At 71.3% G+C, this 115,343-nt stretch carries 74 protein-coding genes and 1 pseudogene (1 of these 75 running past the window's edge); 39 read left to right on the forward strand and 36 right to left on the reverse strand.

Going from position 1 to position 115,343, the window contains the following annotated elements:
- Window positions 1-367 precede the first annotated feature (367 nt).
- A complete protein-coding gene (locus WME82_RS16170; protein ID WP_438043564.1) occupies window positions 368-964 on the reverse strand; it encodes an FxsA family protein in 597 nt (198 codons plus the stop codon).
- A gap of 222 nt (window positions 965-1,186) precedes the next feature.
- On the opposite strand from WME82_RS16170, the gene WME82_RS16175 reads away from it, so the two are divergent.
- Both WME82_RS16175 and WME82_RS16180 read left to right on the forward strand, forming a co-directional pair.
- Window positions 1,187-2,731, forward strand: a complete 1,545-nt coding sequence (locus tag WME82_RS16175) for a lysine 5,6-aminomutase subunit alpha (protein WP_438043565.1) — start codon at window positions 1,187-1,189, stop codon at window positions 2,729-2,731.
- 299 nt (window positions 2,732-3,030) lie between these two features.
- Window positions 3,031-3,765, forward strand: a complete 735-nt coding sequence (locus tag WME82_RS16180; RefSeq protein WP_437916295.1) for an OAM dimerization domain-containing protein — start codon at window positions 3,031-3,033, stop codon at window positions 3,763-3,765.
- 4 nt (window positions 3,766-3,769) lie between these two features.
- Here WME82_RS16180 and WME82_RS16185 read toward each other — a convergent pair whose 3' ends face one another.
- Complete coding sequence (locus WME82_RS16185; RefSeq protein ID WP_438043566.1) at window positions 3,770-4,540, reverse strand: J domain-containing protein; 771 nt, start codon at window positions 4,538-4,540, stop codon at window positions 3,770-3,772.
- A 253-nt stretch (window positions 4,541-4,793) separates the two neighbouring features.
- Between WME82_RS16185 and WME82_RS16190 the strand changes: the two genes are divergently transcribed.
- The 7 genes from WME82_RS16190 (at window position 4,794) to WME82_RS16220 (ending at window position 12,761) form a co-directional block, all read left to right on the forward strand.
- A complete protein-coding gene (locus tag WME82_RS16190; protein WP_437746377.1) occupies window positions 4,794-5,639 on the forward strand; it encodes an SDR family NAD(P)-dependent oxidoreductase in 846 nt (281 codons plus the stop codon).
- A 336-nt stretch (window positions 5,640-5,975) separates the two neighbouring features.
- On the forward strand, window positions 5,976-7,739 hold the full coding sequence (locus tag WME82_RS16195) for a hypothetical protein (protein WP_438043567.1): 1,764 nt from the start codon (window positions 5,976-5,978) through the stop codon (window positions 7,737-7,739).
- A gap of 44 nt (window positions 7,740-7,783) precedes the next feature.
- Window positions 7,784-8,287, forward strand: coding sequence for a T3SS (YopN, CesT) and YbjN peptide-binding chaperone 1 (locus WME82_RS16200; RefSeq protein WP_012235526.1), 504 nt, complete (start codon window positions 7,784-7,786; stop codon window positions 8,285-8,287).
- Window positions 8,288-8,306: 19 nt separating this feature from the next.
- A complete protein-coding gene (locus tag WME82_RS16205; protein ID WP_437746379.1) occupies window positions 8,307-9,524 on the forward strand; it encodes a hypothetical protein in 1,218 nt (405 codons plus the stop codon).
- A gap of 196 nt (window positions 9,525-9,720) precedes the next feature.
- Window positions 9,721-10,611 (forward strand): carboxypeptidase regulatory-like domain-containing protein, encoded by an 891-nt coding sequence (locus WME82_RS16210; protein WP_438043568.1) that lies wholly within the window; start codon window positions 9,721-9,723, stop codon window positions 10,609-10,611.
- A 364-nt stretch (window positions 10,612-10,975) separates the two neighbouring features.
- On the forward strand, window positions 10,976-11,974 hold the full coding sequence (gene cyoE / locus WME82_RS16215; protein ID WP_438044898.1) for a heme o synthase: 999 nt from the start codon (window positions 10,976-10,978) through the stop codon (window positions 11,972-11,974).
- 52 nt (window positions 11,975-12,026) lie between these two features.
- Window positions 12,027-12,761, forward strand: a complete 735-nt coding sequence (locus tag WME82_RS16220; RefSeq protein ID WP_438043569.1) for an SCO family protein — start codon at window positions 12,027-12,029, stop codon at window positions 12,759-12,761.
- A 16-nt stretch (window positions 12,762-12,777) separates the two neighbouring features.
- On the opposite strand, the gene WME82_RS16225 is transcribed toward WME82_RS16220, so the two are convergent.
- Both WME82_RS16225 and WME82_RS16230 read right to left on the reverse strand, forming a co-directional pair.
- Complete coding sequence (locus WME82_RS16225) at window positions 12,778-17,271, reverse strand: sigma 54-interacting transcriptional regulator (protein ID WP_438043570.1); 4,494 nt, start codon at window positions 17,269-17,271, stop codon at window positions 12,778-12,780.
- A 41-nt stretch (window positions 17,272-17,312) separates the two neighbouring features.
- Window positions 17,313-18,086, reverse strand: coding sequence for a DUF3105 domain-containing protein (locus WME82_RS16230; protein WP_438043571.1), 774 nt, complete (start codon window positions 18,084-18,086; stop codon window positions 17,313-17,315).
- 77 nt (window positions 18,087-18,163) lie between these two features.
- On the opposite strand from WME82_RS16230, the gene WME82_RS16235 reads away from it, so the two are divergent.
- Window positions 18,164-19,060 (forward strand): diguanylate cyclase, encoded by an 897-nt coding sequence (locus WME82_RS16235; RefSeq protein ID WP_438043572.1) that lies wholly within the window; start codon window positions 18,164-18,166, stop codon window positions 19,058-19,060.
- A 16-nt stretch (window positions 19,061-19,076) separates the two neighbouring features.
- Here WME82_RS16235 and WME82_RS16240 read toward each other — a convergent pair whose 3' ends face one another.
- From WME82_RS16240 to WME82_RS16280, 9 genes are all read right to left on the reverse strand, one after another.
- The gene (locus WME82_RS16240; protein WP_438043573.1) at window positions 19,077-20,198 is read right to left on the reverse strand and encodes a hypothetical protein; all 1,122 of its coding nucleotides are present in this window, start codon (window positions 20,196-20,198) and stop codon (window positions 19,077-19,079) included.
- A gap of 77 nt (window positions 20,199-20,275) precedes the next feature.
- The gene (locus WME82_RS16245) at window positions 20,276-20,530 is read right to left on the reverse strand and encodes a hypothetical protein (RefSeq protein WP_437746386.1); all 255 of its coding nucleotides are present in this window, start codon (window positions 20,528-20,530) and stop codon (window positions 20,276-20,278) included.
- A gap of 108 nt (window positions 20,531-20,638) precedes the next feature.
- Window positions 20,639-22,087 (reverse strand): cytochrome c3 family protein, encoded by a 1,449-nt coding sequence (locus WME82_RS16250; protein WP_438043574.1) that lies wholly within the window; start codon window positions 22,085-22,087, stop codon window positions 20,639-20,641.
- Window positions 22,088-22,098: 11 nt separating this feature from the next.
- Window positions 22,099-23,760, reverse strand: a complete 1,662-nt coding sequence (locus WME82_RS16255; protein ID WP_437746388.1) for a hypothetical protein — start codon at window positions 23,758-23,760, stop codon at window positions 22,099-22,101.
- 242 nt (window positions 23,761-24,002) lie between these two features.
- Entirely contained in the window at window positions 24,003-24,698 is a 696-nt protein-coding gene (locus tag WME82_RS16260) for a HEAT repeat domain-containing protein (protein ID WP_437909270.1), read from the reverse strand.
- Window positions 24,699-25,055: 357 nt separating this feature from the next.
- Window positions 25,056-25,934 (reverse strand): hypothetical protein, encoded by an 879-nt coding sequence (locus tag WME82_RS16265; protein ID WP_438043575.1) that lies wholly within the window; start codon window positions 25,932-25,934, stop codon window positions 25,056-25,058.
- A 73-nt stretch (window positions 25,935-26,007) separates the two neighbouring features.
- Window positions 26,008-26,919, reverse strand: coding sequence for an outer membrane beta-barrel domain-containing protein (locus WME82_RS16270; protein WP_438043576.1), 912 nt, complete (start codon window positions 26,917-26,919; stop codon window positions 26,008-26,010).
- Between the two features lie 439 nt (window positions 26,920-27,358).
- Window positions 27,359-28,717: a signal recognition particle-docking protein FtsY gene (gene ftsY / locus WME82_RS16275; protein WP_437872281.1), complete on the reverse strand. Its 1,359-nt coding sequence runs from the start codon at window positions 28,715-28,717 to the stop codon at window positions 27,359-27,361.
- 146 nt (window positions 28,718-28,863) lie between these two features.
- The gene (locus WME82_RS16280) at window positions 28,864-30,642 is read right to left on the reverse strand and encodes a carboxypeptidase regulatory-like domain-containing protein (RefSeq protein ID WP_438043577.1); all 1,779 of its coding nucleotides are present in this window, start codon (window positions 30,640-30,642) and stop codon (window positions 28,864-28,866) included.
- 471 nt (window positions 30,643-31,113) lie between these two features.
- Between WME82_RS16280 and WME82_RS16285 the strand changes: the two genes are divergently transcribed.
- Together WME82_RS16285 and WME82_RS16290 are read left to right on the forward strand one after the other, a co-directional pair.
- The gene (locus tag WME82_RS16285; RefSeq protein WP_438043578.1) at window positions 31,114-31,899 is read left to right on the forward strand and encodes a HEAT repeat domain-containing protein; all 786 of its coding nucleotides are present in this window, start codon (window positions 31,114-31,116) and stop codon (window positions 31,897-31,899) included.
- 76 nt (window positions 31,900-31,975) lie between these two features.
- On the forward strand, window positions 31,976-32,845 hold the full coding sequence (locus WME82_RS16290) for a HAMP domain-containing protein (protein ID WP_438043579.1): 870 nt from the start codon (window positions 31,976-31,978) through the stop codon (window positions 32,843-32,845).
- 132 nt (window positions 32,846-32,977) lie between these two features.
- Here WME82_RS16290 and WME82_RS16295 read toward each other — a convergent pair whose 3' ends face one another.
- The gene (locus WME82_RS16295) at window positions 32,978-33,301 is read right to left on the reverse strand and encodes a YraN family protein (protein ID WP_438043580.1); all 324 of its coding nucleotides are present in this window, start codon (window positions 33,299-33,301) and stop codon (window positions 32,978-32,980) included.
- A 241-nt stretch (window positions 33,302-33,542) separates the two neighbouring features.
- Window positions 33,543-34,394 carry a hypothetical protein gene (locus tag WME82_RS16300; protein WP_438043581.1) on the reverse strand — a complete coding sequence of 284 codons (852 nt, stop codon included), beginning with the start codon at window positions 34,392-34,394 and terminating at the stop codon, window positions 33,543-33,545.
- A gap of 677 nt (window positions 34,395-35,071) precedes the next feature.
- Between WME82_RS16300 and WME82_RS16305 the strand changes: the two genes are divergently transcribed.
- The 8 genes from WME82_RS16305 (at window position 35,072) to WME82_RS16340 (ending at window position 59,998) form a co-directional block, all read left to right on the forward strand.
- On the forward strand, window positions 35,072-36,733 hold the full coding sequence (locus WME82_RS16305) for a tetratricopeptide repeat protein (protein ID WP_438043582.1): 1,662 nt from the start codon (window positions 35,072-35,074) through the stop codon (window positions 36,731-36,733).
- A 91-nt stretch (window positions 36,734-36,824) separates the two neighbouring features.
- Window positions 36,825-40,688: a tetratricopeptide repeat protein gene (locus tag WME82_RS16310; protein WP_438043583.1), complete on the forward strand. Its 3,864-nt coding sequence runs from the start codon at window positions 36,825-36,827 to the stop codon at window positions 40,686-40,688.
- An 11-nt stretch (window positions 40,689-40,699) separates the two neighbouring features.
- Window positions 40,700-42,181, forward strand: coding sequence for a tetratricopeptide repeat protein (locus WME82_RS16315; protein ID WP_438043584.1), 1,482 nt, complete (start codon window positions 40,700-40,702; stop codon window positions 42,179-42,181).
- 526 nt (window positions 42,182-42,707) lie between these two features.
- Window positions 42,708-42,947 (forward strand): hypothetical protein, encoded by a 240-nt coding sequence (locus tag WME82_RS16320; RefSeq protein WP_157906686.1) that lies wholly within the window; start codon window positions 42,708-42,710, stop codon window positions 42,945-42,947.
- A gap of 90 nt (window positions 42,948-43,037) precedes the next feature.
- A complete protein-coding gene (locus WME82_RS16325; protein ID WP_437746399.1) occupies window positions 43,038-45,083 on the forward strand; it encodes an AgmX/PglI C-terminal domain-containing protein in 2,046 nt (681 codons plus the stop codon).
- Between the two features lie 559 nt (window positions 45,084-45,642).
- The gene (locus WME82_RS16330) at window positions 45,643-46,551 is read left to right on the forward strand and encodes a tetratricopeptide repeat protein (protein WP_437552778.1); all 909 of its coding nucleotides are present in this window, start codon (window positions 45,643-45,645) and stop codon (window positions 46,549-46,551) included.
- A gap of 76 nt (window positions 46,552-46,627) precedes the next feature.
- A complete protein-coding gene (locus tag WME82_RS16335; protein ID WP_438043585.1) occupies window positions 46,628-58,174 on the forward strand; it encodes a tetratricopeptide repeat protein in 11,547 nt (3,848 codons plus the stop codon).
- Window positions 58,175-58,441: 267 nt separating this feature from the next.
- Window positions 58,442-59,998, forward strand: coding sequence for a protein kinase domain-containing protein (locus WME82_RS16340; protein WP_438043586.1), 1,557 nt, complete (start codon window positions 58,442-58,444; stop codon window positions 59,996-59,998).
- 71 nt (window positions 59,999-60,069) lie between these two features.
- On the opposite strand, the gene WME82_RS16345 is transcribed toward WME82_RS16340, so the two are convergent.
- Window positions 60,070-63,960: a serine/threonine-protein kinase gene (locus WME82_RS16345; protein ID WP_438043587.1), complete on the reverse strand. Its 3,891-nt coding sequence runs from the start codon at window positions 63,958-63,960 to the stop codon at window positions 60,070-60,072.
- 327 nt (window positions 63,961-64,287) lie between these two features.
- Here WME82_RS16345 and WME82_RS16350 point away from each other — a divergent pair, with 327 nt between their 5' ends.
- The 3 genes from WME82_RS16350 to WME82_RS16360 all read left to right on the forward strand — a co-directional run bounded on the left by WME82_RS16350 (window position 64,288) and on the right by WME82_RS16360 (window position 68,525).
- Window positions 64,288-65,823 carry a hypothetical protein gene (locus WME82_RS16350; protein ID WP_438043588.1) on the forward strand — a complete coding sequence of 512 codons (1,536 nt, stop codon included), beginning with the start codon at window positions 64,288-64,290 and terminating at the stop codon, window positions 65,821-65,823.
- On the forward strand, window positions 65,820-66,728 hold the full coding sequence (locus tag WME82_RS16355) for a hypothetical protein (RefSeq protein WP_438043589.1): 909 nt from the start codon (window positions 65,820-65,822) through the stop codon (window positions 66,726-66,728). The genes WME82_RS16350 and WME82_RS16355 overlap by 4 nt, the downstream gene beginning before the upstream one ends.
- A gap of 198 nt (window positions 66,729-66,926) precedes the next feature.
- Complete coding sequence (locus WME82_RS16360) at window positions 66,927-68,525, forward strand: tetratricopeptide repeat protein (RefSeq protein ID WP_438043590.1); 1,599 nt, start codon at window positions 66,927-66,929, stop codon at window positions 68,523-68,525.
- A gap of 109 nt (window positions 68,526-68,634) precedes the next feature.
- On the opposite strand, the gene WME82_RS16365 is transcribed toward WME82_RS16360, so the two are convergent.
- The 4 genes and pseudogenes from WME82_RS16365 to WME82_RS16380 all read right to left on the reverse strand — a co-directional run.
- Window positions 68,635-69,912 (reverse strand): hypothetical protein, encoded by a 1,278-nt coding sequence (locus WME82_RS16365; RefSeq protein ID WP_438043591.1) that lies wholly within the window; start codon window positions 69,910-69,912, stop codon window positions 68,635-68,637.
- Entirely contained in the window at window positions 69,909-72,833 is a 2,925-nt protein-coding gene (locus WME82_RS16370; RefSeq protein ID WP_438043592.1) for an RHS repeat-associated core domain-containing protein, read from the reverse strand. Before WME82_RS16370 ends, WME82_RS16365 begins: the two co-directional genes overlap by 4 nt.
- Window positions 72,778-73,164: a hypothetical protein gene (locus tag WME82_RS16375; protein ID WP_438045044.1), complete on the reverse strand. Its 387-nt coding sequence runs from the start codon at window positions 73,162-73,164 to the stop codon at window positions 72,778-72,780. The genes WME82_RS16370 and WME82_RS16375 overlap by 56 nt, the downstream gene beginning before the upstream one ends.
- 103 nt (window positions 73,165-73,267) lie before the next feature.
- Window positions 73,268-73,906: pseudogene (locus tag WME82_RS16380) on the reverse strand (DUF6531 domain-containing protein); the annotation flags it as partial.
- 87 nt (window positions 73,907-73,993) lie between these two features.
- Between WME82_RS16380 and WME82_RS16385 the strand changes: the two are divergent.
- Window positions 73,994-75,556, forward strand: coding sequence for a tetratricopeptide repeat protein (locus WME82_RS16385; protein ID WP_438043593.1), 1,563 nt, complete (start codon window positions 73,994-73,996; stop codon window positions 75,554-75,556).
- A gap of 1 nt (window position 75,557) precedes the next feature.
- Here WME82_RS16385 and WME82_RS16390 read toward each other — a convergent pair whose 3' ends face one another.
- From WME82_RS16390 to WME82_RS16400, 3 genes are all read right to left on the reverse strand, one after another.
- Complete coding sequence (locus WME82_RS16390) at window positions 75,558-78,002, reverse strand: hypothetical protein (RefSeq protein ID WP_438043594.1); 2,445 nt, start codon at window positions 78,000-78,002, stop codon at window positions 75,558-75,560.
- Window positions 78,003-78,109: 107 nt separating this feature from the next.
- Window positions 78,110-78,703, reverse strand: a complete 594-nt coding sequence (locus WME82_RS16395) for a hypothetical protein (protein WP_438043595.1) — start codon at window positions 78,701-78,703, stop codon at window positions 78,110-78,112.
- A gap of 20 nt (window positions 78,704-78,723) precedes the next feature.
- Entirely contained in the window at window positions 78,724-80,103 is a 1,380-nt protein-coding gene (locus WME82_RS16400; protein ID WP_438043596.1) for a hypothetical protein, read from the reverse strand.
- Window positions 80,104-80,430: 327 nt separating this feature from the next.
- Here WME82_RS16400 and WME82_RS16405 point away from each other — a divergent pair, with 327 nt between their 5' ends.
- From WME82_RS16405 to WME82_RS16415, 3 genes are all read left to right on the forward strand, one after another.
- Window positions 80,431-82,137, forward strand: a complete 1,707-nt coding sequence (locus WME82_RS16405; protein ID WP_438043597.1) for a DUF1592 domain-containing protein — start codon at window positions 80,431-80,433, stop codon at window positions 82,135-82,137.
- The gene (locus tag WME82_RS16410; protein ID WP_437916311.1) at window positions 82,134-83,498 is read left to right on the forward strand and encodes a DUF1552 domain-containing protein; all 1,365 of its coding nucleotides are present in this window, start codon (window positions 82,134-82,136) and stop codon (window positions 83,496-83,498) included. Before WME82_RS16405 ends, WME82_RS16410 begins: the two co-directional genes overlap by 4 nt.
- Window positions 83,499-83,664: 166 nt before the next feature.
- The gene (locus WME82_RS16415; RefSeq protein ID WP_438043598.1) at window positions 83,665-85,569 is read left to right on the forward strand and encodes a L,D-transpeptidase; all 1,905 of its coding nucleotides are present in this window, start codon (window positions 83,665-83,667) and stop codon (window positions 85,567-85,569) included.
- A 49-nt stretch (window positions 85,570-85,618) separates the two neighbouring features.
- Here the strand turns inward: WME82_RS16415 and WME82_RS16420 are convergent, their stop codons facing one another.
- Window positions 85,619-86,335, reverse strand: coding sequence for a hypothetical protein (locus tag WME82_RS16420; RefSeq protein WP_438043599.1), 717 nt, complete (start codon window positions 86,333-86,335; stop codon window positions 85,619-85,621).
- A gap of 509 nt (window positions 86,336-86,844) precedes the next feature.
- Here WME82_RS16420 and WME82_RS16425 point away from each other — a divergent pair.
- The gene (locus WME82_RS16425) at window positions 86,845-90,432 is read left to right on the forward strand and encodes a protein kinase domain-containing protein (RefSeq protein WP_438043600.1); all 3,588 of its coding nucleotides are present in this window, start codon (window positions 86,845-86,847) and stop codon (window positions 90,430-90,432) included.
- An 11-nt stretch (window positions 90,433-90,443) separates the two neighbouring features.
- Here the strand turns inward: WME82_RS16425 and WME82_RS16430 are convergent, their stop codons facing one another.
- On the reverse strand, window positions 90,444-92,450 hold the full coding sequence (locus WME82_RS16430) for a PAS domain S-box protein (protein WP_438043601.1): 2,007 nt from the start codon (window positions 92,448-92,450) through the stop codon (window positions 90,444-90,446).
- Window positions 92,451-92,854: 404 nt separating this feature from the next.
- Here WME82_RS16430 and WME82_RS16435 point away from each other — a divergent pair, with 404 nt between their 5' ends.
- Window positions 92,855-93,547 (forward strand): hypothetical protein, encoded by a 693-nt coding sequence (locus WME82_RS16435; protein WP_437746417.1) that lies wholly within the window; start codon window positions 92,855-92,857, stop codon window positions 93,545-93,547.
- A gap of 233 nt (window positions 93,548-93,780) precedes the next feature.
- On the opposite strand, the gene WME82_RS16440 is transcribed toward WME82_RS16435, so the two are convergent.
- Window positions 93,781-97,326: a protein kinase domain-containing protein gene (locus WME82_RS16440; RefSeq protein WP_438043602.1), complete on the reverse strand. Its 3,546-nt coding sequence runs from the start codon at window positions 97,324-97,326 to the stop codon at window positions 93,781-93,783.
- A 195-nt stretch (window positions 97,327-97,521) separates the two neighbouring features.
- Here WME82_RS16440 and WME82_RS16445 point away from each other — a divergent pair, with 195 nt between their 5' ends.
- The 4 genes from WME82_RS16445 to WME82_RS16460 all read left to right on the forward strand — a co-directional run bounded on the left by WME82_RS16445 (window position 97,522) and on the right by WME82_RS16460 (window position 100,011).
- Entirely contained in the window at window positions 97,522-97,755 is a 234-nt protein-coding gene (locus tag WME82_RS16445) for a MoaD/ThiS family protein (RefSeq protein ID WP_272098160.1), read from the forward strand.
- Between the two features lie 25 nt (window positions 97,756-97,780).
- The gene (moaA, locus tag WME82_RS16450) at window positions 97,781-98,902 is read left to right on the forward strand and encodes a GTP 3',8-cyclase MoaA (RefSeq protein WP_438043603.1); all 1,122 of its coding nucleotides are present in this window, start codon (window positions 97,781-97,783) and stop codon (window positions 98,900-98,902) included.
- Window positions 98,903-98,980: 78 nt separating this feature from the next.
- Entirely contained in the window at window positions 98,981-99,496 is a 516-nt protein-coding gene (moaC, locus tag WME82_RS16455; protein ID WP_044964956.1) for a cyclic pyranopterin monophosphate synthase MoaC, read from the forward strand.
- Complete coding sequence (locus WME82_RS16460; RefSeq protein ID WP_438043604.1) at window positions 99,493-100,011, forward strand: molybdenum cofactor biosynthesis protein MoaE; 519 nt, start codon at window positions 99,493-99,495, stop codon at window positions 100,009-100,011. Before moaC ends, WME82_RS16460 begins: the two co-directional genes overlap by 4 nt.
- Before the next feature lie 29 nt (window positions 100,012-100,040).
- On the opposite strand, the gene phoU is transcribed toward WME82_RS16460, so the two are convergent.
- The 7 genes from phoU to WME82_RS16495 all read right to left on the reverse strand — a co-directional run bounded on the left by phoU (window position 100,041) and on the right by WME82_RS16495 (window position 107,037).
- Window positions 100,041-100,766 carry a phosphate signaling complex protein PhoU gene (phoU, locus tag WME82_RS16465; RefSeq protein ID WP_044964959.1) on the reverse strand — a complete coding sequence of 242 codons (726 nt, stop codon included), beginning with the start codon at window positions 100,764-100,766 and terminating at the stop codon, window positions 100,041-100,043.
- A gap of 20 nt (window positions 100,767-100,786) precedes the next feature.
- Entirely contained in the window at window positions 100,787-101,650 is an 864-nt protein-coding gene (pstB, locus tag WME82_RS16470) for a phosphate ABC transporter ATP-binding protein PstB (protein WP_437872308.1), read from the reverse strand.
- Between the two features lie 9 nt (window positions 101,651-101,659).
- Entirely contained in the window at window positions 101,660-102,571 is a 912-nt protein-coding gene (pstA, locus tag WME82_RS16475) for a phosphate ABC transporter permease PstA (RefSeq protein WP_438043605.1), read from the reverse strand.
- On the reverse strand, window positions 102,568-103,551 hold the full coding sequence (pstC, locus tag WME82_RS16480) for a phosphate ABC transporter permease subunit PstC (RefSeq protein ID WP_438043606.1): 984 nt from the start codon (window positions 103,549-103,551) through the stop codon (window positions 102,568-102,570). The genes pstA and pstC overlap by 4 nt, the downstream gene beginning before the upstream one ends.
- Window positions 103,552-103,631: 80 nt before the next feature.
- Window positions 103,632-104,741, reverse strand: a complete 1,110-nt coding sequence (gene pstS / locus WME82_RS16485) for a phosphate ABC transporter substrate-binding protein PstS (RefSeq protein WP_438043607.1) — start codon at window positions 104,739-104,741, stop codon at window positions 103,632-103,634.
- A 96-nt stretch (window positions 104,742-104,837) separates the two neighbouring features.
- On the reverse strand, window positions 104,838-106,334 hold the full coding sequence (locus tag WME82_RS16490) for an ATP-binding protein (protein ID WP_438043608.1): 1,497 nt from the start codon (window positions 106,332-106,334) through the stop codon (window positions 104,838-104,840).
- 7 nt (window positions 106,335-106,341) lie between these two features.
- Entirely contained in the window at window positions 106,342-107,037 is a 696-nt protein-coding gene (locus WME82_RS16495; RefSeq protein ID WP_012235579.1) for a response regulator, read from the reverse strand.
- A gap of 332 nt (window positions 107,038-107,369) precedes the next feature.
- Here WME82_RS16495 and ndk point away from each other — a divergent pair, with 332 nt between their 5' ends.
- Genes ndk through dapE form a run of 4 tightly spaced genes read left to right on the forward strand, consistent with a single transcriptional unit; the run spans window position 107,370 to window position 110,715 of the window.
- Window positions 107,370-107,804, forward strand: a complete 435-nt coding sequence (ndk, locus tag WME82_RS16500) for a nucleoside-diphosphate kinase (RefSeq protein WP_437746426.1) — start codon at window positions 107,370-107,372, stop codon at window positions 107,802-107,804.
- On the forward strand, window positions 107,804-108,697 hold the full coding sequence (locus WME82_RS16505; RefSeq protein WP_437872311.1) for a hypothetical protein: 894 nt from the start codon (window positions 107,804-107,806) through the stop codon (window positions 108,695-108,697). Before ndk ends, WME82_RS16505 begins: the two co-directional genes overlap by 1 nt.
- A gap of 42 nt (window positions 108,698-108,739) precedes the next feature.
- Window positions 108,740-109,615, forward strand: a complete 876-nt coding sequence (locus WME82_RS16510) for a 2,3,4,5-tetrahydropyridine-2,6-dicarboxylate N-succinyltransferase (RefSeq protein ID WP_438043609.1) — start codon at window positions 108,740-108,742, stop codon at window positions 109,613-109,615.
- Window positions 109,612-110,715 (forward strand): succinyl-diaminopimelate desuccinylase, encoded by a 1,104-nt coding sequence (gene dapE / locus WME82_RS16515; protein ID WP_438043610.1) that lies wholly within the window; start codon window positions 109,612-109,614, stop codon window positions 110,713-110,715. Before WME82_RS16510 ends, dapE begins: the two co-directional genes overlap by 4 nt.
- A 95-nt stretch (window positions 110,716-110,810) precedes the next feature.
- On the opposite strand, the gene WME82_RS16520 is transcribed toward dapE, so the two are convergent.
- From WME82_RS16520 to WME82_RS16530, 3 genes are all read right to left on the reverse strand, one after another.
- A complete protein-coding gene (locus tag WME82_RS16520; RefSeq protein ID WP_437746430.1) occupies window positions 110,811-111,803 on the reverse strand; it encodes a sensor histidine kinase in 993 nt (330 codons plus the stop codon).
- Window positions 111,804-112,014: 211 nt separating this feature from the next.
- Window positions 112,015-112,443, reverse strand: coding sequence for a response regulator (locus WME82_RS16525; RefSeq protein WP_012235585.1), 429 nt, complete (start codon window positions 112,441-112,443; stop codon window positions 112,015-112,017).
- 228 nt (window positions 112,444-112,671) lie between these two features.
- A complete protein-coding gene (locus tag WME82_RS16530; protein WP_012235586.1) occupies window positions 112,672-113,136 on the reverse strand; it encodes a response regulator in 465 nt (154 codons plus the stop codon).
- 302 nt (window positions 113,137-113,438) lie between these two features.
- On the opposite strand from WME82_RS16530, the gene WME82_RS16535 reads away from it, so the two are divergent.
- A complete protein-coding gene (locus WME82_RS16535) occupies window positions 113,439-114,302 on the forward strand; it encodes a sensor histidine kinase (RefSeq protein ID WP_438043611.1) in 864 nt (287 codons plus the stop codon).
- A gap of 118 nt (window positions 114,303-114,420) precedes the next feature.
- Window positions 114,421-115,343: the start of a hypothetical protein gene (locus WME82_RS16540; RefSeq protein ID WP_438043612.1), read on the forward strand. The gene runs 3,193 nt beyond the window's last position; the window shows 923 of its 4,116 coding nt (coding positions 1-923); its start codon is at window positions 114,421-114,423; its stop codon lies beyond the right edge, outside the window.

Genomic DNA, 115,343 nt, shown 5'->3' on the forward strand with positions numbered 1-115,343 from the left:
TTCTTCGCGCTGCTGCCGGGGCGGCGCGGCCTGGTCGATGGGATCGAGGTTCGAGTTGGATCTTTCATAGAGGTTGCTGCGTTGGTGTCGTTGTGCGTTGTTGCGTCATGTTGGACAGGTTCAGATCTTCATGTCGTTTCTCCTGGGATGTCGGGCTGCGCCGACGACGTTGATGAGCCTACAATGCGCTCTGTTTCTTTGTCGTTTCAGTCGTGCAGCTCGGACGTGAATCGTTGTCCTGCGTCGTCGCTCGCGTGTCTCGTCGAGCTCCTGACGCCGGTGTTCGGGGGTCGTGGGTGAGAGTCGCTGGTGCTCCGGGCAGCGCGAGCGCGCATGCGTTCGCCGGGGCATCGATGACATCGAGGTGTCAGCCGGGCAGCCGTCGCGTCGTCCGCGCTGGCCCGCCGGCCTCATCGTCGTCGGCGCCCTCGGTCACCTCCGCATCGACGTCGATGACCTGCCATGACGCCGGTTGCCCGCGGGACGCGCGAGCGCGCCCCTCGGCGCGCTCGCCGAACGGTCCGCCGCCCAGGTCGATGACCCTCATGCTGAAGAACGCGCCGTCGCCGGGGCCGCCAACACCGATGCCGGTGGCGCTCGCCGCGGCCACCCGCCGCTCGAACCGCTCCCGCACCACCGCCGCGATGCGGCGGCGCACCGGCGGGAGCAGGAGCAGGAGCCCTGCCACGTCGGTCAGCACCCCCGGCGTGACGAGCAGGGCCGCCCCGAGGAGCACGAGGAGCCCTCCCGTGAGCCCCTCGTCCGGGACGCGCCCCGCGGACATCGCGCCGCGCCACGAGGCGAGCACCTTGAGCCCCTCGCGCTTCGCGAGCGCTGCGCCGAGGACCGCCGTCCCGAGCGCGATCGCCACGGTAGGCCAGAAGCCGATGACGTCGCCGATCGACAGGAGGAGCCAGAGCTCCAGGATCGGGAGCGCCGTGAAGAGCAGGATGAGCTTGCCCATGACCCCCGTCGTCTAGCGCTGCCCGCCGCGCCGCGCACGCGTGGGGCCGCCCGCCGCCGGCGTCGCCGCCGAGCGCCGTCATCGCGCGCCGCGCCGCGCCGCGCCGTCATCGGCCGCCGCTGAGTCCCGCGAGGCCGGCTGTTCCATGCTCCGCCATGGTTCCTGCGCCGGAGTACCGGCCGCGGCGAGAGTGCGCTAAGAGCGCTTGCCCCGGAGAAATCCATGACGACTGTCCCCGTGGAGCAGGAAAAGGTGGAGGCGTGCCGCGCGTTTGCCGCCGACATCGCCGACGAGGTGCAGCGCTTCATCGACCGCCACACAACGGTCGGCGTCGAGCGCACCGTCGCCCGCGCCTACGGCGTGGTCGGCGCCGACGCCGAGGGGACGCCGCTCGTGAACGCGCTCGTCGATCGCATCCACAGGGCGGGGCAAGCCGGCCGCGGCGTCGCGTACCACCTCGGCCGGGCGCTCCACGAGGGCGCCGGCTCCGTGCAGGAGGCCGCGGAGATGCTGGCGTTCAGCGAGGCGGCCGACCTCGGCGCGGGGCCCTCCGCGGCCGAGGCGCGCGGCGCGCTCGAGGCCGCGACGCGGGAGGCGATCGCCCGGATCGACGGGGCCCGCGACGAGCGCGAGGCCAACAAGGCGGCGCACCGGGTCGGCGTGGCGCCGCTCAAGTACGTCATCGTCGCGACGGGCAACATCTACGACGACGCCGTGCAGGCCAAGGCCGCCGGGTTCGCTGGCGCCGACATCGTCGCCGTGATCCGCGCGACCGCCCAGTCGCTCCTCGACTACGTCCCGGAGGGGCCGACCACCGAGGGATACGGCGGCACGTACGCGACCCAGGAGAACTTCAGGATCATCCGCCGCGCCACCGACGAGGCGACCCGCGACACCGGCACCTACCTCGCGCAGACGAACTACTCGTCCGGCCTCTGCATGAGCGAGATCGCCTGGATGGCGGCGGTGGAGCGGCTCGACATGCTGCTCAACGACGCGATGTACGGGATCCTGTTCCGCGACATCAACATGCAGCGGACGTTCATCGATCAGTATTTCTCCCGCAGGATCATCGCGAGGAGCGGCATCGTCATCAACACGGGAGAGGACAACTACCTCACGACCGCCGACGCGGTCGAGAAGGCCCATACGGTGCTCGCGTCGCAGTTCATCAACGAGGCGTTCGCGCGGCGCGCGGGCCTCCGCGAGGAGCAGATGGGCCTCGGCCACGCCTTCGAGATCGACCCCTGGCTCGAGGACAGCCTCCTCTTCGAGCTCGCCCAGGCCCAGCTCGTCCGGCAGATCTTCGACCGGCACCCGATCAAGTGGATGCCGCCCACCAAGTTCAAGACAGGAGACATCTTCCACAGCCACGTCCACGACGCGATGTTCAACCTGGTCGGGATCACGACCGGCCAGTCGATCGAGCTGCTCGGGATGTTCAGCGAGGCGGTCCACACACCGCTCCTCATGGACCGGTATCTCTCGCTGAAGAGCGCCCGCTACATCTTCACCGCGGCGCGGCACCTCGGCGACGAGATCCAGTGGAAGCCGGGCGGCATCGTCGAGCGGCGCGCCCGCGAGGTCCTCGACAAGGCGCACGAGCTGCTGCGGGAGGTCGAGCAGGAGACCGTCTGGGACGCCATCGGGCGCGGCGCGTTCGGCGACGTCAAGCGCACGCGCACCGGGGGGAAGGGGTACTCGGGGGTCGTCGCGCGCCACCCGGAGTACCTGAACCCGATCCTCGAGGTCCTGGAGCGGTCGTAGCCCCGGCCTGCTGCGCCGTCCCGGTCGAGGGCCTTCGGGCTTCGGGCGCGCCGCGAAGGACGGGATTCCCAGGACAACCTCCGAGAGGGCCGGAGCGTCAGCGCGCCGGAAGACATTCTTCCTGACTTGGCATCTTCTGTGCGCCGAAGCATGGCTGAAGCGTGGAAGCGTGGAAGTATGGAAGTATGGAAGAAGCGCGCTCTCGCCCCCTCGATCGCGCTGGCCGCGCGGCGCCGCATGGCGATACTGTCAACGATGGATGGGCTCTTTCGGCCCCCTGGCTGTAGACAGAGGTGAGCATGACACTGCGAAACATCCTGCGTGCGTATGGCGACCGAGAGGGGGACGGGATGGTCCAGATGTCGTTCACGCTCCGCGTCCTGCCGGGCGACCGCGCGCGCGAGGCGGCGAAGCGCTTTGCCGAGTCGCACGGCCTGCGCGAGCCGCTGGTCACGGCGATGGAGCAGGCCAGCCGGGAGCACACGTATTTCGTCGTTTACGGGCACTCCCAGCACGGGGTCGACCTCTCGGACATCGAGGTCCAGGAGCTCGCCGCCCAGCCGCTCACGCGGGACGACATCGAGGCGCAGGCCAAGAAGCTCGGCCGGAAGATCGTGGTCGTCGGGGCGTGCACCGGCAGCGACGCGCACACGGTGGGCATCGACGCGATCCTGAACTACAAGGGGTTTGCCGGCGAGAAGGGGCTCGAGAGCTTCAAGTGCTTCGACGCCCACAACCTCGGCGCGCAGGTCGAGAACGCCGAGCTCTGCGAGAAGGCCAAGGCGCTCGGCGCGGACGCGATCCTGGTCTCGCAGGTGATCACCCAGCGGAACTGCCACAAGGAGAACGCGGCGGCGCTCGTCGACCTGGCGACGCGCCAGGGCTTCCGGGACAAGGTGATCCTGCTGCTCGGCGGCCCGCGCATCGATCACAACCTGGCCGTCGAGCTCGGCTTCGACGCTGGCTTCGGCCCGGGCACCAAGCCGATCACCGTGGCGTCGTTCCTGATCGAGCGCCTCGTGGGCCGGGTGTAGGCGGTCAGGCGACGAGCAGGTGGTAGGCGGCCGAGAGCTCGGCGAACCGCGCGGTGCGCTGGGCGCTGTCGCCGGCGTGCGCGGCGCGGTCGGGATGCAGGGACGCGGCCAGGCGGCGGAATGCGCGGCGGATCTCGGCCTCGGTCGCGCCCTCGCGCAGGCCCATCACGTCGAGCGCCCGGCGGCGCGGCTCGTCCGCCCGAGCGGCGCGCGGCGGCGCGCCCGCCGGCCCGCTGTGTGCGGCGCGCGCCGACGAGCCGGCGCGCCGCTGCCGATCCCGCGCGCGCGGGCGGCCGTGGAGGAAATCGCTCGGCGGGAGCGGGCCGGTCTGCCGCAGCGACCCGGCGAGGGGCCTCGCCGTGTGGAAGCAGATGGTCGCCTCCTCGATGCTGAAGAGCGCCTCGAGGCGCGCGCGGAGCTGGATCCGGAGCGCGCGGTCGACCGCGGTCGCCGGGATGAGCCCCGCCGCCACGAGCACCTCGCCGGTCCGGCGCCCCCGGTGCGCGGCGACGAGCGCGGCGAGCCGCTGGATCGACGGCTCGGGCGCGGAGCCCTCCTTCGCGAGGATCTCGCCGAGGCGGGGCACCCGGAGCGGCGTCTCGACGGCCGTGACGAGGCCGGAGAAGAGCTGGATCCGGTGCTGGCGGCCCGGCACCGTCGAGCCGCTCGGCGTCCGGAGCTCGCAGAGCTCCAGGAGCCCGGTGGTCTTCTCGCGGTGCAGCGCGCCGAGCAGGTCTCCCAGGGTCGACGTGGAAAGGCGGCTGGGCAGTTGCATCGAAGGCGGCGTTATCACTGCCGCGCTCGATCGGCCAAAGAAGCGGCGCGGGCGCTCGGGCGAGCGGCCGTCGCCCTGGCCGGACGGGCCCGCTCGCGCGCACCGTCGCTCGGCGCTCGCTCGGCCCTCGCTCGATTGCGTTGCGCGCGCCTGCGCGCACGAATGTGTGCCCGGGCCGAGGCCCGCCGTGCGAAGCTCCGCGCGAAAACGGCACGGCGCACCGCGCCGGCGCGCGGATCAGGAGGAATCTGCGATGGGCTTGCTCGACGGAAAGGTCGCGATCATCACGGGAGCCGGCGGCGGGATCGGCCGCGAGGAAGCGCTGCTGTTCGCCCGGGAGGGCGCGAAGGTCGTCGTCAACGACCTCGGCGGGACGCGCGACGGATCGGGCTCGAGCGACGCGATGGCGGCGCAGGTCGCGGAGGAGATCAAGGCCGCGGGCGGGCAGGCCGCGCCGAGCTTCGACAGCGTGGCGACCCCCGAGGGCGCGGCGAAGATCGTGAAGACCGCTGTCGATGCGTTCGGCCGGGTCGACATCCTGGTGAACAACGCGGGAATCGTCCGCGACAAGACGCTCCTCAAGATGGATGAGGGCATGTGGGACGCCGTCATCGCCGTTCACCTGAAGGGGACGTTCCTTTGCACGCAGGCCGCTGCGAAGCAGATGGTCGCGCAGGGCGGGGGAGGGCGGATCGTCAACACAACGAGCGTCTCTGGGATGCTCGGCAACTTCGGGCAGGCCAACTACGCGGCTGCCAAGGCCGGCATCTACGGCATCACACGCACCGCCGCGATCGAGCTGCAGAAGCAACGGATCACCGTCAACGCGATCGCGCCCATCGCCAAGACCCGGTTGACGGAGGATCTGCCCATGTTCCAATCGGCGGGTGACACGCTGACGCCGGCGCACGTGGCGCCTGCGGCGCTGTTCCTCGCGTCCGACCTGTGCGCCGACAAGACCGGCAACGTCCTCGCCGTCGCCGGTGCGCAGATGTACATTTACAAGGTCGTCCAGAGCCCCGGGAAGTTCAAGGACGAGGGCGGCGTCTGGACGGCGCAGGAGATCGCGGATCACTGGGACGCGATCATCAAGCTCTGATCGTGGCGCCGGCGCGACGGCGCAGGGCGCCTCGCCGAGGGCGGGCGCGGCCGGGGCGCCGGCGCGCCCGCCCTGGGCTGCTTCCCGCGGACCGCGCCGCACGCGCGGCGCGGCGCGGCGCGGACGATGCGGCTGCACGCGAGCCGACCGTTGCTGCGCTGATCCCTGGATGCTAGGTTCGAACCGCTTCCGGGGTACGTTTGGCGCATCGGCGCACTGTTCGAGCAGGTCGTTCACGCGGAGTCTGGAGGTGCCACCGGTGACCGTCTTTCGCTGCTGTTACGCCTGCGCCATGTCGCGCGGTGCGGCCTCTGCAGCGCGGAGGCGTTGAGCGCCGTGTCGCGTGACGCCCACATCCCGCTCGCCCTGTGGATCTGCGCGGCGATCGTGGCGCACATGGCGGGCGGCGGCGGCGCCGTCGAGGTGGCGCAGGTCATCGAGGATCGCGCCCAGCTCCGCCAGATGGTCCACGCGGTGAGGGATGGCCTCCGGCCGGGTGACACGACGTTCGAGATCCTGACCGACGGCGCGGCGCTCACGCCGCCCCCCGCCCCGCTCGCGCCGCCCGAGTTACCGTCGGACAGCGAGCCGGACAAGGACGCGACGCCCGATCCGCAGCAGCCGAAGCCCGAGCCGACCAAGGCGGCGACGATCCCGCCGCGGAAGCCGCCGAAGGCTGAGCCACCGCGCCAGGCGAAAACGCCTCCGCCCGCGCCGCCAAAGCCTGAGCCGCCCAAGGAAGAGGTGGCCAAGATCGTACCGGTCCAGCCGGCGCCGCCGCCGCCGCTGCCGCCGGCGGATCAACGGATCGCCGTCCGCCAGCACGTCCAGAAGGACCAGCAGGACAACCCCGAGGCGAACCGGATCGCGGACGACGCCAACAAGGTCGACGAGGAGACCATGGCGCAGATCCGCTCGAAGGATCAGGACGATCCCGAGCCGACGCCCGGGACGCCGTCGGGGCCGAAGGCGCCGACGGACAGGGTCGGCGACAGCGACCACGATCACAGCGGCCACAGCGAGGAGCGCGCCGGCAACGAGCAGCACGCGCCCGGCGAGGGGAACCCCGAGAGCGAGAGCGCGGAGCACCACAGCCCGGCGTCGCCGGCGCAGGCAGCGCAGGCCTCCCGGGCGGCGTCCCCCCCGAGCGTGCCGGGCGCGAGCGGCGGCGCTCGCGTCGCGCAGGCCTCTCCCGCGCTTCCGCCGCCGGAGAAGGGGGCCGCGGGCGGCTCCGGTCCGGCGTCGCCCGAGGTGATCGACGGCGCGCGCGGCGGCTATACCCTCAATCCGGCGAACCCGGGCGGCGACGGCAAGAGCCGCGTGGCCGGCAAGAAGGCGACGCCGCAGCCCTACCAGAGCCCGGTCCGTGTCGGCTCGATCGGCCTCGGCGCGCCGGGGCTCCCCGGCGGGGCCAACCTCAACCTGGACATGGCCGGCGTGCAGGCGGCCGTCGGCAACGAGAAGCTCAGGGCGGAGCGGGCCTCGGACGGCGCCTCCCGCAGGAGCGCGCACCGGGGCTCGTGGGAGACGACGGACAAGTGGAAGAAATGGCGTGCCGCGATCGAGAACTACGATCCCTCGGTCAAGCCCGGCAACCAGACCTCGCTCAACGCCGCGCGGGTGCCGTTCGCGACGTACATCAACATGATCCACAACCGGCTCCACCCGATCTTCGCGGAGGAGTTCCTGGCGTCGCTCGAGAGCTTGCCCTCCGGGCACGCGTTCAACCAGAACCGGGTCACGCACGTGGAGATCGTCCTGAACAAGGACAGCGGCAGCGTCGTGCGTCTCGGGGTCACGAGGCCGAGCGGGATGACGGCCTTCGACATCGTCGCGCTGAACTCGGTGCACCGCGCGTCGCCGTTCGGCAAGGCGCCGGACGCGATCGTCTCGCCGGACGGCAACGTGTACCTTCACTGGGAGTTCCACCGGGATCCGTACGACGCGTGCTCGACCCGCAACGCCCGCCCGTTCCTGCTGAAGGCGCCCTCCGGCGCCGCCCCGATCGAGCCGGCGCCTGTGCGCAAGGGGCCGCGCCCCGTCCCGGGCGACGAGGGGGCGCCTGCGCCGCCAGGTCCGCTGCTTCCGCTCAGGCGTTAGGTCCCGGCTCTGCACCGGGACCGCGGCGATGTATCCTCCGCGTCATGCCGAAGGATTCCGACGAGGCCGTTCGAGTGACCAACGCGCGCATCGAGGCGGCGCTCGCGGATTCCCCGGCGTTCACCCGAGTCGAGCCGCAGTTCTACGTCGTCCGCCAGGGGACCGCGTACGTCTACCTTCATGTCCTTCCCTGGGCGCCCGATCGCGCGCTCGTGCGGCTCGTCGCGCAGCTCGCCCGCGGCGTCGAGATGACGCCGGACCTCGCGATGAAGCTGCTCCGCCTGAACGCGCGCATCCGCTTCGGCGCCTTCGGTTACGTCGCGCAGGGCTCGTGTGTGGTCATCGTCCACACGCTCCTCGGCGGCGAGACGCTCGACGCCGACGAGATCCTGGTCGCCCTCCGGGATCTGTCCGTGCTCGCGGACGAGTACGACGATCGCATCGTCGAGGAGGCCGGCGGCCAGCGGATGCAGGACCTGATCGACGCCTCGGCGACCGCCGCGGTCTTCACGGATCTCGAAGCCCCCCGCGCCTGGGACAAGGGCTGAGCGACGGGCGCTGTTCTTCATGCTCCTCACCATCGATCTCCCACCCAAAGGCCCTCCTCCCTCCGCCGCGCCGGACACCGCTGCCTCGCCCCGTCGCGAGGAGGGCGGCGAGCCTCCGCCCGCAGAGCGCCGGTCCTCCGCCGCCGGGCGGCCTCCGCTCGCCGGCCTGCCTGTGCTCGCGCTCATCCGGCCGCTCGCCGTCCTCGCCCTGCTCGCGATGATCCTCGGCCGCATGGTCGCGCCGGCGATGGTCGGCCTGGCGGTGGGCATCGAGCGCGCTGTCCACACGATCGAGCTCGCCGGCGCCGGCGCCTCGCAGCTCTTCGCGATCGGCGCCATCGTGGTCGCGATGGCGCTGATCAGCGCGGTCGTGCGGAGCCGCGTCCCGTACGCGCTGCGGATCGGCGCGATCGTCGCGGGCAGCTTCGTCATCCTGGTCGTGCTGCACGCGACCGTGCAGCGCGTGCCCGATCTGTCCGCCGCGCTCATCGGCGTGAGCGCCGCGATCCTCGCGCTCGGCAGCGCGTGGGAGGCGCTCCGCGTCCCGTTCGTGCGGCCGGTCGCGGCCGCGCTCGGGCTCGTCGGCGCCTCCGCGCTCGTGCGGCTCGCCGGCGTCCTCCTGGCCGTCTGGGCGAACGACCGCGGCTCGAAGGCGCTCGCCGGCGCGACGAGCTCTGTCGCGACCGCCGCGTTCGCGCTCGATGCGCTGGCCGTCCTCGCGGCGACGGTCGCGCTCGGCGCGGGCCGCGAGGCGCGGCCGCGTGACGCCGAGCCGCCGCGGCCGCGCCTCGTGAGCCCGCTCTCGCTGGTGGCGCTCGCGTCGGCGCTGTTCGCCACGCGGGCGGCGCTCGCGGGCGCCGCCGACGACGCATCCATCGTCGAGGCGCTCTTCCGCCGCGCGCTCGACCGGCTGCTCACCCGCCCCGCTCCGGTCGTGCCGCTCTCGATGCAGCTCTTCGTCGCCGCCCTCTCGGTGGTGGTCGTCGCGCTCGCGATCGTCGCCCCGCCGCGGCTGCCGGCGCTGGGCGGCGCGCTCGCGTTGCTGCTCGTCGCGGGCAGCGCCCCGGAGGTGCCGCTCGGCGCGCTGTCGCTGGTGATCGCCGCCCTCTGCATCGCGCTCGTGGCCCGCGACGAGCGCGGCTTCTGGGCGGCCATGCTCGCGAACGAGCGCGAGCGCACCTCGAGCTCGCTCCCGGGCGCCGGGAAACCGGACATCACCGGCGGCGCGTCAGGTTGACGCGAGCGACGACACTCGTTAAGCACGCCCTCGCTGTGCGGAAGAACAGCGCGCGGCATGCCACCCGCTGCTCGCCAGAAGGACGCGGGGGGAGCCGCCGCCCGGTCCAGACGGTCCCTCCTTAAAGAGGCCAGGTCAGGCTCGGAGGGGCGCGAACCAGGCTCGCGTGGCGCGCCGCGGGCGCGGGAGAGTCCTCATGCATCGTCGCGATCTCGCCTCGCTCTCTGCTCTCGCGCTCACCGCGCTGGCGCTCGCAGGGTGCCCCGAGGAGCCCTCGAGGCCCAGCGGCGGCACGGCCGCGACCGCCACCACGGCGGCGCCCCCGGTGGCCTCGGTCGAGAAGCCCGCCGCGGCCCCGCAGGGGTCTGAAGCGCCGAAGGCCACGGCGCAGGAGGCCGCCCCGGCTGCCCCCGCGGGCAAGGGGATCATCAAGGGGGTCGTCAGGTTCACCGGCAAGCCGGTCGAGATGAAGGTCCCCACCGCGCGCAAGGACGCCCCGGTCTGCCAGGACAAAGATGTCCTGTACAACGCTGTTGTCGTCAACGATGGCAAGCTCAAGGACACCTTCGTCCGCATCGCGGTCGGAGGCGTGCCGGGCAGCTGGAAGGCGCCCGACGCGCACGCGGTGGTCGACCAGCAGGACTGCATGTATGTGCCGCGCATCCAGGGCGTGGTCTCCGAGCAGCAGGTCGATATCAAGAACAGCGACCGGACGCTGCACAACGTGCACACCTACAAGGGCTCTGAGACGCTGTTCAACCAGGCGCAGCCGGGGGGCGCCGCGCCGCTCACGAAGGCGTGGAAGGACGGCATCATCAAGCTCACCTGCGACGTCCACCCGTGGATGCGCGGCTTTGTCGTGGTGACGGATCACCCGTTCTTCGCCGTGAGCGGCGATGACGGCTCGTTCACGATCGAGAAGGTCCCTGCCGGCAAGTACAAGCTCGAGGCGTGGCACCCCCACCATGGCCTGAAGACGGCCGACGTCACGGTCGCGGACGACAAGCCCGCCCAGGTCGCGTTCACGTACGCCGGCACCGAGCCTGAGCCGGCGGAAAACAAGGACGAGCTCAAGGGCCTTTGGTGAGATCCATGGCAGCGCCTGCAGCAGGCGTCGACCCGCCCCGGACCGCCCGGCTGGCGGCGAGCTGCGCGGTGGAGCGACCTTTCCAGGCTCGCTCGACGCGCAAAGAACGGATGAGCACGCCACGACGGTTGCCGCAAGGCGACTCGTGCCCTAAAGGGAGGCGGGCGACAACTGACGAACTCGACTCCCCGAGCCGTGTTGTGCGCGCTAGTCTCCCGGCCCCGATGCTGTTTTCTCCCGCCTCCCGCGCTCCGGTGATGACGTCGTTTTTTAGTGTAGCTGTCCCGAGACCAGGGATCCTCGGGGATGTCGCGCGAGCGCGCGGCGCGGGCGCCGGGCACAGCAGCGAGGTGCGCGCGTGACCATGAGCGTCGAGCAGGCCGCCGAGCGCGCCCCGGTCCCTTACGTTCGCCAGGCCGAGCCGTCCGAGGGCGGCGGCTGTGCGGTCCCCACGAGCGCGCGCCCGCTGCTCAAGGGAGCGGCCGATCTCGTGAGCCTCACCAAGCCGCGCATCACGAGGATGGTGGTCGCGACGATGCTCGGCGGCATGTGGGTCGCGAGCCGTTATCTCCGCGCCGGACTGGCGGGAGAGGCAGCGATCGAGCGCGCGGCGGTGCCGCCGGCGCAGCTTGCGCTGGCGTTGCTGGGGACGGTGCTCGTCGTGTCCGGCGCCAACGCGCTCAACATGTACATCGAGCGCGACACCGATCTGCTGATGGAGCGGACGCGGAGCCGTCCCTTGCCGGCGCGGCGGCTTTCGCCGGAGCTGGCGCTCTGGTTCGGGATCGCGCTCTCGGCCGCCTCGATTCCGGTGCTGCTCATCGGGGTGAACGCGACCACGGGCGTGCTCGCCGCGGCGGCGCTGCTCAGCTACGTCCTCGTCTATACCCCGCTCAAGCGCAGGACGACGCTGTCGCTGCCGATCGGCGCGATCCCCGGCGCCATCCCGCCGCTGCTCGGGTGGACGAGCGTCACAGGGCAGATCGACGCGCCCGGCTTCCTGCTCTTCGCTGTCATGTTCCTCTGGCAGATCCCGCATTTCCTCGCGATATCGCTCTTCCGTCAGGACGAGTACCAGCGCGCGGGGCTCAAGGTGCTGCCGCTCGAGAAGGGCGATCTCACGACACGGCGCCACATCGTCGGCTACCTCGCGCTGCTCGTGCTGTCCTCGGTGCTGTTCGTCCCGTTCGGCGTGGCGGGCCCTGTCTACCTCGGCGCCGCGGTCCTCCTCGGCGGCGCGTTCTTCGGGCTCGGCGTCTACGGTCTCCGCGCGGGCACCGGCGCTCGCTGGGCGCGTCAGGTCTTCTTCGCCTCCATGGTTTACCTGGTGCTCCTCTTCGCTGCGCTGATGATCGGCGCCTGAGCGGCGCCTCGTCGCCTTGACTCGCTGGCGACAGGCCCTTAAGCGTCACCGGATGGTCTCAACGGAGCCCACGCGCCACGCGAGCGGCGCTCTGCCGCCTGCGGAGCCGACCGGCCAATCATTTCCGTCCGACCGCGGCGACATGGGGAGGCCCCGGCGCGGCGGGCTCGTGGGCACGCCGGTGTTCTGGGCCGCGCTCCTCGCGCTGGTCGGGCTCGTGGTGCTCGTCACCATCGGGATCGCCGGGCGCGCGCTCCACGGCCAGGCCGCGGAGACGCCCGCGATCCGCATCCCTCTGCCCGCCTTCGAGCTCACGGATCAGCGGGGCGCGCGGTTCGGGCTGGAGCAGCTCCGGGGCCGCGTGTGGATCGCGGACTTCATCTTCACGACCTGCCCGACCGTCTGTCCCAAGCTCACGCAGCGCATGAGCGAGATCGAGCGCCGAGGCCGCGATCTCGGTGACGCGCTCCATCTCGTGACATTCACCGTCGATCCGGAGAACGACACCCCGGCGGTGCTCGCGGCCTACGCGGCGTCGCAGCGGCTCCCGCTCGAGCGCTGGACGTTCCTGACAGGCCCCCTCGATCAGATAGAATCGACGGTCCTCGACGGCTTCAAGATCGCCATGGGCAAGAAGGAGTCGAGCCCTGGCCTCTTCAGCATCTTCCATGGCGAGCGCCTCGTGCTGGTCGACCAGCAGGGCGTGATCCGCGGCTACTACGAGGCGAACGACGACGGGATCGACGCGGTCCTGCGCGACGCGGGCGCCCTCGTGAAGTCGAGGTGACCCGCTCGGGCCCTCCTCACGCCTCGATGGAGAGCCGCTTGATCATCTTCTGAAGGCCGAACCTGGACAGGCCCAGCAGCTTGGCGGCCTGCGTCTGGTTCCCGCGCGTGCGCTCGAGCGCGTCGCGCACGAGCTCCATCTCCAGCGCGTCGATCCTCGCTCGGACGTTGAGGCCGAGCTCGCGGGGCGTCGCGGTGCCGCCGTGCGCGATCTCCGGTGAGAGGTGCTCCCGATCGATGGTCCCGTCACAGAGCACGATCGCCCGCCGGATCTCGTTCTCCAGCTGGCGCACGTTGCCCGGCCACGCGCAGGCCGAGAGCCGCTCCATCGCCCCGCGCGTGACCCGGACCGGGCCGCGGCTGTGCTTCTCGACGAAGTGCTGGACGATGAGCGGCACGTCCGTCGCGCGCTCGCGCAGCGGCGGCACCCGGATCGTGATGATGTTCAGCCTGTAGAGCAGATCCTCCCGGAATGCGCGGGCCCGGACGAGCGCCTCCAGATCCCGGTGGGTCGCGGCGATGACGCGCACGTCGACCTTGCGCGTCCGCTCCGAGCCGATCGGCCTCACGAGGCCGTCCTCGATGACCCGCAGCAGCTTCGTCTGCATCGCGAGGCTCATCTCGCCGATCTCGTCGAGGAACAGCGTGCCCCGATCGGCCACCTCGAAGAGCCCGGCGCGCGGGCGATCCGCGCCCGTGAACGCGCCGCGCACGTGCCCGAAGAGCGCCGACTCGAGGAGCCCTTCGGGGATCGCGCCGCAGTTCTCGCTCACGAACGCGTGCGCGGCGCGCGGGCCGTTGTGGTGGATGGCCCGCGCCACGAGCTCCTTGCCGCTGCCGGACTCGCCGCATACGAGCACCGGCACCTCGGAGGCGGTCACCCGATCGACGAGGCGCAGCATCGCGCGCAGCGGCTCGCTCTCGCCGATGATGGCGTCGTACCGGTAGCGGGCGTCGCGGCCGCCGCGCGCCCTGGCGAGCTCGATCGCCGCGGCGTCGAGCTCCGCCTCGCGCCGCGCGAGCTCCTCGGCGAGGCGCGACGAGGCGCGCTCCGCGCGGCGCGCGGCGCGGCGCAGCTCGACCTGCGCGCGCGCGTCGGAGATCGCCAGCGCCGCGACCGACGCGATGGCGCGCGCCCACCGCAGCTCCTGCGCGCCGAACGCGCCGCGGCGCACGCGGTCGTCGAGGTAGACGACGCCGAGCGCCTCGCCGCGCGCCACGAGCGGGACGGCCAGCACGCTCCGCAGCTTCAGCGCGTGCACGCTGTGGTGCACGCTCGGCAGCTCCCCCGCCGCGTCGACCGCGACCACCGGCTCGCGCGCCTCCAGGGCGCGGCGCGCGAGCGTCTCCGACAGCGCGAGCTGCTCCGCGCCGAGGCGCGAGCGCGCCAGGTTGCGCGCGGCCCGCGGGACGAGGCGCCCGTTCGGGGCGCGCAAAAGCAGGAGCCCCCGCTCGACCCCCGTCCAGAGCACGAGCGCGTCGACGACCCGGTCGAGCAGCGGCGCGAGCCGCTCGCGCTCGCCGAGCGCGCCGACGAGGGCCTCCAGATCGCGCGCCTGCTCGGGCCGAAGCCCGCTCTCCGGAATCGCCCGCGCGCGGACCACCCACGGGAGCGACCGGACCGCGCTGGAGAGCGCCGACGCCCCTGGTGAGGCAGCGGAGGCGCCCGCCGAGCCTGCGCCCGCGGTGCGCCCGCAGAGCTCGCGCGCGGCGTCGGCGAGCGCCGCGAGCACCCGGTGCGCGACGTCCGTCTGCCCGGCCCTGACGGCCAGCGCGTGCGCCGCGGCCAGCGCCGGGCCGCGCGCCGCGATCGGGGCGCGGGCGCCCGCGAGCGCGGCGATCGCTGGGAGGACGCGGTCGCTGCGGCCGCGCCACGCCGACGCGCCCGCCGGGCCGCGCGGCGCGTCGTCCGCGGCGAGCGCGATCGTGGCGCCGACGTCGTCCGTGGCGAGCGCAATCACGGCGCGCGCACCCCACCAGTCGAGCCGCGAGGCCGCCCCGGGCTCCGGGCCGTTCGCGAGCTCATCGAGCTCCTCGACGCGGGCTCCATCGAGCTCGCCCGCGCCGTGGCGGAGGAGCCGCGCGGCCGCCCGGAGCGTGTCGTCCGCGGAGCCTCCGGCGACGAGCGCCGCCGCGCGCGCCGCCGCCGCGCGCGGGTCGACGTGCGAGCCGACGTCCGCGCTTACGACGCCGTCGCCCCGCGCGGCGACCACGTCGGCGATGGCCCAGAGCGCGTAGGCCTCCGCCTTCGCGTCGCCCGCGTCGCGGGCCCGTGCGATGGCGTCCTCGGCGGTCCGGCAGGTCTCGTGCACCAGGCCCGCGGTGGCGTAGGCGGCGGCGCAGGCGAGCAGCGCCCGGGCGCCCTGCGCCGGCCGGCCGAGGTGCTCCCAGAGCAGCGCCGCGCGGGTCGAGGTCGCGATCGCGCCGTCGAGATCGCCGAGATCCACCGCCGCCGCCGCCTCGCCGGTCCGGTAGGTCGCCTCCTCGACCACCGCGCCGGCGCGGACGGCGTAGTCGACGGCGGCGCTGAACGACGCGTGCGCGCGCTCCGGATCGCTCGCGTGCCACGCGTAGCCGCGCACGGCGGCCATCCGCGCCAGCTCCTCCACGGAGCTCGCGAGCGCCTCGCCGCGCGCCACCTCCGACAGCGCCCGCGCGGTGTCGCCGCGCAGCACGGCGAGCAACGCGCGCACCTCGCAGAGCGGCGCCGTGACCGCCTCCCCGGCGAGCGCGTCGGCCGCCTCCAGCGCCCCCGCGTCGATCGCGACGCGCGCGAGCACCGCGCGCGCGCGCCCCTCCGGGTCCGCGCCGGCGTCGATCGCGGCGCGCGCGCGCTCCTCCGCGAGGGCGCGATCGCCGGCGCGCCGCAGCACCTCGGCCGCGAGCGCCGCGGCCTCCGTTGCGCCTCGCACGCACGAGCGCAGCATCAGGCTCCGCGCGCGCCCGGCGTCGCCGTGCAGCCGGAGCGCGTTGGCCGCCGCGACGACCAGGCTGGCCGGCGCGTCGTCGCGCTGCTCGATCGCCTCGAGCGCGAGCGGATCCGGCGGCACACGCGCGATCGCGAGCGCCAGCGCCGCCGCCTCCGCCGCGTTGATGGCGTGCGCTTCGGCGGCGCCCTCGGCCGCTCCGCGGTCCTTCGGCGCCGCGCTCGCCCGCCGCCGCGCGCCGCTCCCCGAGGTTCCCAGCACGGCCGCCTCGACGTCCGCGAACGTCCAGGCGCGCGGCGGGACCTGCCGCGCGAGCGCGACGAGCGCGTCCGCGAGCGCCCTCTCCGGCGCAGACGCGAGCGGCCCCATCGGCCACGCCGCCGCGCTCGTCCCCGCGAGCGCGGTGAGCCACCGCGCGACGCGGTCCGGCCCGAGCCGCCCCAGCCACGCCGCGTCGCTCTGCGGCGGGCCCACGCGCGCCGCGCCGTCGCCCGCGCGGAGCGACGCGCCGGAGAGCGCGCGCACCCGCTCGACCACCGCGAACGCGTCCACGAGCCAGGGGGCGACATCGTCGCGCACCCCGAGCGCCGCCTCGAGCTCGTGTCGCCGCAGGCGCAGGTAGGCGGCGCGCACGCGGCGCGCGTCGCGGTCCTCTCGATCGCGCTCTGCGCCGGGCGCCCCCGCATCGCGGCCGGCGCGCCCCGCGGGGGGCGAGGCGAACGGGGGCCGCGCGCGCTGCGCGCCGGCGATCGCGGCGCGGGCCGACTCGGTGACCCACGCGGACGACGGGCGCGCCGCGGGCGAGGGGGAGAGGAGCGCCCGGCAGATCGCGTCGAGCGTCGGCCCGGCCGCGCTCTCCGCGGCCGCCGAGGCCCGCGCCGCTCCGATCGGATCGTCCGCGTCCGCCACGCCGGGGAAGGCGATCTCGGCGAGGAGCGTCCCCAGCGCGAGCAGATCCCTCGCCCGCGCGTCTCCGAGCTCCGCGTCCCCGCGCGCGATGTACCGCAGCGTCGCCCCGTCCACGGACGTCTCGTGGATCGAGCAGGCGAGCCCCAGGTCGATCACCGCGATCCGCCCCTCCGGCGTCAGGATCAGGTTCTCCGGCTTGAGATCTCCGTGCGCCAGGCCGATGCCATGCAGGTCGGCGAGCGCCTCTCCTGCGTCGCGCGCGGCGGCGAGCGCGAGCGCCGCGCGCTCGCCAGGGGGCAGCCCGCGCAGGGCGTCGGCGACGGCTCGCCCTTCGATCCAGCGCATCGCAACGAACGCGCGCCCCTCCTCGCCGGGGGCGCCCTCGACGCGCGCGACGCCAGACGGCGCCGCGAGCCAGCCGACGTCGACGAGCTCCGGCAGCCGCGGCGAGAGCGCCAGCGCCGCGTGCAGCGCCTCGCGGCCGAGCACCCGCCGCACGGAGGCGCGCTGCGCCGCGGACGCTCCGCGCTCGCGCGGCTCGATCTTGAGCGCCACCACGCCGCCGCGCTCCTGATCGACGGCCCTCCAGACCTCGGCCGACCCGCCGGACCCCGCGACGTCCAGCAGCCGGAAGCGCTCTGCCAACCGAGGTGTCACGGTCGACGGCTCGCTCATCCCCGGAATGCTTCCGGGCGAGGAGCCACCTGTCAACCCGGTTACGGATCCGGCGGAGCGCCCCCCGCCGCGCCCGCCCCGCCTCCGCCGCCGCCGCCGCCGCCGCCTGACCCCTCGCCGCAGATCGGCGCGCCGCCATCTGGCAGATCGATATCGACGGCCCCCGCGTCGCTGCACGTGTCTTCCGGGCCCATGCCGTAGTGGTCCGCCACGAAGCGCGCGAGCGACGTTTTGTCGAGGCACGTCGCGGTGTACGTCGCGCCCCAGGCCGCGGCCGCGACCGGGGTGTCCAGCGCGCTGTCGGGCGTCATCACGAGCCGCGCCTCCGGCCCTCCCGGCACCAGGAGGCACTTCGGATCGGAGGCGGCCTCGGCCCGCACCTCGTCCAGCACCGCCTTCACCTCTGCGCAGCCGGACGGAGCGCACCGGTACGCGAGTACGATCGCGCCGTGCTCGAGGTTGTGGACGTACATCTCGCGCGGGACCTCGGACTCGAAGCGCTTGTACTCGGCCCACAGGCCCCAGTGATCTCCGCCGCTCGGCGGGTTGGTCGCGTACTGGACAGGCGCGCACGTGGCCACGTGTTGCGCCGACGTGACGGGGATCCCCGTCTTGACGACGACCTTGCACTCGGTCTCGCCCGGGAGCGGCGGAGCATCCGGAAAGCTCGTGACGGTCTCGGGTTGTTGCGGCGCGGGCGCGGCGTCGCCCTCGTCGATCGGGGGCGAGCTCGTGCCACACCCGCTCAGAGGAACGGCGAGCCCGGCGACCATCGTGGCAGCGACGCACATCTGCGCGAAACCGCAGTGTTTCATGGCCGAAGCCTACCATGTCCGACGCGCGACGCGCGTTGCCCTGGCACGTCGGCTCTGGTGTACTTGGGTCCCCTAGCGTGGCGAAGCAAGAGAACGATCATCGGCAGACGCTCGTCACCTGCACCGCGATCGCCGCGCCGGTGCTGCCTGTGGCGCCGGGCACCGCGTGCCTGGTGGTGATCTACGGCACCGAGCTCGGGCGCCGCATCGCGCTAGGGACCGGGGCGATCGAGTGTGGGCGCGCGATACAGACGGATATCCCGCTCGACGACGACGCGGTGAGCCGGCGTCATGCGCGCATCTCCTGGACGGGGATGAGCTACGTTGTCCGCGATCTCGGCTCGACCAATGGCACCTACGTGAACGACGTCTCCGTCGATGAGCGCGCCCTCAAGGACGGTGACCAGGTGAAGATCGGCCGGACGATCTTCAAGTTCATCCAGGGTGGGAACGTCGAGCTCTCGTATCACGAGGAGATCTACCGGCTGATGACCTTCGACGGTCTGACGCAGGTCCACAACAAGCGCTCCTTCGAGGTCGCGCTGGAGCGCGAGGTATCGCGGGCTTGTCGCTACCATCGCCACCTCGCGCTCATCATGTTCGACATCGATCACTTCAAGAACATCAACGACACCCGCGGGCACCTCACGGGCGACGCCGTGCTCCGCCAGATGGCCGCGCTCGCCGCTGCGAACGTCCGCCGCGACGACATCCTCGCGCGCGTCGGCGGGGAGGAGTTCGCCCTGCTCGTGCCGGAGATCGCCCTCGACAGCGCCCGTCTGGTCGCCGAGAAGCTGCGCGCGCTCGTGGAGCGCACGCCGTTCCGCTTCGAGGACGGCGAGGTCGCCGTCACCGCGAGCTTCGGGGTCGCCGGCGTCACGCCGGACGCGCCAGTCTCGCCGATGGAGCTCTACCGCCGCGCCGACGAGCGGCTCTATCGTGCGAAGAAGGCCGGGCGGAATCGCGTGATGTGACGGCGCGCAGGCGCCGTCAGGGCGAGGCAACCGGGGCGGAGCAGTCTCGCGGCGCGGCGCCGTCGAGGATCCACGCGGACAGGATGTCGATGCCGTCCACGTACGGCGTGACGTCCGGATCGTCCGGCGTCTCGGGGTTCTGGGGGTGAAACCAGAACACGGGGTTTGAAGGCGGGGGAGGCATCGGCATCCCCACCACGAACGCCGCCTGCAGCCGCTCGGTCTCCTGGCGGAGCTTCTCCGCCGCATCGGCGGACAAGGAGGGGTCGGACGCGCTCTGCCCGATGAGGATCTTGTAGAGCAGGTAGCTGTTCCCCGGGTTTCCCGGATCGATGAGCGGCATGGCCCTGCCGAAGCGCTCCGGGGATGCCTCCCCCATGTGCGCCTTCTCGCCCATCTGGGTCTGGTGCGCGGTGCGCCCGATGGCGGTGTCGAGGAGCGCATCGATCCGGTTGAACATCGGCCCCCCCAGGTTCAGGTTCAGCCCTGCGGCGGCGCTTCCGTCGAAGTGGCACCCCACGCAGGTGGAGAGGAAGTATGCGGCCCCCTTCACGCAGACACTGCACACCGGATCGTCCGCGCACATCTCCGCGACGCACTCGAGGTCTCGCTGGCAGTAGAAGTCGCCGCTCGGCGGGCGCTCCGGCATCGCCTGAGGCGGGTTCGTCGCCGCGACGGAGAACTCGATGCGCGTGTTGCCGCCGAGGGACGCGCCGTCGAACGCGCGGATGCCGGACAGCGCAGCCTCGTCCGCCGGCTTGAAGACCGTCAGCGCATACCGGGTCCCGGGAACCAGGCCCGGCATGCCCTCGATCTGGCGGAAGATGACCTCACGCTGGACAGGGTTGTACGTGGGCGCCAGGGCGATCGGATTGACGCAGTCCGCGTAGGTCTGGACCGTGGCCAGATCGCCCGAGACACACACGGATTCGGCACCGACCGTGGCGCTCACCGAGCTCGGCAGCAGGTAACGATCGAACTTCAGCACGAAGCTCGCGGTCGACAGCACCTCGGTCGTGCCGGCGGGATCGAGCGCGGTGCGGACGGGCTGGTAGTTCTGGTCGAGGCTGGTCGTGGCGCGCGCCTCGATCAGCTGGACAGGAGGGGCGTCGATCGGCTGGAGCGTGGCCTCCCCCACGTCGCAGCCGGCCGTCGCGAGGGCCGCCTGCAGGCAGAGGGGGAGGGGGGCAAGGCGCGTCGCGCGAGCCAGCGTGCTCAGCTCTCGGAATAGAGCGAGAGCTGCTCGCGGACGACCTTCTCGTTTACCCCGGACTGAATGTGCTCCTTGAGACAGTCGGCCAGCGTGATCAGCATGTCGTCTACCCCTTTCTCCTCGATGAGCTTCGACAAAAGTTGGCGTGCATCCCGTCCGTCGTCCTCGCGGAGGAAGCCCCGCACTGTCTCCAGCGTGATTTCCCCCTGGAAATCGAGATAGAGGTTGTCGATCAGGTACTTGATCAGCTCCTTCACGCCCGTTCTCCTTGGCGTTCGCGGCGATCGTTAGGGAAGCCGCGCGCACTTCGCTATACCCGTCGCCGGAAGGCCAGGGCAAGGAATATACTGACGGATTTTGACTTTTCATTGGCACCGCTGCACGAACCTGTCGCTCGACTGATGGCACACCAGGCACGGACGCGGGTTCCGGGAGAACGCCGTCTTGCACTTGCTCTCGAACCCGAGCGGGTGCGGGTTCAGCCCTTGCCCGCCTGACGCCCCGCGCGTCGCGTGGCAGGTCGCGCAGTCCCGCTCGGTGTGGCAGGAAACGCACGCATTCAGGTTTCGCTCGGCTTCCCAGGCGTGGTGCTTCGCGCTGCGCGGCGCTGTGGTCCACTCCGCCGGCGGGGGATGGAAGCGGCGCCCCGCAGGCCGCGCTGCGCTCGGCGCGTCGCGCGCCACGCCCGTCCGCCGGTGACAGTCCGCACAGAACGTCTGCTCCTGATGGCAGCTCACGCAGCGGGGATTGTCCTGCCGGGCCGCTTGCGGGTGCATCGAGAGGAAGTCGTTCGGGTGGACGTTGCGCGGACGGATCTTCCCGTCGTGGCAGTCGGTGCAGTAGTTCGCGCTGTGGCATGACCCGCAGAAGGCGCTGTCGTTCGCGGCGACCTGCTTGTGCCGCTCAAGCCAGTCGGGCGTGTGCCCCGCGCTGTGCAGCCACGCGGGCGGCAGCAGATCGCCCGTGGCGAACGCGGTCACGAGCCGCCCGTCGGGGCGCGTCAGGTGGCAGACGTCGCAGTCGCTCTTCGCCTCACCCTGGGCCGCGCCGCTCATGTTGTGGCACGTGAAGCAGCCGGCCATGCGCGGCAGCTGATCTCGGGTAGCGAGCTCGATCTGGTCGACGCGGCCGTGGCACTGGCTGCACTTGATGTTCCGGCTCACGTGCTTCGCATGAGGGAAGCGGAGGTTCGCGTGCGGCAGCACGAGCGGCGCCACCTTTCCGTCGCTGCCAGCGTCCTCCCCGATATGGCAGTACGCGCACTGTCCGTTCTCGTTCGTCCCCGCCTTCACCTGGGTGAGGTCGGAGTGATCGACATCATGACAGTTGTCGCACGTCTCGCTCGGCTTCGGCAGCAGCCGGTCCGTCACTGCGCCGCTCGTGTAGGCCGCGCCGTGGCACGATTTGCACGTCTGCTTGAGCCCCTTGACGTGCTTCTTGTGGTTGAACCGGATCGTCAGCGTCTGCGGGGGGTAGATCTCGTCGCTCGGGACCGGGGTCGCGCTCGTTCCAGGCGGCATCCACGCCAGCGGCACCTCCGCGTCGGCGGGCATCGGGTGGAGGCCCGACGTGAACCCGCCGCGCGGCGCCTTCGCGGGCGCCTCTCCCTCGGCGTCGCCTTCCTCCGCGTCATCATCTGCCGCCTCGGCGCCGTCGTCTCCCGCTGCCGCCGGCGGCTTCGGCTGGGCAGCCGCCTCGGGGCCCACGATCGCGAGCGCCAGCGCGCCCAGGCATGCGACGATCGCGACCCACCCAGGGACGAACCTCGCCTCGTTTCGCCGAGCGCGGCGGCGTCCGTCCTGTCTTGCGTCCATGCGATCCTCGCTCACGGCGCCACCCGCAGGTTCACGAGGCCGACGACCCGGAAGCGCTGGCCCACAAGCCGGTTCATGTCGTGCTCCCACTCGATCTTGAAATCCGCGGCCTCGCCCGGCCGATACCCGGCCCCGAGGACATATCCGAACGACGTCGCGCCCCGGTCCGGCCTGAGCGGATCCTCCCAGTTGTACAGCGACATCCGCGCTCCGAGCGCGTAGCGCTGCCCGCTCAGCCGCTTCTCTCCCGCGAGATCGGCCCCCGTCCGCCGGCCGCGCTCCCCCGTCTGCAGCATCCCGCGGAGCTCGACCGACGTCGTGCGCGTGCGGTAGCGGCCGGCGAGGTTCGCGAGCACATCGGTCGAGATCGTCGCGGCGCGGTTCTTCTCGTCGCGCGCGTAGTCGCGGAGATCGCCGTCATTCGGATCGAGCGACGTCGCGCCGACGCAGCCTGGTCGCTCCACCGCCTCGCACTGGCCAGCGCCGAACTCCTCCGGGTTGCCTTCGGCGATCCACATCCGCGTGCCGCCCCAGGCCGCGACATCGATCTCGCGGGTGATGTCCACCGCCGCCCGTCCGGTGATCGTGGTGATGGGATCGTGGGTGAACCAGTTCCAGATCGAGTCAGCGTCGAACGTCGGAACGAAGTAGTCGACGTCCGCCCCCAGCGTGACGCGGCTCCCGGCGTACACCTCCAGGCCGCCGTAGAACGAGCCGACGAGCTGGTTGTAGAAGTCGTAGGTCACTCCGCCCTTGATGCCACCGAGATCCGGCTTGCTGATGTTGGCGGCGTACCCGAGGCGATCCTGCGAGATGCGCGACCCATCGGACGTCCGGACGCCTCCGTCCGGATCCGGGAACTGCTGGGTGACAGAGGTTCCCAGGTTGTAAACGCGGCGGTAGGTCAGGCGACCGTGGATGTAGTTCGGGCCGGCGCTCTCGAGCGCGACGCCGAACGCCGGCGCCAGGTCGGCCTCCTGATACGACGGGAAATCGGCTGCGCTCCCGGGTTGAGTCCGGTCGTCACCGAATCCTCGGTGGCTGCCGCGCCAGATCCCCTGCCGCTCGAAGCGCGATGTGGAGAGCGGCAGGCCGCCGCGCTGCTCGAGCCCGCCGTACGCCTCGAGTTGAACGTAGTAGGGCGTCGTCACCCGGACGAGCGCGCCGTCGAACGACCACCACCCGAGCACGTCGCTCACGTACTGGCGGCCGACCCGGAAGCCGAGCCACCCGCTGGCGACGTTCCGCCCTTCGACGTACGCGTACATCAGATCGAGGGGCGCCTCGCGCAGCCCCGGGATGTAGCGCGAGCCGCCATCGACGCTGTAGTCGGTCTCGCCGCCCCGCTGCGCGCCGTCGAGGTGGCCATTCATCCCGAAGTCCGCGTCGAGCCGGAGCCGCACGGTCGCCGAGTAGTCGGCCTCGCCTGGGGCGGAGTCGCCCTGGAGGTTGTAGACGGCGAGCCCCAGCGTCTGAAGAAGCCGCCGCCGCTCGATGTTCGTGTCGCCCCAGGGGCCCGCGACCTCGTAGGCCTGGACGCCGGTCGTCGACTCGACCTCGAAGTCGGCTGCGGCCGCGCTGCGCGCGGCGAGCGCGCAAGGCAGCAGGCACGCCGCGGCCAGCGCGCGTGACAGGGGGAGGCGACGGAGGGGGACGCGACGGGCGCTCCCCACGAGCGTGCCTGGGCGCGCGGCGCTGGAGCGCCGGGGACGAGGTCGTGACGGAAGCTCCGCCATCCATGAGCGGTGCTCAATCACGGACTGCGCTCGCTTTCGTCTTGTGCGGGCCGGTCTGCGCGGCTTCGCTCTCAGCTACCGCCGAGGGCTGAACAAGCATGGCGTGGAGTTTCGTCCACGCGCGGTGATGCTGTCAACCCGATCGCAGGACGAACGGACTTGTCACGATGCGCGCCGGGTCAGCTGTATCCAGCGCCCTTCCGGAGCTTGCCGTCCGAGCCCACGCTGAAGCCGTTCGAATCCTGCAGCGCCTGGCTCGCGCTGCTCCGCAGCTCGGCCGGCACCGTCCAGCCCCGGGTCATCAGCCCCTCGGCGACCTTGTTCTTCACCCGGACCGACTCCTCGGTCGCGAGCATCTTCACCAGCGCTGGCACGCTCGCCTCATCGCCCTGGGAAAAGATGGTCTGCACGGCGTGGAAACGGACCGTCTCGTTGACGTCGTCGAGGAACCGCTCGACCGCCACCCGCACGTCGTCGCCCTTGATGTCGCCCAGCGCCATGATGAGCTGCTGCTTCGGCTCGACGTTGCGCGCATACTCCGTGTCGAAGCGGTCGAGCAGCTGGACGAGCTCGGTCCGGTACCCGGTGTCGTCGAGCAGCGCCCGCAGGATCTTGAGCGGCCAGGTGAGCGCCTCGGCCTTGATGCAGAACTCGACCACGGCAGGCACCGCGTCCTTGCCCGCATCGACGATCCCCCGGAAAGCCAGATCCTTCTCCTCTTGATCCGTGATGGAGGGGTCGATCGAGAACGTGAAGCGCCTGAGGAGCGCCGCCGCCGCATCCGCGCTCTTCATCGCGGCGAGCGACTGGATGGCGTCGAGGCGGTCGTACGTCTGAGCGCGCTTGTCTGCGACGACCTTCGCAGGCCCGGCCACCTTCTTGTCGGAGGGGGCGCCCCCGGCAGGGGGATTGCTTTTGCGGAGAAAATCGAAAATACCCAACGCTGACCTCTGGTGGCTGTCCCCGCCGCCCGGTCCGAGCTACCCGGCGATCGTCGCCGGATCTGACCGCCGCGAGCCGAGCCATGGCGGGGCACTTCTTCGTGCGCTACGGGTTCATCCGCGTCGTTCGGCTCGTTGAGGCGTACTCTCGTACGCCTCACGCGCCTGCCTAGCGGCTGAGCCCGTATCACACGAACCTGCACCCCGCTAGAGTGGCTCCCTGCAGAGGGTGCTTCCCGCCCGAGCTACCCCGGGCGGACCGGCTCGGTCACCGCGAGCCGGCGCAGCCGTCTACTCCGTCGTCTTGATGCCGGTGGGCAATTGAATGCTCAGGCTCACGGTGACCATGCTCGTGAAGTGGAATTCGCGGTCTTTGTCGTCCACCTTGCGGTCAGGGAACGCCTCGTCCGTTCCGAGCCCGTGGTTGTCGAAGCCCGAAGTATTCCATGCGAACGGCAGGGCGCGCCACTCCGCGCCGAAGCCGATGAAGTCCGACGGGTAGAAGTTCCAGCCGAGGCCGAACGTCGGCGCGAAGGCCATGCGGCTCTCGAGCCCGAAGGTGTCCGCGCAGGCGTTCTGGTTGGTCGTGCCGCACTCCTTGCGCTCCTTCACGCCGATCGCCGCGGCTCCCGCGAAGAAGCTCACGTCGGTGTCAACGAAGAGCTCGGCGAACAGCGCCAGCTTTCCGCGGAAGGGAACGACCGTGACCTGTGGCGCTGCGACCCACTGGATCTGTCCGAGCTGATCCTTCGTCAGGTCACCCTTGGTCAAGTTGACCCTGGTCAGCTGGCACGCCTTCGTGAACGGCAGGGTGTCGCAGTTACGCCCGTCGATCGCGACGCGCTGGAGCTCGTCCGTCAACCCGGTGTTGTACTGAAACCCGTACCCGCCCCAGGCGCCGAAGCCGAGCCAGTCCGTGAAGTGGTAGGTGAGCCGCAGGCCCGGCATGATCGTCCGCCGGTACTCGTCCAGCAACGTGAACGATGCGCCTGGAGCCACCTCGAACCGCCCGTCACGGTGGAGCCGGAGCTTCCGCACGGCCGGTGCGCCGGCCAGAGGGCCCGTGAGCTGGATCTCCTGCGCCTCCGCGGGCGCAGCCGTCATCAGAAGTGCACAGCCGGTAAGCCCTGCCACCACGGTGCAGAGGCTCTGGACGAATCGACGCATCATGCCTGTCCCCGTCTTTGGCTGAATCATCCTATGTCTCGCGCTCGGCCTCTGCGCGTCCCCGCGTCCAAAGTCCTCACTTCGGCAGCCGGTATTCCCAGGAGAACGGCAGGAAGACCGACAGCCCGACCTGCGCCTGTACGTTGTTGGTGAAGCTCTTCCCCTCGGCGAGCCAGGTGCTCTTGTCCTGAGGGTTGTTTGTGTCGACGCTGGGGTTCTCGAGCTCGTCGAAGAAGATGTAGTCGCTGACCTCGAACATCGCCGCAAACCAGCGGTTGAAGAAGATGCGGAGGCCACCGCCGACGTGAAACGAGAGCTTCGGCTTCCAGTCGAAGGTGCGGTTGTCGGGATCGACGACGGCCATGGGCCTCGTCGAGATCGCGCCGACACCGCCCAGCACGAAGAAGTCGTAGTGGAAGATGAAGTCGCTGAACCCGGCGAATTTGCCGTACGCGGGGACGTACGTGAAGTTCGCATTCGCGTTCCACTGATACTCGGTGATCGGCTCGCCGATACGCGCCGCCCTGCTCGTCTGGAAGTTGAAGTCCGACGGCGTGTTGAGGGCACCGTACCAGTTGCCGTTGACCCCGATCGCGAGGACGTTGGTGAGGTACCAGTTGACCGCGAGCCCCGGCCCGTTGTGGCCGACGAACTGATCGTTCATCGTCAGCCCGAAGTACGGGTTCACCTCGAAGCGGTGGTAGCGCAGCGCGTAGATCTGCTGCACCGCGTAGGTCTCGTTCTTGAGATCCTTCGCGGCCTCCTTCTCCAAATTGATCGTGGGACACGCCGTCGGGTCGATCGCACAGATGTCCCCAAGCCCTGTCGTCTCGCCACCCTCGCCAGGGGCCGCAGGCGCCTCCACCGGCTCCGTGCCCTCGGCAGGAGTCTCTGGCTCGTCGAGGTTGATTTCCTTGGGTTGCTCTTTTGGCTGAGCCAACGCCGTAAGCGGCATCGCGACCAGCGCAGCCGCAACGAGAAGCCCCACGCGAGCCTGGTTCATCGCCATCCCTTCCAAAGTCCGTGCGATGCGAGCGATCGATCGCCCAGGTAGTACAGCTTCCTAACTACTCGAATTCATTAAATAATTCGGTCAACCGCCAAGCCCGACGGACTATATCACGTCGAAAATAAAAGGATCAACAACCAAATCCTTTTGCCACGGACGACCGGCGGCTTCGCAGAGGGGGCCCGGCGGGTGGACACGCGGCGAGCGGCAGACTCGCTGCACAATCACCGCGGGCTCGGATCGCCGGTGTGCTGGCGCCGAGGGCGCGACGATGGTGACGCCTGACGGGTTCAGCGGCAGAGGCGCGGCGTGCTGAGACATCGGAGCCATCGCCCGTTGGTTGGACCGGTGTCGAGCCGCGCGATTGGGTGGTGAGGAGAGATCGAGCGCCGCCGACGCTCACGCCGCGGACCGCGCGTCAGGCGGCCGCGTCTTCGGAGCCGCTGGCGCGGCCGAGCATCGCCTCAACGAACTCGTCGGACTCGAACTCGCGGAGGTCTTCCGCGCGCTCGCCGATGCCGACGTACCGGACGGGCAGCCCATGCTCGGCGCAGATGCCGAGGATGACGCCGCCCTTGGCGGTGCCGTCGAGCTTCGTCAGCACGATGCCGGTGATCGGCAGCGCCTCCTTGAAGAGCGCGGCCTGCTGCATGGCGTTCTGGCCGTTCGTCGCGTCGAGCACGAGCAGCGTCTCGTGAGGCGCACCCTCGAGCGCCTTGTTCATGGTGCGCGCGACCCGGGACAGCTCCTCCATGAGGTTCGTCTTCGTGTGCAGCCTGCCGGCCGTGTCGGCGAGCACGACGTCGGCGCCGGTGTCCTTCGCCTTCTGGATCGCGTCGAAGATCACCGCGCCGGGGTTCGCGCCGTCCTTGCCGCGCACGACCTCGCAGCCGACGCGCTTGCCCCAGACGTTGAGCTGCTGCACCGCAGCTGCCCGGAACGTGTCGCCCGCCGCGAGCACCACCGTCCGGCCCTCGGCCTTGAGCTGCGTCGCGAGCTTGCCGATCGTGGTCGTCTTTCCCACGCCGTTCACGCCGACCACCATCACCACGGTGGGCTGCGCCTTCAGCGGCAGCCCGCCGCCGGCGCCGACGCGCAGGATCCGCTTCGCGTGCTCGCGCAGCGCGTCCCAGACCTTGTCGGTGTCGGCGAGCTCGTTCCTGCTGAGCGCCGACCGGATTTCGTCGAGGAGGAGCTCTGTCGTCTTCACGCCGACGTCCGAGGTGAGCAGCACCTCTTCGATCTGCTCGACGACGTTGGGATCGATCTCCTTCTTGCCGGCGAACAGCGCCTTCAGCCGGCCGAAGAACCCCTCGCTCTCCCGCACCTTCGTGAGGCCTTTGCGGAGCCCCTCGATGTCGCGCTTGCGCGCGGCCGGAGGCGCGGTCTCCCGCGCTGGCCTGGCGGCCGGCTTGACGGCCGGCGCCTCGATCGCGGGCGCGATGGGCGCCTCCGTGACCGCGGTCGCCGCCGGCTCGATGGCGGGCGGCGGCGCGACGGGCGCCTCGACAGGGGCGGGCGCCGCCGCGGGCGGCTCCTCCTGCGGCGCGGGCTCCTTCGCCTTCGCCGGAGGAGCTTCCTCCGCCGGAGGCTTCTTCGGGGCACGCGGCTTCTCGGTCGGCTTGTCCGCCGGCTTCTCGGAGGGCTGCTTCGCCTTCTCCTGGAGCTTCTTCGGTTCGGGGGGCGCTGCGATCTCCGGTGGCGGCGCCTTCTTCGTGACGAAGTAGACGATCGCCGCCACCACGACGAGGCCGACGATAATTAGGGCGATTTCCACGTTGGCGTTCTCCGGCGAGGGAGCCGACTATATGGGACGCACCCCATACGTCAACGTGCGGTCGCGCGGGGGCGCCGATCCGGCCAGCGAAACGGCAAATGGGCGCGGCGACGGGGCCGGCGCTCCGCGGGCCCCGTGCGCCTGGCTCACGGGGCCAGCGGCGAGGCGCCCGGCTTGGGCTCCGACGCCCCGAGGTCCTGCTCGATCCGCTCGTCCACGGGATCGGGACCGAAGGCGGCGTGCTCGATCCGGTTCGCCCAGAGCTCGACCTCGCGCTGCTGAACCCTGCTCGCCACCCGGCGCACGTGCCCGGGCGTCGGCTCCGGCGGCCCCTCGAAGGGGGCTCCCTGGCGCCGCGCCCAGCGGACGAGGCGATCGAGGACGGCGCGGCGCCGCGTGACCAGCGCGATGCCCAGCTTGCTCGGCGACGGGAGCGCCTGCTCATGGCTGCTGTGCATCGGCGCGCGGACCACGAGCCTCGCGTCGCTCCGGTACGGCGCCTCGATCGAGAACTCGCCGACGTCGTCGGTCAGCGCGCGGGCGATGACGCCGCTGCCGTCGAAGGCGGGGACGACGATCACGAGCTCGGCGCGCGCGATGGGCGTTCCGTCATGCGCGTCGGCGACGGCGCCACGCCAGCCGGTCGCGCCCTCGAGCGGTCCCATGACGCGCACGCCGGCGCGGCCCGGCGGCGCGACGGGCCGCTCGTCGCCCGCGCGCGTTGTTGCGGCGCGCTTCGGCGCCCGCCGCCAGCCGCCGAGAACCCAGCCCGCGATGGCGAGGACGGCGGCGCCGAGCGCGATCTGCCGCCACGCCCCTGGGCCCGCGACGGGCACGTCGATCGCGAGCTCCGCGCCGGGGATCCACCACGGAGACGCGGGCACGTAGCGGAGCGAGATCGGGACCGTCCCCTCTCGCTCGGCGGTGAACGCGGCGATCACCCGCGCCTTGCCGCCGGTCACGGTGGCCGCCCCGACGGGCTCGCCCGCGCGCAGCGCCTCGACCACGCCGCCCTCGACCGGGCCGCGGGACGAGCGCACCTCGACGTCGATCGGCACGCCGTCCTCCGCGCGCGCCGGCTCGACAGGGTGCGACAGATCGAGCGTGACCTGCGCGTACCGGACGACGCTCTGGCTGACGCTCGCCTTCGCGAGCGTGGCGGTTCCATCGAAGCGCGCGCGCAGCACGCCCTGGCCGGCGCCGTCGAGGCGCTCGGTCGGGAGCTCGAAGCGCGCGCGGCCGTCGCCGCCGGTCGGCGCCTCCGCGAGCCGCGCGCCGCGCTCGTCCTCGAGCACGACCGGGAGGCGCTCGCGCTCGAACGGCGCGCCGCTCCCGACGCCGCGCGCGCCGCTGCGATCGAGCCGGAGCGCCACGGTGACGTTCACCGTCGGGCGATCGAGATCGACGGCGTCGACCGGCGGATCGAACCGGAGGATCACCGGCGCGAGCGGGGCCGCGTGCGCCTCGAGCGGGATCTTCGCCTCGACTGCGTCGTAGAGCTTTCCCCCTGCGAACCGGATGCGCAGCGTGGCGTCCGCGAGCGGCGCGCGCCCGCGGAGGCAGAACCCGCCGCGCTCGTCTGTCGCGATCACGTAGCCGCCTTGCGAGGGGCGGGGCTCGCGGGCGCGCGCCGCGCCGTCGGCCGCGCACCCGTCGACCGCCGGCAGGACCGCGGGGGCGCCGGCGCTCGTGAGGGCATCGATGGAGAGCGGCGCCTCCGCGATCGCGCTCCGCGCGTCGTCGACCACGCTTCCGCGCACGACGAACCCGTCGGGCTCGGTCCATGCGACCGCCTCGATCTGCGCGCTTCCGCGCACATGGATGCGGAGCGGCGCACCTTGCGTCTGCGCGTGCGCCGCGGGCGCCGCCGCGAGCGCCGTGGCCGCGACGAGCGCCCACGGCAGGCATCGTCTCAGTCCGCGCATCTCCCGAAGGCCTCCGGCGAGCTCCTCGTCATGGTCGCGCATTATCCGTCACGCCGACGCGGCACGGGCAAGGGGAAGCCGATCCGAAGCCGTGCCGAGCTCGCGCTCGCCCGGCGCGAGCGAGCGAGCAAGCGGCGAGTGCGGACGTAAGCGGACGTGAGCGGACGTGCACGCGAGCTCGCGGCAGCGCGTCGGATCGATGGCGGCAGCGGGTGGGTAGATAAGCGGATGGTGAAGCCGTGTTCGCCGTGAGCCCAACATGGTTCACGCGTTGAAGCGCCGCGGGCAGGCCGCGTCAAACCGTCCAGTCTGGTCGCAGCGAGGAGCGAGCGAATGCAAGGCAAAAGTGCGAGCGTGTGCGCACCAATTTTCGGGTGTAGACCCGCTGATCCGATCGCCACGGCGGCGATGCGCTCGTGTATCGTCGGACGTGGAATGCGTCGGCCCTTTTCAGTGCTCGTGTTGCTGGTTGTGACGCTTGTACTCTCGCTGATACCCACGAGGCTTTACGCGGATCAGCGCACGAGCTACCTCGCCGACCAGCTCAGGACCAACGAGGACTATCGCGTCCGCACGCAGGCGGCGCTCGCGCTCGGCGCGTCGGGAGACGACGCCGCCACGAGGCCGCTCTGCGACGCGCTCACGGACAGCAACGCGTCCGTCAAGGTCGCGGCGGCCGCGGCGCTCGGCAAGCTCGGCAAGACCGCGGGGCTCGCGTGCCTGGAGCGCGCCGAGGGGCGCGAGCAGACGCCGGCCGTCAAGTCGCAGATGCAGAAGTCGATCGCGGCGCTGTCCGCCGGCGGCGGGGGCGGCTCGGCGGCGCCGCCGCCTCCGGGCGCGGACACGAAGTACTACGTCGCCATCGAGATCACGAACAAGAGCGGCCGACCCGAGTCCGAGATCGAGCCGCTCGTGCGCGCCGCGATACAGTCGAAGATCCTCGCGAAGGCCGGCTACGCGGTCGCCCCCAAGGGCGAGACGGTGGCGCAAGGCAAGAAGATTCTGAACGGCAAGAAGCTGAAGGGCTTCTATCTCCTCGCCACGGTCGAGCCCGCCGTGTACCAGGGCGGCAACCTCACCCAGGTGGTCCGCGTCAGCATGTGGACCTATCCGTCCAAGTCGCTCCAGGGTGAGTTCGCGCCGAAGCTCACGCAGAGCGGCACCCCGAAGAAAGACGTTCAGAGCGAGAACGTCCTGATGAAGATGTGCGTCGAGAACGCGGTCGAGACCTTCCACAAGGTCGTCGCCTCGCTGTGACGCACCTTCGCTGCTCGATATTGGCTTTTCCAGTGCATCACGACCCTTGTCATCCCCAGCCAGCTTCGAGGATCCCATGAGCGACGCTTCCAGCACGGCCCCGCAGACCTCCGCGCCGGAGGTCAGAGCGCGCTACCAGCGGAGCGCGCGGAACTACCTGCTCGACCAGAACTTCCAGCTGAAATACACGGGGTTCCTCGTGGGGATCAGCCTTGCGCTCTCCGTGGCGCTGGGGATCCTCCTCTGGAACGCGAGCTCGAAGATCATCGAGCAGAGCCGCAGCGCCGTGCGGCAGGGACAGGAGACCGTCCGTCAGGGTCAGGAGACCGTCAAGCGCGGCCAGGAGGTGCTCGTCCAGAGCCGTCGGGTCAGCGAGGTCGTCGCGATGAACATCGCGAAGGAGTACAAGGACGACCCCGAGCTCGCGAAGACGTTCGGCGAGGCGGCGCAGCGCGACGAGAGCAAGCTCAAGGACGAGCAGTCGCGGCTCGAGCGCGACGCTGCCACGCTGCAGCAGCGGGCGGAGGCGCTCGAGCGGCAGGCCGCCGACGTAGCGAACAACCAGCAGATGCTGCTCCGCCTCATCGTCGCGCTCCTGTCGTTGCTCGTCCTCGGCGTCGGCATCGCGGGCATCGTCTTCACGCACAAGATCGCCGGGCCGATCTTCAAGATGAAGCGGCTGCTCCGTCAGGTCGGCGAGGGCAAGCTGATCGTGCGCGAGAAGCTCCGGAAGGGCGACGAGCTCCAGCACTTCTTCGAGGCGTTCGAGAAGATGGTCGAGGACCTGAGGGCGCGCCAGCAGGGCAAGATCGCCAAGATGGATGCGATCCTCGAGAAGCTCGAGGCGGGGGCGCACGCCCAGAAGGGGACGGTGGAGATCGATCCCGATGGTCTCTCCCAGCTGAAGCGCCTCCGCAGCGAGATGCAGGAGCAGCTCGACGCGTGATCGAGCCCGCGCGCGGTCGATCGACGCACGCGCCATCCGAATCCAGCCCGAAATCAAGCCAAAAATAAGGAAACATCAGGCCGCGCCCCCGCACGGCCTCGACTGGATCCCTCCGGCCCTACCGTCACCGCGCTAGAAGGCGGCTTTGATGATCTCGACGCTCGCTTCTCCGCTCGGGAGGAACGTCACGGACGCGGCGTCGAAGCGCATCCGCTCCACGCCGCGCACGCGCGAAAACGTGGCGCGCCAGAGCCGCTCGCCCGCTCGCCGCACGCGGGCGCGCTTGCTCGCGTCGATGCTGTCGAGCGCGCGGACGTACGAGCCGGGGCCGCGCGTCCGCACCTCGATGATCACGATGACGGGGCCGTCGCGCGCGATCACGTCGATCTCCAGCCGCCCGACCCGCGCGTTGCGCGCGACGATCTCCACGCCCTGCGCGGCGAGGTGAGCGACCACCGCGTCCTCCGCGCGCGCACCGAGCGCTCGCCGCGCGTCGGCCGCCGGAGCACCAGCGGGCCCGATCGCGGTCCGGCTCGTCGCCGAAGCCGCCCGTGCGCTGCGCGTCGCGGTGCGCCCGGGCGGCCGGCCGTCGTGTGAGCCCGAATCGTCGCTGGGAGGGAGGGAGAGGGAGGTGCCGGCCAGATCGGCCGTCGTCGGGCGAGGGCTTCGCGAACCGCGACGGCCGGTCACCCGACGCCTAGAAGCCTTCGCACTGGTCCGAGTTGGCGCGGCCCTGCACGTCGCCGCAGGCCCCCTCGTTCTCGAACCCCGTGTTCTGCTTGATGCAGTACTTGCCGGTGATGTTCGGGTCCCCGAGGCCGACGTTCGGCCGGATCTCCGAGCAGGTGAAGCCCTGCGGGCACTCGCAGAAGTTGAAGTTCGGGTCGTCCGGCTCGCCGTCGGCCACGCCGCACCGGCACGAGCAGTACACCGCCTGCTGCGCGTTCCGGTTCGAGTTGGCGGCGCACTGGCCGCACACGGGCGACGCGACCTGGTCGTCGGTCCCCGGCACGCAGCAGGCTTTGCCCTCGTTCTCTGCCGCCGACTTGGTCGGGTCCTGGCAGCCGGTGAAGCCGTCGCGGCAGAGGTAGAGCTTGCAGACGCCCTCCTCGCACTTCCAGCCGCTGCCGGGGCAGTCCGCGTCGGCACCGCAGCGACAGAAGGCGCCCGCTGCGTCGCACATGCCGCTGAGGCACTGGCTCGCGCCGCCGTCCGGCCTCGACGGTTCGCAGTCGGGCGCGTAGGTCCCCGACTCCTCGCAGGTGGTGCACCCGGCCTGCCCGGGCGTACACGTCGCGGGCGCCTCCTGGCCGAGCGGGCAGCTCACGCGCCCCTGGAAGTGATTCACCAGGCAGATCCGCGTCTGGCACTGGAAGGATCGCGATTCGATGTTCTCTTCCGTCACCTTGAAGCCAGCGAACTGCGAATCGTACTCGTCTTCGGGCAGACACGGGTCGCCGACGCCGCCGCTCTCGCACGCGGAGGGCAGGCTCGCCATTGCGACGACGCTGAGCAGGCCGAGCAGGCCGGACAGAATGGAACGGGTCATCAGAACGTGCTCCTTCGGCGGCGGTGCGCGCCACCGCTTCGGCAGAGGCGCGCGGACGGGAGGCAAGAAAACGCTCAAGTCGAGGTGCTCAAAGGCACAACGTCAGCGGTTGGACCCTAGACGAAGCGCGCCTCGAGCGTCAACAGCCGGATGGGGCGCGCCCGTCCACGTCGCCGAGGTGGGCGGGCGCCGCCGGTGCGAGGCGTTCGACCCTGAGCGCGCTGGTCCCTTGGCAGCGGACGGTCAGGCTGCCGCCTGGGCGGCAACAGTGCGGCAACAGTGCGGCAACAGTGCGGCGACGGCGCGACGATCGCACTTAAGGAAGCGAGCGCGCCTCCGTTCGATAATTCCACTGTCGACTCCTACGCAGTGCGCAACCCCAAGGTCGACCCGGCGCCCGGTGTCTCAGGACGGGAATGCAAGAGGGGTCCCCTCGCCCGGCATCGCTTGACAAGCTGCGCGCCACAATCCTACCATCCCCCGCCACACGCAAGTATCCGTTGATTCTCATTGAACTTTTTGGTTCCTGACCGAGCTGCCTCGGGGGTCTACGGCGCGCGTTCTCCGTGTGTGGAGCCGCGAACGGGGCGAAGGGGCCACGATCTTTACGTCGCCGAAAGCGAGGAACGACGATGCGGAACCGGGTGGCGAGTATCTGCCTTGTAGCTTCTGCCCTGTTGCTATCCCCCGCCGTGGGGCATGCGCAGCCCGGCAAAGGTAAGCCCGTCGCGGCTGAAAAGGCGGACGCCAAGGGCGAGAAGAAGCCCAGCAAAGAGGTCAGCGCCGACGAGGATGCGGGCCCCGTGACCGCGGGCCAGATGACGGAGGAGGCGGCGCAGGGCAAGCGGCTCTTCGACAGCGAGCGGTGGAGCGACGCCGCGCGGCAGCTGAAGCGCGTCGTCGACGGCGACACCGGCGATGACGATGGCAACAAGCAGATCGCCCAGTACCACCTCGCGATCGCGCTCTACCGCCTGCAGTTCTACCAGGCGAGCTATGCGATCTTCTCGCAGATCGCCGACAAGCCGAACCACCTCAAGTTCAACGAGACGCTGCTCTGGCTGTCCAAGCTCGCGACGCAGCTCCCGGAGCCGGCGGACATCATCGAGCGCGTCGGCAAGTACAAGACCGAGCAGATCGCGCGGTTCAACAACCCCCAGCAGCGCGACCTCTACTGGCAGCTCAACTACCTGCTCGGCCGCTACAAGTACCGGAACCGGAACTACGAGGAGGCCATCAGCCTCTTCGCCAAGGTCGACCCGAACAGCAAGTACTACGTCCAGGCCCAGTTCTTCAGCGGCATCTCGTACGTGCAGCTGCGCAAGTCGGTGCCGGCTGTCAAGTCGTTCCAGCGCATCGTCCAGGCGATCGACGAGGGCGTCGAGGGCCTCGAGGACGAGGCGCGCATGCGCGACCTCGCGTTCCTCTCGATGGCGCGAACCTACTACTCGGCCTCCGTCCGCCTCGACGACAACAACGTTCCGACGATCGACGCCGCGAAGCTCTCGGCCGCCGTCAAGTACTGGAACCGCGTCGACGTCGCGAGCGAGTACTGGCTGGACAGCCTCTTCGAGCAGTCCTGGGCGTACTTCATGGCCGGGCTCTACCCGCAGGCGCTCGGCAACATCCACACGATCGAGTCGCCCTACTTCCCGAACTCGTTCTATCCCGAGGCCGACATCCTGAAGGCCGTCGTCTCGTTCACGATCTGCCAGTACGGCGACGCGACCACGATCGTCGCGAAGATGAAGAAGAAGTACGAGCCGATCAAGAAGGACCTCGAGTCGATCCTGGTGCGGTACCAGGGGGAGGGGAACGAGGAGCGCTTCTTCCAGTTCCTGAAGGACGTGGGCGCCGGCAAGGGCGACATCCCGCCGAGGGTCCGGCCGATCGTCGAGAACGCGCTCTCCGACCGCCAGCTCCGCCGCAACATGGAGTACGTGCGCATCCTCGATGAGGAGGGGGATCGGTTCAAGAAGGCGCCCGCCAACTTCCGCAACTCTCCGGTCGGCAGCGACGTGACCGACGCGCTCGAGTTCGCGAGGAGCCTCGCGATCCGGAACGCCGGTACGCTCGGCCGGGAGCGCTACCAGCGCAACCTCGACGAGCTCAACGAACACCTCCGCGACTCGTCGAAGATCCTCATCGACATCACCGCGGCCGAGAGGAACAAGCTCGATCAGCAGGTCGTCAGCGGCCAGCTGTCGAAGGAGGACGCGCTCACGTACGGCGTCGTCAAGCCCGACGACGAGCACGTGCTCTGGCCGTTCGACGGCGAGTACTGGCGCGACGAGCTCGGCTTCTACCGGCAGGTCGTGACGTCGAAGTGCAGCAAGTGAGCGATTTCATCATGGTTGGCCCCGCGGCCGGCGGTCGCGGGGCAGGCAGCGCTTCCTCACGGGGGTCCGTGGCGGAGGGACGGAGATGGAGATGAAGCAGTCGAAGTTCGGTGTACTGCATGCGCTCCGCGCGGCGGCGGGTACGTTGGCCGTGGCGGCGTGCGCGGTCACAACGAGCCCCGCGTCGGCAGCCGACGCGTGCATCACGCAGCCGGCGAAGGATGCGATCGCCGCCTGTCCGGGCGGCAAGCTCCAGGTGTCGGCGGGCAAGAAGCCGCAGGTCAGCTTCAAGTCAGCCCCGCAGGGGATCCAGCTGAAGAAGCGCGAGGACTTGACGAAGCCGGCCAATCCGACCGCGTCACAGGCCTCGGCGCAGCGCGACGAGCGGCGCAATCGCCTCGCCCCGAAGGTGAGGAGCCTGCTCGTGACGGAGATCCAGGGGCTCGAGGGCCTGTACTCCTCGACGCCGAAGAACGCGCCGGACCGGCCGAAGCTGATGCGGCGCCTCGCCGAGGGCTACGTCGAGCTCGAGTCGGCGGCGTTCCGCGACAAGACCGAGGGGCAGATCAAGGCGGACGAGGCCAAGCGGAAGAACCCGAAGGCGGTCGCCGGGCTCCGGGCCGAGATCGCCAAGGCCGACAAGATCCTCGTCCTCGCGCGTAAGCAGGCGATCAAGTACTACACGGACCTGAAGACGCAGTATCCGAAGTACTGCCAGAGCACCAACGCGGCCGACCCCGCGAAGAGCACGGGCTGCACGGACGAGGTCCTCTACTACCTCGCCTATGAGTACGAGCAGGCCCAGCAGCTCGAGGACGCTCGCAAGGTCTACTTCGAGCTCATCAAGAACTGGCCGAACTCGAAGTACATCCCGAACGCGTACCTCGCCTTCGGTGAGCTCTTCTTCAACGAGGCGCAGGGCGACCCGTCCAAGTGGGACCTGGCGGAGCAGTCGTACGTCAAGGTCACCCAGTACCCGCCGCCCGAGAACAAGGTCTGGGGCTACGCCCACTACAAGCTCGGGTACGTCTACTGGAACAAGGGCGACTTCGCCCGCGCCATCAGCGAGTTCAAGAAGACGATCGAGTACGGGCAGCAGTTCCAGCAGATGCCGAACGCGGCGCAGCTCGCGGTCTCGGCGCGGCGCGACATCATCCCCGTCTACGCGCTCGCGGGCGACCCGCGCAAGTCGCACGACTTCCTCCGTCCGCTCAGCGGCGACGCGAGCGGCAGCTCCGAGAAGACGTTCAAGATGATGGACGACCTCGGGCAGAACTACCTCGACACCGGTCACTACAAGGAGGGCATCGAGCTCTACACCGACCTGATGACCCGCGATCGGGGCCCGAGGTACTGCGTCTACCAGGGGCACATCGCGGAGGCGACGCTCGCCATGAAGTCTGGCAACAAGGACCAGATCATGGGCGAGCTCGGGCGCCAGCTCGACGTCCACAACAAGTTCCAGGGCGAGGGGCACCCGGCGGACGCCAAGCTGAAGTGCTCGAACATCACCGCCGGTCTGCTGACCGAGACGGCGATGGCCTGGCACCTCGAGGCGGTGGGCTCGGGCGGCGTGCGCGGCACCGGCGACAAGAAGACGATGCAGCTCGCCGCGCAGCTCTACGACAAGGTCGTCAACAACTTCAAGCAAGAGCAGTTCGCCAAGTTCGAGTTCCCCCGCATCCTGAAGGAGGACTGGCCGAACATCTTCAAGATCAAGTACGCGATGGCCGACCTTCTGTACTTCCAGAAGGACTGGGCCAAGTGCGGTCCCGCGTTCGACTCGGTCGTGGCCGAGGATCCGAACGGCCCGCAGGCGGCTGAGGCCGCGTACGCCTCGGTGCTCTGCTACCAGAACATCTACACCGAGACCCACAAGGACGGCTCCCACTTGAAGGGGTCCGGCAACCTCCCCGACGGGGGGACGGGCAAGAAGGGCGACAAGAAGGCGGAGAAGGCGAAGTTCCAGCCGAAGGACTTCAGTGACAGCCAGAAGGGCATGATCACCGCCTTCAACCGGTACGTCTGCTACATCAAGCCCGCGGCGAACGACAAGGAGGCCCAGGAGCAGTACGTCGAGGTGAAGTACGCGCGCGGCCGCACGTACTTCGAGGCGCAGCACTGGGAGGAGGCCGCGCTCGCGTTCCGCGACGTGGCGCTGAACCACGCCGACAAGGAAGTCGGCATCTACGCGTCGCAGCTCTACCTCGAGTCGCTCAACGTCCTCGGCGCGAACATGGACCCGCCGCGTCCGTCTTGTTACGACGACATGGCCGCGGATGTGCCCAAGTTCATCGATCTCTACTGCAAGGGCGGCAAGGAGAAGGAGAACGCCGAGCAGTGCGGCATCCTGATCCGCATCCAGCGCGACATCGAGCGCCTGCGCGCGCAGAAGCTCGTCGAGGCTGCTGACGCAGCCGGTGGCGTCGAGGCCCTCAAGAACTATGAGAAGGCCGCCGTCGCCTACATGGACATGTGGAAGAAGTACGGCGAGGCCGCCTGCGAGGCGAAGCAGCCCGCGTGCGAGAAGAGCGAGGAGGTCCTCTACAACGCCGCGAAGGCGTTCCAGGCCGCCCGCCTCATCGCCAAGTCGATCTCGGCCCGCAAGATCCTGCTCGATCCGCGGTACAACCTCCACAACACCGAGCTGGCGAAGACGTCGATCTACGAGATCGGCGGCAACTACCAGGCGATCGCGGTCTACGACGAGGCGGCGAACTGGTACGAGCGCTACGCCCGCGAGAACCCGAAGGGGGAGAAGGCCGCCGAGGCGCTCCAGGACGCGGTCGTGCTGCGGCTCGGCCTCGGTCAGGAGGACCAGGCGATCAAGGACGCCGACCTCTTCAACAAGAACTACGGCAAGGCGAAGCCGGCGCAGACGGCGCAGATCGCGTTCGCGATCGGCGCGCACTACATCGATCGCGAAGACTGGGATCAGGCGCGCCGGCGGCTGTCGACGGCGATGCCGCAGATCGATCGCAACGCGACGTTCGACGTCCAGGTGCAGGCGCACGCGATGTACGCGCGCGTCCTGTTGCAGACGAAGAGCGTGACCCCGGCGAACGGCGAGTACAACAAGGTCCGCGGCTACTGGAAGGACCCTGCGGCCGCGCTCAAGAAGCTCGACGCGATCGGCGGCGAGGAGCCGGAGAAGCTGCGCCGGCTCGGCAAGGTGCTGACCGCGGTCGGCGAGGCCTACTTCCACTTCGCCGAGCAGAAGCGGAAGGACGTCGATAAGATCAAGTTCCCCGAGTACAAGGGCTCCGGGAACCGCGAGGACGTCCTCAAGCACATCAACACCAAGGTCGCCGACTGGGTGAAGAAGAAGCGCCCGGCGATCGAGGCGGCCGACGTCGAGTACCAGAAGATCCTCAAGCTGGAGCCGACGCCTCCGCCGAAGTGGGTCATCGCGGCCGGCGCGCGCGTCGGTCAGATGTGGGGCAAGTTCGTCGCCGAGTTCCGGGCCGCGCCCATCCCGAAGGAATGGAAGGGGCACGGCATGGTCCCGGGCACCGACGTCTCGTACGACGAGATCCGGGGTGAGTACTACTCACGCCTCGACGAGGCGAGCGAGCCGCAGAAGCAGATGGCGAAGGGCGCGTTCAAGACCTGCCTCGACCTGTCCGTGAAGTACCAGTACTTCGACGACTACTCCCGTACCTGCGAGGTGTGGCTGTCGAAGAACTACGGCGCCGAGTACCACCTCATCGACGAATTCCGCGGCTCGCCGTCGCGGGTCAACTCCGGCATGAGCGAACGCCCTGCGCCGCTGAACCTCGACGGGACCCCCTTCCGAGAAGCGCTGACCGCAACCGACAAGCCGGCTGCGAGCAAGGACAAGGAAGAGGGCGAGGACAAGAAGGCGGGCGAGGACAAGAAGGCGGCGCCGGCGGCGGCTGGTGCGTCCAAGGAAGGCTCGGCGCTCGATCGGGCCACGACCCGACCCAGGAAGTGATGGAGCGAAACATGAGAAGCATCACCTCATTGGCAGCGGTTGCGGTGCTCCTTCTGGCCGCGGCGGGTTGTGGCGGCGGCAGCACCGGCGGTACGGCTCACGGGGCGAAGGACCCGACGACGGGCAAGGCGATCACGGACAGCAAGGGTCAGGCCGTGTCGGTCGAGGCGGCCAACAAGTTCAAGACCGCCATGGACACCATGGTCCAGCACGACAAGGCTGGGGACTGGTCCGAGGCGACTTGCAGCTCGACGGCCCAGCTGTTCCTGGACGCGGCGGACGAGCAAGGGGACACGACGTTCGCCGAGGCCATCTACAACGCGGGGCTCGCGTACCAGCGTTGCAAGAAGGACTCGGAGGCGAAGAAGTACTTCACGCAAGCGCTTCAGAAGAACCCGAAGTTCCACCCCGCGCGGGTCCAGGTGGCGCTCTACAACCTGGCGGAGTCGGGCGAGAGGAACCTCGACGCGGCGATCAGCGAGATGCGCCAGGCCGCCGTCGTCGATGCTCAGTACAAGAACGTCGAGGCGCTCGTGCACCTCGCGCTCCTGTACATGAAGCGCGGCAACCAGGTCGCGGACAACGATGGCCCCAACGACTTCCAGCGCGCGAAGCGGTACATCCAGAGCGCGCTGGCCGTCGATGACGCCTTCATGCCCGCGTTCAACCAGCTCGCGATCTACTACCTGGAGACGGCGAAGCAGAAGGCGGGCAGGAAGACCGGCAAGGCGGTCGCGACCAACGTCAGCAAGCAGAAGAAGGTCGACACCCAGGCGCTGGAGCTCGCGGCGCTGGTCTGCTCCCAGGCCATCCGCAAGAACCCCAACTACGCGCCGATCCACAACACCGCGGGGATGATCCAGGTCGAGCTCGCGAACCTGAACGGCGCCGTGCAGGAGTTCAACCTCGCGAGGAGGCTCGATCCGACCTTCTACGAGGCGCAGATGAACTACGCGGCGGTGAACCTCCAGTTCCGCGGGTTCCAGCAGGCGGACGAGGCGTACCGCGCGGCCCTGAAGATGCGTCCGAACGACTACGACGCTCATCTGGGCCTCGCGCTCGCCCTGCGCGGTCAGATCGATGACGCGAACTTCGACAGCATGGTGGCCGCCGCCAGCGCTGAGCTCGACGCCGCCAAGAAGGTCGCCCCCGAGCGCGCCGAGACCTACTATAACGAGGCGATCCTGACCCAGGAGTACAAGGCGAAGTCGGGCGGCAAGGGGGCCGAGGGCGCCCTCATGTCGGCGAAGGGGCTGTTCGGTCAGTTCATCCAGAAGGCGGGCGCTAGCACCGAGTTCGCCGACGCGGTGAAGCGGTCGAAGGAGCGTATGAGCGAGATCGACCAGATCATCGCCTTCAACAAGCAGACCGAGGCCGAGCGGAAGGCGGCCGAGGCCGACATGAAGACGAAGGAAGCCGAGCAGGAGGCAGCTGCCGGGAGCGAGGGCGAAGGGGGCGAAGCGACAACCCCGGCCCCGGCTCCTGCCCAGTAGCGGAGCCTCGTCCTGCGCGCTGTCGATGGCGGGGTGCAGGTTCGTGTGACACGGGCTCAGCCGCTAGGCAGGCAAGTGAGGCGTACAAGGTATGCCGCAGCGAGCCGAACGACGCGGATGAGCCCGTCGCGCACGAAGATGCGCCCCACCACAGCGGACGTCCCGATCGGTCCGGGTCGCAACGAGGGTGAGCGAGGGATACGGTAGTATTCCGGGCGAGCTCGACGGGCGGGGCGGACCGCGTGGCGGTGCGACAGACAACGGCACCTGGAGCCCCCTTCTCTCGCTGCACGAAGCTGCATCAAGGAGAAGGGGGCTCGCTCTTTTCGTCTTCGTCGCAGCTCTCTGGGAACCTTGGGTAGAATCGGTTGTCGAGGCGTGTGTGGGTCGTGCTCTCCGACGCCTCGATAGCATGCGAAGCTGGTTGACCGGCCGCCGTGGAAGGCGGTACAATGGCACTGTAACCGAGTCGAAACATTGTGAGGAGGCTGGAATGAGAGGGTTGACCCGATTGGGTGCGGGAGTCGTGGCTGCCGTTCTTACGAGCGTGGTCGCCTCATCGGCGTTCGCGCAGGGAGCGGCTCCTGGTGGTGGGAAGAAGGACGAGGGCTACGGGTACGAGTTCTCGGACGATCCGCTGAACGCCGGCGGGTTCGGCCCCAACGACGCCACCATCCGTGTGCGGCCCGGCCCTGTCCGGACGACGCTGATCAGGCCCCGCACCTCGTTCGTTCCGGAGATGCTCAAGTCGGTCGAGAACCTCTGATGTGACGGGCAGGTTTGGCACCTGCCCTATCGATTTACCCCCCGGTGCTGGGGGCGTGCGCCGCGCGGCGCATAGGGAAGGCTGGCGGAGATGGAAGGCAAGCAAAGGGTCGCTCTCACATTTGCGCTCTACCAAAACGAGGCGCTCGTCCGCCGGGAGACGATCACCCAGGATATCGTCAAGGTAGGCAAGGACGCGAAGAGCCATCTGCGTGTCGATGACGAGCTTGCCTCGCGCATGCACGCGGTCATCGAGGTCGCCTCCCCGCAGGACATCACGCTCATCGATCTCGGCAACGAGCCGGGCACGATGGTGAACGGGGCGCGCGTCAACAAGTGCAAGATCAGCCCAGGCGATCAGCTCCAGATCGGCGGCACGAAGATCATGCTGGAGCGCGCGGAGCCGGTGGCGGTCGCCGCGGCCGCGGGACCTGCGAAGCCGGTTCCCGCCAACCCGTTTGCGGCGGCGCCTGGTGGGAACCCGTTCGGCGCTGCGGCGCCCGGGAATCCGTTCGCGGCCGCGCCGCCTGGGAACCCGTTCGCCGCGGCCTCCGCGGGCGGCGCGGACCCGTTCTCCTACAACAACCCGTTCGCGCAGTCGGCGCCGGCCGTCGACGAGGTGCCCCCGGACGCGCCCGAGGGCTCCTACACGTACACGCTCGTGAAGAACGGGCCGGACGTGCCGAGCGACGAAACCGAGGTCCCGGCGGCCTCGGTCGAGGTCATGATTCTGTGGGATGCCGCGGTGCTCCACGTCGAGCACCTCACGCCGCCGCGCTCCTTCTACGTGGGTGAGGAGGCGGGGAAGAACTTCAAGTGCGACTACTTCATCCCCTCGGAGAAGCTCGGCACGACGCGGGCGCCCATCATCCTCGCGGATCGCTCCGGCTCGGTCTCCGTGGTGCTCCTGCCCCGCGCGACCGGCACCATCGAGATTCCGGGTAGGCCGAAGATGACGGTGCAGCAGGCGATCGATCAGGGCCTCACGCAGCCGTGTTCCGAGCTCTCTGGCGCCTATCAAATGGCGCTTCCGTCGGGCGGGAAGGCGAAGGTAGAGCTCGACGGCATCGTCTTCCAGGTGTCCGCCGTGAACGCAGGCAAGGTCGTGGCCGGCCACCTCCAGCTGGACACGCAGAGCCTGCTGTACACGGGCCTCTCGATGGCGGTTCACCTCGGGCTGCTCGCGGCGATGGCCTTCTTCATGCCGCCCCTCGGCGATACGGGCGAGGACGGGATCTCGGCTGACCAGCAGTTCCTCATCCAGCAGTACCTCGCGGCGGCCGCCGAGAAGGAGATGGAGGAGAAGGAGACCGAGCAGATCGCCGACAACGCGGCGGACAACAAGGAGGGCGGCACCGGTACCCGCGCCAAGGGTGAAGAGGGTTCGATGGGTAACCCGAACACCAAGGCCACCGGCAACCGCTACGGCGTCCAGGGGCCCGCCGACAACCCGGATCCGCACATCGCCCGCCAGGCCGCGCTCCGCGACGCCGCGGAGTTCGGCATGATCGGGCTGCTGAACGCCGGCGCCGGCGGCGATCCGAACGCGCCGACCGCGCCGTGGGGACGCGACGATTCGCTCGGGAACGATCCGCTGAGCGCCCGTGGCAACATGTGGGGCGATCAGATCGGCGACTCGTTCGGCGCTGGCGGCCTCGGCCTCTCCGGCATCGGCGAGGGCGGCGGCGGGCGCGGCGAGGGCATCGGCCTCGGCTCGATCGGCACCATCGGGCACGGCGCCGGCACCGGCACCGGCCAGGGCTTCGGCTCCGGCCATGGCCGCCTCGGAGGGTCGCATCGCACCAAGCCGCCGCAGGTGCGCATGGGTGCTACCAGCGTGAGCGGCCGTCTGCCCCCCGAGGTCATCCAGCGTATCGTCCGCCAGAACTTCGGTCGATTCCGGCTCTGCTACGAGAACGGGCTCAGGAACAACCCGAATCTCCAGGGACGTGTCGCGGTGCGCTTCGTCATCGGGCGCGACGGCGCGGTCTCCAACGTGGGTAACGGCGGTTCGGATCTGCCCGATAACGGCGTGGTTTCCTGCGTCGTTCGGGCGTTCTACGGGCTGTCGTTCCCGCAGCCCGAGGGCGGTATCGTCACCGTCGTCTACCCGATCATGCTCAGCCCCGGCGGCTGAGCCCGCCTCACCGCTCGGTTCGAGCGAACGCCCCGCACGCGAAGTGCGGGGCGTTTTCCGTTTCAGCGCTGGATGCGGCCGGCGCCCGGCGCGGCCAGGGGTCTGCGGCGAGCGCTGTGGGGTGGCCAGCTCGGCGTCCGCCGCGCGGGGTAGGGCGGGGGCCCCGCGTGAAGGCGCTGCAGCGAGGCGCATGCGCGGGGTTTGAAGCCCTGGACTTCCGCGGTTGCCTCCGCCTATTCTCGCGTCGCCGCGCGAGGTTCAACGCGCGCCACCTCGGGACGCTTGTGACGGTGCCACACGGAGCGGGGCAGCCCGTCTCCTAGATTGCTGACGGAGCGGCGCAGCCGTCTCCGGGACGCTGGAAGGAGCGGCGCAGCCGACTCCGGGATTGGGGACGGAGCGGCGCAGCCGGCTCCGGGACGCTGAAGGAGCGGCGCAGCCGTCTCCGGGACGCTGAAGGAGCGGCGCAGCCGGCTCCGGGACGTTTTGAAGAGGGGCGACGCGACGCCCAGGTCACTCAGAGGCCGGCGATGCCGGGGCCATTCGAAAGGTGAGCGAGATGAAGCTTGGGGCATTCTTGATGGTTGGCCTGGTCGCGGCGAGCGCGGCAGGCCTGGGCTGCAGCCGACACCGCCAGGAGGCCGTCATCCTGGCGAATCAGGCCGACAAGGAGGTCGCCGTCAACCCCGACGGTGCGGCCAACAAGTACGAGCAGGCGACCAAGCTCGACCCGAACAACCACCGCATCTTCTTCAAGCTGGCGATGGCACACAAGAAGTCGGAGTCGTGGGACAAGGTCGCATCGACGCTGGCTCGCGCCACGCAGATCGCCCCGAAGTTCGCCAACTACTGGTTCGAACGGGGGTGGGCGCTCGAGCAGCAAGCGAAGAAAAAGACGATCTCGTACGAAGAGGCCAAAGAGCCGTACCAGAAGTGTATCGAGAACGACCCCAACTTCGCGGATTGCTACTCCCAGCTCGGGAACGTCTACCTCTGGACGGACGACGAGCAGAAGGCGCTCGAGAACCTCACCAAGGCGATCGAGCACAATCCGAACGAAATCCGCTACTACGCGGCGCTCGCCGACCTGTACACCCGTCTCGGGTACACGAAGGAGGCCGAGCAGGTGCTCAAGGAGGCGAAGTCGTTCGCGAAGCCGGGGGACAAGTACCTCTTCGGCGTCCACAGCCTGCTCGCGTCGGTCTACCAGGACCGGGGGTCCACGGCGGAGATGGTGTCCGAGCTCGAGGCCGCCAAGGCGGTGGCGCCCACGGATGGTCCCGAGTCGGTGCAGATTCTCTGGAGTCTCGGGAGCACCTACGCGACCCTGGATCCGCCGCGCAAGCAGGAGGCAATCCAGATGCTCAAGGGGTTCACCACGCGCGCCTGCAAGGGATCGAAGGCGGCGAGCTTCAAGACCGAGTGCGAGACGGCGAACACGCTCGTCGCGCGGCTCGGCGGTCAATAGCCGTGATGCCGCGCGCGGCACGGGGCACGTAAGCGTTTCAATTCGTTCGAAGGTCGGGGCCGAGGGTCGATAATCAATGGATCTTGCGCAGCGTCTCAATCATCTCGAGTCGGTTCATGACTGGCAAGGGCTCGTCGAGGAGCTCGAGAAGGGGATTGCGGCCGAAGGGGACGCGACCCGGAAGGCGGCATATCACCTGAAGCTCGGGCGGCTGCTCGAGGAGAAGTTCCTTCAGGCCGTCAAGGCGCTGAAGCACTTCCAGGACGCCTACAAGCTGAATCCAGCGCTGTTAGAGGCGCTGGAGTCGGCTCGTTCCATCTACTGGGACCTCGGCAAGACCAACATGGTCCAGAAGCTCCTGGAGCTCGAGCTGAGGAACGCCCCCGAGGGGACCGCGGCCGCCGAGCTCCGCGTGGAGCTCGGCGACGTGCTCTGCGACGCGGGCGATTTCGAGCGCGCGACGGAGATGTACGCGAAAGGCCTCGCCGCGTCCGGCGGGACGAGCGAGGAGGCGCGGGCCTGCCTCTTCGACATGCAGGTCGATCAGTCGTCGTGGTCGGCGCGCATGGCGGAGCTGGTGGATGCGGCCGACGCGGCCGCGAGCACCGACGAGCGCAAGCGGCTGCTGCTCCGCGCGGCGCGCCTCGCGAAGCGCTTCGATCGCGGTCAGCTCGAGGACCTGCTCCGGAGGGCGTACGAGACGGCGCCTTCCGACAAGCAGGCCGCGACGATGTTCGAGGGGCTCCTCGTCGAGGCGGAGCGGCCGCAGGCGATCGTGGAGACGCAGCGACGCATCCTCGACGCGCGCGCCGGCGTGGCGCGCGGAGAGGCGGCGTTCAAATTCGGCGTCCGCTGGGCCACGCGGCACCAGAACGTCGAGATCGGATCGAAGCTCCTCGAGGAATCGCTCCGGTTCGACCCCTCGAACGAGGCTGCGTTCGCCTACCTGCGCGAGCTCTGGGGGACGAAGGAGGGCAACTGGGAGCGCGTCGCGTCGCTGGCGGAGAGCGCTGCCAACCAGAACGGCAGCTCCCCGTACATGATCGCGCAGGCGGGCGGCATCGCCTGGCGCCAGCTCGGTAACCTCATCCGGGCCCGGAGCTGGTTCGAGAGGCTCTCGGCGGTCGCCCCGACGCACCCGAGCGTGAGCGCGTTCGAAGCGCAGATCGGCGAGCGCCTCACGGCCGCTCCTGTCGCGCCGTCCGCGCCTCCCCCGGCTGCTGCCGCGCCCGCGCCCGTTGTCGTCGCGCCCGCGCCTGTTGTCGTCGCGCCGGCCGCGCCTGCGCCCGTGGCCGTCGCGCCTGCGGACGCCACGCCGCTTCCCACGAGCGCGCCTGCGCCCGTCAGCGCGCCGGCCCCGCTCAGCGTGCCGGCCCCGCTCAGCACGCCGGCCCCGGTGAGCGCGCCGGCCCCGGTGAGCGGCAGGGCGAGCGCGCCCGCGAGCGCTCCTGTGGACGCCTCGTCGGTGGACGAGCGCGACGCGAGGTCCTCGGTGGCCGACATCGAGCCGCCGCCTCCTGCGCGGGCTCCCGCCGAGAGCAGGCCTGCGGATTCGGAGGTCGGCCGGCGGCCGACAGCGCCGCCGCCTCCCGGCGCGGAGGTCGCGGGCCGCGTCGAGGAGCTCAAGGCCAAGGCCCAGAAGCAGGAGCAGGCCAAGCGGTACAACGAGTACGTCAAGACGCTGATCGAGATCGCCGAGGCGGTCTCGGATCCTGCCGAGAAGATCGACAACTACGCGAAGGCGGCGGAGCTCTACTCGGGCAAGTTCTCGAACGCGGCCGAGGCGGTGAAGTGCTACGAGTCGATCCTCGCGATCGACGGCGAGCACGCGCAGGCGATCGACTTCCTCCGCCAGAGCTACGAGAAGCGGCGCGACTGGGAGAAGCTCATCGGGCTGCTCCGCCGCGAGGCCGCGGCGCTCCCGGAGGGCGGCGATCGCGCCGCGAAGTACCTCGAGATCGCGAAGCTCGCGTCGGAGCGGGTGAAGAAGGTCGACTTCTGCATCGAGCTCTGGGACGAGGTCCTCGCGAACGACCCGGAGAACCCCGAGGCGCTGAACGCGCTGGCCGGGCTCTACGAGAAGAACAAGGACTACCAGGCCTTCGCGAGGGTGCTGCAGAAGCAGGTCGACACGACCTTCGACAGCACCCAGAAGCTCGCGCTCCTCAGCAAGCTCGCGCAGCTCTACGGCGAGCGCCTCAAGGACGACGAGGCGGCCGTCAAGGCCTGGCAAGAGGTGATCGCGCTGAACCCCCAGGACCGCAAGGCCCAGGAGGCGCTCAAGAAGGCGTACCTCCAGCTGCAGCGCTGGGACGACCTCGAGGTGTTCTACGCCGAGAGCGGCAAGTGGGACGAGTTCATCCGGGTCCTCGAGTCGCAGGAGGCCAAGGAGACCGACGACGCGGCCAAGATCAGCCTGCTGGTCAAGATCGCCGAGCTCTGGATGGTCCAGAAGCAGAAGGCGGATCGCGCCGCGCGCGCCTACGAGAAGGTGCTCTCGATCGACGGCTCGCACCTCGCCGCGGCCGAGGCGCTCATCCCGATCTACACGCAGGCGAACAACCCGAAGGGGCTCGCCGGCGCCATCGAGGTGAAGCTCTCGCACGACCAGGACGACGTCTCCCGGCTCGACCTCTACCGGCAGGTCGCGGCGCTCTACGAGACGCGCCTCAAGGAGCCGCAGCGGGCGTTCGAGCGTTACCTCTCGGCCTTCCAGATCGCCCCGCAGGACGAGCAGTGCATCGATGACGTCGAGCGCGCCGCGCGCTTGACGGAGGGGTGGGACGCCCTGATCCAGGCCTACTCGTCGGCGATCTCGCGCGCCGAGGGCGAGGGGGACATCGCGCTCGGGGTCGATCTCCGGCTCCGGCTCGGGCGGGTGTTGCTCGACGAGGTGAAGCGCATCGACGAGGCGCTCTCGCAGTTCCGCGCCGTGTACGAGGCGGACGGCGAGAACCAGGCCGCGATCGGCGCGCTGGAGCGGCTCTACCGCGAGACGGGCCGGTTCGGCGAGCTGCTCGGCATCTACGAGAAGAAGCTCGGCATCGTCACCGAGCCGGAGGAGCGCAAGCAGATCCTCTACGCGATCGCGGAGCTCTACGAAGGGGAGCTGCGCGACGCGGCGCAGGCGATCGGGACGTACCGCCAGGTGCTCGACGACGAGCCGATGGACCCGCAGGCGCTCGCGGCGCTCGACAAGCTCTACCGCGAGCAGCAGGACTGGGAGTCCTACGTCGACGTGCTCCGCAAGCGGATCGACTCTCCGCTCGACGAGCAGGCGCTCATCGACCTCAAGTTCCGGCTCGGGAGCACCCTCGAGAAGCACCTGAACGATGCGGCCGGAGCGCTCGAGAACTACAAGGAAATCCTGATCCTCGATCCGGGCAACGACGCGGCGCGCCTCGCGCTCGAGGCGCTGCTCTCGAACGAGTCGCTGCGGGCCGAGGCGGCGGCCATCCTGCAGGAGATCTACGAGGGGCGCGGCGACTGGGAGAAGCTGATCCAGGCGCTGGAGATCCTCGCCGCGGCCGAGGGCGACACGGCGACCCGCGTCGCGCTGCTCCGGAAGGTGGCGCGGACGGCGGCCGAGAGCCTGAGCGACCTGGGCCGCGCGTTCGACGCGCAGTCGCGGGCGCTCAAGGACGACCCGTCGCACGCCGAGACGCGGGCGGAGCTCGAGTCGCTCGCCGCGCAGGCGGGCGCCTGGGACAGGCTCGACGTCATCTTCAGCGAGATCGCCGATTCGCTGAGCGACGCGCGGCTGAGCCGCGAATACTGGATGCGCCTCGGGAGCATCCACGAGCGGCTCGGCAAGGTCGAGGAGGCGGCGAACGGCTACCTCCGCGTGCTCTCGATCGATCCCGCCGACTCGGAGGCGCTGGAGGCGATGGACGAGCTCTACCGGCGCACCGAGCGCTGGGGCGATCTCATCGGCGTCTACCGGCGCCGCATCGAGCTCGTGCACGAGCCGTCCGAGCGCGAGGGCCTCTATGCGCAGATGGCCGAGGTCTACGAGCAGCGGCTCGGGCAGCCGGAGGAGGCGATCGCCGCGTACCGCGAGGTCCTCTCCATCGACAACACGAGCCTGGTGGCGCTCGCGGCGCTCGACGGGCTCTTCAGCCGCCAGGGCATGTGGGAAGAGCTGGCGGACAACCTCGAGGCGCAGCTCGGCATCGCGGTCGAGGAGGAAGCGCAGATCCGGCTGATGCTCCGGCTCGCCGCGCTGCGGGAGTCGCGGATGCGGCTCGTCGACTCGGCGATCGACATCTACCGGCAGGTGCTCGAGCGCGAGCCGACCAACGTCGAGGCGCTCGGGGCGCTCGAGCGCCTCGGGAAGGTCGCCGAGCACGAGCTCGCGATCGCGGAGATCCTCGAGCCGCTGTACCGCCAGTCGGGCGACTTCCAGAAGCTCATCGGGGTGCACGAGGTGCAGGTGCGGCGCAGCGACGACGTGACCCGTCGCGTCGAGCTGCTCCACCAGATCGCCGTGCTCTACGAGGATGCGGGCAGCGACCTCAGCTCGGCCTTCGACACCTACGCGCGGGCGCTGAGCCAGGATCCGGCCTCGGAGTCGACGCAGGAGGGGCTCGACCGGCTCGCGCGCGCGACCGGCCGCTTCGCCGACCTGGCGCGCGTGTTCGAGACGCTGGCGGCGCAGCAGACCGACGCGGAGCTCGCGAGCTCGCTCTACACGATGAGCGCTCGGATCTACGAGGGAGACCTCGGGGACATGGACAGCGCCGTCGGGCACTACCGGCGCGTGCTCGAGATCGATCCGCGCAACCTGCACGCCGCCGAGTCGCTCGAGCGGCTGTTCAGGACCTCGGAGCGCTACAACGAGCTGTCGCAGATCCTCCAGCAGAAGGCGGACATCCTCGACGACCTGAGCGAGAAGAAGCTCGCCCTCTTCCAGGCCGCGAGCCTCGAGGAGGAGGTGCTCGAGCGGCACGATCAGGCCATCGCCGTCTATGGCAAGGTGCTCGAGCTCGACGCCGAGGATCTGCGGGCGATCGACGCGCTGACGAAGCTCTACCTCAGCCTCTCACGCTGGCAGGAGCTCCTCTCGGTCTACGCGAAGAAGGCCGATCTCGTCCTCGATTCGAACGAGAAGAAGCGCATCTACTACCAGATCGGCGCGGTGTACGAGCGCGAGCTCGGCAACGTCGCGAGCGCGATCGACACGTACCAGCGCGTGCTCGAGATCGATCCGGACGATCTCCAGGCGCTCGGGCGGCTCGACGTGCTCTACCAGACGTCGCAGAACTGGCTCGAGCTGCTCAGCGTGCTCCAGCACGAGGCGGAGATCACCGCGGATCCGGCGGAGGGCATCAGCTACCAGTACCGGATCGCGGAGCTCTACGAGAAGCACCTCGACGACGTGTCCCGGGCGATCGAGCTCTACCGCGATCTCTTGCAGCAGATGCCCGATCACGAGCCGACGCTGCGGGCGCTCGAGCAGATCAAGGACGGCAGCCGCGAGCCGCTCGGCGCCGCGCTGGTGCTCGAGCCGATCTACGACGCGTCCGGCGAGTGGCAGAAGCTGATCAGCGTGCTCGAGGTCCGGGTCAAGGTGGCCGAGGACCCGTACGAGAGGGTCGATCTGCTCCACCGCATCGCGCGCCTCTCGGAGGAGATGCTGAGCGACCACGTCACCGCGTTCGAGACGTACGCGCGGGCCGTGACGTGCGATATCGGCAACGAGGAGTCGCTCTCGAACCTGGAGCGGCTCGCGATGATGGTGAACCGCTGGCCGCAGGTCGCCGCGCTGTACGACACCGAGCTCGGCCGGCTCGGCGAGGAGCCGGCGCGCTTCGTGGAGCTCGGGCTTCGGCTCGCGCAGATCTTCGAGACGCAGCTCGACGACATCGACAGCGCCGTCGCGCGCTACAGGCGCGTGCTCGAGGTCGAGCCGGAGAACCAGACCGCGATCGCGTCGCTCGATCGCCTGTTCACCGCGACCGAGCGGTGGGGCGATCTCGTCACCATCCTGTCGCGCGAGTCGGAGATCGCGCAGTCGCCGGACGAGATCCTCGAGTTCAAGTACCGGCTCGGCGTGGTCTATCAAACGCGTCTCAACGACCTGCCCGCGGCCATCGGGGCGTACCGCGAGGTGCTCACGGCGGCGCCCGAGCACTCGCCCACGCTCGAGGCCCTCGAGGGGCTCTTCGCGGCCGGGATCAAGCAGATCGAGATCGGCGCCATCCTGGAGCCGCTCTACCAGGCGGCGGCGGAGTGGGAGAAGCTCGGCGGGGTGCTCGAGGCGGAGCTCACCCACCTCACCGAGGCGCAGGAGCGGCAGGCGATGTACTACCGGCTCGGGGAGCTCCAGGAGGAGCGCCTCATCTCGCCGGACGGGGCCCTCGCCGTCTTCATGCGGGCGTTGAAGGAGTACCCGGGCGACGAGAAGACGCTCGAGGAGGTCGAGCGGCTCGCCGGCTCGGTCGACGGCGGCTGGGAGATGCTCGCCAACGCGTACGCCGACGTGCTGGGCATCCACAGCGACAAGGATGTCCAGACCGGCATCGGCAAGCGGCTCGCGCGGGTCTTCGAGACCGACCTCAGCGACGTCGCCAAGGCCGAGGAGACGTACCGGTACGTGCTCGGCATCGAGCCGCTCGAGGCCGAGGCGCTCTCGAACCTCGATCGGATCTACACGCAGCTCGAGCAGTACCCGGAGCTCGCGAGCGTGCTCGAGCAGCGGGTGCGCGCGACCGAGGATCGCCCGGAGCTCGTCGACCTGTACCTCCGGCTCGGGCAGACGTACGAGGAGCGGCTCGGTCAGCTCGACGACGCCATCCGCGCGTTCCGGCGCATCTTCGACGAGCTCGAGACGACGAACGAGCAGGCGATCAGCGCCCTCGAGCGCATCTACACGGCCAAGGGGGCCTGGACCCAGCTCAAGGTCGTGCTGGAGCGGGAGCTCGAGAACGCGATGGGCGACAGCCAGGAGGCCGACATCCGCGCCAAGATGGCGCACCTGCTCGCCGATCGGCTGAACGACGTCCAGGGCGCGGTCGAGACCTGGAAGCGCGTCCTCGACCTCCGGGGCGAGGATCCGGAGGCGCTCGGGGCGCTGTCCAACCTCTATGAGCGCGTGGGGCAGTGGTCCGAGCTCTGCGACGTCCTCGAGCGGCATTACGACATCGCGATCGACGATGAGTCGCGCGTCGCGGTGCTGCTCCGCCGCGCCAAGCTGTTCCACGAGCAGCTCGGCCGCGACGACTCGTCGCTCGACGACTACCAGCGCGTCCTCGACATCGACTACGCGAACCTCGAGGCGCTCTACGCCATCGCGGCGATCTGGCGGCTGCGCAACGAGCCCGAGCAGATCGTGAGCTCTCTCCACCAGACGGTGGATCGGGCGCGGGACGTGCTGCCGGCCGAGAACGTGATCGCGCTGTACCGCGAGCTCGGGACGACCTACCAGCACGTCCTCGGGCAGGCGTACGACGCCATCGACGCCTGGAGGAAGCTGCTCGAGGTCGACCCGAAGGACTTCGAGGCGATGGCCGCCCTGGAGAACCTGCTCCGGGCCGAGGGGCGCTGGGTCGAGGTCATCGACGTGAAGATGGGCCGGGCGGCGGCCTACGAGTCGCCGGCGGACAAGGTGCGCGAGTACCTCGAGGTGGCGCAGATCTGGGAGCACCAGGTCGAGGAGAAGGACCGGGGCACGCTCGCGTACGAGAAGGTCCTGGAGCTCGAGCCGACGCACGACCAGGCCTTCGCGGCGCTCGAGGAGCTCCACGACGCGGCCCGGCGGAGCGAGCCGCTCATCGAGCTCTACCTCGCGCGGCTCGAGTCGCGCGAGGAGGTCTCCGACAAGACCGACATCCTCCGCAAGGTGGCCCGGGTCTTCGAGGAGCAGCTCGAGGACAAGCCGCAGGCCTTCGACGCGCTGCTCACGGCGTTCGAGATGGACTTCTCCGACATGGACACGGTCCGCTACCTCGAGCGCATGGCGCAGGCGACGAACCGCTGGCCCGAGCTCGTGCAGACGGTGAACGGGTGGCTGCAGCAGCAGACGGCCCCGCTCCAGAAGATCACGCTCTGCCTGCGCCTCGCCAAGTGGTACGCGGAGGACCTCGGTCACCCCGAGTACGCCCAGCCGTACTACCAGCAGATCCTCGCGCACGACCCGAACAACGTCGCCGTGCTGCGCCAGATGGCGAACTTCTTCAAGAAGACCGGCCAGTGGCAGCAGCAGGGGCAGATGCTGACGAGCGCCCTCAACGTCGCGGTCACCGACGTCGATCGGAAGGAGGTCCTGACCGAGCTCGGCGAGGTCCTCGAGAAGCACATGGGCGAGGTCGAGCAGGGGCTCAGCTTCTACCGGCGCGCCCTCGACGTGGATCCGCTGCACCTGCCGGCCCTCGAGGCGCTGGAGCGGATCTACACGGATCGCGATCAGTCGAACGATCTCGTCGACGTCCTGCTCCGCAAGGCGCGGGCCGTGAACGAGTCCGACGTCGTCGCGGCCGTGAAGCTGCGCACGGCCGGCCTCTACGAGTCCAAGCTCGGCCTGATCGAGAAGGCCGGCGCGGTCTACCGCGAGGTGCTGGACATCGACGCCTCGAACCTCCTCGCGATGCGGGGGCTCGAGCGCGTCTACACGGCGACGCACCAGTGGCCCGATCTCGTGCGCGTCCTCGAGATGCAGCTCGACGTGGTCACCACGGAGCGCGAGCGCATCGACGTGCTGATGAAGATCGCGACCCTCCAGGAGGCGCAGTTCCTGAAGCCCGATCTGTCGGCCGCGCGCCTCGAGCAGGTGGTCGAGATCGACCCGAGCCACGAGCCCGCGCTCGAGGCCCTGGAGCGCTGCTATCGCCGGCTCCGCCAGTGGCACGATCTCATCAACACCTACGATCGCCACATCACCGCGGCGGAAGATCGGCAGAAGAAGATCGAGCTCTGGTCCCACACGGCCAAGGTCTACGCAGAGGAGATCGAGGACCTCGACCGCGCCATCGACGCGTACCTGAACATCGTCGACATCCAGGACACGCACATCCCGGCCCTGGAGGCGCTGGCGAAGCTCTACGAGAAGCAGGACAACTCGGCGAAGGCCATCGAGTACATGACGCGCGTCGCCGACCTGACGGCCGACGGCAAGCAGCGCGTCGAGATGTACTTCCGGATCGGCCGGCAGCTCGACGAGAAGCTCGGCGAGCGGGTCCAGGCCCAGGAGCGCTTCGAGATGGCGCTCGATCTCGATCCGTCGCACGTGCCGACGCTGGCGGCGCTGCGGGTGATCGCGATCGACGCGGCCGACTGGGACCGGGCGGCGCGTTACCTCGATCAGGAGCAGATGAACACCGACGCGCCCCGCGCCAAGGCGCGGCTGCTCGTCGAGCTCGGCAAGCTCCGGGACGACATGCTCGGCGAGCACGCGCTCGCGGTGCAGGCGTACGAGATGGCGCTCCAGAGCGATCCCGACAACGAGGACGCCGCGATGCCGCTCCTCAACGAGTACGTCTCCACGGAGCGGTGGGCCCAGGCCGAGCCGCTCGCGGAGATGCTCGTCAGGAAGAGCGGCAAGCGCGATAGGTCAGAGCAGCACCGGCTGCAGCGGACCTTCGGGCGGGTCCTCGATCGGCTCGGCAAGGACGACGCCTCGCTCAAGGCGTACACGGCCGCGCACAACCTCGATCTGACCGACCAGGAGACGATCCGGGGCCTGGCGGACGTCAGCTTCAAGCTCGGCGATTGGGCGAGCGCGCTGACGAACTACCAGAAGGTGCTCACCAGCCTCGACGAGGCCGAGACCGAGGAGCGCGCGACCGTCTACTACAAGCTCGGCTGCATCAAGCAGGCGCAGGGGCAGTCGAAGCAGGCGGTCAACAACTTCGAGAAGGCGCTCGGGGCCGATCCCGCGCACCGGCCGACGCTCGAGGCGATGGTCGCCGTCTACGACGCGCTCAAGGACTGGAAGCAGGTCTGCCACTACAAGCGGCTGATCCTCGACAACATCATGGACGGCCCCGAGCGGTTCAGGATGTTGAACGACATCGGCGACATCTGGGTCGACAAGGAGAACAACATCCCGAAGGGCGTGGAGGCCCTGGAGGAGGCGCTCGACCTGGAGCCGCAGAACCACGTGCTGCTCCACAAGCTGCTCCAGCTCTACCAGCGCACGGGGCAGTGGGAGCGGATGGTGGACTGCCTCCAGCGCATCGCGGAGCTGGAGCCGCAGCCGGATCGGAAGAGCCGTTACCTCTACACGATGGCGCAGATCTACCGCGACAAGCTGGACGATCCGGCGCGCGCGGTGGAGCTGTTCAACGACACGCTGGACCTGAACCCGCACTCCCTCGAGGCCTTCGAGCGCATCAACAAGATCCTCACGGCGCAGAAGGAGTGGAAGCAGCTCGAGCGGGCGTACCGCAAGATGCTGCACAGGGTCGCCGGCAAGGGGAACACGGACCTCGAGTACAGCCTCTGGCACGCGCTCGGGCTCATCTACCGTGATCGGCTCGGCGACAGGACGGCCGCCCTCGAGACGTTCCGCATGGCGTCGCGGCTCAAGCCCGAGGACGCGACGGAGCACCTGATCCTCGCGGAGCTCTACGAGCAGTCGGAGCAGTTCGATCTGGCGACCGGCGAGTTCCAGGCGATGGTCAAGATCGATCCGATGAAGATCGACCCGTACAAGCGGCTCTACCGCCTGTACGTGGACAGCAAGCGCTACGACCAGGCCTGGTGCGTCGCGGCGGCGCTGTCGTTCCTCCGCAAGGCCGATCCCGACGAGCAGCAGTACTTCGAGGACTACCGCCCGCAGGGGCTCATCCAGGCGAAGAGCCGGCTCGACAACGAGCAGTGGATCAGGAACCTGTTCCACGAGGAGGAGAACCTCTACGTCGGCAAGATCTTCGAGATGATCGCGGGGGCCGCGCTCAGGGCGAAGATCGAGACGCTCAAGCAGCGCCGTGAGCTGCCGGTCCTCGATCAGCGCTTCCTGCAGGATCCGGCGACCTCGACGGTGACGTTCGCCCGGACCTTCGGGTGGGCGGCCAACGTCCTCGGCCTGCCGGCGCCGCGGCTCTACGTGCGGAGCGACGTGCCCGGCGCGCTCGTCGCGGTGGCGAACGAGCAGCCGGCGTCCGTCGCGGGTCAGACCGTGCTGACCGGGTTCTCGCCGCAGGAGCTCACGTTCATCGTCGGCAAGCACCTCGCGATGTACCGCGGCGAGCACTACATCAAGACGCTGTTCCCGACGGTCACCGAGCTGACGGTGCTCCTCTTCGCCGGGATCAAGCTCGTCGCGCCCGACACGTCGGTCCCGCCGGACATCGAGAAGCAGATCACGGCGACCGCGCAGACGCTCCGCGGGTTCATGCAGCCGATGCAGCTCGAGGGGCTCCGCATGGTGGTCAAGAAGTTCCTTGCGGAGGGCGCGAAGGCCAACATCAAGCGGTGGGTCCAGTGCGTCGACATCACCGCGGCGCGCACCGGCCTGCTCCTCTCGGGCGATCTCGAGATCGCGAAGAAGATCATCGCCGCCGAGCCGCAGCAGCCCGGGGATCTCCCGCCCCAGGACAGGCTCAAGGAGCTGATCGTCTTCTCGACGAGCGATCAGTATTTCGCGCTGCGTCAGGCGCTCGGGATCGCCATCGGCGAGGGGTGATCCCGCGTGGCAGCAGGGCCTAAGTAGCGGAATTCACCCCAATAACCGGAGCCCCCGGGGCATTCAGGGGAGCGCGCGCGCGCTCCTCGCCCCGGGGCTCTGCTGTGCCGGAGGGATGCACATCTCCATGAGTCTGCTTGACGAGTCAGCAATCCTTACGAACGATCAGGTGCTGTGACCTCGTCATCGATGATCGTCCGGCTCCCCGTGCAGTCCGCGAGAGGCTTCGGGAGATACAGGCTGATCGCAAAGCTTGGGCAGGGAGGGATGGCCGAGGTCTTCCTCGCTGCGCATCGCGGTCCGCTCGGGTTCGAGAAGCTGGTCGTGATCAAGCGGCTCAAGCCGGGGATCGCGACCGAGCCCGAGGTCAACGCGATGTTCCTCGACGAGGCGAGGCTCGCCGCGCGGCTGAACCACCCGAACGTCGTGCAGACGTACGAGTGCGGCCAGATCGACGAACAGTACTACATCGTGATGGAGTACCTGGAAGGGCACTCGCTCGATCGGATCTGCAGGAAGATCGACCCGTCGCGTCACCGCGCGGTCTACCTGGCGATCCTCGCCGACGCGCTCGCCGGGCTCCACTACGCGCACGACCTCATGGATTTCAACGGTCAGCCGCTCCATGTGGTCCACCGCGACATCAGCCCGCACAACATCTTCGTCACCTACGACGGGCAGGCGAAGGTCGTCGACTTCGGCATCGCGAAGTGGGCGACGCGGGACGCGGACACCAGCACCGGCGTCGTGAAGGGGAAGATCCGGTACATGGCGCCGGAGCAGGCCCTCGCGACGATGGTCGATCGCCGCGCGGACATCTTCTCGATGGGCCTCATCTTCTGGGAGCTCGTCGTGGGCGAGCGCTTCTGGGGGGATCTCTCCGACGTGCAGATCCTCCAGCGGCTCACGTTCGGCGAGATCCCGAAGCTGCGCGAGCGGTGGCCCGCGGCGCCTGACGCCCTCGAGCGGATCTGCTCGCGCGCGCTCGCGATGGCGCCCGAGGAGCGGTACGCGACGGCGGCCCAGATGCGTGACGACGTCGAGGCGTACCTGGCGACGATGGGCCGCCGCCCCTCCTCGGCCGAGATCGGTCGCCTCATCGGTGAGACCTTCGCGCACCGCCGCGCCGAGGTGAGGTCCGCGATCAGCGACCAGCTGGGGCGGCTCCACGCCGGCGCGGCCGAGGGCGGGGAAGAGTTCGAGATCCTGCCCGTGCTCGAGGAGCGCGGCGCCGTGCCGTGGTCTCAGCGCATGCCGCTCTCGCAGATGTCGCAGCAGTTCTCCGCGCCGGTCGGGGACCAGATGCTGGGCGACGACCCGTCGCGCGAGGACAGCATCTCGAACCGCCAGACGATCCCCACGATCATGGTCGCCAACACCAAGTCGACCCGGCGAAAGGCGCTATGGAGCGCGGGGATCGCCGTGCTCTCGGTGCTGCTGATCGGCGGCGCGTGGGCGGTCCTCGCGCTCCGCCCCACGACGCCCCCGGCGGAGGGCGATGTTCCTCCGGAGACCAGGGGCGATCCTACGACCACCCCTCCTCCGACCTACGCGCCCCCGGTCGCCAACCTCGTCGAGCTCCGGATCATCGCCACGCCGCTGGACGCGAAGATCTACCTCGACGACGTGGAGCTCCCCAGCAACCCGTTCTTCGCGAGGTTCAGCCGGGATGGCACCGGGCACCGCATCCGGGTCGCCGCCGACGGGTACACCCCGGAGGCGCGCTTCGTGGTGTTCACGCGCGACGAGGTGCTGACCATCAACCTCCGCCCGGTGCCGTCGACGTCCCCCAAGGCAGGCGGCGGCACCGCGCCTCGGAAGTGAACGGCAGCGCCGCGGGCTCGGCGTAACCGCCGGAGGCCGCGCGAGAGGGCGTCGGAGCGCCGCGCGGGGCGTTACGGCCGGCCGCTCAGCATCACCTCGAGCTCCGGCGGCACGCAGCCGTAGGCCTCGGCGGCCGCGAGCAGCGCCGAGTTCTGCGGCAGGTTGAGCAGGAACGAGCTGGCGTAGGGCGTCCCCTCGAGGCCCTTCAGCCGGCGCAGGAGCGGGGGCATCGCGCGCTCCATCGCGGCGCGCGCGCCCTCCAGATCGCCCATATCCACGCAGGCGTCGTGGAGCGCGAGGTAGATCGGCGCCTCGTTGAGCAGGCTCGGCGCGCCCGCCTCGACAAGGGCCGCCGCCTCCCGCGCGATCTCGCGGGCCTGCTCGGCGTCGCCGAAGCGGCGCTCCGCCTCGGCGCAGAACCCGAGCGCCACGGGCAGGACGTCGCGGTTGTCCGTGACGCGGTACGCGTCGGTGGCCTTCTTCAGCAGCGAGCGCGCCCGCGCCAGGCCCGACGACTCGAGGCGCAAGAGCTCGCAGCCCCGGTAGAACAGGATGCCGAGCGTCACGCGGTCGCGCACGACCCACATGCTCCCCGCGGCCTCGTCCGCGCTCGCGCGCGGCTCCGCGAGCACGGCGTCGAGCCGGGGCTCGGGGCCGAACGTCGCCGCCCAGCAGAGCAGGATCATCTGCCCGTGCCGCGCCGCCCCGGAGCTGCCGATGGCCTGCGCCCTGGCGATGCCCCCCTCGATCTCCTGGAGCGCCTCTTCCCGGGCGCCGATGGTCGTCAGCGCGAAGCCGACGTTCATCGTCAGCATCGCCTCGCGCTCCTGCAGCCCGGCGCGGCGCGCGGCCCGCGCCGCGTTCCGGCGCGCCCCCAGCGCGGCGGCCGGCTCGCCGCGGGTCTGGTGGGCGACCGCGCGCGTCTGCCAGGCGTCGACCGCCGCCCAGACGAGGTTCCGCCGCGCCGCGAGGTCGAGCAGGTGCGCGGCCTCCTGCTCGGCCATCGCCAGCTGCCCGGCGAACGCGTGGACCTGCGCCAGCGTCGCCGAACACTGCGCCTCCTCCTCGACGAGATCGATCGACCGGGCGCGGTCGCGCAGCGCCGTCAGCCGCTCCTCCAGGTCGATCCCCGAGCCGCACGCGTGGTCGTAGCGCGCGCGGGCCGTCAGCGTGCGCAGCTCGCTCGCCTCGTCGAAGACGTTCTCCCACATCGCCCGGATCGCCGAGTCGCGCTCGGGCGAGCGCGCGTCGAGCCGCGAGTACGCCTCCTCGAGGAGGACCGCGCGCGCGAACGCCGTCGGCTTGTCGGGGGAGAACACGAGCGCGCGATCGGCCATGGTGACCGCGTCGCGGAGCGAGTTCGTCGCCAGGGCGCGCCGCGCGGCGGCCTCCCAGCGGATCGCGGCCTCCTCGTGCTCGTCGCCGAGGTCGAAGTGCTGCGCCACCGTCGCGCTGTCCTCGCCGAGCCGATCGAGCCAGCGCGCCGCGGCGGCGTGCAGCCTCTTGCGGAGCTCGTCGCCGACGGAGGCGTACGCGACGTCGCGGACGAGCGCGTGCTTGAACAGGAACTCACGCGCGGCCGGGAAGCGCGACGCAGGCTGCGCGACGAGGAGCTCCGCGGCGATGAGCTTCTTCAGCGCCGTCGCGGGCTCTGCCACCCCGACCTCGGCGAGGCCCACGTCCCACACCGACAGGCCGAAGACGCTCATGCGCACCACCGCCTCCCGGGTGGGCTCGTCGAGCGCGTCGAGGCTCACCTGGATGGCGGCCTCGATGGTCGGCGCCGTGGCGGCGTCCTTGCCTGAAGCGATGACCCGCGCGAGCTCCTCGGCGAAGAGCGGCGAGCCGGCCGCCTGCTGCGCGACGCGGTCGAGCGTGGCCTCCTCGAACGGCCGCGTGGCCGCGGCTGCGCTGAAGACCGCCCGCGCGATCTCGCGCGTGGCCCGGCGCGCGATGGGGCGCAGCTCCACGCGCACGTGGTCGCGGCCGGCGAAGCGCTGGCCCTGGTCGCGCCAGAACGCGGGGCGCACCATGAGCAGGATGAACAGCGCCCTCCCGGTCGCCCGCCCGAGGAGGTGATCGAGCCACGCGACGCTCTCCGGGTCGGCCCACTGCGCGTCCTCGACGAGCAGCGCGCACGGCTCGCTCGACGCCGCGTCGACGGCGATGTCGGTCATCGAGAGGTAGAGCGCGTCGCGCGCGCCGCGCAGGTCGACGCCGTCGGGGAACGGCTGGTTCGCCAGCAGGCGCGCGAGGAGCCCGCCGTCGCCGTGGAGCGGCCGCCGCGCGCGCACCGCGTCCTCGGCCTGCTCCAGCGACGCGCCCTTCGGCAGGCCCATGAGGACCCGCAGCGCGTCCGTGGCGACGCCGAGCGCCTGCGCGCGGCCGAACGACTCGCAGCGCAGCTGGATGAGCCGCGGCGGATCCGGTCGATCCACGATGCGGGCGACGAACTCGCGCGCGAGCCGGCTCTTGCCGATCCCCGGCGGCCCCGAGATGCTCATCACGACCGGCGTCCCGTCCTCCACGCAGCGCTCGAACGCCGCGACGGTCGTGATGAGCTCGGCGTCCCGCCCCACGAACGGCGTCTGCGCGTCGGGCCGCTTCGGCGCGCGCGCGAGCACCCGCACGGCGCCGCTCTCCAGGGGCTCGCCCATGAAGCGCCCGCGGGACAGCTCCACCGTGGTGGCGTCGGCGAGGACCCTGCCGAGGCCCGCCTCGCGCGCGAGCGCGACCGCGCGGTCGACGACCTCGCCGGCCGCGCGCGTCCTGTCGACGCGCATGCGGCCGGAGGCGACGCCGACGCGGCCGCCGCGGCCGCCGAGCGCGAGCCCGAGCTCGAGGGCGCGGGACGCCTCGTCGCCGTGGGCCTGCCGCACGCCGAGGTGGGCGGCGATCGAGTCCGTGCCGAGCGGCAGCGCGTCGGCCCCGCGGCGGCGCAGCGCCTCGAGCTCCCGCTGGCGCTCCTCGCCGGTGGCCACGTGCAGCGCCACGATCGTGGTCACGAGGCGCGTCCCCATCGCGCCCGGCGGGTTGTCGCTCACGCGCAGCGGCGACGGGGTGGGCAGGTACGGCTCGTCGGCGAGCGCCGCGAGCCTGTCCGCCACCTCGCGCGCCGAGCTCGGCCGGAGCTCCCGGTCGGCGAGGAGGAGCGCGTGGATCAGGTCGTCGAGCGCCGGGACCACGTCGAGCAGGAACTCCGAGAGGCGCGGCGCGGGCGTGGTCGCCAGGCGGACGAGGGTCGCGATCGAGGTCGGCCCCATGTGCGGGGGTCGGCCGGCGACCAGCTCGAACAGCGTCGCGCCGAGCGAGTAGAGGTCGCTGCGCGCGTCCACCGTCGCGTCGCCGCGCGCCTGCTCCGGCGAGATGTACGCCGGCGTGCCGACGAGGCCGCCCGCGTCCGTCGTGAGCACGAGCTCCTTCGACGCCGCGACGCCGAAGTCCACGAGCTTGGTGCGGAGCGGGGCGTCCGGCGAGCCGCGCAGGAGGAGGATGTTGGACGGCTTGATGTCGCGGTGGACGACGCCCGCGGCGTGCGCGGCCGCGAGCGCGCTCGCTATCTGCCGCCCGACCTCGATCCCCTCGCGCAGCGAGAGCGGGGAGCGCTTCTGGCGCGCCGCCAGGTCCTCGCCGTCGAGCCACTCCATCGCGATGAAGGTCGCGCCCTCCTCGATCCGCCGCCCCTCCGCGTCGACCGCGCTCGCCTCGAGCGTCCCGAACGCAACGACCCTCACGATCCCCGGGTGATCGAGCTCGGAGAGGATCTGCCCCTCGCGGGAGAGCCGGGCCTGGCCCTCGGCGTCGACGCCGACCGCCGTGATGATCTTCAGCGCGACGTACCGCTCTGTCTGCACGTCGAAGGCGCGGTGCACGGTGCCGATCCCGCCGCGCCCGACCTCGTGCTCGATGTGGAACCGGCCTGCGACGAGCGGCCGTGCGGACTCGATGCGCGCGGAGCTCATGCGCTAGCCGACGTGGTCCGAGGGATGGGCGCCGGGCGGAGTCCGGCGCAGCGGAGAGGCGATCTCATGGCGCCGGGCCGCGTGGGCCTGCGGTGTTCCGACAGGGCGCATTCGCGAAAGAGACTACGCCGTCGCTCATGGCAGTTCCAGTGTCGCGGTCACGGGAACCCGGCAGCGCCGCGGACGCGGCGATCCGGCCGGAGACGTCGTAGAGCGCGCAGCGCGCGCGGCGGGCCTCTCTTGACGGATCCGGCGGCTCCTCCTACGGTCGTCGGCTCCGCTGCTCCTTCACCGTCACGTTACGTTCGAGCGGCGGGAGCCATTTCGATGCTCGATCGCGTCGCCGTTCACCAGACCCGGCTGCGCACGCCCGGCCTCGGGCTCGACGCCAAGGGGGTCGCGCTCGGCGCCAAGGGGCTCGTCCTCCTGCCGTCGATCGATCGGCTCGTCGCCTTCCTGGCGCTCTACACGCGGCAGGGCTCGCTCGCGGACATCCTCCGCTCGCTCGTCGTCGAGATCGTGCGCTCGAAGCTGGGAGCGCGGGAGGTCACCCTCCTGTTCGCGGCCGAGAGCAGCGATCGGCTCGACCGTGTCGCCGAGATCGCGCGGCTCGCGGGCGGCTACAGCTTCACCGGCACGAGCCGGCACTTCGTCCAGTACCGCGACGCGGCCGCGCCGTTCGGATACGACGTCCCGCAGATCCTGCCCAGCGACGCGGCGCTCTCGCTCTACCACAACGCCTTCTCGCAGACGTACGAGGTCGAGCGGCGCGTCGACGTGCGCACGCTGCTGCTCCGGCTCGAGCCGCACCTCGATCCGTCCGCCGGGAAGGACCCGGGCCCGCGCTGGCTGCTCGCGGAGTCGGGGCTCGGCCCGGCGCTGATCCGCTACTTCTCCCGGAGCAGCGTCGAGGCCGAGGTCGGCCTGTGCGAGTGGCCGCCGGAGTCGAGCTTCGATGACGCCCCGGTGCTCCGGTACCTCTTCCGCGTGCCGGCCATCCCTGCCCGGATGGTCCCGCTGCTCACGAGCACGCCGGGGCTCGGGTATTTCGTCCCGGTCGCGCCGGGCGCGGCGGTGGAGGTGGGGTTCCGCCACCCGGTCAACCTCCGCGCCTGCCCGGTGTTCGGCGAGGCGGGCCTCGTGCTCTTCCGGGGCGGGGGCCGCGAGGCGCTGGAGATCGCGAAGCTTCCGGCGATGGGCGACGTCGCGGCGTTCGCCCGGGTGGAGCTCGGCCGCGAGCCCGTCGCGGCGAAGGTGACGGAGGGCGACGCGCAGCGCCCCGCGTCGGTCGTGCTCTCGCTCCGCCTCGTCCCGAGCTCCGAGCCGTGGCGGTCGGTCACGGCCTCGTGGATCCGGCCGCAGGAGATGCCGCTCCTGCGGCACGTCGCCTACGCGCTCGGCCCCGAGACCCTGCGCCGCGCCCGCATCGCCTTCACCGCGGCAGGCGCGTTCCTCCGGCACCCCACAGGCATCGAGGGGATCCCGGTCGGCGAGTTCTTCCGGGAGGTCCATCCGGGCCTCTACATCCCTGCCGGGTACGACGCGGTCCCTGCGGTCGCGCCCGGCGTGCTGTTCCGCGCGCTGGGCGCCCCCGCTGGGCAGGCGCTGTTCATCGGGCGCGACGGGGGGGCGATCGGCGTGCCGGAGGAGGCGTTCGTCCCCCTCGAGACGGCGCTGCTCGAGGCCCAGCAATGGTCGGCGGTGGCCGTGTCGTCCGCGGGCCTCACGGCGGCGCTGGCCACCGAGCTGCCCGAGGTCGTGCTCGGTGGCGTCGGCATCCGGCCGCTGCGCGACCTCGCCCCGTCCGAGGCGCTGCCCGAGCCGAGGGCGCTGCCGCCCGGCCCTGGCCGGACGCCCCAATGACCCAGCCTGAGGCGATCGCCGAGCGGCTCTCCGAGCTCCAGGCGAACGTGCTCGCCCCGCTCGTCCTCGGCGGCCCGCTGCGCCCGGTGCGCCCCTTCGGCGTCCGGCTCGCGCTCCTCCTCGGCGACGGCGCGCCGGCGATCGATCGCGACCTCGGCTCGCGCATCGATCTGGTCCGCGTCCGCGTCGCCCGCCTCATCGCCCCGATCGACGTGCTCCCGGAGCTCGGCGCGGCCGAGTGGGCGCTCCTCGCCGCGCTGAACGACCTGCTCCAGCTCACGAACCACGAGCTCGCCAGCGTGCTCACGCGCAGCCGCTATCCCCGCCTGCTCGCGAGCGTGCGCGATCTCTGCGAGCTCGTGCCCGCGCCGGCGGACGTCGGGTCCGCGCTCTCGCGGCACGCGACGTTCGCGCGGGTGCTCGACTGCTTTCGCACGGACGCGCTCGTCGCCTGGTGGACGGGCCGCGCGAGCTTCCGCGGCCAGCGCCCGCCGCCGCGGCTGCTCCGGTGGCGGCAGCTGCGCGGCGTCCAGGTCGAGACCCGGCGCGTCGGCCTCGCGGACATGGGCCACGGCGTCCCGGGGCTCGCCCCGCCGGACTTCGCCGAGGCGCTCTCCCTCTGGATGACGCGCACGCCGCTCACGGATCTCGCGACCGCCGCGCGGAAGGACCCGCCGTTCGCGTGGTCGGCCTCGACGCTCGCCGTCGTCGCCACGCCTCCTGGCCGGAGCCTCGCGTACCGCGTCCTCGTGCGCCAGCCCCACGACCTCGCCGTCGCGGCGCTCGCACGCGCCGCCCGGGAGGTCCCGCCGCGGTTCGGCCAGGCCCGGGCGCTCGCCGAGTCGTTCGCCAGCGAGGTCGCCGCCGGCATCAAGCTGCTCGACGAGCGCTCTGTGGCCGGCTGACCCGCGCCGCCACGCGCCCGTCCTGTCATCGCGACGCACCGCGCGCGGCTTTGCTCGGCTCAAACGGGGCGTGGTACGCTCCGTCCTCCTTGGAGAGGCGCGCCGTCCTCGCGCCCGCGCCTTCGACATCACCTCACGGGCATGGCCCTGGGAGCGACGAACCGTTTGAACCGGCAAGACGCTGAGACTTCCGACAAGTTGCTTGCTTCCCTCTGGCGCGCGCGGCGCCGCGGCTCCTGCCTCGATGCGTTGCCGCGCGCCGGGCGCTCCTGCGCGCGCCTTGCCAGCGTCGCGTTCGCGCTCGCGCTCGCGGTGAGCCCGGGCGTCGCGTTCGCGCAGGCGGAGGCGCTGCTCGACGAGGGCAAGAGCCTGATGAAGAAGGGCAAGGTCGCGGAGGCCTGCCCGAAGCTCGAGGAGAGCTACAGGCTGAGCCCGAGGTCGGCGACGCTCCTCGCGCTGGCGATGTGCCACGAGAAGCAGGGCAAGGTCGCGACGGCGTGGTCCGAGTACATCGATCTCGGCGCAGCGGCCCGCAAGGAGGGCAACAAGCGCCTGGAGGCCGACGCGAAGGCGAGGGGAGCGAAGCTGGAGCTGTCGCTCCCCCGGCTGACGCTGAGCGTGCCGCGGGCGGCCGCGATCGAGGGGCTCGAGGTGATGCTGGATGGGGCGCCGGTCGACGGCGCGCTCTGGGGTCAGGCGAGGCCGATCGATCCTGGCCAGCACAAGGTGCGCGCGAGCGCCCCTGGCAGAAAGCCGTGGGAGCACTCGGTCACGATCAAGCGGGGCGAGCGGAAGACGGTGGCGGTGCCGGCGCTCGCCAAGGACGCCTCGGCCGCTGCGCAGCCTGCGCCCGCGGCGGAAGCGCCCGCGCCGGCGGCGCCGGTGGCGGCGGCGCCGGAGAAGGGGAGTGCGGGGTCCGGGGACGGCGCCGCGGAGCCGGGGAAGGGCGCAGCGGGGGCCGGGAAGGGCGCAGCGGGGGCCGGGAAGGGCGCCGCGGGGCCGGGGAAGGGCGCGGTTGCTGCGGCGCCAGGGAAGGGCGCCGCGGAGCCGGGGAAGGGCGCAGCGGGGCCGGAGACCGATGCGTCGCCTGCGGCTCCTCCTGCAGCCGAGGAGCAGGAGCCGAGCTCTGGATCCTCGCCGAGGCACACCGGGAGCTTCGTGATCGAGGCTGGGGTGGCCGGCGGCGCGTTGATCGGCCTGATGGACTCCGGCAGCTTCGGCGATCTGAGCGCGTACTCGTACAGCTACAACATCCCGGAGGGTGAGCTCATCGCGCCCTGCGACGATGAGGTTTGCCATGCGAGCTTCGATCCGGCGATCGGGCCGTTTGCCGGCGGGGAGGCGTTCATCGGGTTTGCGCTCTCCGAGGATCTGCACCTTGGCGCGCGTGTGTGGGGCGGCTACCGGTTCGGCGGCGGTTATCTCGTTGTCGGCGGCCCCTCTGCCTCGATGCGCTTCGGGCGTCTTTGGCTCGGCCTTTCGGGGCTCGTGGGCCCGGTGGGGCAGGAGGCGAAGGTCACCGGGATCAAGGGGGAGATCCCCTCCGAGGTGGTCCATCTCAACTACGGTCGGAGCGAGGTCGCCGTGAACGCGCGCGAGGGCAGCCTCCCCGAGAGCGCGCTCGTGGAGACGCTCGCGTTCGGCGGGAGCGTCGACGTGTCGCTCGTGCTCGCGGACCTTCCGAGCGCGGGCTGGACGTCGGGTGCGCTCCTGCTGAGCGTCTCGCCGACGGTCATGAAGGGGCTCGACGGCTGGGTGTTCGCGGCGCCGGCGAGCCTCGGTTACCGCTTCTACTGAGCGGCCTCGCGACCCATCGCGCTCTCTCGCTGGCCGCCCGGGTGAGGGCACCGTGTTGGGGCCGGCGTGAGGCGCGTGCGCTTTTACCTCTGAAGAGCCCGGCATGGAATCACCGGAGCGCCCGCGCCCAGCCCAAGGTGGCGATGTCGAGCGCGATCACCTCACGGCGGTCGTGACTCACAAATTCGACGGCGGGCCAACTGGCGAACCGTTCCCGGATTTGAGAAGGGACGAGGTGTCCTCCGAGGAGGAGCCGCGCGAGGTGAGAGAGGGCCGGGCGCAGTGCGAGGAGCTCCTCGAACGGAAGCTTCCTGGCGTCATCCGTCGACCAGATCTCGAGCGACTGAAGTCGTTGGACGAGGGGGTGTGCTGCGAGCACACGGAGCCCTTCAGGGCGTGTGGGGCGATACCAGAGCCCGAGGTGTTGGAGCGCCGGGAGCTTCCCGGGGCCGAGCGGCGCGAGGGCTCCTCGCACGTCGTCGTCTCCGCGAAATACCGTCAGGTAGCGCAGCGTCGGCGCGGGCTGAGAGAGCAACGTCGCGAGGCTCCGCTCCGGCGCGCCCAGCCCCAGGAGGCCGGGCAGCGCGGCGCCGATGGCTGGACTGGACCCGCGAGCGACGAGCGACGCGACCAGCGACGCGCGCCCGTGCGCGTTGAGCAGATCGAGGAAGGGGCCGAGCGCGCCGAAGGTCATGAGGCGAAGAGACCGGAGTGAGCGCCCGGCAGGGCTTGCCAGAAGTCGACGCAAGCGGTGCAGGCCGACAACGCCGAGCGAGACGTCGGGGGCATTCGGTGAGAAGCCGAGTGCGTCGCGGCCGATGAGCTCGAGCTCCGGTCGGAGCTCCTCATCGAGGGTGGCAGCGTCCTCGTCATGGACCCAGCCGAGGAGGCCACCTTGGCCGTCGTCGATGCACGCACATGGCTCGCCGAACTCAGGGATCGGGCCGAAGGTCATCTCCTTTGTCGAGTCGAGGAGCTCGTGCACCAGGGCGCGTGCGTCGGCTCCATCGTGACGCAACTGCTCGACCTGGAATGCGATCAGCGTTCCCATCGGATCGCCGCGTCGCTCGATCTGTGCGCCGATCTGGTGAGCTGCGGCGAGCATATCTTCGTCGGGGGGCGCGCTCGTGGCGGCTTGACCGCCAGCGGCGAACCCCTCGGCGCGGAGCTTGGCGAGGTGGTGCTCGAATACGATTTCTGCGATGTACGCCCTGGTGAAGCTCCGATCGAACGACACCCGGCTACCCCGCCCGACCGGGCGCTCTGTGACGCGGACGCCGTCGATGCGCAACTCGATGTGTTCGTCGCGGCGGTCGAGCCGCAGCGCGAGGCTCGCCGGCAGCTTGATGGTGTCGAAGCCACGGAGGAACGCCTTGCGGGAGGTCATCGTCGCCTCGAAAACCGGCCGTTTTCTACGTTCCAAGTTCCCAGATTCATGGCACCGTGTGCGTTTGGCCGGCTGAGGTGGCTGGTCGGATGGGATGCATAGCCCTGGCTCGCGTTTGTGCCTCCACCGATCACGCGTCCGCTCGGCGGTGGTCGTCCAGCCATCGTCCAGAGTCGCGGAATGAGCTGAGAGCAGTTCGGGCACGCCGGCACAGAGTCGTTCGATCCGGTTTCCGAGCGGATGGTGTCGACCTCGCCGAGCGCGCTCTTGAGATTCCTTTGCCAGTTGCGATCTCCAGGGGCGCATGAGCGGCCGGTCCGGCGTTCCCAGTCCCTGATGTGGTCGGAGAGGGCTTGCGGTTCGGCGCAGCCTTCCGGCGGTCTTGGATCGCCTGGTTGCCGAGCGTTCGTCCGGGGCAAGGCCGCTGCGACCGCGGGGTGGATTGATTCCTCGCTGCCTCCGCTGCTCCGCACGACCTGTGTGCCGTTGCGGCGGGTGATCACGCAGCGAAGGAGCCCGTCGACATCTACCCAATCCATCGGGTGATCGTCGACATACGCGTACGGCTTGAGGCTCCCCTCGATCCCGAGCGGCTCCGGGCTGAGATACACTCCCGTCGCCGGATCGTAGTACCTGTGCCCGTTGCAATGGAGCCCGGTCTCCTCGTCGGCGTACTGCCCCGGCAGCCGCAGCGGCGTCAGCGCGGCCTGTTCCGCCGGCGCATGCCCGTACATCGTGGCCTGTAGATCTCCGACCACGTGCCCATCCCCACCGAACAGCGCCTCCGGAAACCCGTTCACCCCATGGACGAAGTACCCGAACGCCCCCCCGGCGCCCTCCCGCTGCGCTAGCGGCAGCACGCTTTCCGGCAGCGTGACGTAGCTCCGCTCTTCCACGACGGGCGCCTCCCCGTCCCGCGCTCGCTCTGTGCGCTCGTGGACCATCACGTCGCCGCGAAAGGCATACCGCGTCACGCTCTCGACCTGTCCGAGCCGCGCAACGCGCTTCTCGATCCTGCGGCCGAAGGCGTCATAAGCGAACGAGATCGTCCTCCCTTCCGGGGTTCGCGCTGCCATGAGCCGCCCGTCGCCGCTCCAGTCGTACGTCCATACGAGCTCGCGTCGGACGTCGCCTTGGCCGTCCAGCTCGCTCCCGCGTTTCCGCACCACATCGCCACGCTCGCTGTAGTCGTAACGCACGGTCTCTTGTCCCGTCGTGCGCGCCGTCAACCGCCCCCCAGGCGTGTACGTCCGCTGCTCGCCCTCCTTCGCCATCTCCCCTGCCACGGTGAAGCGGAACCGCTCCGCCGCCTTGCCCGCCTTGCGCCGCTCGACGACGCGACCGTTCGCATCGCGGAGCAGCTCTCCCACCGTGCCGCCGAGGTCCTCGTCGGTGCGTAGCAGCCCCGCAGGGGACCAAGCGTACGTCCTTCGCCACGTCTCGCGCGACGGCAGCGGCCCCACCCACGCGGGCTCTCCCGGACCGACGCGCGGCGCGGTGGGTCTGCCGAGCACGCGCTGCCGCTCCATCCACCCCTCCGCGTTGACCTCGGTCGCAATGGCGCCACCGCCTGGCAAGAGCCGCTCGACCTCGAACCCGCGCGCGTCGTAGGCGAGGCGCAGCGGCGCGCTCTCACCGCCGATCTGCACGGCGACGGGCCGCCCCCTGACGTCGCGCTGCACGCTCATCTCGCCGTCCGGCCCGCGCACGGAGGTGGCCTTGCCCATGGCATCGTAGGTCCACGCGAACGCCGCGAGCACCTCGGCGCCCCGCCGCGTCACCTCGGTCGTCACCCGCCCCCGCCGGTCGTAGGTGTACTCGCACTCGATGTCGCCGCTGACCGCGCGCTCGATCCGGCCGAGCGGATCGTACTCGAACACGTCCGCGCGCCCGTCGGAGGTGCTCCGCTTCACGAGCCTTCCGAGCGGATCGTACTCGAGGTCGACGCTCTCGGAGCCACACTGCCCCCGGACGATCCTGCCCAGCAGATCGAGCTTGTACCGGATCTCCCGCCCGTCGAAGGTCCGCTCTCCGGTGATGCGCCCCTCGGCGTCACGCTCGATCCTGTGCTCCTCGCCGGCCTCGTTGACGATGCGCGAAAGGTCCTGCTCGCGGTCGTAGCGGTACCGCACCTTGCCCCCGTCGGGCCTCACGAGCTCGGTGACGACGTGGAAGCCGCCCCAGCGCAGCGTGGTCGTGCGCCCATCGGCGTCGCTGATCCTCGCCAAGTTGCCGTCGGCGTCGAAGTCGTAGCGCGTCACCGCGCCGCTCGGCCCGAACACGACCGCGAGCCTGCCGCAGGCGTCGTACGCGAAGCGGGTCTCGTGCCCGCGCTCGTCCACGAAACCCATCACCCGGCCGAGGAAGTCGTAGCGGATGCGCCGCTCGGCGCCGTCGGGCTCGACGACGCGGATGCGGTTAGCGAGCGCGTCGTACTCCATGCGCGTCTCACCGCCGTTCGGCAGGGTCGCGCCGGCCAGCAGGCCGCGCGCGTCGTAGGCGAATCCGACGACGAACCCCATGTCGTCATAGACGGCCACCACATCGCCGCGCGCGTCGCGCTCGTAGCGCGCGGTGCCGCCGAGCGCGTCGGTCATGGCCGAGACGAGCCCGCGCGCGTCGTGCTCGTAGGCGGTCCTGTTCGCCGCTGGATCGACCTCGGCCAGCAGCCGCCCCTCGGCGTCGCGCTCCCAGCGGAAGACCTGCCCGAGCGCGTCCCGGTGCTCGCGCAGCGCGGCGGTGTCGTCGTCGTACCGGAAGGTGTGAACGCCGCCGGCACCCCAGACCATCCTGTCGAGCCTGCCGGACGCGTTGCCGTCGACCCGCCGGATGGCGCGCGAGGTGATCACCTCCGTGAGCACGCCGTCATGATGGTCGACCTTGACGTGCAGGAATCCCTTCGCCGGCGAACCGTCGCTCAAGATCCCCCGGCACGCCGTCGTCGAGCGCGTCGTTGCCCTCGCGGTGACACCACGCCTCGATGCAGCGGCTGTCCTTGTAGCGAAACTCCGCCACGAGCCCGCCGGGCTCCTCTCGCCGCACCAGGCGATGGTCCTTGTCGTACGCGAAGCGGTGCGCGTGCCCCGCGGCATCCTCGGCCGCGACGAGGTCGCCGCGCGCGTCGAACGCGTATTGCCGCCGCGTCTCCCATCGACCGTGTGCGAAGGCGTTCTTCACCTCGAAGGCGGCGATGTGCCCGTCGCCGTGCCGCCGCACGCGCACCACACGGCCCACGCTGTCGATGACCTGCACGAGGCGGCCGTCCTCGTAGGCGAGGGCGATGGCGGCCGCGGCGCCGCTCCTCGACCTGCCACGCGAGCGAGTGCGTCCAGCCGAAGCCGAGGCCGCAGTCTTCCTCGACGAGCGCGGAGCTGTAGCTGCGCTTGATCACGAGGGGGATCGGGCCGGGCAGCGCGAGGTCGACGACCGCCACCGTGTAGACGCGCCCGGTGATCGGGTCGACCGGATCGCCCGCGTGCGTGCCGCCGCCGCTGCCATGTGTGGGGTTGGGGCAGCCGCCGCCGCTGCCCGGCCCGCAGCTGCCAGCGTCCTTGCCGCCGCCACGCGCGCCGTTGCCGCCGTTCTTCCCGTCGCCGCCCTGGCCGTCTCCGCGGCCGTTTCCGCCGCGACCGTTACCGCCTCCGCCGCCCCCGCCGCCGCCAAGGATGAAGACGCCGGGGTTCATGCCGGGGATCACCGCCGCATTCGGAAACGGGGCCGTTCGCGCCATGCGGGCATGCTCGGCGACGGGTGTGCCGACCGCAACCCGCCGGCGGTTCCTCGACGCCGCCCGCGGCGGTCCCCCCACGCGGCGGTGCACGCCGGCGGGCGTCCCCCCACGCGGCGGTGCACGCCGGCGGGCGTCTCCCCACGCGGCGGTGCATGCCGGCGGGCGTCCCCCCACGCGGCGGTGCATGCCGGCGGGCGTCCCCGCCGGCGGCCCGCTCCGGGATCCGCGAGAGCTCGCCCGAGCGGACCGCGATCCCGGAGGCATCAACGGTCGATCTCCCCGGCGGCGCGCGATCCCTGCGGGCCTCCGCCGCTCCTTGGTGCCCCCGCGGGGGCAGGCTACCGTCCCGCCATGTCCAGGACCGGGCGGCGCAAGCAGAAACCCACGCCGCGACAGGGAGCCCCGGCGCTCACGCCGAAGAACGTGGCGCGCATGGAGGTCGACGCCGCGGTCTACCGCCTCGTGAAGCTCCTCGCACGCTACCCGGACGAACGCCTCGACACGAAGGCCCGCGGCGCTCTGGAAAAGACGCTGCCCGTCCTCGACGCGCTCCGCGCCAGCCACCCGGACCACCCGCAGGTCGCCTGGGTCTCCGGGATGATCCTCCGCAAGCTCGGCCGCCTCGACGACGCCGTGCAGCTCGCCCGCCGGGCGTTCGAGCTCGATCCGACGTTCGCGACCGCCGTGAGCCTGGCCTACGCCCTCCGCGAGCGCGGCGAGATCGACGCCGCCCGAGACGCGTTCGAGGCCGCCGCTCGCCTCGATCCCGCAGACATATCGGCCCGCTGCGACCTCGGCGCCATGCTCTGCGAGGCCGGCCGCACCGACGAGGGCCTGCGCCACCTCGAGGCCGTCCTCGAGGCGCAGCCGGCGCACCCGACCGCCTTCCCGATCCACGCCTACCACCGCGCCGCGCGCGACGGCGACGCCTCCGCGTACGACAGGCTCGCGGCCTACGCCAGGGCGCACCCGGAGAGCGCCGCCGCCGCGTGGTCGCTCGAGCGCCTGCGCGCCGAGGGGCTCCACCATCCCGCTCCCGTCGCGGTCGTCGAGGGCTTCGTCGCGGGCGCCGCCGAGGCGCTCGACCACCTCCACCGCGATCACGATCCGTGGCTGAACCGCTTCGGCGCCCGCGAGCACGGATACCGGCTCCGCCCGCCGCTCGCCCGGCGAGACATCGAGCGCATCGAGGCGTCGTGCGGCGCACGCATCCCCGCCGACTACGCCGCCTTCCTGACCCGCGTCGGCAGCTCCGGCGCCGGCCCGTACCACGGGCTCCTGCCGCTCGACGGCCCTGGACAGCTCGAGAGCCTCACCGGCGAGTTCCCCCACACGAGGGCGTACCGGCCCGATCCACGGACGCTGACCGCCCCCCAGCGCACCGCACTCCAGTCCGACGAGGTCGTCCGCGGGACCGTCGCGCTCGCGCACATGGGCTGCGGCTACTTCTCCGTGCTCGTGATCCGCGGCCCGCGCGCCGGCAGCGTCTGGGCGGATCTGCGCGCGGCAGGCCTCGGCGTCGTCCCGACCCACGACAGCTTCACCGCGTGGTACCGCGGATGGATCGACGCGCTCTCCAGGGGAGAGCCGGCGCGCGTTCCCCTGGAGCCAGGGCGGTGCTCGGCGCCCGCGGCGCTCAGCGATTACCTCGCTTCATGGGAGCGGCAGCTCGCGCTCCGGCGCGGCACCCTGGACGAAGCAGGGACGCGACGGGCGCTGCGCGAGATCCCCGACGCCGGCATCGCGATCCAGGCAGCGGCGTCCAGGTACTTCGACGCCGGCGATCCCGTGGACCCCTGTCCCAGCTGCCAGCACATGTTCGATCACTTCCTCCGGAAGAACATGCTGCAGCCCGCGCAGATCCGCCCCGGCGTGCCACCCAGGGCAGCGCGGCGGGCCCCGGCCGAGGCGTAGCCTACCCCCTCGGGTCCGCGCGCCGCCGCCGGACGCGGCGCGCCTCGCCGCGGGCGCTGTCCGCCCCGCTGGCGGGCTCGGGCGGCGGGGCGAAGCCGATCGCCGCGAGATCCTTCTCGCCGATGACGTCGCCCTTGGCCACGAGCGCCGCGCGGAGCAGGACCGCGCCCATCTCGGCGTCGTTGCCGGGCCACGGGTGGTCGAGCACCGCCTGCAGCGCGCGCAGATCCAGGCCGAACGGCCGGCCCCGCAGGCGGACGCCGATGCGCGCGAGGTGATCCAGCGCGAGCGCACGGAGATCCTCGGCGCGGGACGACAGCGAGGGCAGCGCGACGGCCCGGTCGCCGAGCCGGTCCGCGAGCCGCTCGCTCAGCTGACCGGTCGCCGCGAGCGCGTCCACGGTCTGAGGCACCGCCACGACGAGCCCCACGTCGTCCGGCAGCGCCGCGCCGAGGTAGCTCTGCACCTCGGGCGGCAAGGCCTGGGCGTCGAGCACGAGCAGCGTGCCCCCACGCGCCGCCTCGATGGGCGAGCTGTCCGGATCGCGCCACAGCGCGAGCGCGCTCGGCGTCTCCGCGGAGCCTTCGATCGCAGCCGCCTCGTCGCGCGCCGGCGCAGCGCCCCGCGCCTGCGCGAACGCCTGCGCGAACCCCTCGGGGACGGGCGCCGCGCCGTCGACGATCGCCAGCGGGCCGCCCGCGCGCGGTGAGGTCAGGTGGACGACCGCGCCCCACGCCACCGCGTCGATCCCGGGCGCCGTCAGCAGCGTGACCGGGCCGCCGGCCACGCCGAGCCGCTCCAGCTGCTCGAGCGCCGCGCGGGCGGCGGGGCTATAGGCGGCGGCCCGCGCCGGCCGCGCGAGCAGCGCCGCGATCGCGCGGAACCGCCCCGCCCCCTGCGCCACGGCGCGCTCGAGCCGGCTCACCTCGCGCGCGCGCTCCTCGGCCTCGCGGCGGGCGGCGACCTCGCGGCCGCGCGACCCCGACAGCATCGCCGACACCGCGATCACCGCCCCGAGCCGGTCGGCGACCGCGCGCAGGCCGCTCACCTCCTCCAGCGTCATCGGCGACGCGCGCCGGGCCCGCGGGATGGCGAGGGCCCCGATCGGGCCCTCCGCGTCGTTCACAAGGGCGACCACGCCGACGTCGCGCTCCGCGAGCCAGGCGAGCAGCGGGCGCACCTCCGGCCGCCGGACCTCGACGGCCTCGGCGGCCTCGACGCGCAGGACGCGCTCCGGCTCGATCTGGGCGAGCTCGATGAGGCGCGCCGGCACCTCCGCCGGCTCGGTGTGCGCATAGCCGGCGCGATCGACGGTCACCCGCTCGGGCGGCGAGAGCAGGTAGAGCGCCGGCGGGGCCTGCCCGGCGACGCCGGCGTCCGACGCCTCGCGCAGCGCGGAGAGCGCCGCCTCGAGGGCCGCCTCCGGCTCCGGGTTCATCGCCGCGCGCGTCGCGGCGTCGAAGGCCCCGAGCCAGCGCGCCCCCTCCGGCGCGAACCGGCGCGCGAGCACCGGCGCCGCGAGCCCCGCGAGCGCGCAGAGCGCGCACGCGCCGAACACGGCGACCCCGACGGAGGACTGCGGCGCGCCGCGGAGCCCGAGATCGCCGCGCGGCGCCTGGTGCACGGCGTAGACCGCGAGCAGCGCCGGCGGGGTCGCGAGCGTCGCGACGGCGAGCGCGCCGCGGAGCGCGCGCGAGACCTGCGCCGCGTCCGCGGCCACGGTGCAGAGCGCGACGCAGACCGCCGCGACGGCGCTCGTGACCGGCAGGATCGACTCGGGGGGCGCGACGCCGACGAAGGCCGCCGCGAGGCCGACCGCCAGCGCGGTCGCCGTGAGCAGCAGCGCGGCCTCGACCCGGTCGGCCACGCCGAGCTCGAGCCGCCGCGCGATGCGGACGCGCGCGATCGCCACGAGCGTCACCGTGAGCGAGCCGAGCGACGCGGCGGAGGTGGCGTAGTGGACGAGCAGCGGATCGAGATCCGCCGCGCGCTCGGGCGCCACCGCGGAGACGGCGGGCAGGGCGATCGCCACGGTCCAGAAGAGCGAGGCGAACGCCGCCGCGTCGAGGCGCCGCGTGCTCGGCGGAGGCTCGAGGAGACCACCGAGGCCCGCGATGCGGGCGAGCCCGACCAGGGCGGCCATCGCCGCGGCCGCCGCGCCGAGGTTGCCGAGCGCGATCAGCGCGAGCCCGGCGGGGCCGCTCCGCGCGGCGGCGAGCATCGCGGCGCCGGTGAGGCAGACGGCGGCCGCGCGGCGGGCCGCCGGCTCGATCCGGTCCTCTCCCCGCGGCGGCCGCTCTACCCAGCGGAGGCCAAGCGCGAGCAACACCGGCAGCCCGAGCAGGGCGAGCCACGCGGGCCCGTGGCCGCCGGACGCCCGGAGCGCAGCGAAGGCGGTGTAGGCGACGGCGGCCGCGGCGATCCAGAACGAGCGCCGGCGCAGCATCGCGGCGAGCGTAGCGTCTGGTCACGGGGGCGCCAACGAGGCGGTCTCATCGAGGGGACGACCGCACCGCCCGCGCCGCTGCCGCGGCCAGACGCTCCTTCGCTACCTCAGGGCGGGAGCGCCGCGATGTAGTCGTAGAGACACTTCATCTCGTCGGCGCTGAGCGTCGGGCCGAGCGGCATCCGGTTGTCGCACGGCGGGGCGTCCGTGACCTTCAGGTACATCAAGCTGGCGTCCGGGTCGCCCGGAACGACCACCGTGGCTTCGCCGCCGCAATCGGACGCCTGGCCCGCGACCCTGGTCTCCCAGCCCGTCGTCAGATCGAGGCCCCCAAGGTTCGCTTGCCCATCGTGGCAGCCCGCGGTGGCGCACTTTGCCATCACCAGCGCCTGCGCTTCAGCGCATCCGGCCCCACCGCCGCTGCTCGCGCTGGTGGTCGCGGCGTCGCCGCCGCTGGTGGTCGTGGCGTCGCCGCCGGTGGTGGTCGTAGGGTCGCCGCCGCCGCTGGTGGTCGCGGGGTCGCCGCCGCCGCCGGTGGTCGCGCCGGTGCCCTGGCCGTTTCCGCCGCCAGGCCCGTCGCCGCCGGCGAGGTACTGGTCCTTGTCCTCGAGGGTCCCCGCGCAGCTGATGATGAACGCGGCGCCGCTCAACACGGCGGCGGCGAGCGCGGTGCGCCCGCCAAGGAAAGCGATGTACGTCACGTGCTACCTCTCTCTCTCGCTCAGTAAACGTAGGCTCCGGCGAGCCGCACCCCAAGGTACTGGTCGATCGCCCCGCCGGCGACGTACCGGTCGCCGATCGCGGGCTCGAACGACGAGAAGAACCGCGCGTACTCGACGAGGAGCCGCGCCTCGACGCCGGTCGTGACGGGCACGAGCACCCCGGCCATCGCGCCGATGCCCTGCACGCTCGCCCCGGCGAACCGATCGTAGACCGGGCCAGACGAGAGCGGGAAGAGGTAGTCGGCGCCGAGCGCAAGCGCGACCGGGCCGACCGGCACCCGCGCGTCGAGGCCGGCCCGGATCAGCGTGTAGGAGACGTTCGGTACCGTACTGGCCAGGGCCTCCGCCGCGTCGACCTCGAAGGTCAGGAGCCGGAGCCCGGCGGAGATGCCGAGCACGGACGACTCGCCGATCGAGAGCCGCTCCCGCAGCCCCAGGTTGATGCGCTGGTAGGTCGTGCTGATCGGGTCGCCGTCGCCCACCGCCGAGTTGAGGCCGGGCGCCATCATGAACCCCGCGGTGATGCCGAGGCCCTTGAGCACCGGGATGTCCGTCGACGCGAGCGGGTACACCTCGCCGGAGATCGACAGCGCGGGCTGACCGAAGACGTCGTAGGGCCGGAGGTTCTGCGTGACCGGATCGGAGTAGTCGAACCAGCGGCCGGTAAACTCGACGCCGGCCTCGATCGAGAAGAGCGCCGAGCGGGGGTCGTGGGGCTTGCGCTTCCCGCCCTTGTCGCCGTCGTCGCCGCCCTTGTCGCCGTCGTCGCTGCTCTTCTCGTCGCCGTCGCCGTCGCCGTCGCCCTCGCCGTCCTTCTCGCCGTCGCCCTCGTCGCCGCCGTCCTTCGGCTGGTCCTCGTCGGCCGCGGCGGCCGCCGGCGCGATCTGCGAGAGCGTCGGGCCGAGCAGCTCTTCCAGCGCCTTCTTGCGGTCGTCCCGCGAGCCGCCCAGCGGCACCGCGCTGTCCACCGCGAGGTCGCCGGCGTTCTCGTCGACGTAGACGAGGTAGACCTCTTTCTTCTTCTTCTTGTTCGTCCGCGAGACGCCGTAGATCACACCCTCGGCCTTCGCGGCCTTGCCCGCCTTGCGGATGCGGTCGATGGCCTTCTTCCGCTGGGCCTTCATCACCAGCGCGTCGCCCACCGGCTTGGTCTGGCCGGCGCTGCGCAGCGACTTCGAGAAGGCGTCGTCGTCCACGACCTTCAGCGTCTCCGGTACGAGGGACACGATGTCTTCGCGGATATCGTCCGCGTTCGGCCCCTCGATGTGGATCGCGATCGACTTCGACCCCTTGGGGGCGGCGAGCGCGATGGGCGAGAGCGCGAACGTCGTGACCGTCGCGGCGGAGAGCCCGAGGAGGATCCTCCCGCAGAGGCTCAAAGAGAGGGACAGCGTTGTGAACCTGGTCGGCTTCCGCGCGGGCCTTTTGCCGGCAGCGGCATCAAACGAAGCTTGCACGCGCGCGAGCCTACAAGCGATGTCGCGGCTGGATCCAGCGTCTTTCGAGGGGGCTGAGCGACATTTCTGATGACGCGCAGTGTAGCTACGAGACTCCGCTGCAATCGGACTCGCGGGGCTCACCGAGCCTCGTCTTCCTTGGCGCCTTGACGGGCCCCCGCGACGTGAGACATGTCGTTGCTCGATGCGCAGCGCCGCAACGCACCGCATCGCATCGCAGGCCAGCGCGTCCCCCAGGGGAGAGGGCAGATGGATCGGTCAAGAGGACGGCACCGCCGCGCGGCGCGCGGCCCCGGCGGCTCTCTCGGGCTTGCGATCGTCGTGGCGACGGCCGCCGCCTGCTCCGGCGGGCGCGGCGGCGGGGCCGCGGGAGGAGCGGAAGGCGAGGCGCCGCGCTGCGCGGAGATCCGGCCGGGCGCGTCGCCGCTCCGGCGGATGACGCGCTTCGAGTACAATAATACGATCCGCGATCTCCTCGGCGACGACAGCGCGCCGGCTGACGCCTTCGTGGTCGAGGAGGAGGCGCTCGGGTTCAACAACCAGGCGGCGGCGCTCGGGGTCACGCAGCTCCTCGCCGAGCAGCTCATGAAGGCCTCCGAGGCGATCGCGGCGCGGGCCGCGAAGGATCTCGGGAAGCTCCTTCCGGGGTGCGACCCGGCGGTGCAGGGGCCCGACGCGTGCGCCGTGGAGCTCATCGAGCGCCTCGGCAAGCGCGCGTTCCGCCGGCCCCTCGCGCCCGCGGAGAGCGAGCGGCTCGCGCGGCTCTTCGCCTTCGGGAACGACGAGCACGGCTTCTCGACCGGCGTCGAGCTCGTGATCCAGGCGCTGCTCCAGTCGCCGCACTTCCTTTACCGCGTCGAGCACGGCATGCCGGATCCGGCCGGCGAGGGCGTGGTGGCGCTCTCGGACCACGAGATCGCCTCGCGGCTCTCGTACCTGCTCTGGAGCTCGATGCCCGATGACGCGCTGTTCGCAGCGGCCGACGCGGGGGAGCTCCGCTCCGCGGAGCAGATCGCCGCGCACGCCCGCCGCATGCTCGAGGATCCGCGCGCCCGCGCCGCCGTCGCGAACTTCCACGCGCAATGGCTGCAGCTGTCGAACATCGACACCCTCACCAAGGATCCGGCGGTCTACCCTGGCTTCCACGCCGGGCTCCCGGCGCTCCTCCGGGCGGAGACCGAGGCGTTCCTCGATCACGTCGTGTTCGAGGACGGCGCCGGCGACGTGGCGACCCTGCTGACGGCGCCCTACTCGCTGATGAACGCCGAGCTCCGCGCGTTCTACGGGCTGGGAGCGGCGGGCGGCGCGGCGGCGCCCGGCGAGCTCTCGGTCGTGCCGCTCGACCCAGCGCAGCGCGCCGGCTTCCTCACCCACGCCAGCGTGCTCGCGGTGCTCGCGAAGCCGGATCAGTCCTCGCCCGTCCACCGCGGCAAGTTCGTCCGGGAGCGGCTGCTCTGCCAGATTCTGCCGCCGCCGCCGCCCGACGTGGACATCCAGCCGCCGCCGGTGCGGGAAGGGATCCCGACCCGCCGGCAGTTCGAGCAGCACGCGGAGGACCCGGGCTGCGCTGGCTGCCACCGGCTCATGGATCCGATCGGCTTCGGGTTCGAGCGCTACGACGGGATCGGCCTCTACCGCGAGGTCGACCAGGGCGTCCCGGTCGACGCGAGCGGCGAGATCGTGGCGAGCCGGGATGTCGATGGGCCCTTCGACGGGGCGGTGGAGCTCGCGCACCGCCTCGCGGAGAGCGACGATGTGCGCCAGTGCGTCGCGACGCAGTGGTTCCGCTTCGGCTACGGCCGCGCCGAGCAGGCGGAGGACGAGTGCAGCATGCGCCAGATCCAGGCGGCGTTCGCAGAGAGCGGGTACAACATCAAGGCGCTGCTCGTGGCGCTGACCCAGACCGACGCGTTCCGCTACCGCCGCGCGGCGCGGGACGCAGGGGGTGCGCCGTGAGCGGCGCCGCACAGCGCCGGGCGTCGAGGGGGCGCCTCGATCGCCGCGCCTTCCTGCGCGGGGCCGGCGGGCTCGCCCTCGCGCTCCCCTTCCTCGACGCCATGGCCGGATCGGCGAGCGCCGTCGATTTCCCGAAGCGCTTCGTCGTGTTCTTCACCGGCCTCGGCACGGTGAAGGAGGCCTGGCAGCCGACCGGGACCGAGACGTCGTTCGAGCTCGGAGAGATCCTCGCGCCGCTCTCTCCCTACCGGGACAAGCTGCTCGTCGTCGAGGGCATCGACATGGAGTCCGCCTACCACGGGCCGGGCGACTCTCACCAGCAGGGCATCGGCCAGGCGCTCACGGGCACGGAGCTCCAGGAGGGGACCCTCTTCCCGTACGCCTGCAACCCGGCCGCGCGGGTCGGCTGGGGCGGGGGCATCTCGGTCGACCAGTTCCTCGCCGCGAGGCTCGGGGATCGCACGAAGCTCTCGTCGCTCGAGCTCGGCGTCCAGGTCCAGTACGCCAACGTCTCGTCGCGCCTCTCCTACCTCGGCCCGGGCCAGCCGGTCCCGCCCGAGGACGATCCGCGCGCGGCGTTCGACCGGCTGTTCCTGGACCTCAGCGCCGATCCGGCGGAGCTCGCGCGGCGGCGCGTCCTGCGCCGCCGGGTGCTCGGCGGCGTCATGGAGGACTACGGCGCCCTCGCGCGCGAGCTGGGGGGCGAGGACCGGCGGAAGCTGGAGCAGCACCTCGACGCGCTGAACGACATCGAGCAGCGGCTCGACGTGCCGGCGCTCCTCGGCGGCGCGTGCGCCTTGCCGGCGCTGGGCGAGCCGCTCGACGTCTACGCGAACGACAACTTCCCCGCGATCGGGAGGCTGCAGACCGACCTGCTCGCCATGGCGCTCGCGTGCGATCTCACGCGGGTCGCGTCCATCCAGTGGAGCGCGACCCAGGCGGGCAAGGTGTTCACGTGGCTCGGCCAGTCGGAGACGCACCACGCGCTCTCGCACTCGAACATCGGCGACGCGGAAAAGCAGCAGCAGCTCGTCGACATCGGGCGCTGGCAGGCGGAGCAGCTCGCGTACCTGCTCGAGAGGCTCGACGCCGTCCAGGAGGGCACGGGCACGCTCCTCGACAACACGCTCGTCCTGTGGTGCACGGACATCTCGGAGGGGCAGAGCCACTCGCGGCGCGACATGCCTTACGTGATCGCGGGGGGCGCCGGCGGGGCGCTCAGGACGGGAAGATTTTTGCGTTATGCCGGCGATCCCCACAACAACCTGCTCGTCGCGCTGTGCAACGCGATGGGCGTGGACGTGTCGACGTTCGGCAACCCCGCCTACTGCACGGGGGTGTTGCCCGGCCTCTTGGCCTAGTTGCGCGCGCCGGAAATCCCGCCAGGGATTGCTGACGCGCGCAACCAGAGCGGCCGCGGAGCGGGCGCCGGGGTTCGGGGCGGAGCCCTGAAAAACCAGCGCCGGCGCGCGCCCGCCGCGTGTTTTGGGCTTTTCGTCGCGCGCCGATTTTGGCAAGTACGCCCGCATGGGCGCCCTGCTGTCCTCCGGGAAGCCTCACGGCGCGCGGCGCGCGGCGCGCCTCGCTCTCTGTCTCGCGCACCTCGCGGCGCTCACGGCGGCGGCGTGCGGCTGTCGCAAGCCCGCGGACGTCCCGGCGGACGCGGGGGCCGCGGCCCCGGCGGGCGCCGACGCGGCCCCCGCGGCGCTCACGGCGATCGATGGGCAGGCCGCGCCCGCGGAGCTCGCGGCGCCCGCGTGGCCGCCGAGCGACAAGCCGCTGCTCGGCGTGACGGCCTTCGTGGCGACCGTCTACAAGGAGCCGCGCGACACGTCGAAGAAGCTCGGGTACCTGCGCGTCGGCTCCAGGGTGCCCCGCTCCGCCGAGCCCGCCGGCACCGCGGGCTGTCCGGGCGGCTGGTACGCGATCGAGCCCAGCGGCTACCTCTGCGTGGGTGAGGAGGCGACGCTCGACCTGAACGACCCGATCCTCAAGGCCGCCGGCCCCGGGCCGAACCTGAGGACCGCGCTCCCGTACCGGTACGCCTTCGTCCGCGCGGTGCTGCCGCTCTACCTGCGCGTCCCCACCGCCGAGGAGCAGCGCAAATCGGAGTTCAAGCTCGACGAGCACCTGTCGTGGTTCGAGGAGAACAAGGCGACCGTGCAGCGGGTCATCCTCGGCGCGAACGACGTGGCGATCGACGCGCGCGGCGTGCCGCTTCCGGGCAAGCAGCTCGGCGAGCTCGGCCTGGGGAAGAACTCGCTCGAGCTCGGCGAGGGCGCGCTGCTCGGCGGGGAAGGGGACGGCGACCCGATCCCGTTCTGGCTCGAGGGCGGCAAGCGCCTCATCCGCAACATCAGCGACTTCAAGGTCCCGGACTACGCGGTCTTCGCCGATCGCGCGCGGCGCTTCACCGGGCTGTCGCTGATCGGATCGTTCGCGACCGGACCGGAGGCGCTGAGCCGGCGTTTCGCGATCACGACCGATCTGCGGCTCGCGCCTGCGACGAAGATCAAGCCCGACACCGGCTCTCCCTGGCACGGCGTCGAGCTGACCGATGCGCTCACGCTGCCGCTCGCCTTCGTCCGCGCGCGGGGCGCTCGCGACGTCCAGATCCAGGGCGACAAGGCGACGCCGGGCAAGGAGCTGCCGTTCCGGGACATCGTCCCGCTGACCGGCAGGATGCGCCGGATCGAGGGCGTGAAGTACTACCGCACCCGGGACCAGCGGTACGTGAGCCAGCTGGACGTCGGGATCGCGGTCGCGCCGTCGGCGTGGCCGGAGGCCGCCGAGAAGGGCGAGAAGTGGATCGAGGTGTCGATCACGCACCAGACGCTGGTCCTCTGGGAGGGCAAGCGCCCGGTCTACGCCACGCTGGTCTCGACCGGCCAGGCCGGGGTGGCCGATCCCAAGACCACGACCGCGACGGTGCGCGGCGTCTTCCGCATCCGCAACAAGCACATCACGGCGACGATGGACTCGAACGAGTCGTCGAGCGTCGGCGGCCGCGCGGAGACGACCGCCGACGCGCCGTCGGCCTCGCGCGGCGCGAAGCCGGAGAAGGGCGGCTCCTCGAAGGAGCGCGCCTCGAAGAAGCCCGGCGCGAGCGCGGCGGCGAAGCCCGCGGCAGGCGAGAAGGTGGTCCCCCGGAAGGGCGACGGGGAGTACGGCGTGACGCGGCGCCGAGGCGAGGGGACCTACGCCCTCAAGGACGTGCCGTACATCCAGTACTTCGCGAGCGGCTACGCGCTCCACGCAGCGTACTGGCACGACGTCTTCGGCACGCCGCGCAGCCACGGCTGCATCAACCTGGCGCCCATCGACGCCCACCGGCTGTTCCTGTGGACCGATCCCCCGGTGCCGCCCGGATGGCACGCGATCAACACAGGCGAGGAGCTGGGCGAAGGAACCACAATCATCGTCCACGAGTGAGTGAGGCGGGCGTCGTCATTCATGGATGAATGAGGGACGAGGGGGCGCTTCAGTGCATGGGCGCGGTGTGGATGAGGTCGATCAGCGCCTCGTCTGCGGAGGCGGCGAGGGCGTCGAGGAGCGCGGCCAGGCGGGCGTGCTGGTCCGGGGTGAAGGGGGGCATGCCGAAGCGCGCGCGCACGCCTGAGAGGCGAAGAACGAGGCCGGCGCCGTCCTGGTAGCCGGCGATCCAGGGGCCGCGGGTGAGCTCGTCGCAGATGCGACGGAGCCGCGACTCGAAGGCGGCGCGATCGGCGAGGGCGCCGGCGGGGGAGGGGGCGCGCTGCTGGAAGTGGTGGATCGAGGCGGCGGCCTCGGTCGGGGCGCCGTCGATGGCCTCGAGGCCGGCGCGGAGGTCGTCGAGGAGGGGCGCGAGGCCGATCCTGCGGACGAGCGCGCCGTCGAGGCACATCTCCCAGAGCACGTGGGCGAAGAGCGCGAGCCGCGGCGCGCCGAGCGAGGCGGCGCGCAACGCGGCGGCGAGGCGGCGTTCGCCCTCCACGAAGACGGGGGCGGCGTGGAACCAGCGGTCGACGGCGACGTGGTGGTCGATGCCGGCCAGCACCTCGGCGAGGCGGGGCGGCGGGGCGGCGGGGCGATCGGGCGCGCGGGAGGGCCTGACGCGCCGGTCGGCCATGCGCCAGAGGTCCGGGAGCATCGCCGCCGCACCCGCGGCGGCCGAGCCGAGGTCGCGCGCGGCGAGGTGGCGATGAAGCAGGAAGTTCATGCGTTCAGGATGGCGCCGCCGTCCGCGGCGGTCGACGGCGAAGCGATGCGGCGCGCGTCCGGCAGCGCGGGGAGCGCGTAGCGTTCGTTGGCAGGATGGCCGGGAGCGGCTGCGCTTGATTTGCTGTCGGAGCTCCTCCGGTTGCTGGGCAGGAGTCCTGGGCTGCTGGGCGAACGTCTCTCTTCTATGGTGGGTGTCCTGGGCCGACAGGTCATCGCGATGGCGAACTTGCGTTGAGCGCGGCGCGTTTGCGCCGCCGGGCGGCTGCTCACCTCCATGGCGCGCATGTAGGGGGAGCGGTGCTGTCGAGCTCGCATCTCCTGCCTCCGTTACCCGGCTAGCGGAGATGGCTCCATGCCAGTCGCCCGCTGCGGCCGTCATGGCCCTTTTCCCTCCTTGGAGCCGCGAGTTCGGCGGGGCCCCACGCGCGCCCCGCCTCGCACATCCCCTCGCCCGCGGCCATTGCTTCTCTTGCTCGGGGTTCGGCGCAACAGGTAGCCTAGGCAACGATGCAGGCCAGCGACCCGTTCGGCTGGGTGGGGTCGATCATCGACGGCCAGTTCGCCGTCGAGGCGCTGGCGGGCGAGGGAGCGTTCGGCGTCGTTTACCGGGCCCGGCACCTCGGCTTCGATTCGCCGGTCGCCGTCAAATGTCTCAAGATCCCCGCGGGTCTAAGCCCTGACCAGCAGGACGGCTTCCTCGCCAAGTTCCGCGAGGAGGCGCGCCTGCTCCACCAGCTCTCACGCCGGACAATGGGCATCGTCCAGGCGCTCGACATCGGCGCCGCCGCTGCTCCGAAGGGGCCATGGACGCCGTACATCGTCATGGAGTGGCTGGAGGGCGAGACGCTCGAGCAGGATCTCAAGCGCCGCAGCGCCGAGAAGCTCCCGCCGAGGAGCCTCGGCGACGCGATCCGGCTCCTCGCGCCCGTCGCCTCCGCCCTCGCCGTCGCCCACGACGAGAACGTGTCTCACCGCGACGTCAAGCCGGCCAACCTGTTCCTGCTCGGCGACCGCATGAAGGTGCTCGACTTCGGGCTCGCCAAGGTCTTCTCCGAGACGCCGACGTTCGCGGAGGCGCTCGTCCAGACGGGACGAACGTTCCGCGCCTTCACGCCGCAGTACGGCGCGCCCGAGCAGTTCAGCCCGCGGTTCGGTGCGACAGGGCCCTGGACCGACGTCTATGCGATGGCCCTCATCCTCGTCGAGGTCGCGAGCGGTCAGCCCGCCCTCTCGGGCGGCGACGTCATCCAGCTCTTCGTCGCCTCGAGCGACGAGGCGATCCGGCCGAGCTTCCGCGCCCGCGGGGTGAACGCGAACGCCGACGTCGAGGCGGTCCTCGGCCGCGCGCTCGCGATCAACCCCTCGCAGCGGTTCCACAACCTCGGCGAGATGTGGGCCGCCCTGGAGGCCGCCCACCGCTCCAGCGTCGTCGTCGTGGCGCGCGACACCCTGCGCGCGCCCGCCTTCGGCCCGGGCGACGCGAACCACGACGCGGATGACGGGCTGCTCGACCTCGCCGCCGTCCACCTGCCGCCGCTGCCGCCGCCGCCGGCGCTGTCCGTCCCGCCGCCGTCGCTGCCGCCGTCGTCGACGCCGTGGCGGGCGCCGGACAGCAGCGGGATGAGGGGGAGCGTGAGCTCCGATCGCGGCTCGCCGCGGACCCGGGCTGCGCTGCCGTTCGAGGGCGGTGAGCACCGGGTCTGCACCGTCCTGTTCGCCGATCTGTCCGAGGCGACCGCGCTCTCGTCGCGGCTCGATCCCGAGGACGTCAAGGACGTCGTCGACCGCTGCTATCAGGTGCTCGCGGAGCACGTCGAGCAGCTGCACGGGATCGTCGAGCGGCCGATCGGCGGGCGCGTCATGGCGGTCTTCGGCGTCCCTCGCTCGACGGACAGCGACGCCGAGCGAGCGATCGTCGCGGCGCTCGGCGCGCAGGCCGCGATCCCGCGCCTCACGCTGCCGCGCGCCGCGCGATCGGTCCGCCTCTCGGTGCGGTTCGGGATCGCGACGGGGCGGGCCTTCGTCGGCGCCGGGGGCTCGGCGCGGCAAGATCTCGCCGTCATCGGCGACGCGGTCGACGGCGCGGGGCACCTGCAGCAGCTCGCGCCGCGCGGCGCGATCGTGATCGGCCGCGACACCCACCGCCTCGTCCTCGGGCGCTTCCACGTCGAGCCGATCGACGCGGGCGCGAGCGCCGGCGCGGTCCGGGCGCCGCCGGCGTCCACCGCGCACGGCGCGGCGCCGCCGATCTACCGGGTGCTCGGCGAGGCGCCGCTCCACCACGCGTTCGTGCCGCCCGATTTCCATGGGCTCTCGACGCGTCTCGTCGGGCGCGGCGCGGAGATGCAGCGCCTGTGTGATCTCGTCGAGACCGCCTTCCACGAGCGGCGGCCGCGCCTCATCACGCTGGTCGGCGCGCCCGGCGTGGGACGGACGCGGATGCTCGCAGAGCTCTTGGCGGGCCTCCGCGACGGCGGCGCCGGAGGCGGCGCGCCTTCCTCGGAGCGAGGGTACGCGCTCGCGCCGCCCGGGGGGCTGCTCGTCCTGTCGGCGCAGTGCTCGGCGCTCGCGCAGGATTCGAGCTATGGCCTGGCCGGCGCGCTGCTCCGCCGCTGGTTCGGGATCCACGAGGCCGATCCGGCCCAGGTCATCCTGCGCAAGCTGCGCCGCGGCCTGCGCTGGATCCGGCTGCGCGCCGCGCGCGCCCGCGTCCGCGCCGAGCGGGAGGCCGCCGGCGCGGGGGCCAGGGCCGCCGCGCTCGGGGGCGCGTCGCCCATCGTGACCCGCGCGTCGTCCGTCCCGCTCCGAGGGCCGATCAGCTCGACCGTCAGCGGGCGCAGGGGAGCCGGGGCGGCGCGGTACGAGGACGACGACGAGCTCGATCCGTCCCCCTCGCTGTCGAGGCCGAGCGGGGGCAGCGACCTCGAGGAGATCCTCGCCCGGCTGGCGGCCATCCTTGGCGCGCGGCCTGCGCCCGCCGGGCTCCTCGAGGCCGCGGCGCGCGGCAGCGTGCTGGCGAGGCGCCGGATCGCCTCCGCGCTCGCGCTCCTCGTCGCCTTCGCGCTCGAGCGGACGCCGATGGTGATCGTGTGCGACGACCTGCAGTGGGCCGACGACGCGACGCTCGACCTCGTCGAGGAGCTCGTGGCGCACGCCGAGGGGCTGCCGCTCTGCATGGTGTGCACCGCGCGCCCCGAGCTCTACGAGCGCCGCCCGGACTGGGGTGTCGGGAAGGAAGCGTACGTCCGCGTCGACGCGTCGCCGCTCGCGCGGCGGCACGCGGAGGAGATGATCCGGGATCGGCTCCGCGGCGCCTCCGCGCTCGACCACGAGCTCGTGCGCGCGATCGCCGAGCGCTCCGAGGGCAACCCGCGAACCGTGGAGGAGACCCTCCACCTCCTCGTGGACGCCGGCGCCATCGAGGCCCAGGACGGCGCGTGGCACGTCCGTGACGACGCGCTCGGCGCGCTGAGCCTGCCGCCGGCGGTGCACGGCGTGGTCCAGGCGCGCCTCGACCGCCTGGACGAAGGCGCGCGCGGCCTCCTCGCGCAGGCGGCGGTCGTCGGCCGGACCTTCTGGGAGGGCGCGGTCGAGCGGCTCCGGAACGACGCCCCGCAGGCGCGCTCGCCGATGTCGAGCGAGCGCATCCTCGCGGAGCTCCAGGATCTCGATCCGCCGTTCTCGGTGCGCCACGGGGGCAGCGCGTCCACCGCCGAGCTGCTCGCGCGCCTCTGCGAGCGCCAGCTGATCCGGCTCCGCTCCCCCGCGTCGTTCCCCGGCGAGCGCGAGTACGTGTTCGTGGAGCAGGCGACGTGCGAGGTCGCCTACGAGATGCTGAGCCTCAAGATCCGCCGGCGGATCCACCTGCTCGTCGCCGACTGGATCGAGCACCGCGCGTCGAGCGTGGAGGCGCGCGACGAGGGGGCCGCCCTCCTCGCCCATCACTACGAGCGGGGCGGCGATCTGCGGGCGGCCGCGGCGGCGTACGACCGCGCCGCGGCGCACGCCGCCGCGATGGGCGAGGGCGCCGCGGCGGTGCGCCACGCGGCGCGCGCCCGGGAGCTCCACGACGAGCTCGCGGCCGACGACGCGTAGGGAGGCCGCCGCTACCGCGCCTTGCCGCGCGCGCTCGGCAGCCGGGCGCCGGACACGACCAGCGCGTGGCGCAGGGCGTCCTCCAGCGCGCCGAAGGTCTCGAGCGTCCGCGCGTCGCTGCCGAGCGTCACGATGGCCTGCGCGACTCCGGGGGAGATCCCGGAGACGAGGCAGCGGCTGCCGAGCAGGCTCGCGGCCCGGGCCACCTGGAACAGGTGGTCGACCGTCGGCGTGTCCACGTCCTCCACGCCGGTCAGATCGAGCACGGCGAAGTGGGCCTGCGTGCGGACGATCTCCCCGAGCAGCTTCTCCATGACGTCCGTGGCCCGGACGCGGTCGAGCGCGCCGATGATCGGCAGCACGAGGACGCCCTCCCACGCCTGGATGATCGGCGTCGACAGCGCGCGGATCGCCTCCTGCTGCTGGCGCAGGACGCTCGCGGTCCGCTCGCGTTCGGCGTTCTCCGCGGCGAGCATCCGGTTCTTGCCTTCCAGCTCCTCGGCGTACACCTCGAGGCGCTCGATCGACTGGCGCAGCTGATCTTCGAGCCGCTTGCGCTCGGTGGTGTCCCGCATCGTCACGGCGACGCCGCCCTGGATCGGCACGATCTGGTGGTGCACCCAGACGCTCGGGCGCGACGCCTGGGCGTTCGGCGCGGGCAGGCGGATCTCCTCCTCGATCGGCGCCCCCTTCCGGAGGCAGCGCAGGCACCGCTCGCGGAGGACGCCGGCCTCGACCGAGTGGACGAGCTCCGAGAGGCGCTGACCGAGGAGCTGCTCGCGCGGCATCGACGACAGCATCGTCGCGGCGCGCGCGTTGAGCCCCGTGATCACGAAGTCGGCGATCTCCTCGCTGTCGTCGCGGCGGGAGGCCAGCGTGAGGAACGCGTCCATGCTGGCCTCGACGGCCGCGTGGAAGCGCGCCTCGCTCTCCCGGCGCTGCTCCTCGGCGCGCCGGCGCTCGGTGATGTTCTCCCCCACGATGAGCGCGTTCGTGACCTCGTCCACCCCCCGGATCGCGCTGACGTGGTTCGCGTACCACGCCCGCCCGCCGTTCACCCCGAGGCCGACCACCTCGTAGCTCGCGCGGCCTCCCTCCCGGAGCACCGTCTGGAGCGCCTCCCTCACCGTGTCGTGGTACTCCGGCGACGTGAAATCGTAGAGGCTCCGGCCGACGATGCTCTCCTCCCGGACCCCGGGATACGGCCGGTTCACCGAGACGATGCGCGCGCCCTTGTCGACGACGACCAGGTAGTGCGGGATGCCGTCGTACAGCGCCCGCAGCTTCTCCTCGGACTCACGGAGCGAGATCTCGGCGGTCTTGCGCCGCGTGACGTCGCGGGCGACGAAGTAGACGAGCCCCTCGTCGAGCGCGAGCATCGCGTTCCACTCGAGCCACCGGTACGAGCCGTCCTTGCAGAGGAAGCGGTTCTCGTAGGTGATCGTCTGCGCGCCCGTCGAGAACGTGTCTGTCTCCGAGAGGGTGCGCGCCTTGTCCTCGGGGTGGATGAACTCGAGGTAGGGCCGCGCCATCAGCTCCTGGCGGCTGAACCCGAGCGTGCGCTCCCACGAGGGGCTGAGCTCCTTGAACCGCCCGTCGAGCGTCGCGGCGCCGAGCATGTCGACGGCGAGCGCGTAGAGCCGCCGCTGCTCCTTGTCCTCTTCGCGCACGACCGCGCGCAGGATCGGCCCTGCGCGGTCAGCGAGGGCGAGCCGCGCGATCTGCGTGTCGGCCTGGATGAAGTCCCCGCCCGGGCGCCGGTAGAGCCACCGAAACCGCTGCGGCTCGCCCCGGCCCGCCGCGTCGAGCCGCTGCGCGAGGCGTTCGGCGGAGGCCTGTCCGTCGGGCTGCAGGAGCGGCGCGAGGTCCGCGAGCTCCCGTCCGACGAGGCCGTCCGCGGATCCCGCGAGCAGCCGGATCGCGCTCGGGTTGGCGTCGATCACGCGGCCGTTCTCCAGGAGGAGGATCGCGTCTTCGGCCGCCTCGAATGCGGCGCGGTGCAGATCAGGCTGGCTCATCGTGGGCGCCGCAGGGGGTCAGGAGCGCCGTGCCGCCGCGTTGTCCTCTCGATCTCGATCGCCAATCAGCACCTCGAGCGGCCGCCGACACCCCCTCTCTGCCGCTGCCGCCAGCGGCGCATTGTGCAGGAAGCCTCGGTGGAGATCGAGGTCCATGAGCCCGCGCGCGGCTCGGCGCGGGGGGTTGTTGTCGTCGTCTCCTGGTCCGGGATCCGTCCGGTGCAGGCCGCTCGGGCGGTGGCATTCGAGCGCTGTTGCCTTCGTCGATGTTGTCTGCCTGCCACCCGCTGGCGACGACCTCTCGCCTGCTGCGGGCGCCGTGGTAGCGTTGGTCTGTATCGCGGGGGGTTCCTTCTGCGCTGCCTGTCGGCAGGCAGCTCTCGCGCGGTGCGAGGGGGGGTGCGATGATCTCCGAGGCGTGCGGGCTCTGTGCTTGGCCAGCGAGCCTCGTCGTCGACGACGTGCAGCGGCACAAGGGTGCGCTCCTGGACATGGCGCTGCAGATGCGTGCGGACGACAAAGAGCCGCTCGCGCGCGTGGCCTTCCGGGGCGCGCTCTACTGGCAGCGCTGGCTCCTGACGAAGGAGCCTGGGCTCCACGAAGAGGCTCGGGTCGTCTCGGGGCTCGAGTTCGCCCGAGAGGCTGGCGACTGGAAGGAGGCCGATATGCTCCTTGCCCACGCCGACAGCTCGAGCGCCCTCGCCGATCTGCCGTTCGTCGATCACTGGAAGGCGCTCGTCGCGCAGCACTTGCCGGAGCAGGTGAGCGACGAGCACGAGCTCGAGGAGACGTTCCAGGAGTTCCGGCGGCACCCGAGCGAGGAGGCCGCGGAGAGCGTGCGGCGCTGCGCCACGGCCATCGCGCCGCTCGGGTCGCCCGTCCCGGTGCACAGCCTCCTGGCGCGTGTAGCGATGGATCTCGGCCAGACCGAGGAGGCGGAGTTCCACCTCGCCGCGCTCGTCGTCTGCAGGCCGCTCTGGATCCCCTACGTCGTGCAGCTGGCCGAGCACCAGGCGAAGCTCGATCTACCGCGTGCCCTCCGCACCATCGAGGACGCGCGCCGACTGTTCGGACCCGACTTCTGGCTCCCTCTTTGAGCGGGGCTCACCCGCTTCGGATACGGGCCCATCTCGGCGTTTTCGGTGCTCAGCGCACGGGAGTGCGCCTGCGCGCCGAAAACGCCGATCTGGACCCGTCTCCTGTGCGGGTGAGCCCCGCTCGGCGACGCATCCGGTGAGCGCGTCAGCTATCGACGGCCTCTGATCCCCTTGGAAAGCTCTCGTGGAGGGGAGTCGCCGTGCGCGGGCGCTCCCCGTCTCCGGACTCCGCCTCAGGTGTTCTCGAGGGTGCGCATCCAGCCGCTGATCCGCGCCCCCGCCGGCTTGGGCCAGCCCATCCGCGCGAAGCGCTCGAGGAGCTGCGGCGTGTGGTCTCCGGTGCGGCTGTCCTTGAAGGCCGCGCGCGCCGCGTCGAGCTCGCGCGCCGCCTCGTGGAAGCGCCCCTCGTGGTACGCGAGCCAGGCGAGCGTCAGGTGCCGGTGCTGCCGGGGCTCCGCCTCCGCGAGCGCCACCGCCTCGCACGCCATCAGGTGCTCGCGAGCGAGCTCCGCCTCCCCGCGGTGGAGCGCGATCTGCGCGAAGAGCAGCCGCGCCTCCACCAGGCCCCACGGATCCCCGAGCCGCTCGAAGAGCCTGCCGGCGGCGAGCGCGTGCTCCTCGGCGAGCTCCGGCGCGCCCGCGTCGAGGGCCACCATCGAGAGCAGGCGCTCGCACCCGGCCTCGCCGCGCGGGTTCGCGACGTCGCGGAAGCTCTGCCGCGCCCCGAGCGCGCCCGAGCGCGCCGCCTCGAAGTTGCCGGCGCGGTGGTCCGAGTGCGACAGCGCGAGGTCGCACTGCGCGAGCCCGAGCCGGTAGCCGATGGCGTCGAAATCGGCGTGCGCGGTCGTGAGCAGCGCGCGCGCCGCGTCCGAGGTCGCCCCGGCCTGCTCGACCATGCTCTGCAGCAGCAGGCACTGCGCTCGGCCGAGCCGATCGCCGACCTCCATGAACCTCGACGCCCCGGACGCGAGCACCGCCCGCGCCCGCGCGTGCTCGCCGAGCAGGTAGTCGATCTCGCCGAGCAGCACCTCGCACTGCGCCTGCCCGTGGCCGTGGCCGATCTCGTCGAAGATCGCGTGCGCCCGCGCCACGAGCCGCCGGCCCTGCGCCTCCGCGCCGAGGTCCGACGCGATGTGCCCGAGCAGGCGCAGGCAGTGCGCCTGGTTCTCGCGGTCGCCGGCTTGCTCGAAGATGCGCCGCGCGTCCTCCGCGTCGCGCCGCGCCTCGTCGAGCCTCCCCGCCAGCCGCAGCGCCTCGCCGCGGAAGCGCAGCTGCGTCCCGAGGCGCGTCCCCGTCAGCACGGGCCGCGCGTCCACCCCGCCCCGGAGGCCCGGGCGCGAGTCGCTCCCCCCGGGCAGCTTGCCGTCGAGCACGGCGAGATCGCGGAGCGTCGCCGCGATGTCGCGCGAGCTCTGCCAGTGCGCCGCCACGTGCGCGTGCATGAGCGCCGCGGCCTCGTCGGTGTCGCCGGCGCGCAGTAGGCTGACGACCCGGTGCCGGAGGATGCGGCGGCTCGACGCGGCCGGGTGCGCCCCGAGCGCGTCGGCGGCGGCGCGGAACACGCGGGCCGCGTCCGGCTCGAGGAAGAGCTGCGAGAGGAGGTGCTCCTGGAGCAGCGCGTGCGGCCAGCGCAGGCGATCGCCCACGGCGAGGAGGATCTGGGCGCGCTGCATGGACGCGATCGCCCGGTCCGCCGAGATATCGAGCGAGGTGAGCAGCGCGCGCAGGATCTCGCGCCGGATGTCGCCGCCGAGCGCGGCGGCGGCGCGCGCGCCGGTGCGGAGCTCCTCGGGCAGCGCCGCGAGGCGCTCTTCCCAGAGGTCGGCGGTCGTCGCCGCCTGCACGGCCATCGACGCCCTCGGCACGAAGTACTTGCCCGCGCGGAGCTGGAGGTGCCCGCCGCCCGCCCACGCGTGCAGCAGCTGCAGCGCGAAGAGCGGGTTCCCCTTGCTGCGGGCCGTCGCCGCCTCGGCCGCCGCGTCGTCGAGCGGAAGCGTCTCCCGGAGCAGCGCGTGCGTCTGCGTGGGGTTCAGCGGGGCGACGTCGAGCCGCTCCCCGACGTAGGCCGCGAGCGCCCCCTCGATCCGCCTCGCCGCCACCGGATCGCACTCGACCGCCTCGCTCCTGACGGTCGCCACGACGAGCAGGCCCAGGTTCGGCGCGTCGCGGTGGAGCGTGAGGAGCCCCTCGAACGTCGTCGACGAGGCGTAGTGCAGGTCGTCGAGCCAGAGCAGCACCGGCCGGTCCCGGCCGATCCTCTCCAGCGTCTTGCGGATGATCAGCCAGCGGAGCTCGGGGCGATCCAGGCGGAAGCGCTTCCCCGTCGGGCCGACCGCCTCGCTCCCCGGGGGCGACGGCTTGATCCACTCGGCGGTCGCCGCGACCCACGTCTTGCCGACCTCGTCCTCGGGCGGGACCTCCCAGAGGTTCATCAGCACCTTCTCGACGATCTCGCGCTCGGCCCGCTCCAGCCGGTAGTGCTGGGTCACCGCGCCGAGCACGCCGTCGAGCGGCGCCGCGATGCGCCGGTAGCGCGCGCGGAGCGGCACCATGAGCGCTCGCTCGTGGACCTCCTCGCAGAGCCACTCGGCCAGCCGGCTCTTGCCGACGCCGGCCTCGCCCGCGAGCAGGACGAACCGGTGCATCGCCTTCGGCGCGTCGACCATCTCGGCCACGACCTCCATGAGCCGCGCCCGCTCCCCGGTCCGCGCGACGAACGGGCTCGGCCGGAGCGCGAGCAGCCCGGTGGTCGTCACGGAGGGCGGCGGGTCGTCGTCTGGAGGCTCGATGAGCTCGGGCGTGAGCAGCTCCTTGCGGCTCGGGGGCAGACGGCCGCTCGTCAGGAGGGCGATCGGCAGCGGCGTCGCGGTCACGTTCGCGTTGTTGCGCGGCTCGAACCGCTTCCACACCCGCCGCGCGTCGCCCGCGAAGTCGAAGCGGTGCCAGGGCCGCTTCGCGAGCAGCCGCTTCGCGAACTTCGCGACGTCGCCCGGCACCGGCGGGGGGAGCGGCAGGTCCGGGATCGACGCGCTCCGGTGCTGCTGGAGGAGCTCGTCGTTGTTGCCGTCGTAGACCTCGCCGCCGGCGAGCAGGGCGTAGAGGATGCAGCCGAGCGCGTAGAGGTCCGTCGGCGGTCCCACGTGGGGCGCCGCGAAGCGGATCTGCTCGGGCGCCATCCAGCCCGGGGTGCCCGCGCCCCAGCGCACCGTGGGTTCGCTCTCCCTGGAGCCGTCGAGCCGGTGATCGACCCGGTCCTGGATGAGCCAGGCCAGCCCGAGGTCGAGCACGTGCACGAGCGGCGGCTCGCCCCCGTGCTGCAGATCGACGAGGACGTTGGACGGCTTCAGGTCCCCGTGGATCACGCCGCGCGCGTGCGCGTGCGCCAGCGCGCCGAGCACCTGGTCGATGACGCTCCAGATGATCGGCCAGGGCAGCGGGTCCTCGAGCCGCGCGAGGTAGAGCCACTCGTGGAGCGATCGACCTGGGACGGCGTCCATCACGAGGTACGGCGTCCCGTTGGTGAGCGCCCCGAAGTCGCGGGCCTTGACGAGCGCCGGATGGGAGAGCCCGGCGAGCGCCCGGGCTTCCTCCTGGAACCACCAGGCGTCCTCGGGGCGGGCCGCCGCGCCTGGCCGGTCGAGCAGCTTCACGGCCACGCGCTCGTCGATCACGAGATCGCGGCAGAGATAGACGACCCCCATGCCGCCGCGGCCCAGCTCTCGGCGGACCTGATAGCGACCGGCCAGGATCGTGCCCGGTAAAAAGCCTTCTTCCGACATGACGGTGAGCCGCCCGATGATAGCCGTGCCGGCCGGGCCCGGTAGACTCGAATCTCGCCAGGGGCCAGGGGCCAGGGGCCAGGGGCCAGGGGCCAGGGGCCAGGCGCCTGGGCGGCCCGAGGTCGCTCGGCGGCAGTTCGTCGTGTCGGGTCCGCGGAGCGATGCTAGGTTGCGGTGATGGATGCAGCGGTACGCGTGCTTGCATTCGCTGGCGCGAGGGATGTGCTGGGTACCGGAGAAGTGGCGCTGCCGCTGGCTGGCCCCTGCACCGCAGCGGAGCTCCTGGAGCACGTCTGTGCTCGTTATCCGGGGCTCGGCCCCTACAAGGGATCCATCCGGGTGGCGGTGAACGGCGTCTATGCGACGCCGAGCGATCCTGTAGGTTTCGGTGACGAGGTCGCGCTGATCCCGCCGGTGGCGGGCGGCTAGCGAGAGGACCCGAGAGGGACGCGCCATGGCTTCTTCTATCGGCGGCCTCGATCCTGCGCGCAATGCGGGCGACGCATCGGCTCAGCGGCGGCGATCGCTGCCGCTCGTCGGCGGCGGAGACGCTGGCCGACGCGCCGCCGTGATCCCGTACCGCGACGGCGCCCGCGAGGCAGCTGGCGAGCACGCGGGGCCCGCGCCGCGGAGCGCGCGCATCTCGGTCACGGATCGGTGCGACTTCGCGTGTACCTACTGCCGCCCGTCGCGGCATGACGGCTACGCCGACGGCAAGCTCATGACGGCCGCCTGGCGCACCATGTTCGAGGCGCTGCGCGACGCCGGCGTCCGGCGGGTGCGCCTGACCGGCGGCGAGCCGCTGCTCCACCCCGAGATCGTGTCGATCGTCGGGTGCCTCGCCGCGCTTGGCTTCGAGGATCTGGCCCTCACGACGAACGCGTCGCAGCTCGCGCGGCTCGCCGGGGCGCTGCGCGCCGCCGGGCTGCACCGGCTGAACGTCTCGATCGACACCCTCGATCCGGGGCGCTTCGCCGAGATGACCCGGGGCGGCGAGCTCGCCCGGGTGCTCGACGGCATCGACGCCGCGATCGCGGCGGGCTTCTCGCCGATCAAGCTGAACACGGTGGTCCTCCGCGGCGTGAACGACGACGAGATCGAGCGGCTCGCGCTGTGGGCCTGGGAGCGCCGGATGGTGCCGCGCTTCCTCGAGGTGATGCCGATCGCCGAGGGCGCTCGGCTCGTCGGCAAGCACCTCGTCACCGCGGCCGAGATGAGGGCGCGCCTCGCCGAGCACCTCCTCCCGGAGGAGGCGGCCGGCGAGCCCGGCCTCGGCCCGGCCAGGTACGTCCGCGCTCGCCGCGACCCGTCGCTCCGCGTGGGCTTCATCACGGGCACCAGCGACACGTTCTGCGAGAGCTGTGATCGCCTGCGCGTCTCCTCGACGGGCGTGCTCCGGCCGTGCCTCGCCACCGACGATGGCGTCGACGCCTCGCGCGAGGCGAAGATCGGCGATCACGCGGCGATCCGCCTGCGCCTGGACGAGGCGTGGCGCCTCAAGCCGGACGGCAAGGTCTGGAAGGGCTGCACCGAAGAGACGGCCTCCGCGGTGTCGATCCGCGCGATCGGCGGCTGACGGAGCGGGCGGATCCGTGCGGGACCGGATCACGTTCGGCTTCCGGTCCTCACGGCTGCCGTGTCAGATTCCGGGGCGATGCCGCGAACCCCTGATCGACCCGGCGAGGGCGAAGCGCTCTCGACTCACCTCTCTCCGAGCGGCGAGGCCCGCATGGTGCCTGTCGAAGGCAAGCCCGTCACGCACCGCCGCGCGGTCGCGTCCGGCGCCGTCATGATGCGCCCCGAGACGATCGCCCGGGTCGCGCGCGACGACGCGCCGAAGGGCGACGTGCTGGCCGCGGCGCGGATCGCCGGGATCATGGCGGCGAAGCGCACGCCGGAGCTCATCCCGCTCTGCCACGGCATCGCGCTCACGCACGTCTCGGTCTCGCTCGACGTGGACGAGCCCTCCGCGACGATCCGGGTGACCGCCGCCGCGGAGGCGGTGGATCGCACAGGGGTCGAGATGGAGGCCATGGTCGCGGTGAGCGCCGCGTGCTTGACGATCTACGACATGCTCAAGGGGATCGATCGCGAGATGGTGATCTCGGACATCAAGCTCCTCGAGAAGAGCGGGGGCCGCTCCGGCCATTTCCAGCGGAGCGCGCCGTGAGCCGGATCCGCGCCGAGCCGCTTGGTCTCGACGAGCTCATCGCCGCGGTGTCTCACCCTGGCGCGGGCGGCATCGCCACGTTCCTGGGCGTGGTGCGCGACGTCAACGAGGGCCGTTCGGTCACGCTGCTGGAGTACGAGGCCTACGGGACGATGGCCGAGGCCGAGCTCGAGCGGATCCTGTCGGAGATCGCCGAAGAGCTCCCTGGCGTGCGCGTCGCCGCGACGCACCGGGTGGGCGCGCTCCACGTCGGCGATGTCGCCGTCGCCTGCGCCGCGAGCGCGCCGCACCGGGGAGAGGCGTTCCGCGGGTGCCGCCTGCTCATCGACCGCATCAAGGAGCGCCTGCCGATCTGGAAGCGTGAGCACGGGCCGGACGGCCCCTACTGGGTCGGATGGGAGGACGCCCGCTGCGCCGGCGAGCACGGGCACGAGGCGCCCCACGGGCACGCGCACGGCGACGAGGAGCCCCACGGCCACGGTGGGACGGCGCCTCCGGCCAGCGCTGGCGCCTAGCGCAGGCGCCGGCCGGGCGGCGCTGGCGCCTAGCGCAGGCGAAGCCCTGCCGGCGGAGGCGAGGAGAGCGGGTCGTTCTCCTTCAGGCGGTTGTGGTGCCGGATGTCCGTCCCCTTGACGAGGAAGACGACCGACTCGGCGATGTTCATCGCATGATCGGCGATGCGCTCCAGGTACTTGGCGATCGACTGGATGCGTGTGGCCCTGTACACCGTGCTCGGGTCGCGGCTCATGACGAGGAGCACCTCCTGGAAGATGCGGGCGTAGTGCTCGTCGATCACGTCATCGCGCGTGAGCAGCTGGTTCGCTCGCTCGCAGTCGCGGGCGACCAGCGCGTCCAGCGCCTCGTGCACCACCTCGATCGCCTCGTCCGCGAGGCCTTGCAGATCCGCCACTGGCGCGAGCGGCGGCTCCTCGTTGAGCTCCTGCACGCGCTCGCAGACGTTCACCACGAGGTCGCCGACCCGCTCCAGATCGGTGACGATCTTGAGCGCCGTGGTGACGAAGCGCAGGTCGGACGCGACGGGCTGGCGCGTCGCGAGGATCCTCATACAGAGCTCGTCCACCTCGCACTCGAGGCGGTTGATCCGGCGATCGAGCCGGATCGTCGCCTTGGCGAGGCCCGTGTCGCGCGTCGTGAGCGCGGTCGAGCCTTTCTGGATCATCTCCTCGACGAGGCTGCCCATGAGCAGCAGCTTCTCGCGAAGCGTGCGTAGCTCGTGCTCGTAGACCTTGCTCGTGTGCGACGTCGGCATGATTCTATCCCCCGCTTCCATCAGCCGAACTTCCCGGTGACGTAGTCTTCCGTCTTGCTCTCCTTGGGGTTGGTGAAGATCGTCTGGGTCCTGTCGAACTCCACCAAGTCCCCCATGTAGAAGAAGGCGGTATAGTCAGAGCACCGCGCGGCCTGCTGCATGTTGTGTGTTACGAGCACGCAAGTATATCGCTCTTTCAGCTCGTCGATGAGCTCCTCGACGCGCGCGGTCGCGATGGGATCGAGCGCTGAGCACGGCTCGTCGAGCAGGATCACCTCCGGCTCCACCGCGAGGACGCGGGCGATGCAGAGCCGCTGCTGCTGGCCGCCCGAGAGGGATAGCCCGGACTGATCGAGCTTGTCCTTCACCTCGTCCCAGAGCGCCACCTGGCGCAGGCACTTCTCGACGAGGCCTGTGGGATCCTTGACGGAGATGCCGTTCAGTTTGTGTCCGGCGAGGACGTTCTCGCGGATCGACATCGTTGGAAACGGGTTGGGTTTCTGGAACACCATGCCGACGCGGCGCCGCAGCCGCACCGGGTCGACGGCTTTGTCATAGATGTTCACGCCGTCGATCATGACGGAGCCCTTCGCCGAGGCCCCGGGCACCTGCTCGTGCATCCGGTTGAGACAGCGCAGGAACGTCGACTTCCCGCACCCGGACGGGCCGATGACCGCCGTGACCTGGCCGTCGGGGATGTTCAGCGTGATGTCGTGGATGGCGTGGAACTTATGAAAATAGGCGTTGAGCCGCGTGACGCTGATCTTGGCTGGCGGCGCCTCGTCCTCTGGCTCCATGGAGCGGCTGTCGATGCCGTCCGTGTCGAGCCCGCTGCGACGTTCCCCGGACCGTACTTTGTTGTGCAGTGAGTCAAACGAGCTCATCGAGTGCCTTTAGCGCGTCTTGACGCTTCGCGACGTGGCGATACGCGCGAGCAAGTTCAGGAGGAAGACGATGACGATCAGCACCAGGGCGCCGGTCCACGCCTCTTGCTGCCATTTCGGGTAGGGCGAAGTAGCGTTCCGCCAGATCTGCACCGGCAGCGAGGCGATGGGGCGGTCGATGGCGAAGCTCCAGTACGATGAGCCGAGCGCTGTGAGGAGCACCGGCGCGGTCTCGCCGGCGATGCGGGCCACGGCGAGCATCACGCCGGTGCCGATCCCGGGCGAGGCCGTCCGGAGCACGACGAGGAGGCTCGTGCGCCACTCCGGCACGCCGAGGGCGAGCGACGCCTCGCGGAGGTGGGCGGGCACCAGCTTGAGCAGCTCCTCCGTCGTGCGGGTCACCGTCGGGAGCATCACGATCGCGAGCGCGATGCCGCCCGCGAGCGCCGAGAAGCGCTTCATCGTGACCACGACGAGGGCGTAGACGAACACGCCGATGGTGATCGAGGGGACGCCGCCGAGCACGTCGGCGATGAACCGGATGGCGGCAGCGAGCTTGCCGCGCCCGATCTCGGCCAGGTAGATGCCGGCGAGGATGCCCGTCGGCAACCCGATGCCGCAGCCGATGGCGACGAGGATGAGCGTGCCGACGACCGCGTTGCCCATGCCGCTCCGCTCGTCGCCGACGGGCTTCGGCAGCTGGGTGAAGAAGTCGAGGGACAGCCCGCTAAGGCCTTTGCTGACGACGTAGACGAAGATCAGAAACAGCGGGACCAGGACGACGACGGCGCTCGACACGCAGAGCCCTTCGAAGAAGTAGCTGCGTACGCGGCGCAGCGTCTCGCCGGGCGCGGGCTCGAGCAGCGTGCGCCGGGGGGCGCTCGTGGGGCTCGCCACGGGGACAGGGGTGTCGCTGTTCATGCGCGCTTCTCCAGCTTGCTCTTGGTCGAGCTCACGAGCCACCGGGCGAAGAGGTTGAGGAGGAGGGCGACCCCGAAGAGGAGCAGCGCGATCTTGGACAGCGCCGATACGTACATGTCGCTGGTCGCCTCGACGAACTCGTTGGCGATGACGCTCGCCATCGAATAGCCGGGGTGGAAGATCGACGCGCTCACCTTCGGGACGTTGCCGATCATCATCGTGACGGCCATCGTCTCGCCGAGCGCCCGGTTCAGACCGAGGATGATGGCCCCGATGATGCCCGAGCGCGCCGAGGGGAGGACCGCGTAGCGGATCGTGTCCCACGCGCACGCGCCGAGGCCGACCGCCGCCTCGCGGTGCAGCTGGGGCACCGCCTGCATCACCTCGCGCGACACCGACGTGATCGTGGGGACGATCATGATGGCGAGGATGACGCCTGCGGCGAACATGCCGAAGCCGAGCGGCGGGCCCTCGAAGAGGGGGATGTAGCCGAAGTACTTGATGATGACCGGCTCGACGGTGTCCCGGAGCCAGGGGCGGAGCACGGCGATGCCCCAGAAGCCGTAGACGACGCTCGGGATCGCCGCGAGGAGCTCGACCATGAACCCGAGCGGCTTGCGGATCCGGTGGGGGGCCAGATCCGACAGGAAGATCGCGAGACCGAGCGAGACGGGGACGGCGATCACGACGGCGATCAGCGATGTGACGACCGTGCCGTAGACGAACGGGAGCGCGCCGAACTCCTCGCGCGCAGGGTCCCACACGGTCCCGCCGAGGAACCCCAGCCCGAACTTGTCGATGGCGAGCCGCGACGATCGGATGAGCTCCAGCACCATCAGCGCTGGCACCGCGAGCACCGTCAGGCCGAACATCGTCAGGATGGCGCGGAACGCTCGATCTGCTCCGCGCGTGCCATGTGGCGCATCGCTCTGTGGCGCGGGCGAGGCGGCTTGTTGCATCGGGACTTCTACGGTGCTCATGGACCTATCCTGCGCTCCTGCGCGCACGCCAGCCGCGCACGGCGGGGCGCCGTTCGCGCGGCTGACGCGCATTCCTGGGGTCATGGGACGAGCAGGGGCTTGCCGTCAGGGCCGACCAACGCGGCGAGCTTCTTGTTGACCTTCTCGACGACCGCCGCGGGCAGCGGGGCGTAATGGAGGTCGTTCGTGAACTTCTGGCCGTCTTGCATCGCCCACTTGATGAAGTTGGAGAGCACCTTGCCCTTCGCGAGGTCCTTCTGCTCCTGGTACACAAGGAGGTACGTGAAGCCGGCGATGGGGTATGCGTCCTCGCCCTCGGCATCCACGAGCGAGATCCGGAGGTCGTCCGGCATCCTGGCGGCGGCGCCGGCGCCTGCGGCGGTCGTGCTCTCCAGCGACGGGGTGATGAACTTCCCGCTCTTGTTCTTGAGCGAGGCGAACGTGAGCTTGTTCTGCATCGCGTACGCGAGCTCGATGTAGCCGATCGAGGCGGGCGTGCTCGTGATGAGGGCGGAGACGCCGTCGTTGCCCTTGGCGCCGAGGCCGCCAGGCCAGTTGACGCTTGTCCCGGTCCCAGGTCCGCTCTTCCACTCCGGGCTGACCGCGCTCAGGTAATCGACGAAGATCTTGGTCGTTCCGCTGCCGTCCGAGCGGTGGACCGTCGCGATCTCCTTGTCGGGGAGCTTCACGTCCGGGTTCTCCTTCTGGAGGGCCGGATCGTTCCACTTCTTGATCTTGCCCAGGAAGATGTGCGCGGCCGCCTCCGGCGTGAGCTTCAGGCCAGACGCGACACCCTCGAGGTTGTAGGTCAGCACGACCGCGCCCAGGCACGTCGGCAGGTGAAGGAGGCCGGCGGCCTTCCCGAGCTGCTCCTCGTTCATCGGCGCGTCGGAGGCGCCGAAGTCGACGGTCCGCTCGGTGATCTGCCGGATCCCACCCCCGGAGCCGATGGACTGGTAGTTGATCTTGACCTTGGAGTTGGCCTTCTGGAACTCAGCGATCCACTTCGTGTAGAGAGGGTACGGGAACGTCGCACCCGCGCCCGTCAACGTGATGTCCCCGTCAGCGGTCGGCTGCGGCGCGGTGTCCTTCTTCGCGCCGGGGAGAGAGCCGGTTTCTTGGGGGGCATCGGAGCGACCGCACGCCGCGGTCAGGAGGAACATCGCCAGGGTGAGCAGAATTCGAGCCATGCACAGCAAGGCGTAATCGAGGTTTGTGACAGCTCCGTGACGGCAAGGTGGAACAGCGAGCACCGCGCTTTCCTGGCTTTGCGTGGTTCGCGTGGATCACCCGGCGCGCGCCAGGCGGACGGTGAACTGGGTGCCGCGGCCGATGGCGCTCTCGACCTCGATCGAGCCGTTCATCAGCTCGACCAGGTGCTTCACGATGGCGAGGCCGAGACCGGTGCCGCCCAGATCGCGTGAGCGGCCGGCGTCGACCCGGTAGAACCGCTCGAAGATGCGGCCCAGGTGGTGAGGCGGAATACCGGGGCCGTCGTCGGCGACGGCGAGCGTCACCTGCTGATCGGCCGAGCGCGCCTTCACCGTGACGTGAGCTCCCTCGCCCGCGTACTTGATGGCGTTGTCGAGCAGGTTCATGAGCACCTGCTCGAGCGCGCGGCGGTCGCACCGAACGGGCGGGAGCGCGGAGGCGTCGACCGTCAGCGTGACCCTGCGCCGGCGCGCCGCCTCGGCGAGCAGCTGCGTGACGTGCTCGATGGCGGGGGCGATGTCGAGCTCCGACAGCGCGAGGCGGAAGTTCTTCGCCTCGATCTTGGAGAGGTCGAGCAGGTCGTCGACGAGGTGGCGGAGGCGCTTCGCGTGCCGATCGATCACGTCGACGAACTCGGCGGCCTCGTCGGGGTCCTTCAGCGCGCCGAGCTGCAGCGTCTCGGCGGCGGTGCTGATCGCGGTGACCGGGGTGCGCAGCTCGTGGGACACGTTGGCGACGAAGTCGGTCCGGATCGTCTCCAGCCGGCGGAGGTCGGTGACGTCGTGGAACACCGCGATGAGCCCCGGCTCGGCGGACGCGCCGTCGTGATCCGCGCCCCACGCGGCGAGGGCCTCGCGCTCATCGTGCCCGAGCCGCTCCGGGCCCTTCCGGCGCGACACGCGCACGAGCAGCCGCCTCGGCAGCGTCCGCCCGAGCTCGACCTCGACGTCGACCGGCTCGTCCCGCTTGCCGGCGAGCTGGATCGCCTCGGTGAGCCGCGCGTTGCGGATCGACTCGATGACCGATCGACCGAGCGCGTCCTCGCCGAGGGAGGCCATCGCGCGGAGCGCGCGGTTGGCGAGGAGGATCCTCCCGTCGCGATCGAGCACGAGGACGCCCTCGCTCATCCCGTCGAGGATGCCCGCGAGCAGGGCGCGCTCCGTCCGGACCTCGGCGGTCGAGCGGGAGAGCTCGCCCGTGAGGTGGTTCAGCGCGCGCGCGAGCTGGCGGAGCTCGCCCGAGCCGCGCAGCGGGGCGCGCGTCGACAGGTCGCCCTCGGACATCGCCTGCGCAAAGCGGGTCAGCCTCCGGATCGGGCGCGTGACGAAGAAGGCCGTGGCAGCGCCGACCGAGACGGCGACGACGATCACGGCGCCCATACCGAGCAGCAGGGCGCGCCGCGAGCGAAGCAGGGCGGCGTCGACGGCGGCGCGCGGGCTGTGCTCCGCGAGCAGCGCCGCTTCCATATCGCGCGCGGCGAGGCGCTCGATCGGGACGCCAGCGACGAGGAGGGCGAGCACCGTCCCCGCCGCGAGCTTCGCGCCGATGCCCAGCCCCCTCGGCAAGCGCATGGGCCCTCTAGGCGACCTCGGGCTCGGCGCGGAACCGGTAGCCGACGCCGCGCACGGTCTCGATGTAATCGCCCGCCGCCCCGAGCTTCTCGCGGACGCGCTTCACGTGGGTGTCCACGTTGCGCGCGGTCACGTCGACGTGCGAGCCCCACACCTCGTCGAGCAGGAGATCGCGCGACAGCACGCGCCCGCGGCGATCGTAGAGCATCATGAGCAGGCGGAACTCGAGCGCGGTCAGCGCGATCTCGGCCTCCTGAACCCAGGCCCGGTGCGCGGCGCGGTCGACCCGCAAGATGCCGAAGTCGAACTTCTCCGGCGCCGACGCCGGGCTCTCCGAGCGCTTGAGGATCGCCCGGGCGCGCAGGATGAGCTCGCGCACGCTGAACGGCTTGACGACGTAGTCGTCGGCCCCGAGCTCGAAACCGACGATCCGGTCGATCTCCTCGCCCTTGGCCGTGACCATGATGACGGGCACCGCCGAGGTCTGCGGGTTCTGCTTGAGGCGGCGGCAGATCTCCGTGCCCGACATGTCCGGGAGCATCAGGTCGAGCAGGACGAGATCGAACCGCTCCTCCTTGACCGCCCGGAGCGCTGTCTCTCCGCTCCCGGCGGACACCACATCGAACCCGGCCTGACGGAAATTGTAGGTGAGAACGCGCTGCAGGTCGCGCTCGTCCTCCACGATGAGCACATGGCTCGGCATGGCGGATGTATGTAGCAGCGCATTGTGACAGCTTGATGGCGATCGCGCGTGTCGTGCGTCGCCCTCGCGAGACGGAATTGCGACAAGGACGAGGTGGAGCGCGAGCGCGAGGAGAGCGCGGAGAGGCGAGAGAGACCTCGGGGGGATCGGACGCGGCCGATCCGCAACCGGGGGCGCGGCCGGGAGAGCAGCCTGGAGCGGTGCGGCGGGATGGACAGCGATGACGGAAGCGCGGCCGGGCGGCGGATCGTGCAGCGAGGCGGGCGGCGGACTCCCAGGACGGAATGCGTGGCGCTTGCAACGCTCGGCGTTTTCGCCTAACTGGGCCGCCCATGGCCCTCGAGCGAACTCTCTCAATCATCAAGCCTGATGCGATGGAAAAGAACACGGCCGGCGCGATCGTCGCCCGCCTCGAGCAGGAGGGCTTCACGGTCAAAGCGATGAAGCGCATCCAGCTTACCCGCGCGGAGGCCGAGGGCTTCTACGCGGAGCACCGGGGGCGCGGCTTCTTCGACGAGCTCGTGACGTTCATGTCGCGCAGCCCCATCCTGGTGATGGCGCTCGAGCGCGAGGACGCGGTGGCGAAGTACCGCGAGGTCATCGGCGCGACGGACCCGGCCAAGGCGGCGGCGGGGACGATCCGCAAGCTCTACGGGGCGAACGTGGGCGAGAACGCGGTCCATGGGTCCGACAAACCGGCGACCGCCGCGCGGGAGATCGCCTACTTCTTCGCGGGTTACGAGGTCGCCCCGAGCGCGACGGCCTGATGCTCGGCGAGCGGCTCGCGGCTGCGCTCGGCGCGGCGCGGGACGGCGCGGCAGGCATCGAGAGCTTCGCGCACCTGCTCGGCTCGCGCCGCGTCGGGCCGCGCGGGGTCGCGCTCGCGCTGCCCGAGGTGTGCGAGGGGTGCGCGGCGCTCGTCGTTGCCCTCGACAGCCTGTCCGCGGCGGTCCGCGACGGCTTCGTCGAGACAGACTCCGCCGCGGCGGCCGACGCCGCGGCGGCCGACGCCGCCTGCGCGGTCCTCGGCCACGCGGGCGTCGAGGTCGCGCGCCTCACGGACGAGCTGTCCCGCGCGGCGGCGGGCGCCTCGCCGCCGCGCGGCTCTGGCCGCGGCCGCGCGGATCGCGGCGGCTCCGAGCGCGGCATCGACGCGCGGCAGCGCCTCGGGCTCGAGGCGTCGGTGCGCAGGACTGCCCGGGAGCTGAGCGGCGCGCTTCGCCTGTCCGAGCTCGTGATCGCGACCCTCGAGCTGCGCCCGACGCCGCTCGATCTCATCGACGTGCTCCGCAACTGGAGCGCCGCCCCGGCCGAGGGGCGACCCGTGGTCGGCATCTCGATCGCCTCCTCCGATGGCCGCGCCAACGAGGTGGAGGGCGACGTGCGCGCCGTGAGCGGGCTCATGGAGCTCGCGGTCGGCATGGTCAGCGCCGCGGGCGTGGCGAGCCCGCACCTCACCGTGTCTCGCCTCTCGGACGGGCGCTCGATGGTACGCATCGCCGAGCGCGGCCCGCGCGAGGGCGCGCCGGCGGTCGCCCTCGACGTGGTGCTGCGCGACGGCGGCGAGCGGGCGGCCGCCGTGGCCCGCGTCGTCGCGCGCCGCGCGCGCATCGAGCTCGTCGAGGGGACGGGCGGGCGCGTCGTCACCATGACGTTCTGACCCCGGTGCCGGTGCTGGCTCGGCCGTGCTAAAGGCGGCGCCATGGCCACCGAAGAATCCATGAAGTCCCTCGTTGAGGCGGCGTTCCGCGACCGCGAGCTCCTCCGCTCGCCCGCGCACGAGGCCGCGGTCCTCCGCACGATCGAGAGCCTCGATCAAGGCCTGCTCCGCGTCGCCGAGCCCGACAAGACCGCGCAGGCGGGCGGCGAAGGCGCGGCGTCCACCGGCGAGGGCGCCCCGCACAGGTGGGTGACGCACGCGTGGATCAAGGAGGCGATCCTGCTCTACTTCTCGCTCCGCGGCATGAGCGTGATGGAGGTCGGCCCCTTCGAGTTCCACGACAAGATCCCGCTCAAGCGCGGCCTCGACAAGGCGGGCGTGCGCGTCGTCCCGCCGGGGACGGTGCGCTACGGCGCGTTCCTCGAGCAGGGCGCGATCGTGATGCCCGGCTACGTGAACATCGGCGCGTGGGTCGGCTCGGGGTCGATGGTCGACACCTGGGCGACTGTCGGCAGCTGCGCGCAGATCGGGCGAGGGGTGCACCTCGCCGGGGGCGTCGGCATCGGCGGAGTGCTCGAGCCGCCGGGGGCGCGGCCGGTGATCATCGAGGACGGCGTCTTCGTGGGCTCCCGCGTGATCGTCGTGGAGGGCGTCGTGGTCGAGGAGGAGGCGGTGCTCGGCGCCGGCGTGGTGCTCACCGCGTCGACGGCGATCCTGGACGTCACGGGGCCGGAGGTCGTCGAGCACCGCGGCCGGGTGCCCGCGCGCAGCGTGGTGATCCCGGGAACGCGGCCGAAGCGCTTCCCCGCAGGGGAGTTCTCGATCCCCTGCGCGCTCATCATCGGCAAGCGGAGCGAGGCGACGGATCGCAAGGTGTCGCTGAACGCGGCGCTGCGAGATTTCGCGGTGCCGGTGTGAGCGCGCGCTCCGACGCGGCCGCGGCGGCCGCGGCCGATCTCGCGGACACGCTGCTCTGGCTCTGCTCCGTCCCGTCGCCCACGGGCGAAGAGCAGGAGCTGTGCTGCGCGGTGGCGGAGCGGCTCGATCGGGCTCGGCTCGCCGCGCCGGTGCGCCGCCACGGCGACTCGCTCGTCGTGCAGGTGACGCAGGGCACGGGCGGCCCGAAGATCGCGCTGGCCGGGCACCTCGACGTGGTGCGCACCTCGCACGACGGGCCGCCGCGGATCGAGGGGGATCGCCTCTACGGCCCCGGCGCGAGCGACATGAAGTCAGGGCTCGCGCTGATGCTCGACCTCGTCGAGGGCGAGCGGGAGGCGATCGCGGGCGTGGATCTGACGCTCGTGTTCTACGCGCGGGAGGAGGGCCCGTACCTGGAGAACGAGCTCGCGCTGGTCATCGAGCGCGAGCCGGACCTCCGCGCGCTCGATCTCGCGGTGTGCCTCGAGCCGAGCGACAACCGGCTGAGCCTCGGCGCGAGCGGGTCGCTCCACGCGGGGCTGACGTTCCGCGGGCGGACGGCGCACAGCGCGCGGCCGTGGCAAGGGGAGAACGCCATCTACAAGGCAGGCCCGCTCCTGTGCGAGCTCGCCGCGCTCGCGCCGCGCGAGGTCGAGATCGACGGCTTCGTCTACCGAGCCGTGACGACGGCGACGATGGCGCAGGGCGGGCGCGGGCGGAACGTCGTTCCGGACGAGTTCACGATGAACCTGAACCACCGCTTCCCGCCTGGGACGTCGATCCAGGAGGCGCAGCGGACCATCGAGGCGCTCGTGGACGGCCGCGCCGAGATCGCCTGGCGCGACCTCAGCCCTTCGGCGCCGCCGCACGCGTCGCACCCGCTCGTCGTCGCGCTGCGCGAGGCGGGCGTCGCCGCGGTCGAGCCGAAGCAGGCGTGGACCGACGTGGCCCGCTTCGCGGAGCTCGGAGTGCCTGCTGTCAACTTCGGCCCCGGCGAGAACGCCCAGGCGCACCAGCGCAACGAGTGGTCGTCGCTTCGAAAGCTGTCCGAGGGTCGCACGATCCTCCGCCGCTGGCTCTCGGCGCTCGGACCGGCCTGACGCCGCGCGCACCCGCTGCGCGCGCTCCGTGTCAGGGGGGAGCCCGCCTGATCGCGCGCAGCGTTCGGGGCGCGCCCCGGTGACCCTCGTGCCCTTCAGGTGGCTGTGCGCACCGAGAGCCCGGCGGCGGGGATGGTGAAGAAGAACGTGCTGCCCTGGCCGGGCGAGCTCTCGACCCAGATCGTACCGCCGTGGGCCTCCACGATGCCCTTGGTGACGAACGCCGCGAGCCCCATCCCTTGTCCCATGGGCCTTCGAGGGGGCGCGTGACGGGCGAAGAGCAGCGGTTGCTGATCCGGGGAGATGCCAGGTCCGGTATCGGAGATCGAGAATCGCGCGTCGGTGCCCGACGGCTCGGCGCGCACCGTGATGCGTCCGCCCTTCGGCGTGAAGCGCATGGCGTTGCCGAGCAGGGTGGCGATGACCTGGACGATGCGCTCCCGATCGCACGCGATGGGCGGCAGCTCGTGCGGTAGCTCCTTCGCGATCTCGAGCGGCTTCAGCGCGACCGTGGGCGCCACGAGCTCGATCGCCTTGTCGAGGATCGGCTCGACCTCGTGCGCGCCTTTGCCGACCTTCAGCGAGCCGTTCTCGATGCTCATCGCGTCGACCAGGTCCTGCGCGAGCTGGTTGATCTCGTCCGCTGCGCGGGTGATCGCCTCGAGCTGCCGCCTACCCGGGCCCTCCTGAGGGACGGATCGCATCAGCATGCGGGCGCTCACGACGATCACGCTCAGCGAGTTCCTGAGGTCGTGAGAGATGGTGGATACGGTCTCGCGCAGGATGCGCTCTGACGCCTCCGCGCGGCGCTCGAGGAGCTGGCGCTGCTCCTCGATGATCCGCTCGCGCTTGGCCGCGTCGCCCCGCGGGGCGAGCCGCTCCGCGTCCGCCTTCGATCGCCTGGGCGCCCTGGCGCGCAGGGTCGCCGGTCCCGCGGATCGAGGCCCGCTCGCCGCAGCGGACGTCGAGCCCCGCTTCGGAGCGCGCAGGGGCGCCGCCGTGGTGCGCCCACGGAGCGTGCGGCCGTGCGCTGCGTCCGCGCCGTCCGTTGCGTTCTTCCCGGCTTTTTTTCTCGTCACCCCCGCCATTCTTGTCCCCTCGTGCCTCTCAAGCCCTCAGTTAGCCAGAAAGACCGCACCGAGAATAGTCAGGTGGTGCCGCAGTCAAGTCCTGGCAGCGCGGGAGCGCAGGTGCGCTATTCGCGGTCTCGCCGCCGTCTCGCGGAGGGCACGCGCCTCGCGGATCTCGCGAGCGCTGTGTAGGTTTCGTCGATTCCGTGGAGAGGGGATTCGCGGCGCGTCAGGGCGCGCTTTCCGGCTGCGATGACGCGCTGCCGCGCGACAGGAGGCGGCGAATCTCGAGCACGAGCGTGTCCGGCAGACACGGCTTCGTCAGGAAGGCGTCGCACCCCGCGTCCTTCGCCTCGCGCGAGTGCCCCGCGAGCGTGTGACCTGTGAGGGCGACGATGGGGATCCTCATGGTGCGAGGATCGCTCTTGAGGTGGCGCGTCGCCTCCCAGCCGTCGATCTCGGGGAGCGAGAGGTCCATCAGGATGAGGTCCGGGATCAGCTCGAAGGCGCGGTCGAGCGCCTCGCGCCCCGTCGCCGCCTCGGCCACGCGGAACCCGGAGAAAGACAAGTACTCCGCGAACATCTCCCGGTTGTCCTGGAAGTCGTCCACGACCAGGACGAGCGGCGAGACCGCGTTGTCATCAGACTTCACTTCCATCCCAGTGAACCTTTCCATTCCTCGGCGCGCCGCGCCGCCCGATCGGTCGTAAGGGGCTCCGGCATCGCTCGGCCGGCCTCTCACGCGGGGTCATGTAGGGGGGCGATCCGCTCGGGTCACGTCATGTTTGTATACCTGATTGCGGGCATAATGCCGGGCATTTCCCCTCCCGCGCAGGGGTTATCCTGCATTTGCCCTGAAGGGGTTTCAGGTTGCTCCTGACGTGGCCTAGGTAGGTCCGTAGGGTCGGCGGACGCCGACGATCTCGTGGAGCAAACGAGCGGCGCTGTCCCAGTCGACCGGCTTCACGAGCACACCGTCGAATGCCGAGGCGTTGAGGGCGGCGCGGGCCTCGAGATCGCGCCGGCCAGTGCACGCGAAGATGGCGACGTGCTGGGTCGCCGGATCGGCGCGCAGCGCCTCGGCGACGACGAAGCCGTCGATGCCGGGCATCCTCAGGTCACACAGGATCACATCCGGCACGTCCTGCGTCGCGAGGAACACGCCACGCAACCCGCCGGCTGCCCGCTCTACCAGGAAGCCGTGCGCAGCGAGCGCCGCCTCCGCCATGACGAGGAAATCGGGATCATCATCGACGATGAGGACCCGGCGCCGCCGCTCGATCACCAGGGTATCCTCGTCTCCCTGCTCGTCGTGATGCTCGGTGAACTCTCTGCGCTCTGCCTCGGACATGCTCCCCCGCTCGTGGCTCGGCTGACAGCGCTCCCCAGGTGCTCGGGCTTCGATGCGCTGATGCGCGGAAGCATGACCATGGAACCATGGAAGGAGAGCAACGGCCTCCCGCCGGCGTTTCTGGAAAGGCCCCCCCGCGCTGGTGGAGGCGGAACCCGAACCCCAGGTACACCTTGTGCCCAGGTCGCTTATCCGCAACCATCAACTGTCCAGCGCAGATGGGGGTCTCTGCGCGGTTCACCCCCAGCCTCCGGCGACCGCTGTTTCGGGGCAGCCCCGACGACAGTTGGCTTGCTCGTCTGATGCTCGCGGTCCGCGCTGCTGCATATTCGGAGCAGGCGTTTATGTGGATGGATGACGAGTTCTTCGCGCGTGTGGGCCACGATCTTCGGGGCGAGCTGGCGACCATGCTGGCGGGGGTCCACTATCTCCTGCGTTACCAGAAGGACCTCGGGGCGGCGCCGCGGGACATGCTGGAGCGCGTGCGCGGTGCGGGCGAGCGGCTGAAGCGGCTGCTCGACGAGTTCGACAACTCCATCTGGCTCCGCGCGGACGCGAGCCGTCCCATGGCGATCGCCGCGTGCGATGCTGGCGAGCTCGCCCGCCGCGCGGCGGGGCATCTCGAGGAAGCGGCCACCGCGCGTGGCGTGCGCATCTCGTTCGATGCCGAGCCCGACGGGGGCGCGCCCGTGGAGGGGGATCCGGAGCTGCTCCGGGTGGCGATCGAGTACGTGCTCGGCTTCGCCATCCTGCGCTCGCGCGATCGCCCCGTGCAGATGCGTGTCTCGATCTCTGGCGGTGAGGCGGTGGTGACCGTCATCGACGAGGCCGGCCCCGTCGCGCCCGAGCCGCTCGCCCGGCTGCTCGATCCGTTCGGCGAGCGGGGGGCGATCCCCGCCGACCCTGTCGCGCCGCGCCGTCGAGAGCGGCTGGGCCTCGGGCTCGCGATCGCGCGTGGCATCCTCGGTGCGCACGGGGGCGGGCTGACCGTGGAGCCGACGTCCGAGCGCGCGGACGGCGGCTCGACGGAGCCGGCCTCGGGGCTCTCCGCGACGGGGCTGCGATTCACGTGCTCTCTCGGCGGCGTTCGGCGGGGCTCTCCCCCCGGCTCGCCCGAAACGACGGGTCGCGGCCGCGCGGCGAGCGCGAGCGGCGATGACGGATGAGATCCCGCCCTGGGCTCGCAACGCGGATCGTGTCCGATGAAGACTTCGTCTAGGATGGACGGGGTCGCACGTCGCGAGCGTGCTCCAACTTCCACCGCCCACCGATGAATGCGCCTCGATGCCGACGCTGAGCTCTCTCCTCGTGCAGCATGGGGTTACCTCGATGCGGGTGGTCGAGGAGGCGATCGCCCGCCAAGTGCTCCACGGCGGCGATCTCGCCACGAATGTGCTGGAGCTGGGTGCGGTGCGTGAGCGAGAGCTCACGGCGCTGCTCGCGGAGAGCCTCGGGCTCCCGCCCGCCGTGGGCCGGCTGCGGCCCGCGTCGCCCGAGGTGCTCCGGACGATCCCCGTCGATCTCGCGGTCCAGCACCGCGTGTTCCCCCTCGACGTACGCGCAGGCCTCGACGTGGCAGCGACGGGAGCCCCGCAGCGCGAGGCGACGCTCGTCATCGCCACGGCAGAGCCCCTCGCGTTGCCCGTGGCGGAGGAGCTGAGCTTCGCGCTGGGGGTCAGCCTGCGGCAGCTCGCCGCGCCGCTGGTGCGCATCCGCCAGGCGCTCGCCGAGCACTACGGCGTGGCCCTGGAGCGGCGGTTGTCGCGGCTGGTGAAGCAGCTCGACGCGCGCGCCGAGCCGAGCCCCAACGAGTCGAGCGCGTCGAGCCTGGCGAACGAGCCTGGCCCTGCGGTCGCCGCTGCAGTCCCGCCGGCGGCGGCGCCGCCGCCCTCCTCACCTGCCGGCACCGACGCGGCTCCACACGCGGCGGTCGACGCCAGCTCGTCCGCGCAGATCGACGCGAGTTTGCCCGCCGAGATCGTCGCGGATCCATCGGCCGAGCTCGTTGCCGCCTCGCCCCCTGGCGCCGATGCGGATTCACCTGCAGGCGTCCGCCCCACGTCGCCTCCAGGAGTCGAGGCGGCTTCGCTGGCCAGCGTCGATGAGCCCGAGGATGCCGCTGAGACCCAGCAAAAGCGACCCAGCATCGAGGATGCACCGACGGTCGAATCGCTGACCTCTATCTACGACGAGGACACGGTCGTCGC

The sequence above is a fragment of the Sorangium sp. So ce128 genome, from assembly GCF_051525245.1.
GTDB classification, from domain to species: Bacteria; Myxococcota_A; Polyangia; order Polyangiales; family Polyangiaceae; genus Sorangium; species Sorangium cellulosum_B.

Coding starts and splice junctions, on each gene's coding strand:
- pstA (WP_438043605.1), bottom strand. CDS start 102,571: ATGAACAGCGACACCCCTGTCCCCGTGGCGAGCCCCACGAGCGCCCCC.
- WME82_RS16510 (WP_438043609.1), top strand. CDS start 108,740: ATGGCCACCGAAGAATCCATGAAGTCCCTCGTTGAGGCGGCGTTCCGC.
- WME82_RS16440 (WP_438043602.1), bottom strand. CDS start 97,326: ATGTCGGAAGAAGGCTTTTTACCGGGCACGATCCTGGCCGGTCGCTAT.
- WME82_RS16355 (WP_438043589.1), top strand. CDS start 65,820: ATGACCCAGCCTGAGGCGATCGCCGAGCGGCTCTCCGAGCTCCAGGCG.
- WME82_RS16430 (WP_438043601.1), bottom strand. CDS start 92,450: ATGAGCCAGCCTGATCTGCACCGCGCCGCATTCGAGGCGGCCGAAGAC.
- WME82_RS16190 (WP_437746377.1), top strand. CDS start 4,794: ATGGGCTTGCTCGACGGAAAGGTCGCGATCATCACGGGAGCCGGCGGC.
- WME82_RS16435 (WP_437746417.1), top strand. CDS start 92,855: ATGATCTCCGAGGCGTGCGGGCTCTGTGCTTGGCCAGCGAGCCTCGTC.
- WME82_RS16495 (WP_012235579.1), bottom strand. CDS start 107,037: ATGCCGAGCCATGTGCTCATCGTGGAGGACGAGCGCGACCTGCAGCGC.
- WME82_RS16530 (WP_012235586.1), bottom strand. CDS start 113,136: ATGTCCGAGGCAGAGCGCAGAGAGTTCACCGAGCATCACGACGAGCAG.
- WME82_RS16310 (WP_438043583.1), top strand. CDS start 36,825: ATGAAGCAGTCGAAGTTCGGTGTACTGCATGCGCTCCGCGCGGCGGCG.
- WME82_RS16180 (WP_437916295.1), top strand. CDS start 3,031: ATGACACTGCGAAACATCCTGCGTGCGTATGGCGACCGAGAGGGGGAC.
- pstC (WP_438043606.1), bottom strand. CDS start 103,551: ATGAGCACCGTAGAAGTCCCGATGCAACAAGCCGCCTCGCCCGCGCCA.
- WME82_RS16230 (WP_438043571.1), bottom strand. CDS start 18,086: ATGAAACACTGCGGTTTCGCGCAGATGTGCGTCGCTGCCACGATGGTC.
- WME82_RS16290 (WP_438043579.1), top strand. CDS start 31,976: ATGAGCGACGCTTCCAGCACGGCCCCGCAGACCTCCGCGCCGGAGGTC.
- WME82_RS16220 (WP_438043569.1), top strand. CDS start 12,027: ATGGTCTCAACGGAGCCCACGCGCCACGCGAGCGGCGCTCTGCCGCCT.
- WME82_RS16505 (WP_437872311.1), top strand. CDS start 107,804: ATGCTCGGCGAGCGGCTCGCGGCTGCGCTCGGCGCGGCGCGGGACGGC.
- WME82_RS16345 (WP_438043587.1), bottom strand. CDS start 63,960: ATGAGCTCCGCGCGCATCGAGTCCGCACGGCCGCTCGTCGCAGGCCGG.
- WME82_RS16405 (WP_438043597.1), top strand. CDS start 80,431: ATGGATCGGTCAAGAGGACGGCACCGCCGCGCGGCGCGCGGCCCCGGC.
- WME82_RS16350 (WP_438043588.1), top strand. CDS start 64,288: ATGCTCGATCGCGTCGCCGTTCACCAGACCCGGCTGCGCACGCCCGGC.
- WME82_RS16175 (WP_438043565.1), top strand. CDS start 1,187: ATGACGACTGTCCCCGTGGAGCAGGAAAAGGTGGAGGCGTGCCGCGCG.
- WME82_RS16330 (WP_437552778.1), top strand. CDS start 45,643: ATGAAGCTTGGGGCATTCTTGATGGTTGGCCTGGTCGCGGCGAGCGCG.
- WME82_RS16210 (WP_438043568.1), top strand. CDS start 9,721: ATGCATCGTCGCGATCTCGCCTCGCTCTCTGCTCTCGCGCTCACCGCG.
- WME82_RS16335 (WP_438043585.1), top strand. CDS start 46,628: ATGGATCTTGCGCAGCGTCTCAATCATCTCGAGTCGGTTCATGACTGG.
- pstB (WP_437872308.1), bottom strand. CDS start 101,650: ATGAGCTCGTTTGACTCACTGCACAACAAAGTACGGTCCGGGGAACGT.
- WME82_RS16490 (WP_438043608.1), bottom strand. CDS start 106,334: ATGCGCTTGCCGAGGGGGCTGGGCATCGGCGCGAAGCTCGCGGCGGGG.
- WME82_RS16340 (WP_438043586.1), top strand. CDS start 58,442: ATGGCCGAGGTCTTCCTCGCTGCGCATCGCGGTCCGCTCGGGTTCGAG.
- WME82_RS16185 (WP_438043566.1), bottom strand. CDS start 4,540: ATGCAACTGCCCAGCCGCCTTTCCACGTCGACCCTGGGAGACCTGCTC.
- WME82_RS16280 (WP_438043577.1), bottom strand. CDS start 30,642: ATGCGCGGACTGAGACGATGCCTGCCGTGGGCGCTCGTCGCGGCCACG.
- WME82_RS16390 (WP_438043594.1), bottom strand. CDS start 78,002: ATGCTGCGCCGGCGCTCGTTCTGGATCGCCGCGGCCGCCGTCGCCTAC.
- WME82_RS16525 (WP_012235585.1), bottom strand. CDS start 112,443: ATGGAAGTGAAGTCTGATGACAACGCGGTCTCGCCGCTCGTCCTGGTC.
- cyoE (WP_438044898.1), top strand. CDS start 10,976: ATGAGCGTCGAGCAGGCCGCCGAGCGCGCCCCGGTCCCTTACGTTCGC.
- WME82_RS16200 (WP_012235526.1), top strand. CDS start 7,784: ATGCCGAAGGATTCCGACGAGGCCGTTCGAGTGACCAACGCGCGCATC.
- WME82_RS16535 (WP_438043611.1), top strand. CDS start 113,439: ATGCTCGCGGTCCGCGCTGCTGCATATTCGGAGCAGGCGTTTATGTGG.
- WME82_RS16315 (WP_438043584.1), top strand. CDS start 40,700: ATGAGAAGCATCACCTCATTGGCAGCGGTTGCGGTGCTCCTTCTGGCC.
- WME82_RS16425 (WP_438043600.1), top strand. CDS start 86,845: ATGCAGGCCAGCGACCCGTTCGGCTGGGTGGGGTCGATCATCGACGGC.
- WME82_RS16225 (WP_438043570.1), bottom strand. CDS start 17,271: ATGAGCGAGCCGTCGACCGTGACACCTCGGTTGGCAGAGCGCTTCCGG.
- WME82_RS16170 (WP_438043564.1), bottom strand. CDS start 964: ATGGGCAAGCTCATCCTGCTCTTCACGGCGCTCCCGATCCTGGAGCTC.
- WME82_RS16265 (WP_438043575.1), bottom strand. CDS start 25,934: ATGATGCGTCGATTCGTCCAGAGCCTCTGCACCGTGGTGGCAGGGCTT.
- pstS (WP_438043607.1), bottom strand. CDS start 104,741: ATGGCTCGAATTCTGCTCACCCTGGCGATGTTCCTCCTGACCGCGGCG.
- WME82_RS16365 (WP_438043591.1), bottom strand. CDS start 69,912: ATGACCTCCCGCAAGGCGTTCCTCCGTGGCTTCGACACCATCAAGCTG.
- phoU (WP_044964959.1), bottom strand. CDS start 100,766: ATGCCGACGTCGCACACGAGCAAGGTCTACGAGCACGAGCTACGCACG.
- WME82_RS16520 (WP_437746430.1), bottom strand. CDS start 111,803: ATGGCGGGGGTGACGAGAAAAAAAGCCGGGAAGAACGCAACGGACGGC.
- WME82_RS16250 (WP_438043574.1), bottom strand. CDS start 22,087: ATGGACGCAAGACAGGACGGACGCCGCCGCGCTCGGCGAAACGAGGCG.
- WME82_RS16385 (WP_438043593.1), top strand. CDS start 73,994: ATGTCCAGGACCGGGCGGCGCAAGCAGAAACCCACGCCGCGACAGGGA.
- WME82_RS16325 (WP_437746399.1), top strand. CDS start 43,038: ATGGAAGGCAAGCAAAGGGTCGCTCTCACATTTGCGCTCTACCAAAAC.
- ndk (WP_437746426.1), top strand. CDS start 107,370: ATGGCCCTCGAGCGAACTCTCTCAATCATCAAGCCTGATGCGATGGAA.
- moaA (WP_438043603.1), top strand. CDS start 97,781: ATGGCTTCTTCTATCGGCGGCCTCGATCCTGCGCGCAATGCGGGCGAC.
- moaC (WP_044964956.1), top strand. CDS start 98,981: ATGCCGCGAACCCCTGATCGACCCGGCGAGGGCGAAGCGCTCTCGACT.
- WME82_RS16205 (WP_437746379.1), top strand. CDS start 8,307: ATGCTCCTCACCATCGATCTCCCACCCAAAGGCCCTCCTCCCTCCGCC.
- WME82_RS16300 (WP_438043581.1), bottom strand. CDS start 34,394: ATGACCCGTTCCATTCTGTCCGGCCTGCTCGGCCTGCTCAGCGTCGTC.
- WME82_RS16420 (WP_438043599.1), bottom strand. CDS start 86,335: ATGAACTTCCTGCTTCATCGCCACCTCGCCGCGCGCGACCTCGGCTCG.
- WME82_RS16415 (WP_438043598.1), top strand. CDS start 83,665: ATGGGCGCCCTGCTGTCCTCCGGGAAGCCTCACGGCGCGCGGCGCGCG.